A 115343-nucleotide genomic window follows, 5' to 3' on the forward strand; every position below is an offset into this window, starting at 1 on the left:
CGAATGCACGAGCAGAACCACCGTAGGTTTTAGCCAGAACGGTAGTGATGGCAGCAGTCAGGGTAGTTTTACCGTGGTCAACGTGGCCGATAGTACCAACGTTAACGTGCGGTTTTGTACGTTCAAATTTTTCTTTAGACACGGCTATATTCCTTACTATAGTGCTCTCCCCAACTAGAGGAGAGCACGGGACATTAGTTTTAACCCCGGGGCTTATTTGCCACGAGCTTCAATTACGGCCTGAGCAACGTTGTTCGGCGCATCATCATACTTCAGGAATTCCATAGTATAAGATGCACGACCTTTGGTCAGAGAACGCAGCTGAGTCGCATATCCGAACATTTCAGACAGCGGTACTTCAGCGTGGATCTTAACGCCAGTAACTTCAGATTCCTGACCGCGCAGCATACCACGACGACGGCTCAAGTCACCGATAACGTCACCGGTGTTCTCTTCTGGAGTTTCTACTTCAACCTTCATGATCGGCTCAAGCAGAACAGGTTTCGCTTTCTTAAAGCCTTCTTTAAAGGCGATAGAAGCGGCCAGTTTAAACGCCAGTTCAGAGGAGTCAACGTCATGGTAAGAACCGAAGTGCAGACGCACGCCCATGTCTACTACCGGGTAACCCGCCAGCGGACCAGACTTCAACTGCTCCTGGATACCTTTATCAACGGCCGGGATGTATTCGCCAGGAATTACACCGCCCTTGATGTCGTTGACGAACTCATAACCTTTCGGATTTGAGCCCGGCTCCAGCGGGTACATGTCGATAACAACATGACCGTACTGACCACGACCACCAGACTGCTTAGCGTGTTTACCTTCAATGTCGGTAACTTTCGCGCGAATCGCTTCGCGGTAAGCAACCTGAGGTTTACCCACGTTAGCTTCAACGTTGAACTCACGCTTCATGCGGTCAACGATGATGTCGAGGTGCAGTTCGCCCATACCGGCGATGATGGTCTGGTTAGACTCTTCGTCAGTCCATACGCGGAAAGACGGGTCTTCTTTAGCCAGACGGCCCAGAGCCAGACCCATTTTTTCCTGGTCAGCTTTGGTTTTCGGTTCTACGGCGATGGAGATTACCGGCTCAGGGAATTCCATACGCTCCAGAATGATCGGCGCGTTCGGATCACACAGAGTATCACCCGTAGTCACGTCTTTCAGACCGATAGCAGCCGCGATATCGCCTGCGCGAACTTCTTTAATCTCTTCACGTTTGTTAGCGTGCATCTGTACGATACGACCAAAACGCTCACGAGCCGCTTTCACGGAGTTCAGCACGGTATCACCAGAGTTAACCACGCCAGAGTACACGCGGAAGAACGTCAGGTTACCTACGAACGGGTCGGTAGCAATTTTGAACGCCAGTGCAGAGAACGGCTCGTCATCGTTAGCGTGACGCTCAGCCGGGGTATCTTTACCGTCATCTAGCATACCGTTGATCGCAGGTACGTCAGTCGGTGCCGGCAGGTAATCGATTACCGCATCCAGCATTGCCTGAACACCTTTGTTCTTAAACGCAGAACCACAGGTTACCAGGATGATTTCGTTGTTCAGAACGCGCTGACGCAGAGCTTTCTTGATTTCTTCCTCGGTCAGCTCTTCGCCGCCCAGGTATTTTTCCATCAGCTCTTCAGAAGCTTCAGCAGCAGATTCGATCAGATTCTGGTGCCATTCTTCAGCCAGATCCTGCATATCAGCCGGGATATCTTCGTATTCGAAGGTCACGCCCTGATCTGCGTCGTTCCAGTTGATGGCTTTCATTTTCACCAGGTCAACAACGCCAGTGAAACCTTCTTCAGCACCAATCGCCAGCTGCAGCGGAACCGGGTTCGCGCCCAGACGGGATTTGATCTGACCAACAACTTTCAGGAAGTTCGCACCCATACGGTCCATTTTGTTAACGAACGCGATACGTGGAACTTTGTATTTGTTTGCCTGACGCCATACGGTTTCAGACTGCGGCTGAACACCACCAACTGCGCAGTAAACCATTACCGCACCGTCAAGAACACGCATGGAACGTTCTACTTCGATGGTGAAGTCAACGTGGCCCGGGGTGTCGATGATGTTTACACGATGCGGTTCATACTGCTTAGCCATACCAGACCAGAACGCAGTAGTCGCTGCGGAGGTGATGGTGATACCACGCTCCTGCTCTTGTTCCATCCAGTCCATGGTAGCGGCGCCGTCATGAACTTCACCGATTTTATGGTTTACACCGGTGTAGAACAGAATACGTTCGGTAGTAGTGGTTTTACCGGCGTCGATGTGTGCACTGATACCGATATTACGGTAGCGTGCAATGGGTGTTGTACGAGCCATTTGATTCCTCGTTTATTGCATTAGGCGTTCAGATTAAGTTAACCAGTGCGGGCAACCCAACTGAAGCGCCCGCCTGGTGACTATCATTCCGAAGGGATTACCAACGGTAGTGTGCGAACGCCTTGTTGGCTTCGGCCATACGGTGAACGTCTTCACGTTTCTTCACTGCAGTACCTTTATTGTCTGCAGCGTCAGTGAGTTCGTTCGCCAGGCGCAGAGCCATGGATTTATCACCGCGTTTACGAGCAGCTTCAACGATCCAACGCATTGCCAGGGCATTACGACGGACCGGACGAACTTCAACCGGAACCTGATAAGTTGAACCACCAACGCGGCGAGACTTAACTTCTACAGTCGGGCGCACGTTTTCGAGAGCAACTTCGAAAGCTTCCAGTTCAGATTTACCAGAGCGTTGAGCCAGGGTCTCAAGAGCACTGTATACGATTGATTCTGCAGTAGATTTTTTACCATCTACCATCAGGATATTTACAAATTTAGCCAGCAGTTCTGATCCGAACTTCGGATCCGGCAGAATTTTACGCTGACCAATGACGCGACGACGTGGCATGGAAATACTCCGTTGTTAATTCAGGATTGTCCAAAACTCTACGAGTTTAGTTTGACAGTAATATAAAACGTTTGGCCTTACTTAACGGAGAACCATTAAGCCTTAGGACGCTTCACGCCGTACTTGGAGCGAGCTTGCTTACGGTCTTTAACGCCGGAGCAGTCAAGCGCACCGCGAACGGTGTGGTAACGAACACCCGGGAGGTCTTTAACACGACCGCCACGGATCAGGATCACGGAGTGCTCCTGCAGGTTGTGACCTTCACCACCGATGTAGGAAGTCACTTCAAAACCGTTTGTCAGACGAACACGGCACACTTTACGCAGAGCGGAGTTCGGTTTTTTCGGAGTGGTGGTATATACACGGGTACATACACCACGTTTTTGCGGGCATGCTTCCAGCGCTGGCACGTTGCTTTTTGCAACTTTGCGAGAGCGTGGTTTGCGTACCAGCTGGTTAACTGTTGCCATTAAATAGCTCCTGGTTTTAGCTTTTGCTTCGTAAACACGTAATAAATCGACCTCATATAATATGAGGACGCAGAATTTTATGGCTCTGTCGAAAAGGAGTCAAGAAATATACAGCGATCTCAGGCTACCAGTTCATCTGACTTGGATGCTTAATGGCTAATCTGACGAAGTCATTATAGCTAACCCTGCCAATATCGGTCGAAATTTGACCACTCAAACCTCGCGCAAGAATGTCATTTTCCAGCGCGTGAAGAGATATGGGGGCGTGCTGTAATAATTCAAGGAAAGAGGAGCCTGCGATACCGGCCGCTACGCCGTCCTGAATCAGCAGTACATCGTCGCCAGAGGCGAGCATCCGCAGGAAGTGATTGAAATCCATCTGCCAGGGTGAGCGCGTTAAGGTATGCAGCATTGAAACCTCAAAAACGTAAAATCACATCGTATTGGTTAAGCGTGTCCCGTAATTGCGCGCTGCCCAGCATTTCTGCCTTCACCACAAACTCACTGGCGTCCGGGTTTAGTCCACGCTCGCGCAGCGAGTCGGCGCACAGCCAGCAGTTCTCAATATCATAGAGCGCCAGCAGTTTGAAGGTAGCGATATAATCGCGGGCCAGGATCTCTGCGGGCTGCTGCCCTGCCAGGATTTGAAAAACGCCGTCGCCGGTAAAGAAAACGCCGATCTCATCACTCAGCGCCGATGTCGCTAACAGCGCATCCAGGCCTTCGCGCCCTGCTGAAGAGCCATGTGGGGCAGAGGCAAAAACAAACGCGACACGTTTCATTAGAATTGCACCATACGATCGCTGGTCAACGCCGCCTCAGCCAGTGCGCCAAGACCGCTTAACCGAAACCCCGGCTGAAGGTTCGCGCCCGGCAAATTAAGCTGCTGCGCCTGTTCTTTATCGGTAATGCCGCGCCGCAACGCCGCTGCGACGCAAATATGCAGCGCAACGCCGCGCTCTTCGCTTAAACGCTGCCAGGCTCGCACTATATCGAATTCGTCGCTGGCAGGAGATGTCAGTTGGTTCGCGTTGTATACGCCTTCCCGATAAAAGAAGACGCTTTCCACGCTGTGCCCTTCGTCGAACGCCGCCAGGGCAAACTGATAAGCGCTACTGGCTTGCTGTGTGCCATACGCCGGGCCAGTGACCATAAGCGCAAAACGCATTAGCGCTCTTGCCCGGTAAAGTCGCCGCTCTTGAACTGGCGAATATAGAGGTAAACCGTGTGCTTGGAGATGTTCAACCGATCGGCGACCTGGTTGATAGCGTCTTTAATATCAAAAATGCCTTTCTCATAAAGGTTCAGCACAATCTGGCGGTTCTTGGCGTTGTTGGAGACGTTGCGATCGGCATTGACCTCTTCAATGGTGAACTCCAGCGTCTGCATCACCAGGTCTTCCACCGAGGAAGCGAAGTTAACCGAGGACGGCACTTCCTGGTCCTGGGTTTCCGGCGGCACAAAGGTACTCATAATCTGTGAGAACGGCACGTCAAGGTTCATATTGATGCACAACAGGCCAATCACCCGCTGATCGCGGTTACGAATAGCAATCGTCACCGACTTCATCAGTACGCCGCTTTTGGCGCGGGTGAAATAGCACTTCGACACGCTACTGTCAGCGCCGGTCATATCATGCAACATACGCAGCGCCAGATCGGTAATTGGCGATCCAATTTTTCGTCCGGTGTGTTCGCCATTGGCGATGCGGATGGCGGAGCATTTCAGGTCCTGCAAAGAGTGCAACACGATTTCGCAATGTGAGCCAATCAGCATAGCTAACCCGTCCACTACCGCTTCATAGGATTTGAGGATATCGAAATCAGTTTGATCAAAAGGACGCTGATCCAGTAAATCGAGTTCACTGGTCTCGTTGGTCAAAAGCGAATTGGACATGAAAGAATACCACCCTATACATAGAGCCTGTCGTATTTAGGTGTCAGGGCAGACTCATCACTCAGTTGTTACGCAAACAGATAAAGTAATACAGCGTCAGACGTGTTTGCCAGTTTTAATTATACCGTTATCTTTCAGGTTGCGTGCGCCCTGGTCCGAAACATAACGGACAGCTCCCGTCTGGCAAATAAAAAACCGCCGCCTGGCAGGCGGCGGTTTCAAACGGTTGCTTACTTCTTAGCGTCGTCGCCAGCAGCAGCTTTGCCCTCTGCTGCGGCTTCCGGCGCGGCATCAGCTTTCGATGCCGGCTTGATATCCAGCAGTTCTACGTCAAAGACCAGCGTAGAGTTGGCAGGAATACCCGGAACGCCGTTTTTACCGTAAGCCAGCTCCGGTGGGATAACCAGCTTGATTTTACCGCCTTTCTTGATGTTTTTCAGGCCTTCAGTCCAGCCCGGGATCACACCGTCAAGACGGAAGGAGAGCGGTTCGCCACGGGTGTAAGAGTTATCAAACTCCTTACCGTCGACCAGCGTGCCTTTATAGTTAACCACGACGGTATCGCTGTCTTTCGGCGCATCGCCAGTACCGGCTTTTTCAACTTTATACAGCAGGCCAGTAGAAGAGGTTTTCACGCCTTTCTCTTTGGCAAAAGTATCACGATAGGCTTTGCCCTTATCGGCATTTTCTTTCGCGTCTTTTTCCATCTTCTCTTGCGCGGATGCTTTCACGCGGGCTTCAAACGCCTGGAGAGTCTGCTCAATTTCCTGATCGGAAAGTTTGCTCTTATCTGCAAATGCGTCCTGAACACCGGCAATCAGCTGTGCTTTATCTAATTTGATGCCCAGCTTTTCTTGTTCTTTTAAGGAGTTCTCCATGTAACGACCCAGCGAAGCACCCAGCGCATAAGCTGATTTCTGGTCGTCGTTTTGGAATGCTGATTTGCTCTCAGCAGTTGCAGCAGGCGCGGCCGCAGGAGCAGCAAACGCAGGTGCATTCAGAGCAACGGCCATGGTGGTCGCCAACAGCGTGACTTTAAACAGTGATTTCATCCATTTCTCCAGAACCGAGGCCTCTCACCCCGGTTTTATATCAGCAAAGAGGCTTACTATAACGTCGCGGAAGAAATCTACACAATCTTCGGGACCGTTATAGGATCAAAATGAGACTATTTTTGTGTGCAGAAGTTTCATCCACGGCAAATCACCGCTGCAAGCGCTCTGTTTTTTCGCGTAAAATCACAAAATATGTTTAAACGCTGTCAGAGAGGATAGTCATGCAGCATCAATCGACCGAACAACGGCTGGCAGAACTTGAAAGTCGTCTTGCATTTCAGGAAATTACCATCGAAGAGTTAAACCAGACGGTAACCGCGCACGAGCTGGAAATGGTTAAACTGCGTGAGCATTTACGGCTGTTGGTGGATAAGCTGAAAGCCACCCAACCTTCGATGATTGCGTCGCAGTCTGAAGAAACGCCTCCGCCGCACTATTAATTCCGACCAATAAAAAAGGCAGCCAGGCTGCCTTTTTCGTTTAGCGCTTAGTGGCAGCCACAGCCGCCGTTGCCGCCGCAACCGCCTTTGCCATGCTCATGACCGTGGTCATGGCCGTGGCCACCGCAGCAGCCGTCGTGACCATGGTCGTGGTCGTGATCGTGGTCATGCCCGTGCGCACCGTGAACGTGGCCATGAGCCAGTTCTTCTTCGGTCGCTTCGCGGATTGCAACAACTTCCACATTGAATTTCAGATTCTGGCCAGCCAGCATGTGGTTGCCATCAACCACAACATGGTCATCTTCCACTTCAGTGATTTCAACCGGAACCGGGCCCTGGTCAGTTTCAGCCAAGAAACGCATGCCAACCTGCAGCTCGTCAACGCCCATGAACACGTCTTTCGGTACGCGCTGTACCAGATTTTCGTCGTACTGACCGTAAGCGTCATTCGCGCCAACAGCAACGTCGAATTTATCGCCAACGTCATGGCCTTCCAGCGCATTTTCCAGACCGGAAATCAGTGAGCCATGACCATGAAGATAGTCCAGCGGTGCACTCACCGGAGACTCATCCACCAATACACCGTCTTCTGTACGTACCTGATAGGCCAGGCTGACCACCAGGTCTTTTGCTACTTTCATGATATCTCCTGAGCGTGGAAAAATTTCTGGCGCCGATTGTAACGGAAATCGACGCCTGTGTACCCCTAAGCTTAAAAAAAGCGGGTGGATCGCGCTAGTCGGGATGGAAAATCCCTATCACCTGTTCTTGCTCGCGCACATGCGGCTGGGCGGATTTATCCGCTTCGCGCATCTGATGCCCGCACTTAACGCATTCAACTATATCGACATTGTTTTCGCGCCACATCGCCAGCGAATCTTGCGCCTGGCAGGACGGGCAGACCGCCCCGGCTATAAATCTTTTTCGCACTGCCGTACCTCGTTGTTACTCAAACTCATCCCAACCATCAAACTGCCGCCGCTCCAGCTGCATTTCGCGCTGGAAGATCTCTTCCAGTTCGCGGCGGGCTTCGCGCACGCGGGATATCTGCGCGGTATCGGTATGGATCGGCATCAATTCCCGCAGCATCCGCATATCCAGCCGACGAAAATGAAGCTGCGCGCGCTGGGCCTGATGGGGATGCAGCCCCACCGATATTAACGCTTTGCGGCCAAGCTCAAGCGCACTGGAGAACGTCTCGCGGGAAAACTGCGTGACGCCCGCCTGCAACAGCTCATGCGCTTCAACGCGCCCCCGCGCACGAGCCAGAATCGCCAGATGAGGGAAATGCTGTTGGCAAAGATGCACAATCTTTAGGGTATCTTCCGGCTCATTGCTGGTGATGACAATGGATTTTGCTTGTTCCGCCCCAGCAGAACGCAAAAGCTCGAGTTGTGTCGCATCCCCGTAGTAAACCTTATAGCCATATTTGCGCATCAAATTGACGCTGCTAATATCGCGCTCCAGCACCGTAATACGCATCTTGTTGGCCATCAGCAAGCGTCCGATCACCTGACCGAAGCGCCCAAAGCCCACGACGATCACCTGCGGCTTATCATCCTCCACCCAGGGTTGCTCATCACTATCCTCAGGTTCGTTGAACCGACGTGCCAGATGCTTATCAATGCGCTTCATTAATAGCGGCGTCGTCATCATTGATAGCGTCACGGTGACCAGTAGCAGCGCCATCTGGTCCCCCTGAAATAACCGCTGCGATGACGCCGTCGAAAACAGCACAAACGCAAATTCGCCGCCCTGGCTGAGCACGCCGGAAAACTGCAACCGCTCCGAATTACGCAACCCGTAGATATGGGCGAGGCCGTAAAGCACCGCCATTTTCACCGCCACCAGAATAGCGACGCCTGCCACCACCAGCAGAATATGGGTATAGAGCACGCCGAGATTAAGCGCCATGCCGACGGAGATAAAAAACAGTCCCAGCAATAAGCCCTTGAAGGGATCGATAGCGATTTCCAGCTCATGGCGGTACTCGCTTTCCGCCAACAAGATCCCGGCGATAAATGTCCCCAGCGCCATCGACAGGCCTAGCGCGTCCATAAACAGCGCCGAACCCAGCACCAGCAGCAGCGTCGCGGCAGTAAATACCTCGCGGACGCCGGAGCTGGCAATAAAGCGAAACACCGGGCGCAGTAGATAGCGGCCGCCAATCAGCATCCCGGCGAACGCCAGCACCTTCAGGCCGACTTTAGCCCAGTCGAGATGCTCATCGGCATTGCCCGCCAGCAGCGGCACCAGGGCCAGCGCCGGGATCACCGCCAAATCCTGGAACAGCAGCACTGAAAAACCCAGTTGCCCGGACTCGCTGCGGTTCATGCCTTTTTCACGCATTAGCTGTAGCGCCATGGCGGTAGAGGACATCGCCAGGCCAATCCCGCCGACAATCGCCGCCTGCCAGGAGAATTTGGTCAGTATCAGCAACACCGCTAAGATACCTGCGCTGAGCAACACCTGCGCCGCGCCCACGCCGAATATCGAGCGCCGCAGTTGCCATAGTTTGGCCGGGTTCAGTTCCAGCCCGATGATAAACATCAGGAACACCACGCCCAGCTCAGAGAAGTGAAGGATCTCATCGACGTCGCTGATAAAACCCAGCCCCCACGGGCCGATGGCAATCCCCGCCAGCAAATAGCCCAACACCGCGCCAATGCCCAGCCGCGCCGCCAGCGGCACGGCCACCACCGCCGCGAATAAAAACAGCACGCCTGCTAACAACAGATCCGTGCCTTCCATTATCGACCTCCCGGAATGCGCGGCGACGCCAGCCATTCGCCATAGGCTTTGGCATGGTTTTCTAATTCCGCCAGCGCCTGGCGACGCGCCCAGTAGACGATCATCGGCGATAGCCACTGCATATGGCACATGGCCGCCGTCAGTTCAAAGGGACGAAGTATTTCACTGAGAGAGTAGCGATTAAAACCATCACCGCGATAAGCGCCTTCCGGCTCGCCGGTGGTGATCACGCTACGCCAGTACTTTCCCGCAAGCTGATTCCCTCCCGGTCCGCTGGCAAAGCCGCGGCTAAGTACCCGGTCGAGCCACTCTTTAAGCAATGCGGGGCAACTGTAGGTATAAAGCGGGTGTTGAAACACAATGACGTCGTGCGCCAACAGCAGTTCCTGTTCGCGGGGGATATCAATAAAAAAGTCTGGATAGTGTGCATAGAGATCGTGCACGGTAACATTTGCAAGTTGCGAAGCCGGCTTAAGCAGAACCCGGTTAGCCACCGAGTCCTGGGATTCCGGATGGGCATACAGCAGCAACACTTTCGCTGTGTCTGACATCATTCCCCTCCCGGGCGTATTACTTTTCTCTTTCTGACGGGCACGCAACAGCCTGCGCCGCCGATCTTCTTGCCGCGATGGCGCAGCCAGAATGATTTTGTGTATCGTCTTCTTTTTGGGCTACCATTGCGGCCCGGTGCGGCAAATCGCCCACACCTTACATTATCATAATGACAAATTAACATAGTCAGAACATACGGCGCTCTATGATTGTATTCTCCTCGTTGCAAATTCGTCGCGGCACACGCGTACTGCTGGATAACGCGACTGCTACCATCAACCCCGGCCAAAAAGTGGGGCTGGTGGGTAAAAACGGCTGTGGTAAATCCACCCTGCTGTCGCTGTTGAAAAGCGAAATCACCGCCGACGGGGGGAGCTACACCTTTCCGGGCAACTGGCAGCTCGCCTGGGTAAACCAGGAAACCCCTGCCCTCGCCGTCCCGGCCATTGAATACGTGATCGACGGCGATCGCGAATACCGCCAGTTTGAGCGCGAGCTTAACGACGCCAACGTCCGCAATGACGGTCACGCCATCGCCACCGCGCACGGCAAACTCGACGCCATAAATGCCTGGTCGATCCGCGCCCGCGCCGCCAGTCTGTTGCACGGATTAGGCTTCAGTAACGAGCAGCTTGACCGCCCGGTTAGCGATTTCTCCGGCGGCTGGCGGATGCGCCTTAACCTGGCGCAGGCGCTGATCTGCCGTTCCGACCTGCTGCTGCTCGATGAACCCACCAACCACCTGGACCTGGACGCGGTTATCTGGCTGGAAAAATGGCTGAAAAGCTATCAGGGAACGCTGATTTTGATTTCCCACGACCGTGACTTCCTCGATCCGGTGGTGGATAAAATCATTCATATCGAGCAGCAGACGATGTTCGAATACACCGGCAACTACAGCTCGTTCGAGCGCCAGCGCGCCACGCGCCTTGCGCAGCAGCAGTCGATGTATGAAAGCCAGCAGCAGCGCGTGGCGCACCTGCAAAGCTTTATTGACCGTTTTAAAGCCAAAGCCTCCAAAGCGAAGCAGGCCCAGAGCCGCATCAAAATGCTCGAGCGCATGGAGCTGATTTTGCCGGCGCACGTCGACAACCCGTTCCACTTTAGTTTTCGCGCCCCGGAAAGCCTGCCCAACCCGCTGCTGAAAATGGAAATAGTGAGCGCGGGCTATGGCGATAAAACGATTCTCGACTCAATTAAACTCAACCTGGTGCCGGGCTCGCGCATCGGTTTGCTGGGCCGTAACGGCGCGGGTAAATCAACGCTGATCAAACTGCTGGCGGGCGAACTGGCTCCGATGCAGGGCGAAATCGGTCTGGCGAAAGGTATCAAGCTGGGTTACTTCGCCCAGCACCAGTTGGAGTTTTTGCGTGCCGACGAGTCGCCGCTCCAGCACCTGGCGCGTATTGCACCGCGTGAACTGGAACAGCAGCTGCGCGATTACCTCGGCGGATTCGGTTTCCAGGGCGATAAGGTTAGCGAGAATACCGAACGCTTCTCCGGCGGCGAAAAAGCGCGCCTGGTGCTGGCGCTGATCGTCTGGCAGCGCCCTAACCTGCTGCTGCTTGATGAACCGACCAACCACCTCGATCTGGATATGCGCCAGGCATTGACCGATGCGCTGATTGAATTTGAAGGCGCGCTGGTGGTGGTCTCGCACGACCGCCATTTACTGCGTTCTACCACCGATGACCTGTATCTGGTGCATGACGGCAAAGTGGAAGCCTTCGACGGCGATCTGGAAGATTACCAGAAGTGGTTAAGCGACCTGCAAAAGCAGGAAAGCCAGCCGGCAGAAGCCGCAAAAGACAACGCCAACAGCGCCCAATCGCGTAAAGATCAGAAGCGCCGTGAGGCAGAGCTGCGCACCCTGACGCAGCCGCTGCGCAAAGAGATTATGCGTCTCGAAAAGCTGATGGAAAAACTCCAGCAGCAGCTTGCCGATGTGGAAGAACAGCTTGGCGACAGCACGTTATACGATCAAAGCCGTAAGGCCGATTTAACGGACTGCCTGCAACGCCAGGCCAAAACCAAAGGCGACCTGGAAAACTGCGAAATGGAATGGCTGGACGCTCAGGAGCAGTTGGAGCAACTGCTTCAGGAGCCATAATCACCGATGCCCTTCTTCGGCCAGCATCACGGGAAGGGCGAATACTCACGATGAACCTGTGCTATGGCTGAAATTACTCCTGCGGATTTAACCGAGAACGAAGAGACGTCGCGCCATTTTCGGCCTATGCCGGGCGTGCGCAATCCTCATCTGCAAACCATGCTGCCGCGCATCCTGCGGCGGCGGCTCCAGTTCACCCCGGTATGGCAGCGGCTGGATACGCCCGATGGCGATTTTGTCGATCTGGCCTGGAGCGAAGATCCAGAACAGGCGCGCCATAAACCCCGGCTGGTGATTTTCCACGGTCTGGAAGGCAGCCTGAACAGCCCTTACGCCCACGGACTGATCCAGGCGGCGAAAGCCCGCGGCTGGCTGGGGGTGGTAATGCATTTCCGGGGATGCAGCGGTGAACCGAATCGCATGCACCGCATTTACCATTCCGGCGAAACCGAAGACGGCCGCTGGTTTCTGGAGTGGGTCGCGCAACAGTTTGGCGAGCAGCCCACCGCGGCGGTAGGTTTTTCTCTCGGCGGCAATATGCTGGGCTGCATGTTGGCGAAGTATCCACAACTGCCGGTCAACGCGGCGGTGATTGTCTCCGCGCCGTTTGTGCTGGAACATTGCTGCTACCATATGGAAAAAGGCTTTTCCCGGGTCTATCAGCACTACCTGTTGAATTTGCTTAAGGCCAATGCCTCGCGCAAGCTGCTGGCTTATCCGGGTACGCTGCCGGTAGATATAGCCCAGTTGAAAGGGATCCGCCGCCTGCGTGAATTCGACGATTTGATCACCTCAAAAGCCCACGGTTTTGACGACGCCATCGATTATTACCGGCGCTGTAGCGCGATGCCGCTGCTGGCGTCGATTACCCAGCCTACACTTATCATTCATGCGCAGGACGACCCGTTTATGGATAGCCACGTTATCCCAGATATCGCCCAGCTACCGGCCAATATCGAATACCAGTTGACCGAATATGGCGGGCACGTGGGATTCGTAGGCGGTACCGCCCTGCGTCCGAAAATGTGGCTTGAAGCGCGCATTCCCGACTGGCTCACACCTTATCTGGATAAACCATGATTATTCCCTGGCAATCCCTCGACCCGGAAACGCTTGAAAACCTCATTGAAGCTTTTGTCTTGCGGGAAGGCACCGATTATGGTGAACATGAACGCTCGCTCAGCGATAAAGTCTCTCAGGTAAAGCACCAACTGGAACGCGGCGACGCGGTTCTGGTGTGGTCGGAACTGCATGAAACGGTCAACATCATGCCGCGCGATCAGTTTCGGGGGTAAGACCGCTCGCTGAACAATAAAAACCACTGGCGGCAGATCAGACCGCCAGAACTCATTCGCCTTGCACGGGTCTTATTTTCACGTCGCTACCCTAAGGAGTTGTTCCGCTATGTCTGCCCAACATCCGATCATCGCCGTTACCGGCTCCAGCGGGGCCGGGACCACCACCACCAGCCTCGCCTTTCGTAAGATTTTCGCCCAGCTCAACCTGCATGCCGCTGAAGTGGAAGGGGACAGCTTTCATCGCTATACCCGCCCTGAAATGGATATGGCGATCCGCAAAGCGCGCGACGTGGGCAGGCACATCAGCTATTTCGGGCCGGAGGCCAACGACTTTGGCCTGCTGGAACAGACTTTTAATCAGTACGGGCAAACCGGTACCGGGCAATCGCGTAAATATCTGCATACCTATGACGAAGCCGTACCCTGGAACCAGGTACCGGGTACTTTTACCCCCTGGCAACCGTTGCCCGAACCCACGGACGTGCTGTTTTACGAAGGGTTGCATGGCGGCGTGGTGACGCCCCATCATGATGTCGCGCGCCATGTGAATTTGCTGGTGGGCGTGGTGCCGATCGTCAACCTGGAATGGATCCAGAAGCTCATCCGTGACACCAGCGAACGCGGGCACTCCCGTGAAGCGGTGATGGATTCGGTCGTGCGTTCGATGGAAGACTACATCAACTTCATCACGCCGCAGTTCTCGCGTACCCATATTAACTTCCAGCGTGTCCCCACCGTTGATACATCAAACCCGTTTGCCGCGAAGGCAATTCCTTCGCTGGATGAGAGCCTGGTGGTGATTCACTTCAGGAACCTGGAAGGGATCGATTTCCCCTGGCTGCTGGCCATGTTGCAGGGCTCATTCATTTCCCACATCAATACATTAGTGGTGCCAGGCGGGAAAATGGGGTTGGCGATGGAGCTGATCATGCTGCCGCTGGTAAAAAGAATCATGGAAGGGCGAAAAATTTAAGGCGGCAACGCCGCCTTATTAAGCACTTATCCTTCAATCACTTCGTAGGAATGGGTGACGTTCACCGCTTTTTCCAGCATCAAGGCGACTGAACAATATTTCTCTGCCGACAGATCTACCGCACGGGACACCGCCGCGTCTTTTAACGCTTTACCGGTCACGATGAAATGCAGGTTGATGTGGGTAAAGTAGCGCGGCGCTTCTTCACGGCGCTCGGAGGTCAATTTCACCTCGCAGTCGGTGATGTCATGACGTCCTTTCTGAAGGATCGACACCACATCAATGGCGCTGCAACCGCCCGCCGCCATTAATACCATTTCCATCGGGCTGGGCGCTTTGTCACCGGAGTTGCCGTCCATTAAAACCTGGTGTCCTGAGGCGGACTCACCGAGAAAAGTTAACCCTTCTACCCACTTCACTCTTGCCTGCATTTTGGTTACTCCAGTGTTTCAAAATTACTGACAGATTACGCGGCTGTAACAAAACGCGCAACGGATGAGAGCCAGGTCAAGCTGAAACGAGACAATAGGAGACACTCACGTAAAGCTATGCTAAAACAGTCGGATGCTACAGCGATACATTGATGTAATGCATGTGTGCATACGACCACACCTATTACAGGCCACAGGACGTTAAAGGCCCCTTCTCCGGCCAGGAGAAGAGACGATTGCAAAAACCCAGAGGGTTATTATTGTTGCTCTCTGGAGTCAGCTTAAAACAGAGGATAACCGCGCATGGTGCTTGGCAAACCGCAAACAGACCCGACTCTCGAATGGTTCTTGTCTCATTGCCATATTCATAAGTACCCATCGAAGAGCACGCTGATTCACCAGGGTGAAAAGGCGGAAACGTTGTATTACATCGTTAAAGGCTCCGTGGCAGTGCTGATTAAAGATGAAGAGGGCAAGGAAATGATCCTCTCTTATCTGAATCAGGGCGATTTCATCGGCGAACTGGGATTGTTCGAAGAAGGTCAGGAACGCAGTGCCTGGGTTCGCGCCAAAACGGCGTGTGAAGTGGCAGAAATCTCTTATAAAAAATTCCGTCAGCTGATTCAGGTTAACCCTGACATCCTGATGCGTCTGTCTTCGCAGATGGCGCGCCGTCTGCAGGTGACGTCAGAGAAAGTGGGCAACCTCGCCTTCCTTGATGTCACTGGCCGCATCGCACAAACGCTGCTGAATCTGGCCAAACAGCCGGATGCCATGACCCACCCGGATGGTATGCAGATCAAAATTACCCGTCAGGAGATCGGCCAGATCGTCGGCTGCTCCCGCGAAACCGTTGGCCGCATTTTGAAAATGCTTGAAGATCAAAACCTGATCTCCGCCCACGGTAAGACCATTGTGGTTTACGGTACCCGCTAAACCCTGCGAAACGGCGTGGCAACACGCCGTCTCATCCGATCTCACCCATGTGGCGACGCCTGATCTACCACCCCGAAATCAACTACGCACTTCGTCAAACCCTGGTGTTGTGTTTGCCTGTGGCGGTGGGTCTGGTTCTGGGCCATCTGCAACAAGGTCTCCTGTTCTCCCTCGTTCCCGCCTGCTGCAACATCGCTGGCCTGGACACCCCGCACAAGCGCTTCTTTAAACGCCTGGTTATTGGCGGGTCACTGTTCGCGCTCAGCAGCCTGGCGATGCAGTTACTGCTGCTTAACGCCGTGCCGCTGCCACTGGCGCTCTCCGGGCTGGCGCTGATCCTGGGCGTAACGGCGGAAATCAGTCCGCTTCATGCTCGCCTGCTCCCGGCGTCGCTTATTGCAGCGATATTCACACTCAGCCTGGCGGGCTATATGCCGATGTGGGAGCCGCTGCTGCTGTATGCCTTGGGCACGCTGTGGTATGGGCTGTTTAACTGGTTCTGGTTCTGGGTGTGGCGCGAACAGCCGCTGCGCGAAACCCTGAGCCTGCTGTACCGCCAGTTGGCGGAATATTGCGAAGCCAAATACAGCCTGCTGACCCAGCATACCGATCCGCAAAGCGCGTTGCCGCCGCTGCTGGCACGCCAGCAAAAAACCGTCGACTTGATTACCCAGTGTTATCAGCAGCTACATATGCTGTCGACCGGTAAGCATCACGGCTATAAACGCCTGCTGCGCACTTTCCAGATCGCGCTGGATTTGCAGGAGCATATTTCCGTCAGCCTGCATCAGCCCGAAGAGGTGCAGAAACTGGTGCGCGAAAGCCACGCCGAGGCGGTGATCCGCTGGAATGCCCAGACGGTGGCGGCCCGCCTGCGGGAACGCGCCGACGATATCCTGTATCACCGTTACCCGAAGCGCTTTGAAATGGATAAGCAGATTGGCGCGCTGGAAAAAATTGCCCGCCAGCACCCCGATAACCCGGTGGGACAGTTCTGCGAATACCATTTCAGCCGTATCGCCAGAGTGCTGAAATCCCAGCGTCCACTGTATTCGCGCGATCTGATGGAAGATAAGCAGCGCCGCCTGCCCGTGCTGCGCGCGTTGAAAAGCTATCTGTCATTGAAGTCCACCGCCCTGCGCAGTTCCGCCCGTATCGCGGTGATGCTGAGCATTGCCAGCCTGGTGGGTAGCGCCCTGCACCTACCGAAACCCTACTGGATTTTAATGACCGTGATGTTCGTGACCCAGAACGGCTACGGCGCCACGCGGGTGCGTATTCTCCACCGAGCGGGCGGCACCATGGCCGGGCTTATCATCGCCGGGATCACTCTGCACTATCACGTTGCCGATGGCTACACCCTGCTGGCGATGTTGGTCATCACCATCGTGAGCTATCTCATCATCCGCAAAAATTACGGCTGGGCGACTATCGGCTTTACCGTCACGGCGGTGTATAGCCTGCAACTGCTCTCCCTGAGCGGGGAGCAGTATATTCTGCCGAGACTGATTGATACCTTGATTGGCTGCCTGATCGCCTTTGGCGGCATGGTGTGGTTGTGGCCCCAGTGGCAAAGCGGCCTGCTGCGTAAAAACGCTCACGATGCGCTGGAGGCAGACCAGAAAGCGATACGCTTGATCCTCAGTGACGACCCGCAACCTACGCCGCTGGCCTGGCAGCGCATGCTGGTCAACCAGGCGCATAACGCGTTGTACAATTCGCTGAACCAGGCGATGCAGGAACCGGGATTCAATACCCGCTATCTGGAAGAGATGAAGCTGTGGGTGACCCACAGCCAGTTTATCGTCGAGCATATTAATGCGATGACCACTATGGCGCGGGAACACACCATGCTGACGCGTGACCTGGCGCAGCGCTATTTGCAGTCCTGCGAAATTGCGCTCCAGCGCTGCCAGCAGCGGCTGGAATATGACGAGCCGGGGGAAACCAAAGACGCGGTGATCCTGGATATGCCGGAAGCCCTGTCTCAGGGGCCGTTAAGCGTGCTGGAACAGCATCTCCAGCGGATACTCGGCCATCTCGACACCATGCACACCATTTCGTCAGTAGCATGGCGTCAGCGGCCGCATCATGGGATCTGGCTAAACCGGCGGCTCAATAATCCGAAAGCGGTTAACGACTGACTTTCGCAACGGCCTGCGCGAAGCGCGTCATGCCTTCATCGATATCGGCACTTTCAACCACCAGCGATGGCGCGAAGCGCATCACATCCGGGCCAGCGTTCAGCACCATCACGCCCGCTTCTGCCGCCGCGTGCAAAAACTCACGCGCACGGCCTTTGTACTGCGGTTTAAGCTCGGCGCCAATCAGTAGCCCCATGCCGCGAATGTCGCTGAACACGTCGTACTGCGCGTCAATTTGCTCAAGATGCTTCACGAACTGGGCACGTTTTTGGTTCACGCCAGCCAGTACATCCGGGGTATTGATGATATCGAACGCCGCGCCGGCTACCGCACAGGCTAACGGGTTGCCGCCGTAAGTGGAGCCGTGAGAGCCTACATGGAACGCCGAGGCGATATCCTGAGTGGTCAACATTGCACTGATCGGGAAACCGCCGCCCAGGGCTTTGGCGCTGGTGAGGATATCCGGCGTCACGCCGTAATGCATGTAAGCGAACAGATCGCCGGTACGGCCCATGCCGCACTGCACTTCATCAAACACCAACAGCGCCTGATGTTTGTCGCACAACTCGCGCAGGCCCTTTAAGAATTCCGGGGTCGCCGCCGTCACGCCGCCTTCGCCCTGAATCGGCTCCACCACAATGGCGCAGGTGTGATCGTCAATCACTGCTTCCACCGCATGCAGATCGTTAAACGGCACGTGGATAATATCTGCCGGTTTCGGGCCGAAGCCGTCAGAATATTTCGGCTGCCCGCCGACCGACACGGTAAACAGCGAACGGCCATGGAAAGCGTTATGGAAGGCGATGATTTTGGTTTTATACGGGCTGTGGCGGGTAGAGGCGTAATAGCGCGCCAGTTTGAACGCGGTCTCATTGGCTTCGGTGCCCGAGTTCATAAACAGTACGCGCTCGGCAAAGGTCGCGTTGATAATTTTGCGACCCAGGCGCAGCGCTGGTTCATTGGTAAACACGTTGCTGGTGTGCCACAGCGTTTCGCCCTGGTTTTTTAATGCCTCCACCAGCGCCGGATGGCAGTGACCCAGCGCCGTGACCGCAATCCCGCCGGCAAAATCAACGTACTCTTTACCCTGCTGATCCCATACGCGGCTGCCCTGCCCTTTTACCGGGATAAACTCAGCCGGTGCATAGACTGGCAGAATAACGTCGTCAAAAGTCGCCCGGGTAATTGCAGTCTGTTCATTTGCCATCTTATGCCCATCCGTTTATGCAAAATCTTAATTGAAAATATAAGCACAAAATATGCATAAAAAATCAATTAATGGCAATAAAAAATCAGCGGCGTAAAAAGTTGGCAAGCAGCGCGTGGCCCTGTTCGCTGAGAATGCTTTCGGGATGAAACTGCACACCCTCCAGATCCCACTCGCGATGGCGAATGCCCATGATTTCATCCTCCGCGCTCCAGGCGGTGACGTCGAAGTCGTCCGGCAGCGTGGCGGGGTCAATCAGCAGGGAGTGATAGCGCGTCACGGTGAGCGGGTTATTCAGCCCGTGAAACACGCCGCTACCGTTATGGCGAATCGCTGAGGTTTTGCCGTGCATCACCTGACGGGCGCGAATAATCCGTGCGCCAAACGCCTGGCCTATGGCCTGATGCCCAAGGCAGACCCCGAGGATCGGCAGCTTACCCGCGTAATCACGAATCACATCCAGAGAGATGCCCGCTTCATTGGGGGTGCAGGGGCCGGGGGAAATGACAATTTTTTGCGGCGCGAGCGTGGCGATGTCGGCAACGCTGATTTCATCGTTGCGCTTAACCACCACCTCTGCGCCGAGTTCGCAGAAATACTGGTACAGGTTCCAGGTGAACGAATCGTAGTTATCAATCAGCAGTAGCATGGCGGCTCCGAAAAAATGAACCGCGCTATTCTACTCACTTTCCCGTGCTTCACTCACCACTTTGCTGAATATCAAGACCAGCGGCTCCAGATCGCCCATCGCGCCAGCCTGGTTTGCTTCACGCCAGAACGGCGGGTCGATATCGCGCCAGTCGAGACTATACCCGGCATGAATCGCCAGTTGCTCAAAGAAAATGCGCTGGCTCAGGCCAGAACCCAGGCGGAACGGGTGCAGCACATTAATCTCGCAATAGTAGTGCGCCAGCCGCTGGATAAATTCCGGCGCGGCCAGCCCTGCCAGATACCCTTCGTCTTCCAGATCCTGGAACAGGTCGTTGCCCTCTTTCTCGATATAGCCGAAATGGCAGAAGCGGGTATCGCCCTGGTAAATATCCACTTCACGCAACTCGCCCGCCCAGTCGAACACGTCCTGGAACAGGTGACGGTGGATAGCACAGAGATGGGGCAACCCGCGTGGGATCGGCCCCAGCGGCAACGTGGCGGCACGCAGCGCAACCAGTTCCAGCATCGCGGCATCCAGACGCTGCGCCTGGCGGATAGTAAGGCGGTTTTTCAGTACATCCAGACCGGCATAGAGATACGGATCGCGCCCGTCGCCAAATTTATCGCTCATATTGCCCCCTGACTTCCTGAAGGCGTTGCTCGGCTTCGTCTGTGGTTAACTCGATTAGCGGGATATCGCGTCCCTCCAGGCGCAGGCTGGCCTGAAAGTTGCCGTTTCGCTTTTGCTCCCAGAGACGGGATTTCTGTTTATCGGTGAGTTTTTTAGACATAGCGCCTCCCTGATCGTGACCGTATTTGCCACAAGTATAAGCAGCAAATCACAGACACGCCGGGAGGCGGCAAACGCGGGTTAAGCGAACCCGCGCAAAAAGCGGTTATGGCAGGACTTTAGCAGACAGGATAACTATCGGTTTTGACGGGACATTTTGGTAAGGACCCACGTCGTGAGTCTGGGCCTGGGCAATTTTATCGGCAATGTCCATCCCTTTCACAACTTTACCAAATACCGCATACCCGAAATCGCGCTGGCCGTGGTCGAGAAACGCGTTGTCAGCCACGTTGATAAAGAACTGGCTGGTAGCGCTGTCTTTATCTGCGGTGCGCGCCATCGAAATGGTGCCACGGGTGTTGCGCAGGCCATTGTCGGCTTCATTTTTAATCGGCGCGTTGGCTTGCTTTTGCTGCATATCAGACGTGAACCCGCCGCCCTGGACCATAAAGCCTGGGATCACGCGATGGAAAATGGTGTTGTTGTAGTAGCCGCTATTAACGTAATCAACGAAGTTTTTCGAAGAGATTGGCGCTTTCTGGCTGTTTAACTCCAGTTCGATATTGCCGGCAGAGGTCGTCAACAGTACGCGAGGGTCGCCTTTGGCAGCCAGCGCCGCGGGAGAGAGAGCGGAAAGAGCGAACACAGCTGCAACAGCCGCCAGAGTTGATTTGAGCATGAAGCATTCCTTACGAAAACAGGGTTAAAAGCGAGTGGCTTGATTCTAAAGACCGTAACCGCATCGTGCCAGACATTTACCTGGTTTTACGATGCATGGCTAACATCCGGGATTTTTACCTGGAAAGTATAGGAAAGATATGTGACAAAACTCACAATGAAACGTGAGTTTTGCAGCAAATAAATTCCTAAATGTTTATATGCATCACAAAAACACATAAACTGCCCGCGATTTCAGCGTCCCCAGGATGCTTTACCTTTCTCTTCACAGGATCTTCATGACTAACAGCAATCGCATCAAGCTCACATGGATCAGTTACTTTTCCTACGCCCTGACCGGCGCGTTAGTGATTGTCACCGGGATGGTGATGGGCAATATTGCCGACTACTTCGGCCTGCCGGTTTCCAGCATGAGCAATACCTTCACCTTCCTGAACGCCGGCATTTTGATTTCAATCTTTCTGAATGCCTGGCTGATGGAAATCGTCCCGCTAAAAACCCAACTGCGCTTTGGCTTTGTGATGATGGTGCTGGCGGTGGCGGGCCTGATGTTCAGCCATAGCCTGGCGCTGTTTTCCGCCTGTATGTTCGTACTGGGCGTGGTGAGCGGCATTACCATGTCCATCGGCACCTTCCTGGTCACCCAGATGTACGAAGGCCGCCAACGCGGCTCGCGTTTGCTGTTTACCGACTCCTTTTTCAGCATGGCGGGCATGATTTTCCCAATGCTGGCGGCCTGGCTGCTGGCGCGCACCATTGAGTGGTATTGGGTTTACGCCTGCATCGGCCTGGTCTATGTGGCGATTTTTATCCTGACCTTCGGCTGCGCGTTCCCGGCGCTGGGCAAACACGCTAAACAGAGCAACACCCCTGTCGAGAAAGAAAAGTGGGGTATCGGCGTGCTGTTCCTGTCGGTGGCGGCGCTGTGCTACATCCTCGGCCAACTGGGCTTTATCTCCTGGGTACCGGAATACGCCAAAAGCCTCGGCATGAGCTTGAACGACGCCGGGAAGCTGGTCAGCGATTTCTGGATGTCGTACATGTTCGGCATGTGGGCGTTCAGCTTTCTTCTGCGCTTCTTCGATCTGCAACGCATACTGACCGTGCTGGCGGGCCTCGCCACGGTGTTGATGTACTGCTTTATTTCCGGCGAACCACAGCATATGGCGTGGTTTATTCTGACGCTGGGCTTCTTCTCCAGCGCCATTTACACCTCGATCATTACTCTTGGTTCGCTGCAAACCAACGTGCCGTCGCCTAAGCTGGTTAACTTTATTCTGACCTGCGGCACCGTCGGCACCATGCTGACCTTTGTTGTCACCGGCCCGATTGTTGCCCACAGCGGCCCTCAGGCGGCGCTCAATACCGCTAACGGTTTGTATGCCGTGGTGTTCGTCATGTGCCTGGTATTAGGCTTTGTGACGCGCCATCGCCGTCACAACGCAACCTCCGCAGCGCATTAATACTCAACGCGCCCTTTACTCTGCTGAAGGGCGCGTAAAGTAAATCTCCTCCCCGCCGTTATCCATCTTCACCCAAGTTTGCGACAGTTGTGTGGTGGCAATCACTTTGCCGTGACGCACCGACCAGCGCACCGGCACCTGGCGACGCACCGCTTCAAAGCCGTTCTCCACCGGTAAAATAATTACGTTAGCCGGGTTGCCCTCTTTAATGCCGTACTCAGCAATGCCCAGGGTTCTGGCGCTGTTATGGGTGATCAAATCCAGGCTCTGGTTAATCTGCTCGTAGCCCATCATCTGGCAAACGTGCAGGCCCATATGCAGCACTTGCAGCATGTTGCCGGTGCCCAGCGGATACCACGAGTCAAATACGTCGTCATGCCCGAAGCAGACGTTTATGTCTGCCGCCAGCAGTTCCTTTACCCGGGTAATGCCGCGCCGCTTCGGATAATCATCAAATCGTCCCTGCAAGTGGATATTGACCAGCGGATTGGCGACAAAATTAATCCCGGACAGCTTCAGCAGGCGGAACAGCCGCGAGGTGTAGGCGCCGTTGTAGCTGTGCATGGCGGTAGTATGGCTGGCGGTAACGCGCGGGCCGATATTTTCCCGCAGCGCCAGCGCCGCCACGGTTTCCAGAAAGCGCGACTGCTCGTCGTCGATTTCGTCGCAGTGAATATCCAGCGGCCGGTCATATTTCTTCGCCAGCGCAAAGGCGATATTCAGCGATTCAACGCCGTACTCGCGCGTGAATTCGAAATGTGGGATCGCGCCTACGACGTCCGCGCCGAGCTTCAGCGCCTCTTCCAGCAGGGCTTCGCCGTTGGGATACGAAAGAATCCCCTCCTGCGGAAACGCCACCAACTGCAAATCAACCCAGGGCGCGACTTCCTTCTTAACTTCCAGCAGCGCCCGGAGCGCCGTCAGCGTCGGGTCGGAGACATCAACATGGGTTCGTACATACTGGATGCCCTGCGCCATCTGCCATTTCAGGGTTTGCCAGGCGCGTGCTTTGACATCTTCATGGCTCAGCGTCGCCTTGCGCTCGGCCCAGCGCTCGATCCCTTCAAACAGCGTCCCGGAAAGGTTCCAACTGGGCTCCCCGGCGGTTTGCGTAGTATCCAGATGAATATGCGGCTCGATAAACGGCGGTATGGCTAACCCACCGCGCGCGTTAAGCACATCAAGACTGCTGTGAACGCCGTTTTCCATCGGCGTGATGGCACCAAATCGGCCCTTATCGATGGGGATTTGCCACAATCCTTCCCGCCCCGGTAAACGCACATTCTGGATTAACCATAAAGACGTTGAAGACATACTCCCTCCGCTGTAAGCGCTTTTTACAGAGTGATACCACATTCCGCCTGGCCTGACCCGAATTTGTTTAAAAAGCGCGCAAAATCGAAAACTGAATCAATTCCGCCACTTAGAAAATCCTACAAAAATCAAGGATATACCTATTAAGGGGTATATAGGGCAGAAATTGATCTGAATCAAGAAGGGGGTTTGCTGAATCGTTAAGGTAAGCAGTAATAGAATAGAAATTGAGGCAAAAATGAGCAAAGTCAAACTGGCTATAATCGGTAACGGGATGGTAGGCCATCGTTTTATTGAGGATCTTCTCGATAAAGCTGACGCCAGCCAGTTCGACATTACCGTATTTTGTGAAGAGCCACGTATCGCCTACGATCGTGTTCACCTCTCCTCTTACTTCTCTCACCATACTGCTGAAGAACTCTCTTTAGTGCGCGAAGGTTATTATGAGAAGCACGGCGTGAATGTGCTGATGGGCGAACGCGCCATCACCATTAACCGCCAGGAAAAAGTGATCCACTCCAGCGCCGGGCGTACCGTCTATTACGACAAACTGATCATGGCGACCGGTTCCTACCCGTGGATCCCGCCAATTAAAGGGTCTGAAACCCAGGACTGCTTCGTCTACCGCACCATTGAAGATCTTAACGCCATCGAAGCCTGCGCCCGTCGCAGCAAACGCGGCGCAGTGGTCGGCGGTGGTCTGTTAGGCCTGGAAGCGGCTGGCGCGCTGAAAAACCTCGGCGTAGAAACCCACGTTATCGAATTCGCGCCGATGCTGATGGCTGAACAGCTCGATCAGATGGGCGGCGAGCAACTGCGTAAGAAAATCGAAAGCCTGGGCGTGAAAGTTCACACCAGCAAAAATACCCAGGAAATCGTGCAGACTGGCAAAAGCGCGCGTAAAACCATGCGCTTCGCCGACGGTAGCGACCTGGAAGTCGACTTCATCGTGTTCTCAACCGGTATTCGCCCGCGCGACAAACTGGCGACCCAGTGCGGTCTGGCCGTCGCGCAGCGCGGCGGTATTGTAATTAACGACAAATGCCAGACTTCTGACCCGGATATCTACGCCATCGGCGAATGTGCCAGCTGGCACAATCGCGTGTACGGCCTGGTAGCACCGGGCTACAAAATGGCTCAGGTGGCAGTTGACCATATCCTTGGCAACACCAACGCTTTTGAAGGTGCCGACCTCAGCGCCAAGCTGAAGTTGCTGGGCGTAGACGTGGGCGGCATCGGCGATGCTCATGGCCGTACCCCGAAATCCCGCAGCTATGTGTTCCTGGATGAGAGCAAAGAAACCTATAAACGCCTTATCGTCAGCGAAGACAACAAAACCCTGCTGGGCGCGGTGCTGGTGGGCGACACCAGCGATTACGGCAACCTGCTGCAACTGGTGCTGAACCAAATCGAACTGCCGGAAAACCCGGATGCATTGATCCTGCCAGCGCACGCCAGCCAGGGTAAACCGGCTATCGGCGTGGACAAACTGCCGGACAGCGCGCAAATCTGTTCCTGTTTCGACGTGACCAAAGGCATGCTGATTTCCGCCATCAACAAAGGCTGCCACACCGTTGCGGCGTTGAAAGCGGAAACCAAAGCCGGGACCGGCTGCGGCGGCTGTATCCCGCTGGTGACTCAGGTGCTGAACGCCGAACTGGCGAAACAGGGTATCGAAGTCAGCCACAACCTGTGCGAGCACTTCGCGTTCTCCCGTCAGGAGCTGTATCACCTGATCCGCGTGGAAGGCATCAAAACCTTCGACGAACTGCTGGCGAAATACGGTAAAGGCTACGGCTGTGAAGTGTGTAAACCCACCGTGGGCTCGCTGCTGGCGTCCTGCTGGAACGAATACATCCTGAAACCGAAGCACACCCCGCTTCAGGACACCAACGACAACTTCCTGGCTAACATCCAGAAAGACGGCACCTACTCGGTGATCCCACGCTCTGCTGGCGGGGAAATCACCCCGGAAGGGTTGATGGAAGTGGGCCGTATCGCCCGCGAATTTAACCTGTACACCAAAATCACCGGCTCTCAGCGTATCGGCCTGTTCGGCGCGCAGAAAGACGACCTGCCGGAAATCTGGCGTCAACTGATTGAAGCGGGCTTCGAAACCGGCCATGCCTATGCCAAAGCGCTGCGTATGGCAAAAACCTGCGTGGGCAGCACCTGGTGCCGCTACGGCGTAGGCGACAGCGTCGGCTTCGGCGTCGAACTGGAAAATCGTTATAAAGGCATCCGCACCCCGCACAAAATGAAGTTCGGCGTATCCGGCTGTACCCGTGAATGTGCCGAAGCGCAGGGTAAAGACGTAGGTATCATCGCCACCGAAAAAGGCTGGAACCTGTACGTGTGCGGTAACGGCGGCATGAAACCGCGCCATGCGGATCTGCTGGCGGCGGACCTCGATCACGATACCCTGGTGCGTTATCTGGACCGCTTTATGATGTTCTACATCCGCACCGCTGACAAACTGACCCGCACCGCACCGTGGCTGGATAACATGGAAGGCGGCATCGACTACCTGAAGAGCGTAATCATCGACGACAAACTGGGCCTGAATGCCCAGCTTGAAGCCGAAATGGCCCGCCTGCGTGACGCCGTCGTCTGCGAGTGGACCGAGACGGTGAACGATCCGGATGCCCAGGTTCGCTTCCAGCACTTTATTAACAGCCCGCTTCGCGACCCGAATGTTCAGGTGGTTTCCGAGCGTCAACAACATCGTCCGGCTACGCCGTATGAACGTATCCCGGTCACCTTTGTGGAGGAGGAAACCGTATGAGCCAGTGGATGACTATCTGCCCGATCGACAAGATCCTGCCCGCAACCGGCGTGTGCGCCCTGCTGAACGACCAGCAGGTTGCGATCTTCCGCCCTCACCAGTCTGACGAGGTGTACGCCATCAGCAATATCGACCCGTTCTTCGAGGCCAGCGTGCTGTCGCGCGGTTTAATTGTCGAACACCAGGGCGAACTGTGGGTAGCCAGCCCGCTGAAGAAACAGCGCTTCCGCCTGCGCGATGGTTTGTGCATGGAGGATGAAAGCCACTCCATTGCCCATTACGAAGCCCGCGTAAAAGACGGGCAGGTGCAGCTCAAAGCGTAATGCCCCTGGGCGAGGTTCCTCCTCGCCCTTTTTTAATTTTTCCGTCCCCGGCCTCTTTGCACGCAAAGATGTGCAGTAAACCGTGGGCGTTTTGCGTGAGGCATCGCGATAAAAACAGACCGGAAATCATTCCGGCCGCGAAAGCCAGCGCAGCCAAATTTATTATTTTCAAACTATTAGGATAACCAACATGTTTACAGACACCATTAATAAGTGCGCAGCCAATGCGGCGCGTATCGCCCGGCTCTCTTCCGGTAATCCGCTAGGGTTTTGGGTCAGCTCCGCTATGGCGGGTGCCTATGTCGGGCTGGGGATTATTTTGATTTTCACCCTCGGCAACCTGCTCGACCCGTCAGTGCGTCCGCTGGTGATGGGCGCGACCTTCGGCATCGCGTTAACCCTGGTGATCATTGCCGGTTCCGAGCTGTTTACCGGTCACACCATGTTCCTGACCTTTGGCGTTAAAGCGGGTACCATCAGCCACGGCCAGATGTGGGCGATCCTGCCGCAAACCTGGCTGGGCAACCTGGTGGGTTCGGTGTTTGTTGCGCTGCTGTACAGCTGGGGCGGCGGTAGCCTGCTGCCGGTAGACAGCAGCCTGGTGCATACCGTGGCGCTGGCCAAAACCTCTGCGCCAGCGATGGTGCTGTTCTTCAAAGGCGCGCTGTGTAACTGGCTGGTTTGCCTGGCGATCTGGATGGCAATCCGCACCGAAGGCGCAGCGAAATTCCTGGCGATCTGGTGGTGCCTGCTGGCGTTTATCGCTTCCGGCTACGAACACTCCGTTGCCAACATGACGCTGTTTGCCCTCTCCTGGTTCGGTCACCACAGCGATGCCTACACGCTTTCCGGCATCGGTCATAACCTGTTGTGGGTAACCCTCGGCAATACCTTCTCCGGCGCTGTGTTTATGGGATTAGGTTACTGGTATGCTACGCCAAAAGCGGAGCGTCCGACTCCTGCACACATCGCAACCGTTGCGGCGAAAGCCAGCCACTAAGAGGTCATGTCGTGGATCACCTGCCGATATTTTGTCAGTTAAAACAGCGCCCCTGCTTATTAGTCGGTGGCGGGGATGTAGCAGAACGCAAAGCGCGCCTGCTGATGGAGGCAGGAGCCCTGGTGACGGTGAACGCGCTGGCGTTCACCCCGCAGTTTCAGGTCTGGGGCGACGAAGGCGCATTAACGCTGGTTACGGGTCCGTTTGACGCCAGCCTGATGGACAATTGCTGGCTGGTGATTGCCGCTACGGATAACGACGCGGTGAACGCACAGGTCAGCGAGGCCGCCGAAGCGCGCCGCATCTTCTGCAACGTGGTGGATGCGCCGCAGCAGGCCAGCTTTATCATGCCGTCGATTATCGACCGCTCGCCGCTGATGGTGGCGGTCTCCTCCGGCGGCACCTCCCCGGTTCTGGCGCGCTTGCTGCGTGAGAAACTCGAATCCCTGTTGCCCCAGCATCTCGGGCAAATCGCCCACTACGCCGGAAAGCTGCGCCGCCGCGTGAAGAACACTTTCGGCAGCATGAGCGAGCGCCGTCGCTTCTGGGAAAAGCTGTTTGTGAATGACCGCCTGGCGCAGTCGCTCGCTAATCAGGATGAGCAGAACGTCGCGGCCCTCACCGAAACCCTGTTCACTGAACCGCTGGATAACCGTGGTGAAGTGGTGCTGGTGGGAGCCGGTCCGGGCGATCCGGGCCTGCTGACGCTGAAAGGCCTGCAACAAATCCAGCAGGCGGATATTGTGGTCTATGACCGGCTGGTATCCGATGAGATCATGAATCTGGTGCGCCGCGACGCCGATCGGGTGTTTGTCGGCAAGCGCGCCGGTTACCACTGCGTACCCCAGGAAGAGATTAACCAAATCCTGCTGCGCGAAGCCCAGCGCGGAAAACGCGTGGTGCGGCTGAAAGGCGGCGACCCGTTCATTTTCGGGCGCGGCGGCGAGGAGCTGGAAACGCTGATCGGTGCCGGTATCCCGTTCTCCGTAGTGCCCGGCATTACCGCCGCGTCCGGCTGTTCCGCCTATGCAGGTATCCCGCTCACCCACCGCGATTATGCCCAGAGCGTAAGGTTAATCACCGGCCACCTGAAAAGCGGCGGCGAGTTTGACTGGCACAACCTGGCAGCAGAAAAACAGACGCTGGTGTTCTATATGGGCCTCAACCAGGCGGCAACCATCCAACAAAAACTGCTTGAGCACGGTATGGATGCCGATATGCCGGTGGCGCTGGTGGAAAATGGCACCAGCGTTAAACAACGGGTGGTCAACGGTACGCTGACGCAGCTCGGCGAGCTGGCGCAGCAGGTCGAAAGCCCGAGCCTGATTTTTGTAGGCCGGGTAGTGGCGCTGCGCGATAAATTACGTTGGTTTTAAACTTGCTCGGGCAGGCCGCAGATCCTGCCCGGCGCTTTTCCTCTGCTTGTGTATCGAACAACCGAACGTTATGGCACCCGGGTGCCACCGCAAAACATGAAAAGAAAAAAGCCGGCATTGCGGGCTTAGTTCTTTTTCAACTTCTTTTTCTTCCATCTGGTGGCTAACCACTCAAACTCCTGATAAGTGATTTCGGAGTTTATCTTTTCCCTGATAGCACGTATCAGCGGTTCAGCAATATCCCATGTTTCGATTACCGTCGTATAAGATGTTCTCTTTATCATTTCTTCGTTGTAAATACCCTGCCGGATACTGACTGCGACGCGCTCGTAAAAGTTAAGTATGTACTGGAATTTGCGCCGTTCATCCAATTCTTGATCGGTAATAGCTGTGCCAGGAGTGGGTAAGACGTAGGAGCGGAATGATTTGCCTGACTGATGAGCTTTCTTCAGGATATGAAGCGATTCAACGTAATCCTTATCTTTTCGGCTTTCAAAAAGAAAAACTGCGGTTTGTGTTTTCTTAGCCGTTCGTACGTTGTAGATGAGTGTCACAACAGCGACGCTAACGCCGATAAGAACAATGATGTTGCTGATGATCTGAATTGTTATAGGGTCCAGTAATATACATTTCTTCCATGAAAAAAGGCGGGAAATACCCGCCCCGTAGAGGTTAACCTGATTTAGAAACCATCAAATTCATCAAACAGCTTTTTCATGTTACCTCCTTAAGGCATGTATCTAATCACGACTGATGCACTGTGACAGGTAATTCCCTCCTGGAGAATTACCTTTAGTAAGGCTACTTAAAAAAGATCAATCATGCAAAGTGAACGTGGACGAACTCAGATTAACTACCATAGTTAGAGCGGCTTAGCGGGTACAGGAACCATTTTAATCAGAACGCATCGACATTCCTGTTGATGCGTTTCCCATAACAGCTTAGGTAAATGGATAAACTTACTTTGCCTGGCAGACTTTGAATTATTTCATCTCTTTTAATTTCATAGAGTTAAACAAAAAACAGTTAACACCTCGCTCACAAATGGCGATTTTGTGATCTACTTCGCCAATACAATTCATCATATGTTGTTATATTCATTATGCGTCATCTCATAATGAAAAGCAGCAAAGCGATACCCCACGATCTCCACTCCAGATCGTGCGGCGACCTGCTGCCTTCATTCAGGCGCACTGAACCCTACAACTCCATTTGATAATTAAAAAGGTAACGATATGGAAGGCCAGGAACTCCAACGCAAGCTCGGCTTTTGGGCCGTGCTGGCCATTTCCGTCGGAACGACCGTCGGTTCCGGTATTTTCGTTTCGGTTGGTGAAGTAGCAAAAGCGGCAGGCTCTCCGTGGCTCACGGTGCTTGCTTTCGTGATTGGCGGGCTGATTGTGATCCCGCAGATGTGCGTTTACGCGGAGCTGTCTACCGCGTATCCCGAAAACGGCGCGGATTATGTGTATCTGAAAAACGCCGGTAGCCGTCCGCTGGCGTTTCTTTCCGGCTGGGCCAGCTTCTGGGCCAACGACGCGCCGTCTCTCTCGATTATGGCGCTGGCGATTGTCAGTAATCTGGCCTTCCTGGTGCCGATCGATCCGTTTGCCGGGAAGTTCGTCGCCACCGGTCTGATTCTGGTATTTATGCTGCTACACCTGCGTTCGGTTGAAGGCGGCGCAACCTTCCAGACGCTGATCACCATCGCCAAAATCATTCCGTTTGCCATTGTGATTGGCATCGGCGTGTTCTGGCTAAAAGGCGATAACTTTAGCGCGCCGCCGACCGCCACCACCAGCGCGGCGGCAGGGATTATGGCGCTGTTGGCCGGGATCTCCGCCACCAGTTGGTCCTACACCGGTATGGCATCGATTTGCTATATGACCGGCGAAATCAAAAACCCCGGCAAAACTATGCCGCGGGCGCTGATCGGTTCCTGTTTACTGGTGTTGGTACTCTATTCGCTGCTGGCGCTGGTGATCACCGGGCTGATGCCGTTCGACAAGCTCGCCGCCTCGGGAACGCCCATTTCCGACGCGCTTACCTACATTCCGGCGCTCGGCAGTGTGGCGGGCATCTTTGTCGCCATCACCGCCATCATCGTGATCCTCGGCTCGCTCTCCAGTTGCGTGATGTACCAGCCGCGCCTCGAGTACGCGATGGCGAAAGATAACCTGTTTTTCAAAAGCTTCGGGCACGTTCATCCGAAATACAACACGCCGGATGTCTCCATCATCCTGCAATGCGCCCTCGGCATCTTCTTTATCTTCGTCTCTGACCTGACCAGCCTGTTGGGCTACTTCACGCTGGTGATGTGCTTCAAAAACACCCTGACCTTCGGCTCGATTATCTGGTGCCGCAAACGCGAGGACTACAAACCGCTGTGGCGCACCCCGGCATTCGGCCTGATGACCTTTGCCGCTATCGCCTCGAGCTTAATTCTTGTGGCCTCCACCTTCGTGTGGGCGCCAATCCCGGGGCTGGTCTGCGCCCTGATTGTTATCGCCACCGGTCTGCCCGCTTATGCCTTCTGGGAAAAGCGCAACCGCCGTCTGGCGCATATTTCTTAACCCTGTCTGGAGAGTTGTTGCATGTTGAATATTGATAAAAACACGGTGGATTTCCTGGTAACCGAAAACATGGTCAAGGAAGTGGAGAAGGTTCTCGAGAAAGACGTTCCCCGCGTGCATGCCATTGTTGATGAAATGATCGGGCGCGGCGTGGATCGCATTTACTTTGTCGCCTGCGGTTCCCCGCTGAATGCGGCGCAGACGGCAAAACATCTGGCGGATCGTTTCTCCAGTCTTCAGGTTTGCGCGCTTTCCGGCTGGGAGTTCTGCGATAACACCCCGCACCGCCTGGATTCACGCTGCGCGGTGATCGGCGTCTCTGACTACGGCAAGACCGAAGAAGTGATTAAGGCGCTGGAGCTGGGCGCGGCGTGCGGCGCGCTGACCGCCGCCTTTACCAAACGCCCGGACAGCCCGATTACTCAGGCCGCCGAACATGTGGTGGCGTATGAGGCCGACTGCATCTGGGAAATTCATTTGCTGCTGTGCTACAGCGTGGTGCTGGAGATGATCACCCGCCTCGCGCCACATACCGAAATCGGCAAAATCAAAAACGATCTGCGCAAGCTGCCGCAGGCGCTCGGGCATCTGGTGCGCACCTGGGAAGACAAAGGGCGTCAGCTTGGCGAGCAGGCCTCACAGTGGCCGATGATCTATACCGTTTCCGCCGGTCCGCTGCGTCCGCTGGGTTACAAAGAGGGGATCGTCACGCTGATGGAGTTCACCTGGACCCACGGCTCGGTGATTGAGAGCGGCGAATTCCGCCACGGCCCGCTGGAAATCGTTGAGCCGGGCGTGCCGTTCCTGTTCCTGCTCGGTAACGACGAAAGCCGTCACACCACCGAGCGCGCCATCCGTTTCGTGCGCGAGCGTACCGATAACGTCATCGTGATCGACTATGCCGAGATCGCTCAGGGGCTGCACCCATGGCTCGCGCCGTTCCTGATGTTCGTACCGATGGAATGGCTCTGCTACTACCTCTCTATCTACAAAGACCACAACCCGGACGATCGCCGTTACTACGGCGGCATCGTCGAGTATTAATTCCCTCGCCCGGCTTCCATGCAGGCCGGGCATCACACAGCAAGGAGCAGACAGATGAAAACGGGTATGTTTACCTGCGGGCATCAGCGTTTACCGCTGGAACACGCGTTTCGCGACGCGCATGAGTTAGGGTATGACGGGCTGGAACTGTGGGGCGGTCGCCCCCACGCTTATGCGCCGGACCTCAACGCGGGCGCCATTAAGCACGTTAAAGAACTGGCGCGGGTGTATCAGATGCCGATTATCGGCTACACGCCAGAAACCAACGGTTATCCGTACAATATGATGCTGGGCGATGAGGGGATGCGCCGCGAAAGCCTGGATATGATCAAGCTCGGTATGGATATGGCAAAAGAGATGGATGCCGGATTCACGTTGATTTCCGCCGCTCACGCCGGCTATCTCACACCGCCCGACGCCATCTGGCAGCGGCTGGCGGATAATCTGCGCGAACTCTGCGATCACGCAGAAAACATCGGCATGGATCTGTTGCTGGAGCCGTTGACGCCTTATGAGTCCAACGTGGTGTGCAACGCCAACGATGTGCTGCGCGCGCTGGCGCTGGTGCCCTCGCCGCGCCTGTTCAGCATGATTGATATCTGCGCCCCGTTTGTTCAGGGCGAGCCGGTGATGAGCTATTTCGATAAGCTGGGCGACAAGCTGCGCCATCTGCATATTGTCGACAGCGACGGTGCCAGCGACAGCCACTACATTCCGGGCGAAGGCAAAATGCCGCTACGCGAGTTAATGCGCGATATTATCGACAGTGGATATAACGGCTACTGCACTATTGAACTGGTGACGATGTATATGAATGAGCCGCGGCTCTACGCCCGCCAGGCGCTGACGCGTTTTCGCGAGCTGCTGCCCCAGGAGGCGCAATGAAACGGCTGGCAACGGTTGGCGATAACTGCGTGGATATTTATCCCCAGTTGGGCAAAGCGTTTTCCGGCGGCAACGCCGTTAACGTGGCGGTCTACAGCACGCGTTACGGGATGCAGCCCACCTGCGTCAGTTGGGTGGGTGAAGACGATTACGGTGCCATGCTGCGCCGCGACCTGGCACAGCATGGCGTGGATATTTCCCACCTGCGGGTGATGCCCGGCGTAACGGCGCAAACCCAGGTGGAACTGCGCAATAACGATCGCATTCTCGGCGACTATACCGAAGGCGTGATGGCGGATTTCAGCGTCGATAAGCAGGAACTTGCATGGCTCAAGGAATTCGACATTATTCACTCCGCCATCTGGGGCCATGCGGAGTCCGCTTTCCCTGCGCTGAAGGCGGCGGGCAAAACCCTGTCGTTCGATTTTGCCGACAAATGGGAAAGCCCGCTGTGGCGCACGCTGCCGGAACATCTGGATTATGTTTTTGCCTCGGCAAATGACGATAATCCGTGGCTGCGCGACCGGCTGCAAACCGTGGTGCAATGCGGCGCGGGGGTGGCGATCGCCACGCTTGGCGAAAACGGCAGCCTGGCGTGGGACGGCACGCAGTTCTGGCAGATGCCGCCGCAGCGCGTCGACGTGGTGGACACCATGGGGGCCGGGGATTCCTACATCGCCGGGTTCCTGTGCGCGATCGCTAACGGCTTGCCGCTGCAGGACGCCATGAGACAGGGCACCGAGTGCGCCGCACGCACCATTGGCTATCATGGTGCCTGGTGAGGGTCGGCGTTGGCGTGACATTACACACGCCAACGCCTGTTACTCATCCAGAAACGCTCATATAATCAACCCCACTCCTCTTACAACTTCAGGGTCGATTCATGCCAGCTACGGAGCGCTACTCACATCAACTCCTTTACGCCACCGTGCGCCAACGCCTGCTTGATGATATCGCGCAGGGGGTTTACCGGGCGGGTCAACAGATCCCGACGGAAAGCGAGTTATGCACGCTCTATAACGTCAGCCGCATCACCATTCGCAAAGCGATCAGCGATCTGGTCAACGACGGCGTGCTGCAACGCTGGCAGGGGAAAGGCACGTTTGTGCAAAGTAAAAAGGTTGAAAACGCGCTGCTGACGGTAAGCGGTTTCACCGATTTTGGCGTGTCTCAGGGTAAGCCGACCCGGGAAGAGGTGATCGAACAGGAGCGCATTAACGCCGATCCGTTCTGCGAGAGGTTGAATATCCCCGGCGGCAGCGAGATTTTTCGCCTGATGCGGGTCATGTATCTCGACGATGAACCGCTGTTTATCGACAGTTCCTGGATCCCGCTCTCCCGCTACCCGGCGTTTGATGAAATTTATACCGCAGGCGCATCTACCTATAAGCTGTTCCAGGAAAAATTCGACACCCGCGTGGTGAGCGATAAAAAGACCATCGATATCTTTATGGCCACCAAAGCCGAGGCCCAGAGGCTGAAGTGCGAACTGGGCGAGCCGCTGTTCCGCATCAGCAAAATCGCTTTCGATCAGAACGCGAAACCGGTGCACTATTCCGAACTGTTCTGCCGCGCCAACCGCGTCAGCCTGACTATCGATAATCAGCGCCAGAAATAAAAAAGAGGGCCGAAGCCCTCTTAACGTTTTTCGCAGCCAGACTTACGGCTGAGCCACAAAGCCAATCACTTCATACACGTGCTTCAGCGTTTCGCTGGCGCGGGCGCGGGCTTTCGCCGCACCGTCTTTCATCACGCTCTGAAGGAAAGCTTCGTCGTTACGGTAGCGGTGATAGCGCTCCTGAAGCTCGGTCAGCATACCGGAAACCGCCTCCGCCACTTCGCCTTTCAAATGGCCGTACATTTTGCCTTCGAAATGCTGCTCCAGTTCCGGAATGCTTTGGCCGGTCACGGCGGAAAGAATATCCAGCAGGTTAGACACGCCCGCTTTATTCGCCACGTCGTAGCGCACGACCGGCGGCTCGTCGGAGTCAGTCACCGCGCGTTTGATTTTCTTCACCACCGACTTCGGATCTTCCAGCAGGCCGATCACGTTGTTGCGGTTATCGTCAGACTTGGACATCTTTTTGGTCGGCTCAAGCAGCGACATCACCCGCGCGCCGGATTTCGGAATAAACGGCTCCGGCACTTTAAACACGTCGCCATACAGGGCGTTAAAGCGCTGGGCGATATCTCGGCTCAGCTCAAGATGCTGTTTCTGGTCTTCGCCCACCGGAACCTGGTTGGTTTGATACAGCAGAATATCTGCCGCCATCAGCACCGGGTAATCAAACAGGCCGGCGTTGATGTTTTCTGCGTAACGCGAAGATTTATCTTTGAACTGTGTCATGCGGCTCAGTTCGCCGAAATAGGTGTAGCAGTTCAGCGCCCAGGACAGCTGCGCGTGTTCCGGCACATGCGACTGAACGAAAATGGTGCTTTTTTCCGGGTCGATACCGCAGGCCAGATACAGGGCCAGGGTGTCCAGAGTGGCTTTGCGCAGTGCAGCCGGATCCTGGCGAACGGTAATGGCGTGCTGATCGACGATGCAATAGATGCAGTGGTAGTCATCCTGCATGTTGACCCACTGACGGAGCGCACCCATGTAGTTGCCGATAGTCAGTTCACCTGAGGGCTGTGCGCCACTAAAAACGATGGGCTTACTCATTTGTTAATTCCTGATTTTCACTGTGGGGGAGCCCAAGTGCGGGCAGAATGTCTTTGAAGTGATGGAACACCACGTCAGGGTTGCTCAGTTCAATCGCTTCGCCGTAGTTGTAGCCGTAGGTCAGGCCAACGGAACGGCAGCCTGCGGCGGTCGCAGCCAGAATATCATTGCGCGAATCGCCGACAAACAGCAGTTCACCTGGCGCCAGGCCTAATTTTTCCGCCACCCGCAGCAGCGGCTCCGGGTGCGGTTTTTTATTCTTCACATCATCACCGCCGATCACCACGGTAAAGTGTTTGGCGATATCCAGCGCTTCCAGCAGCGGCGCAACGAACGGCGTCGGCTTGTTGGTCACCAGCGCCATCGGAATATGATTTTCCGCCAGGGCGCTCAGCGTCGCGGCCACATCCGGGAACAGCGCGCTGCCTTCATCTACTGCATCGGCATAGAAACGGTCAAACAGCTTACGCAGGATCCGCACCCGATCGGCATGCGGAATATCCGCGTCGTCAATCGCCGGTTTGCCCGACGCCGCACGCTGAATATCGCGCTCCTGGCGTGCCCAGGTCAGGGCGCGTGCCACCAGCACATCAGCGCCGTTGCCGATCCAGGTAATCACCCGCGCTTCACCGGCCTGGGGTAGCTCAAGCGCATACAGCGCCATATCCACCGCCGTGGCCAGGCCCGGCGCGCTGTCGACCAGCGTACCGTCCAGATCGAACGCCACGCCGCGAATAGCGTTAAACTTATTCATGACTTACCTTTGCCAGCTCACGACGCATCTCGTCGATAACCGCTTTGTAATCCGGGGCGTCGAACACCGCCGAGCCCGCAACAAACATATCCGCGCCCGCTGCGGCGATTTCACCGATGTTGGAGGCTTTTACGCCGCCATCGACTTCGAGGCGAATATCATAACCCGAGGCATCAATGCGCTGACGCACTTCGCGCAGTTTATCCAGGGTGTGCGGAATGAAAGACTGGCCACCGAAACCGGGGTTGACCGACATCAGCAGGATCACATCCAGCTTATCCATCACATGATCGAGATAGCTGAGCGGGGTCGCCGGGTTAAACACCAGGCCCGCTTTGCAGCCGTGCTCTTTGATCAGTTGCAGGGAACGATCCACATGCTCGGAGGCTTCCGGGTGGAAGGTGATATAGCTGGCACCCGCCGCGGCAAAATCAGGAATGATGCGATCCACCGGTTTCACCATCAAATGTACGTCGATTGGCGCGGTGATCCCGTATTTGCGCAGCGCCTTCAACACCATCGGGCCGATGGTTAAATTCGGCACATAGTGGTTATCCATCACGTCGAAATGGACGACATCGGCACCGGCGGCCAACGCAGCGGCGGTATCTTCACCCAGACGGGCAAAATCGGCCGACAGAATCGAGGGGGCAATCAAAAACTGTTTCATCCGCTTCTCCATAAGTGTGTTGTGCGGCGGGCGAAACGGCTCAGGCGGAATAGAGCGCCAGCAGTTCGTCCACTTTTTTACGGGTGCCGCCATTGCTGCTAATGCTACGTCGCGCTCGCACCACGTGCAGGTCATCAGCTTGCCGATACCACTGGCGGGTAAGTTCGGTATCGTGGTTTGAAATCAACACCGGAACCTGGCTGACTTTAAGCCCATGAGCCAGATCGGCGAGATGTTGTTGCTGCTCGAAATTAAAACTGTTGGTGTGGTACGCCGTGAAATTCGCGGTGGCAGACAACGGCGCATAAGGCGGATCGCAATACACCACCGTGCCCTGCTGCGCGCGCGCCATGCTGCTGGCGTAACCTTCGCAAATAAATAACGCATTACGCGCCCGCTCCGCGAAATGATACAGCTCATCTTCCGGGAAATAGGGTTTACGGTAACGCCCAAACGGGACGTTAAACTCGCCGCGCAAATTATACCGACACAGGCCATTGTACCCATGACGGTTGAGATACAGAAACAACAGCGCACGCCGGAACGGGTCCTGGCTCTGATTAAATTCTTCACGAAATTGATAGTAAACGTCGGACTGGTTTGACTCCGGCGTGAATAAATCCCGCGACTGCTGCACATATTCATCGGTTTGCGTCTTTACGATGTTGTACAGGCTAATCAGATCGCTGTTGATGTCTGCAAGAATATAGCGCGAATAGTCGGTATTGAGGAAAACCGAACCTGCTCCGACGAACGGTTCTATCAGACAGTCACCCTGAGGAAGGTGCTTTTTGATTTCATCCAGCAGGGGGTATTTCCCCCCTGCCCATTTAAGAAAAGCGCGTTTTTTTTTCATGCTGTGTGACTGCTTAGCCTTCTCCCGTTAAGGAGAAAGCTCCTGGAGCATCCTGCGCTTTAATCATTGCTTAAGATCGGCCTGAACCTGATGGATCGGTTTCGCCCACGGGTTTTTAGCCTGTACGTCAGCCGGTAATGCCGACACGGCGCGTTTTGCGTCTTCTTTTGAGGCATAGACGCCGCTTACCAGCACATACCAGGGCTGCCCGTTACGGGTTGTCTGATAAACCACGTAGTTTTTCAGGCTCTCTTTCTTCGCCCAGGCGTTCAGATTGTTGTAGTTCGAGGAACTGCTCAACTGAAGCGTGTAGTGGCTGGAAGGCGCAGACTTGAGCGAACCGACGTTGCCGCTGGACGCGCCTGCACTGGCAGCCGGTGCGGATGCGGTCGCCGTCGCGGCTGGTGCGGTGGTGGTCGCTTTCGGCGCAGGAGTCGTTGCTGTCGGCGCTTTAACCGGTGCGCTGGCACTGCCGGAATTCGCCGCAGGCGCGGTTTGCTTCACGGTCGCCGTCGATTTGGTTTCAGTCGCTTTCGGCGCCGCTGGCTGGCGAGCCGGTGCGGTTTGCGTGGTCTGCGTTTTACGCGGAGCAGGCTCAATCACCGTCTGCTTACGTTCAGTACGCGCAGGCTGCGCTTCGCCGCTTGCAGCCTGACGGCTGGCATTGCTGCCGGTAGACGCCACGGTTGCCGGTTCGGTCGGCAGCGTAGAGTGAGTGACTGCCGCATCGATCTGGCCCTGTTGGGCGGTCAGCGCATTATTCAGGTCGCCCTGCACTTCCACGCGCTGTTGACCTTCAGGCGTCGCCGTTACCTGGCCCTGAGTCGGAGTAGAAGAAACTGGCGGTAAAGAAATGTCCTGACCGTTGGAGGAATTCTCAGCGGAGGTCTCGCCCGGCGCTGGCTGAGTGCCATTGGCTTGATTAGCCGCCGAGTTGTCGCCGCCGTTAAGACTAATGCTCTTCTCGGCTGGCGGGTTCTGTGCGGTAGTCGAGTCCGACGAGGGCGCTTTAAGCGCGGAACCGATGCCGATAATCAGCAGCAACAGCACCAGAATACCCACGCCCATCATCATATGCTGGCGAGAAACCGGGCCTTTCGCTGGCGCTTTTTTGCGTTTGCGCGGACGGCGTTCAACGTCAGCATCATCCGCAACGTCGTTTTCCGCTTCGTAATCTGCGTCTTCGTCACGGGCACGGCGCGCGCGCGTCGGACGGCGATCTTCTGCCTCAACATCGACATCGTCAATATTCAGCTGCGGTTCGTTGTCGAACTCGGAAGATTTACGGGAACGACCAGTACGACGATCGCTGGGATCGGGTTTCAGCTCGTCTTCTGGTTTAAATTCATCCATTTCACACCCCACTAAAAGGCTTATGTCAGTACAACTGCCACGTCACCTGAATTAAACATCGCCTGACGGCGAAACACCTTTTTAATAGTTACGCTTGCTGACAATCCGCAATCGCGCTGAGCACCAGGTCGTGCGACACGCCGCTGCGTACCTCACTTTTACCTATCGCCAACGGCAGCACCAGGCGGAGCTCGCCAGCCAATACTTTTTTATCGCGCATCATGTGCGGCAAATAAGCGGCAGGCGACATGCTCTGCGGGCCAGTTACCGGCAACCCTGCACGTTTAAGCAGCGTGATGATGCGCTGAATATCCTGTTCGTCAAACTGTCCCAACCGCTGGGCGGTGCGGGCCGCCATGACCATACCGGCCGCGACGGCTTCGCCATGCAGCCAGTTGCCGTAGCCCATTTCCGCCTCGATAGCATGGCCGAAGGTATGACCCAGATTGAGTAAAGCACGTAAGCCGCTTTCACGCTCGTCTGCTGCCACAACTTCCGCTTTCAGTTCACAACAACGGCGAATGCAGTACGCCATAGCCGTGGTATCAAGCGCCATCACCGCATCCAGATTGGCGTCTAACCAGTCAAAGAATTCAGCATCCAGAATAATGCCGTATTTGATGACTTCGGCCAGGCCGGAGGAGAGTTCGCGGGGGGGAAGGGTTTTTAAGCAATCCAGATCGACCACAACCGACGCAGGCTGGTAAAACGCGCCAATCATGTTTTTGCCGAGCGGATGGTTAACGGCGGTTTTGCCGCCGACCGAGGAGTCAACTTGCGAAAGCAGCGTCGTCGGCACCTGGATAAAACGTACGCCGCGCTGATAACTGGCCGCGGCGAAACCGGTGAGATCGCCAATCACGCCGCCGCCGAGCGCGACGAGCGTGGTATCCCGACCGTGGGGTTTTTCTAATAACGCACTGAAGACGGTTTCCAGCACGGCGAGGCTTTTATGCTGCTCGCCATCAGGAAGAATAACCTGATCGACTTTTACACCCGCCTGTTCGAGCACCTGACGGACCTTATCAAGGTACAGCGGTGCCAGCGTTTCATTGGTGACCAACATCGTCTGGTCACCCGCGCGCAAAGGCCAAAATGAAGCCGGCTGGTTGAATAAGCCGGCAGCGATGGTGATAGGGTAACTGCGTTCCCCGAGAGTGACTGTTAACTGCTCCATGACGCTCAACACCTTCTGTTGCTTGTACCCGCGGGCGAGTGTTTATTTAGCCAGAATCAGTTGTTTTCCAGCATATGAATAATCTGGTTTGCCACAACTTTCGCGCTTTGGTCGTCAGTGCGAATGGTTACGTCGGCAATCTCTTCATACAGCGGATTGCGTTCACCGGCCAGTGCTTCCAGAACTTCGCGAGGCGGGGTTTCAACCTGCAACAAAGGACGCTTTTTATCGCGCTGGGTACGAGCCAGTTGTTTTTCGATGGTTGTCTCAAGGTAAACCACGACGCCGCGAGCGGAGAGACGGTTACGGGTTTCACGAGATTTTACAGAGCCGCCGCCGGTTGCCAGAACAATGCCTTGCTTCTCGGTGAGTTCATTGATGACTTTTTCTTCTCTGTCACGGAAGCCTTCTTCGCCTTCAACGTCGAAGACCCAACCTACATCAGCGCCGGTTCGTTTCTCAATCTCTTGATCAGAATCGTAAAATTCCATATTGAGCTGTTGAGCTAACTGACGCCCAATCGTGCTTTTGCCAGCACCCATCGGCCCAACCAGAAAGATATTGCGTTTCTCTGCCATTTTTTTGGTACTACTAAGACAATTCGTTGATGGTAAACCCGCTGCGCGACATGTTTGCGTTACGGATAATGAACTGAAACCTCTTTATGCGATAGTGCGAGAGTCAGACCAAAAATTATCTCAACACTCAAGGTGGTTTGGCAACCGAATAAATTACCGCGCCCGATGAGCTGGCGGGAAAAACGCCATCGGGAGTACTGAATTGGGCTGACACTCAAATCGGTACTCCTTGTATGCTAATTCGAGTCTGACGTCAAACGCCCGACCGAATAAAAACGTGAAATCGACAATATAAGAACGCTAAGCCTTTGGCGCGATTAGCCGTGGCGTGATGAACACAACGAGTTCCCGCCGCTCATCATCTTTCCCGTCATAGCTAAACAGGCCGCCTATCAGCGGGATGTCTCCCAGCAAGGGCACCGTGTCTTTACCACCTTTACGTTTCTGCTGGAAGATGCCGCCGAGGGCGATGGTCTCGCCGTCTTTTATTTCCACCTGAGTTTCAATTTCCTGCTTATCAATCGCCATCACTTCACCATCCGCCTGCTTCAGCACTTGTCCTGGCATATTCTGGCTGATGCGCAGCTTCATCCTGATCCTGCCGTAGGGCTGAATGGTCGGCGTCACTTCCATCCCTAGCACTGCCTCTTTAAATTCAATCGACGTCGCGCCGCTTTCGCCGCTGGAGACCTGATAAGGGATCTCGCTGCCCTGCTTGATGCTCGCGGGCTGCTGATGCGAGGCCAGCAAACGCGGGCTGGCGATAATTTCCAGCTTATGTTTCTGCTCCAGCGCCGAGAGCTCAATATCAAGCATGTTGCCGTTAATCCGCCCGACGTTAAAACCAATCCGCGTGGAGGCGTTCGGCACTGACAGGTCCGCAGATATTGCGCTGGGGCGATAAAGCCGCTCTTTGCCCTCGCCCTCCGCCGAACTCCACTTCACGCCAAGTTCGCGCAGGCTGGTTTGATTGATGGTGACAATATGCGCCGAGAGTTCAACCTGGCCCACCGGGATATCCATGCTGGCAATCCAGCTGTCTATCTTTTTCAGCGCCGCGCTGTTGTCATCGATCAGCAGCCGGTTGGTGCGTTTATCCGCCATCACGCTGCCTTTCGGGCCCAGTAACTTGTCACCCTGCGCCGTCATTGCCGCCGCCAGTTCTGTCGCATCGGCGTAACGCAGCGACACCATTCGGGTGTTCAGCGGTTGGTTAGTGAGCCGCTGTAAACGGGCCTGCTCCTGTTCCTGCTGCTGGCGCTGTTGCCATTCCGCCGGATAAACCCGCAGGATATTGCCCTCCTTACGCCAGTGGAGCTGACTGATATCCACCACGGTCTGAAAAGCCACCTGCCAGGGAACGTTCACCAGATGCAGCGTCACGTCGCCCGCTACGTCAGGCGCGATAATCACGTTTTGCCTTTCTGTTTCCGCCAGCGCCTGCAAAACCTGGCGGACAGGCACGTCATCAACCACCAGAGAAATATTATTTGCCGGTTTTACGGCCAGCGCGCTCAGCGGGAGCAGCATCAGCCCGGCTAATCTGCACATCCTTGCCATTGAATTTTTCCTTGCGTTGCCAGCGAATCTCGCCTTTATCACACGCGGCAGGGATGGCTATAATTATAGCGGCCGCAGTGATCTCCTTAACCTGTAACTCTGACGATAAGGTCTGGCCGGGGCTCACCCGCAGCCATTTACCTTCCGGGCTTTCAATCAATGCTTTGATGGACGATGCGTTTCCCACCGCCCCGTGAAAGCGCCATGTCTCCCATTGCGCATACGGGCAGTTATTAATGGGGGCCTGGAAGGGATCGCGGGGCGCAGCGTCCACCGCCAGGCAACACATCAGCGACATGACCGCGAAGCTATTTTTCATGGTCCGCCTCCAGCCGCAGCGTGACGCTCAGTACGCCGTCCCCTGACGTCAGGGAGAAGCTTTTTAAGCGGGCGTCGGTGCGGGACAAGGCATGAAACAGCGCAGGGACAGCAAGCCACTTGCTGCGCAGCACCAGCTCGGCGAATTCGCCTTCGGGCTGCCACTTTTCCAGCGTTATGCCGGGTAATTTCCCTGTCGTCATCGCAGAGAAATTCACTGATACCAGAGCCGGCAAATTGCGTTGCGCCGCATTGAGTTGCCTGTCGAGTGCACGTTTTTGGCGCTGTTGTTCTTTTATTGCCTGCTCGCTGGCGGCCAGGCTGATGCGCTGCTGCTCAAGCGCCTGATAGCCAGGACGGATGCCCCCTAACCCGCACAGCGCCATCAACAACAGCATCGCAGCCGCCCACGTGGCGATACGCAGCCTGGCATCAGCCGTCAGCCACTGCTCAAGGAGTCGGCGCATCGTCAGGCTCCAGCGTTAGCGTCCAGTGAAATTGCCAGCCGGCGTCGCCATCGCGCGTCGTCGCGCCCTGACGCAATACTCCCGAGCCTGGCAGCGTTTTTAGCGTCTCCGCCCACTGGCTTAACGCCTCCGCCGATAAAGACTTACCGGTGATGTCCAGCCGCCCGGCGTCAAAACGCAGCGCATTGAACCAGATTGCATCAGGCAGGCCAGAGGCGAGCTGTTCCAGCCGCTGCCCCCAGCGCTGAAAAGTGGCCTGATGCTGAAGCTCCGCCAGCCGTTGTTGATGCACAGCCGCCAGTTCTTCCAGCCGCTTGCGTTGCCGGGCATTGTCACCGCGTAGCGTTTGAAACTGTTGGGGTGAGGGTTGCGCTAACCGCAACTGCGCGAGGCGGTGTTCGATATACCCGCGCCAGACGCCGCATGCCGCCACCATACTGATGATGCCCGCCAGAAACAGGCTGGCCCAAAATATTGCCCGCTGTTTTAACCGTTGCGCGCGCCAGGGAAGAAGGTTGATCAGTCCGCTCATGATGGGTAACTCCCCATCGCCAGGCCGAGCGCCACGGCAAAACGCCATTCGTCAGGCGCTTTTGGCGGATGTACCCATGTCAGCCAGCGCCAGGGTTCGCAGGAAGCTACGCCGTCTTGCGGTTCGCCGTTGCAGCAAAGCCACTGCGATGGGGGAACAGAAAGCGTCTCTACCAGACTGCCGAGACCGCCTTCAGGCTGGCATCCCCAGCGTTCCCGCGTCGCCCAGAGCCACTGCTCGCCGTCACAGGCGGCAATGCCCTGAATGTGCGGCGCGGCATAAGAGAAAAAGCTGGTTAATGCGCAGGCATCGGGGGTGAGCGTGTAATGAGAAAATCCGGCACGCTCCACCAGCGCCATGACACCCGTCACTTCCTGACGATGCGCCGCCGTGACGAAGAGCGTCTTGCGCGCTGCGTCCGGGTAGTAATCGGAGAACAGGCTGTCTGGTGCCATCTGCAATACTTTTGCTGTCGCCGCGGTGACATAGCCCTGGCACTCAGACTCGCAAAGATGGCCAGGCAACGGCATGGTGCGTTGCAAGGTGCGCCTGGCCGGAAACGCGACGCGCACATGGTGCTGCGCCGGCAGTTCGGCACGCAGCGTGTGTAGCGCCTGAATTAACGGCTCGCTGCTGATGATTACGCCGTGATTATCGGTGGCGGTGACAAGGGGGAAATACCACCACTTTTTGAGCTGCCAGCCGCCCCGGCGGCGCTGCACCGCAACGGCCCTTACGCCATCCTGTTGAATATGAAGACCAATTTTCCATACGCGACTCACCATAACGCACTCCTTGCAGGCCCTGTTAATGAAAAGGACATATCAATGCTTCTGGCTTGCCTTTATACTACCGAGCTGTTGTTTATAAACTGCCCAATTGAAATCTGGTGAGAAATCCTCGGTGAAGTTCGTAAAGTATTTATTCATCCTTGCAGTGTGTTGCATCCTGCTGGGAGCAGGCTCGATTTATGGTTTGTACAAATATGTTGAGCCGCAACTGCCCGACGTCGCGACGCTGAAAGACATACGCTTGCAGATCCCCATGCAGGTTTACAGCGCGGATAATGAACTTATTGCGCAGTTTGGCGAAAAGCGCCGTATCCCGTTAACGCTCAACCAAATCCCACCTGAACTGGTTAAAGCGATTATCGCGACCGAAGACAGCCGCTTTTATGAACATCACGGCGTCGACCCTGTGGGGATTTTCCGCGCCACCAGCGTGGCGCTGTTTTCAGGGCATGCCTCACAAGGGGCCAGTACCATTACCCAGCAGTTGGCGCGTAACTTCTTCCTGAGCCCTGAGCGCAAATTAATGCGTAAAATCAAAGAGGTGTTCCTCGCGATCCGCATTGAGCAGTTGCTGAACAAAGACGACATTCTTGAGCTGTATCTCAACAAGATTTATCTCGGCTATCGCGCCTATGGCGTCGGGGCCGCCGCCCAGGTCTATTTTGGTAAAACCGTCGATCAGTTGACCCTCAGCGAGATTGCGGTGATTGCCGGGCTACCGAAAGCGCCATCAACCTATAACCCACTGTATTCACTGGATCGTGCCACCGCGCGCCGTAATGTGGTGCTGGCGCGGATGTTGAACGAAGGCTATATCACGCAGCAGCAGCACGACACGGCGCGTAGTGAAACCATTGACGCCAACTATCACGCGCCGGAAATCGCGTTCTCCTCCCCTTACCTCGCTGAACTGGTGCGCCAGGAGATGGTGAGCCGCTACGGCGAGAAAGCCTACGAAGACGGTTACAAGGTTTACACCACCGTTAAACGCAAAGATCAGCAGGCCGCGCAGCAGGCGGTACGCGATAACGTTCTGGCCTATGACATGCGCCACGGCTACCGCGGCCCGGCTAACGTGCTGTGGAAGGTCGGCGAAGCGGCGTGGGATCAGAAAAAAATTATCGACTCCCTGAAAGGCCTGCCCGGCTATGGCCCGTTGCGTGCCGCCGTGGTGACGCAGGCAAGCGCTGAGGAAGCCACCGCGCTACTGGCTGATGGTTCCAGCGTGTCGCTGAAAATGACGGGAGTGCGCTGGGCGCGTCCTTACCGTTCCGATACTGCCCAGGGGCCAACGCCGCGCCGGGTCACCGACGTACTCCAGACGGGCCAGCAAATCTGGGTACGCCAGGTCGATGAAAGCTGGTGGCTGGCGCAGGTGCCGGATGTGAATTCCGCGCTGGTGTCGCTCAACCCGCGCGACGGCGCAGTGCTGGCGCTGGTGGGCGGCTTCGACTTTAACCAGAGCAAGTTCAACCGCGCTACTCAGGCGCTACGTCAGGTCGGTTCGAACATCAAACCGTTCCTCTATACCGCCGCGATGGATAAAGGGCTGACTCTGGCAAGCATCCTTAACGATGTGCCGATTTCTCGCTGGGATGCGGGCGCGGGCTCTGATTGGCGGCCCAAAAACTCCCCGGCGGAATATGCCGGCCCGATTCGTTTGCGTCAGGGTTTAGGCCAGTCGAAAAACGTGGTGATGGTGCGCGCCATGCGCGCCATGGGCGTGGATTATGCGGCGGAATATCTGCAACGCTTCGGCTTCCCGGCGCAAAACATTGTCCATACTGAATCGCTGGCGCTGGGCTCCGCGTCCTTTACGCCGATGCAGGTGGCGCGCGGTTATGCGGTGATGGCCAACGGCGGCTTCCTGGTAGACCCGTATTTCATCACCAAAATTGTTAATGAGCAGGGGGACAATATTTTCGAAGCCAGACCGAAAATCGCCTGTCCGGAATGCGATTTGCCGGTGATTTATGGCGAAACCCCGAAATCGAACGTGCTGGATAATAACAATGTCGAAGATGTCGCCGTGTCTCAGGAGCAGCAAAACGCCACCGTGCCGATGCCGCAACTGGAGCAGGTGAACCGTGCGCTGGTGGCACAAAGCCAGCCGCAGGAATATGCGCCGCACGTAATCAATACGCCGCTGGCGTTCCTGATGAAAAGCGCGCTGAATACCAACATCTTTGGCGAGCCCGGCTGGCAAGGCACCGGCTGGCGTGCAGGCCGCGATCTCCAGCGTAAGGATATCGGCGGTAAAACCGGCACCACCAACAGCTCCAAAGATGCCTGGTTCTCCGGTTACGGTCCTGGCGTAGTGACGTCAGTGTGGATTGGCTTTGACGATCACCGCCGCGATTTAGGCCGCACCACCGCATCTGGCGCGATCAAAGATCAGATTTCCGGCTACGAGGGAGGCGCGAAAAGCGCACAGCCTGCCTGGGATGCGTTTATGAAATCGATTCTGGAAGGCGTACCGGAAGAGCCGCTAACGCCGCCGCCGGGCATTATCAGCGTCAATATCGATCGCAGCACGGGGCAACTGGCGAACGGCGGCAACAGCCGCGAAGAGTACTTCATTGAAGGGACGCAGCCGACACAGCATGCAATCCATGAGGTGGGGACAACTATCATCGACAACGGTGAAACCCACGAGCTGTTTTAAACGGCGGTACTAAAAATTAAGGCCCTTTTCAGGGCCTTAATCATTTGCAGGCTACATCCTTCCCTGCGCCTTCAACCATTCACGCACCAGGAACAGCGCGCTAACGTTACGCGCCTCGTTGAAATCAGGATCGTCGAGCAGCGCCATCATCTCATTTAACGGCCAGTACACTTTTGGCAGCGGCTCCGGCTCGTCCCCTTGCAGGGATTCCGGGTAAAGATTCTCCGCCACCACGATATTCATTTTGCTGGAGAAGTAGGACGGTGCCATAGTCAGCTTTTTCAGAAATGTAAGCTGGTGCGCGCCAAACCCTACCTCCTCTTTCAACTCGCGGTTCGCGGCTTCAAAAACCGTCTCGCCCGGATCGATAAGCCCTTTCGAGAAGCCCAGTTCGTAAGACTCCGTCCCCACCGCGTATTCCCGGATCAGTACCAGACTGTCGTCAATAATCGGCACGATCATCACCGCCTCGCGCGTGGAGGGGCGCATCCGTTCGTAAACCCGACGCACGCCGTTGCTGAACTCCAGATCTACCGTTTCGACATTAAACAAGCGCGAACGAGCGACGGTTTCAACACGCAAAATAGTGGGTTTTTGTAGTGGTTTACTCATCGTATGGAGAATGAAATAGGGAGAATGACAATATTGTGCGATATCCAACACAGTTTGAGCAATGTTAATTGTTTGTTATTTACACTTTTGTCATTTTCCTGCGGGTATCATCCACAATGACGATGTCGCCAGGTTTGAAATCCTGCTAAGAATTTGCTGATAATTCAGCGGCGCTATTGCTGTTATTCTGAATCGTCGCGGCAGAGCCTGCAAAAAGGGCTGTTTGCGCTACAGTCGTCGATAAATACTCACTGGCAATAATTTTTGTTACAGTTCACCTTCGCGCGTGAAATTGAAGAATTTTTTGGTTATGGGGAACGCATGGGCACCTTATTGACGGTTTTAGTGACGGTGCTGGTTTTAGGGATAGCTGTCGGTTTGATTTTCAGGCATCGCCTGGGGCAACGCCGTGCGTTGCCGTTGCTGCAGGCTTTTGCTGGCGCGGCCTCGCGTAAGCTTACGCCGGAAGAACGCAGCGCCGTTGAAAACTATCTGGAGTCCCTGACCCAAACGGAAAGTGCGCCCGCCCCGACAGGCTCCAGTAAGTCGCCCGGCACGCTAACGCTAACGCCGCAAAGCAACACCGTGTATGCGGTGACGCGCGCCATCACCCGCTATGGCTTATCCACCGATGATCCGAACAAGTGGCGTTACTACCTCGACTCGGTGGAAGTGCATTTGCCCCCGTTTTGGGAGCAGTACATCACCGATGATAATAACGTCGAGTTTATCCGCACCGAAACTCGCCCGCTGGTGATCTCGCTGAATGGCCACACGCTACTGAACTCTCATCAGGATACCGGCAGCTATGCGCTTGAACGCGTAACCGGTACCCAGGCATCTATTCGCGGTGAAGAAAGCGAGCAGATCGAATTACTGAACATTCGCCAGGAAACCCGTGAAGAGTACGCCCTGAGCCGCCCGGACGGCCTGCGCGAAGCCCTGTTGATTGGCGTCTCTTTCTTTTTCTTTTTCAGCTGCCTGGTGGCACCGGATGTGTTAATCCCCTGGCTTGCCGGCGGCGGCGTTCTGCTACTGGCTGCGGGGCTGTGGGGATTATTCGCGCCGCCCGCCAAAAACACGCTGCGCGAAATTCACTGCCTGCGTGGTACGCCGAAGCGCTGGGGGTTGTTCGGCGAATCCGATCAGGAACAGATCAACAATATTTCGCTGGGCATCGTCGATTTGGTGTATCCGCCGCACTGGCAGCCCTTTACGCATTACGATTTAGGCCAGAAAACGGATATCGATATTTATCTCGATCGCCGTGTCGTTCGCCAGGGGCGCTTTTTATCGCTCCATGAGGAGGTGAAAAACTTCCCGCTACAACACTGGCTGCGTAGCCTGATACTGAGCGGCGCTGCTTTTCTGGTCCTGATGATGCTGCTGTTCTGGGTACCGCTAGATATGCCGATCAAACTGACCGTCTCATGGCTGAAAGGTGCCCAGACGGTTGAAGCCACCAGCGTGGAGCAGTTGCAAAAATCAGGGTTAAAAGTGGGCGACACGCTGAAAGTGTCTGGCACCGGCATGTGTAATATTCACGTGCCCGGCACCTATTCTCCGCGCCAGAACTATCCGTTTATGCCGTTCGATTGCTCACAGATTATCTGGAACTCCGCACGACCGTTGCCGCTGCCTGAATCGGAGATCGTCAATAACGCCACGGCGCTGACCGAAGCGGTTAACCGCCAGCTTCATCCACAGGAAAATGATTCCAAAGTGAATCCGCAGTTGCGCTCTGCGATTCAGAAATCCGGCATGGTGTTGCTGGATGACTTCGCGGAAATCGTGCTGAAAACTCAGGCGTTGTGTACCGCAGACGATGAGTGCATTCGGCTTAAAAATGCGCTGATCAACCTGGGCAATACCAAAGACTGGGAAGCGCTGGTTAAACGCGCCAGCAGCGGAAAACTGGATGGCGTGAACGTGCTGTTGCGCCCGGTAAGCGCCGAATCGCTGGATAATCTGGTCACCACCTCTACCGCGCCGTTCTTTATCCGTGAAACCAACCGCGCGGCCCAGTCGCTGAACAGCCCGGCACCCGGCGGCTTTATGATTATCAGTGAAGAAGGCGGCGATTTAGTCGATCAGCCGCTGCCGCCGATGTCGTTATACGATTACCCGGCCCACCAGCAGTGGAAAGAATTTCAGCGGCTGGCGGAGATGCTAATGCAGACCCCGTTCCACGCGGAAGGGGTGATCACCAGCATCCGTACCGACGCCAACGGCACCGAGCATGTTTCACTGCACCGCATCCCGGACAGCGCAGGGTTATGGCGTTATGTCAGCACTACGCTGCTGCTGTTCGCCATGATTATTTGTACGCTCTATAACGGCGTACAGGCGATCCGTCGCTGGCAGCGCCAGCGCTCCCGGCTGGCGGACATCCAGCAGTATTATGCCAGTTGCTTCAACCAGGAGCTGGTTCCCTCCACCGACGTGCAGCATCTCCCCTGAGTAATAGAGTGGCGACGGGTTTATGCTACCCTGTCGTCACTTTTTGATAGGCTGAGATGACTCATGCATAAAGATATCGCCTGGCCAGATGTCGATACTGTGTTACTGGACATGGACGGCACCCTGCTGGATTTAGCGTTCGATAACCATTTCTGGCAGCACCTGGTGCCAGAGACCTTAAGCGAACTGCGCGGCATCACGCTGGAAGAAGCGCATCAGTATATTCGCCAGGAATATCACGCCGTCCAGCATACGCTAAACTGGTACTGTCTGGATTACTGGAGCGAGCGGCTTGGCCTCGATATCTGTGCGATGACCACACAGCAAGGCCCACGCGCGATACTGCGCGACGATACGGTGCCTTTTCTGAATGCACTCAAAGCCTGCGGCAAACGCCGTATTTTGCTGACCAACGCCCATCCCCATAATCTGGCGGTGAAGCTGGAGTACACGGGGCTGGCTTCGCACCTTGATTTATTACTTTCCACCCACACATTTGGATATCCGAAAGAGGATCAGCGGTTGTGGGAAGCCGTCAAAGCGCATACCGGTCTCGATCCGGCGCGAACGTTGTTTATTGACGACAGCGAACCGATTCTGGATGCGGCTGCGCAGTTTGGCATTCGTTATTGCCTCGGCGTAACCAATCCTGACTCTGGCGTGGCGGAGAAAGCGTATCAGCGCCACGCCGCGCTGAATGACTACCGTCGGTTAATCCCCGCATTGCACCCTCATTGCAAAACAGGTGACGACCATGAAAGAGAAAGCGCCGTCTGAGGTACGCCTGGACAAATGGTTATGGGCGGCCCGTTTTTATAAAACCCGCGCGATAGCGCGTGAAATGATTGAAGGCGGAAAGGTGCATTACAACGGACAACGCACCCGCCCCAGCAAAAACGTGGAACTGGACGCAGAGATTGTTCTGCGTCAGGGCAACGATCAGCGCACCGTTATCGTAAAAAGGATCACCGATCAGCGTCGCCCGGCGAGTGAAGCCGTGCTGCTGTATGAAGAGACGGCGCAAAGCGTGGAAAACCGCGAAAAGCTGGCGCTTGCCCGCAAAATGAATGCGCTCACGATGCCGCATCCGGAACGCCGCCCGGATAAGAAAGAGCGTCGTGATTTGATCAAATTTAAATACGGTGACGACGAATAACCGTCGCCCGCAAGAGAGACTATTATGGCCCAACACGACCAATTACATCGCTATCTGTTTGAAAACTATGCCGTGCGCGGCGAGCTGGTTACCGTTTCAGAAACCTGGAAGCAGATTCTGGAAAACCACGACTACCCCCAGCCGGTTAAAAACGTGCTGGGCGAGCTGTTGGTAGCGACCAGCCTGCTGACCGCCACGCTGAAGTTCGCAGGGGATATTACTGTGCAACTCCAGGGCGATGGTCCGATGAACCTGGCCGTTATTAACGGTAATAACGATCAGCAAATGCGCGGCGTTGCCCGCGTACAGGGCGAGGTGCCAGCCGATGCCTCTCTGAAAACCCTGGTGGGCAACGGTTACCTGGTGATCACCATCACGCCTGCCGAAGGCGAGCGTTATCAGGGCGTAGTAGGGCTGGAAGGAGATACCCTGGCGGAATGCCTGGAAGATTACTTCCTGCGCTCCGAGCAGTTGCCGACGCGGTTGTTTATTCGCACCGGTGACGTTGATGGCCAGCCCGCGGCGGGCGGTATGCTGCTTCAGGTTCTGCCCGCGCAGAATGCCCAGGCGGACGATTTTAATCACCTGGCAACGCTGACTGAAACCATCAAAGCGGAAGAGCTGTTTACTTTACCGGCTAACGACGTGCTGTGGCGTCTGTATCACGAGGAAGAAGTGACGCTTTACGACCCGCAGGATGTGGAATTTAAGTGCACCTGCTCTCGCGAGCGTTGCGCTGGCGCGCTGAAAACCCTGCCGGATGAAGAGATTGAAACTATTCTGGCGGAAGATGGCGAGATCGACATGCACTGTGATTACTGCGGTACGCACTATCTGTTCGATGCCATGGATATTGCCGCGATCCGCAATAACGCCTCACCGGCGGACCCGCAAATCCACTAAAACCACTTCGAGCGCCTGTGACATCAGGCGCTCGCTATTTTCCACTCCCCTCGCACCAGATTGCAAAATCGATTCGTCCATAAAAACACTCTTATCTTTCATAAAATTTACCTTTGAGAAAGCGCTTACACTCACAAATTGTCATATTACCGCTTCCGTTCATTAACATAATCAGAACATTTTCCTCTTTCCGTTATACACTCCTCCGCTACTCTATCCCGCGTCGTGAGCTGAATCACAGTATTTTCCGCTGTTTTAAAAGCGTCGATACGTAAATCTATGAAGCACGTCCCGGTTAACATGTTACAAACAACCCTACAATTTCAGGCAGTACAAATTGGCTAAGGAGAAGTGATATGCGCGTTAAAGGTTTAACCCCGCAAGATCTCAAGGCTTATGGTATTAACGACGCCCAGGACGTGGTCTACAACCCTGATTACGATACGCTGTATCGCGAAGAGCTTAATCCAGAACTGGAAGGCTACGAGCGTGGCGTATTGACTAATCTGGGAGCCGTTTCAGTCGATACAGGCATCTTTACTGGCCGTTCGCCAAAAGATAAATATATCGTCCGCGACGACACGACACGTGACACCCTGTGGTGGGCGGATAATGGCAAAGGAAAAAATGACAACAAGCCGCTGTCGCCTGAAACCTGGCAACATCTCAAAGGGTTAGTTACCCGCCAGCTATCCGGTAAGCGCTTGTTTATCATCGATGCGTTCTGCGGCGCGAATGCCGACACCCGACTTTCGGTGCGTTTTATCACCGAGGTGGCCTGGCAAGCGCACTTCGTCAAAAACATGTTTATCCGCCCCACTGACGAAGAGCTGGAAGGTTTCGAACCCGATTTCGTGGTAATGAATGGCGCGAAGTGCACTAACCCTGACTGGAAATCGCAAGGGCTGAACTCGGAGAACTTTGTCGCGTTTAACCTGACGGAGCGGATGCAGCTAATTGGCGGCACCTGGTACGGCGGCGAGATGAAAAAGGGGATGTTCTCGATCATGAACTACCTGCTGCCGCTGAAAGGCATCGCCTCGATGCACTGCTCGGCGAACGTGGGTGAAAAAGGCGATGTTGCGGTGTTCTTCGGCCTTTCCGGCACTGGTAAAACCACGCTGTCTACCGACCCGAAACGCCGTCTTATTGGCGATGACGAACACGGCTGGGACGACGACGGGGTGTTTAACTTCGAAGGCGGTTGCTACGCCAAAACCATTCGTCTGTCTGAAGAAGCAGAACCGGATATTTATCACGCCATCCGCCGTGACGCGCTGTTAGAGAACGTCACCGTCGGCGAAGACGGGGTGATTGATTTTGACGATGCCTCGAAGACTGAAAACACCCGCGTGTCGTACCCGATCTACCACATCGAAAACATCGTTAAGCCAGTCTCCAAAGCGGGCCATGCCACTAAGGTGATTTTCCTCACCGCCGACGCCTTTGGTGTGTTGCCGCCGGTATCGCGCCTGACCGCTAACCAGACTCAGTACCACTTCCTGTCTGGCTTTACCGCCAAACTGGCCGGCACCGAGCGCGGCGTGACCGAGCCGACGCCAACCTTCTCTGCCTGCTTTGGCGCAGCATTCCTGTCGCTGCATCCAACGCAGTACGCGGAAGTGCTGGTGAAACGCATGCAGGCCGCTGGCGCGCAGGCGTATCTGGTAAATACCGGTTGGAACGGTACCGGCAAACGCATCTCGATTAAAGATACCCGCGCGATTATCGACGCCATTCTCGATGGCTCCCTCGATGACGCCGAAACCTTTAATCTGCCGATGTTTAACCTGGCGATCCCCACCACGCTGCCGGGCGTCGATACCCATATTCTCGACCCGCGTAATACCTACGCCTCACCGGAACAGTGGCAGGAAAAAGCCACTCAGTTGGCGAAGCTGTTTATGACTAACTTCGAGAAGTATACCGACACGCCTGCTGGCGCAGCGCTGGTGAGCGCAGGGCCGAAACTGTAAGTTGAGTCTGCTCTAAAACAAAAAACCACCCTGGGTGACCGAGGGTGGTTTTTTTATGCAGGCTATTTGCCGGGAACTAGCTTTCTCTCACCGGATGCGCGATCCGCGCTACGGGCACCGGTAGCCAGGCTCGTATCCGCAACCCGCCGCGCTCACTACGGCCAATATCCAGCACGCCGTTGTGATTATCAACAATACGCTGAACGATGGCTAAACCGAGGCCAGTACCGCTGGTGCTGCGGGCACTGTCGCCGCGCACAAACGGCTGGAACAGATGCTTAAGCTGCTCGGGCTTGATGCCGGGGCCATCATCTTCGACCTGGAACCAGGCGCGGTTAAGCTCGGTGCCGCTGCTCACCTTAATCCATCCGTTACCGTAGCGCGCCGCGTTAACCACCATATTGGCCACCGCGCGTTTAATGGATAACGGGTGAATATTCACCATAATCACGCCGTGCTGGAGATCGGTTTCGATCTCGCGCTCATAGCCGCTTTCCGCCGCGATCACTTCGCCCAGCACACCATTCAGATCCGACAATTCCAGCGGCATCTCCTGGCCGGTACGCAGATAATCGATAAACTGCTCGATGATGGCGTTGCACTCTTCAATATCTTTGTTGATCGACTCCGCCAGATAACCATCTTCCGCGCTCATCATTTCCGTCGCGAGACGAATGCGCGTCAGCGGCGTGCGTAAATCATGGCTGACGCCCGCCATCAACAGGGTGCGGTCGTCGGCTAATTGCTTCACACCTGCCGCCATATGGTTAAAGGCCCGGGTCACCGAGCGCACCTCCGACGCGCCATACTCGCGCAGCGGCGGCGGAATAATTCCCTTGCCCACCTGAAGCGCCGCGTGTTCAAGGTCTACCAGCGGTCGGTTCTGAATACGGATAAACAGCCACGCGCCGCCTATCGCCAGCAGCATAATTGCCAGGGTGTAGCGGAACAGCGGGGAGAAATCGCCCTGATGGATTTCCGTCAGTGGGACACGCACCCAGATGTTGGGCGAAAGCCAGGTCTTGAGCCATACCACCGGCGAGCTCTTATTGACCTCAACGCGCACTTCCGTCGGGCCGCCCAGTTGCTGCGCCATTTGCTGGCTTAAAAACTCGTAGTGCTGCGCCCAACGCAGGCCAGCGTCTTCCGCCGCTTCATTGGAGTACAGCGAGATCCCCAACTCACGGTAAATCTCACGCCGAAAGGCAGGCGGCACTACCAGTTGCGTACCGTCTTCCAGTTGCAGCTTGTCGGTCATCAGCATACGCACTTCGTACGCCAGGACTTTATTGAACTGCTGCAAACTTGGCAGAATGGCGAAATTCAGCACCACTAAATAGGTCGTCACCAGGCTGACGAACAGCAAGGTGACGATGAGCAACAGGGTTCTGGCAAACGAGCTACGCGGCGAGAAGCGCAGTCGCTTCATGCTTTAGCGCCATCCGGAACAAAGACGTAGCCTAACCCCCAGACGGTCTGGATGTAGCGCGGGTGGGCCGGATCTTCTTCCACCATGCGGCGCAGGCGGGAAATCTGCACGTCGATGGAGCGTTCCATCGCGGAATACTCGCGACCGCGCGCCAGGTTCATCAGCTTATCGCGGGACAGCGGTTCGCGCGGGTGGCTCACCAGCGCTTTCAGCACCGCAAATTCACCGCTGGTCAGCGGCATCGGCTCGTCTTCGCGGAACATCTCGCGGGTGCCGAGGTTGAGTTTGAATTTACCGAAAGCGATAACCGCTTCTTCCTGGGATGGCGCGCCTGGCAGTTCGTTCGCCTGGCGACGCAGTACCGCACGGATACGCGCCAGCAGTTCGCGTGGGTTAAAGGGTTTCGGGATATAATCGTCAGCGCCAATTTCCAGGCCCACAATACGATCGACCTCTTCGCCTTTTGCCGTCACCATAATGATCGGCATGGGGTTACTCTGGCTGCGCAAACGACGGCATATAGACAGGCCATCTTCGCCCGGCAGCATTAAATCCAGCACCATCAGATGGAAAGATTCACGGGTCAGCAGGCGATCCATCTGTTCAGCGTTCGCCACGCTACGAACCTGGAAGCCTTGCTCGGTAAGATAACGCTCAAGCAATGCGCGCAGGCGCATGTCGTCATCCACTACCAGAATTTTATAATTCTCTTGCATCGATTTAACTCCCAAAGGTTCGAATACTCATATCGGCAAAACGGACACGCGTGTTTACACGATGAAGCCATTTTTAACTACACGTATTCTAAAAAAGGCTGCGCTGACCACCAGACTTAACTGGTATATATTCTAGTCGAAATTGTTACAAAGCATATTTAACAGCAGGTTATCTGCCTATTTCATCACAATTTCGTCACCTCTCGCTGCCATCACGCCACTGTTTTTAGCAAAAGTAACGCAATTCGGATTCAGTTTAGACCTTAACGGCCCTTAAAATTGGTTGACCAATATTCAATGGTGCGGTGCCGATCGGCTTTTTTACTGGTGTAACACGCGTTTAACATGGCCATTCAAACTGTGACACGGTTAACCAATTCATCTCCACACATTGACTTTTTGTGGTTTTTAGACGAAGTTGTATGCCAACAAATAGAGTTGTTACACCACTATGTCGACATAGATAGATTAACTCGCCCTGGTGGTCAACCAATACATCCCTGGCGAAATGCCTTGACGGCATCCCGAAGACTGAGCAGAGGTAAAGCATGAAGCAGACATGGCGCTGGTACGGGCCCAACGATCCGGTAACGCTTTCAGATGTCCGACAAGCTGGCGCGACAGGCGTGGTCACCGCCCTTCACCATATTCCCAACGGCGAAGTCTGGACGGTTGACGAGATCCTCAAGCGTAAAGCCATCGTGGAAGAGGCTGGGCTGGTGTGGTCCGTGGTGGAAAGCATTCCTATCCACGAAGACATCAAAACCCACAGCGGCCAGTACGATTTGTGGATCAAAAACTACCAACAGTCGATCCGCAATCTGGCTGAATGCGGGATCTATACCATCTGCTACAACTTTATGCCGGTGCTGGACTGGACCCGTACCGACCTGGAATATGTGCTACCGGACGGCTCCAAAGCCCTGCGCTTCGATCAAATCGAATTCGCTGCGTTCGAAATCCACCTGCTGAAACGCCCTGGCGCGGAAGCGGACTACACCGCTGAAGAAGTTGAGCAGGCGAATGCCCGCTTCGCCGCCATGAGCGATGAAGACAAAGCGCGCCTGACCCGCAATATCATCGCCGGACTGCCGGGCGCGGAAGAAGGTTACACCCTTGAGCAGTTCAGCAAGCATCTCGAACGCTACGCGGATATTGATAAAGCCAAATTGCGTGAAAACTTCGCCTACTTCCTGAACGGCATTATCCCGGTCGCCGAACAGGTTGGCGTCCGTATGGCAGTGCATCCGGACGATCCGCCGCGCCCGATCCTCGGCCTGCCGCGCATTGTTTCCACCATTGAAGACATGCAATGGATGGTGGATACCGTCGCCAGCATGGCGAACGGCTTTACCATGTGCACCGGCTCCTATGGCGTGCGCGCCGACAACGATCTGGTGGATATGATCAAACAGTTCGGCCCGCGTATTTACTTCACTCACCTGCGTTCAACGATGCGCGAAGATAACCCGAAAACATTCCACGAAGCCGCGCATCTGGCTGGCGATGTGGACATGTACGAAGTGGTAAAAGCCATCGTTGAAGAAGAGCATCGCCGTAAAGCCGAAGGCGTGGATGACCTGATCCCGATGCGTCCGGATCACGGCCACCAGATGCTGGATGATTTAAAGAAAAAGACCAACCCCGGCTACTCCGCCATTGGCCGCTTAAAAGGCCTGGCAGAAGTCCGCGGCGTGGAATTGGCAATCCAGCGCGCTTTCTTCAGTCAGTAAATCTTCTCAGGGCGCGGCATCCGCTGCGCCCTGTCTCCTCTTCAAATTTGCATTCAGGCAGGCCCACTGCCCGGAGTTTAAAATGGAACCGACTATTGCTAACAGCACGCTGCCCGTGGCGCGTCCGCTGTGGGATAACGCACGTCTGTCATCCCGGATTGTTCACCTTGGCTGCGGCGCGTTTCACCGTGCGCATCAGGCGTTGTATACCCATCATCTGCTGGAGCAGTCCGACAGCGACTGGGGCATCTGCGAAGTTAATCTGATGCCCGGCAACGACCAGGTACTGATCGAAAACCTGAAAAAGCAAAACCTGCTGTATACCGTGGCGGAAAAGGGCGCGCAGCGCACCGAGCTGAAAATTATCGGTTCGATGAAAGAAGCGCTGCACCCGGCGATTGATGGCTGTGCAGGTATTCTGGCGGCGATGGCGCGCGAGCAAACCGCCATTGTCTCGCTGACCGTGACGGAAAAAGGTTACTGCACCGAGGCCGCCAGCGGTGAACTCGACCTTAACAACCCGCTGATCCAGCACGATCTGGCCCATCCCGACCAGCCAAAATCCGCTATCGGCTATATCGTTGAAGCGCTGCGCCTGCGCCGCGAACAGGGGCTGAAGGCGTTTACCGTGATGTCCTGCGATAACGTGCGGGAAAACGGACACGTGGCGCGCGCCGCCGTGCTTGGGCTGGCGAAAGCGCGCGACGCCGCGCTGGCCGACTGGATCGAAACCCACGTCACCTTCCCATGCACCATGGTTGACCGCATCGTTCCTGCCGCCACGGCGGAGACGTTGGACGACATCGCCAGCCAGTTGGGTGTTTACGACCCGTGTGCCATTGCCTGCGAGCCGTTCCGCCAGTGGGTGATTGAAGATAACTTCGTTAACGGTCGCCCAGAGTGGGACCGTGTGGGCGCGCAGTTTGTCGCAGACGTCGTGCCGTTTGAAATGATGAAGCTGCGGATGCTCAACGGCAGCCACTCCTTCCTCGCGTATTTAGGTTATCTGGGTGGCTACGAGACCATCGCCGACACCATGACTAATCCGGATTATCGCGACGCGGCGCTGGCGCTGATGCTGCGCGAACAGGCACCGACGCTCTCCATGCCGCAAGGCACCGATCTGGACGCCTATGCCCATTTGCTAATCGAACGCTTCAGCAATCCGTCGCTGCGCCACCGCACCTGGCAAATCGCCATGGACGGTAGTCAGAAGCTGCCGCAGCGTATGCTTGACCCGATCCGCCGCCATCTGCCCGAGGGTAATAACTGGTCGCACCTGGCGCTGGGCGTGGCGGGCTGGATGCGCTACGTGGCAGGCGTGGATGAGTACGGTAACGCCATTGATGTGGTGGACCCGCTGCTGGCGGACTATCAGGCTGTCGATGTTCATGCCAGCGTCGAACAGCGCGTAGAGGCACTGCTCGGTTTGAGCGCGATTTTCGGTCAGGATTTACCGGCGAATCCCGCGTTTGTTGCCGCCGTTGTGGCGGCATTGCAGCAACTGAACGCCAGCGGCGCACGCGCGGCGGTTGCAGCATTGAATAAGTAAGCCTTCAACAGGCCCGTCGGCTTACTGACGCGGCCTGTTTCTTCACTGACTCAGTAGGTTGATATGCTATAGTCAGGCCAATTACGGACGGTTTTCGACGCCGTTCGCCACCGAATCATTCTGACAGTAACGCAATGAAATCAAATACCACTCAACAGCGCCCTTATCAGGAAGTCGGCGTGATGCTGCGCAATATGATTGAGCAGAAACAGTACGCTATCGGCGAGCGGCTGCCGCCGGAACGGGAAATTGCCGACATGCTCAACGTGACGCGCACCGTCGTGCGTGAAGCGTTGATCATGCTGGAAATCGAAGGGCTGATTGAGGTGCGGCGCGGCGCAGGCATATTTGTCATTTCTACGCCTACAGCGCCAGCAAACACCCCTGCCGCTGCGGCGCAGTGCAACGATGCCGGGCCGTTTGAACTGCTCCAGGCGCGCCAACTGCTGGAGAGCAATATCGCCGAGTTCGCCGCGCTACAGGCGACCCGGGAAGATATCGTTAAAATGCGCCAGGCGCTGCTGCTGGAAGAACAGGAACTGGCATCCGATGCGCCGGATGAAACCGAGAGCGGCGATATGCAGTTTCACCTGGCGATTGCCGAAGCCACCCATAACAGCATGCTGGTGGAGCTGTTCAAACAATCCTGGCAATGGCGCGAGAATAACCCAATGTGGAGCCAGCTTCACCGCCATCTGGATAACACCCGCTACCGCAAAGAGTGGCTGTCGGACCATAAACAGATCCTGGCGGCGCTGATCAAGAAAGACGCTAAAGCCGCCAAGCTGGCGATGTGGCAGCACCTGGAAAACGTCAAACTGCGGCTGCTGGAGTTCTCTAACGTGGATGATATCTACTTCGACGGCTACCTTTTCGATTCATGGCCGCTGGATAATGTGAACGGTTAACATCAATACCTGGAGTTCATCCTCCAGGTATCTGCATTACTGCCCTTCCCCTTTCTCATAGCGAATACTGTTCACAAACCACATTTTTTCCCCTTCCGGGGTTTTTACCACAAACTCTTCATCGACCTGTTTTTTCAGGATGGCGCGCGCCATCGGTGAGTCGATGGAGATGTAATCTTTGCGCTCGCCGTAAATCTCTTCCGGGCCGACGATGCGAAAGGTTTTCACATCCCCCGCTTCGTTTTCAATTTCCACCCAGGCACCAAAGAACACCCGGCCCTCTTGCTGGGGTGAATAATCAACGATTTGCAGCTGCGGCATCAGTTTGCGCAGGAAGTGCACCCGCCGGTCAATCTGGCGCAGGATGCGTTTATTAAAGGTGTAGTCAGCATTTTCGGAGCGATCGCCGAGGCTCGCCGCCCAGGAGACGATTTTGGTGATTTCCGGGCGTTTCTCGTTCCAGAGATAGTCATGCTCTTGCTTAAGCTTGTTATACCCTTCGCGGGTAATCAGTTTGGTCGCCACGCGTTCACTCTCGGTTAATTAAACATAAACGGAACAGTCCGAATCCAGGGCAGCATCATGCGGCGACTGGCATTTTCATCCGGCAATCCGTATAACTGTGCCCTGAAATTTTCGCATCCAACAGATGAAATTGCCATGATGAATGATTCACTCAGCCGTATTATCGCCGGTGAACTTCAGGCCAGAGCCGAACAGGTCGCCGCCGCCGTTCGCCTGCTTGATGAAGGGAACACCGTACCGTTTATCGCCCGGTATCGTAAGGAAGTAACCGGCGGTCTGGACGACACGCAATTGCGTCAACTTGAGACGCGTCTGGGCTATTTGCGCGAGCTGGAAGAGCGCCGCCAGTCGATTATCAAATCGATTGAAGAGCAAGGGAAACTCACCCCGGAGCTGGCCTCCGCCATCAACGGCACGCTCAGCAAAACCGAACTCGAAGATTTATACCTGCCGTATAAACCTAAGCGCCGCACCCGCGGGCAAATCGCCATTGAAGCGGGCCTTGAGCCACTGGCGGACCTGCTGTGGAACACGCCGTCTCACGATCCTGAGACCGAAGCCGCAAAATTTATCGATGCCGATAACGGCGTGGCCGACAGCAAAGCCGCGCTGGACGGCGCGCGCTATATCCTGATGGAGCGTTTCGCCGAAGACGCTGCGCTGCTGGCGAAAGTCCGCGACTATTTGTGGAAAAACGCCCATCTGGTGGCGAGTGTAGTCAGTGGTAAAGAAGAGGAAGGCGCAAAATTCCGCGATTATTTTGACCATCATGAACCGATTGCAACCGTTCCTTCGCACCGCGCGTTGGCGATGTTCAGGGGCCGCAACGAAGGCGTGCTGCAACTGGCGCTGAATGCCGATCCGCAGTTCGATGAGCCGCCGCGTGAAAGCCACTGCGAGCAAATCATTATCGATCATCTGGGCTTACGCCTGAACAACGCCCCGGCTGACAGCTGGCGTCGCGCGGTAGTGAGCTGGACCTGGCGCATTAAGGTATTGATGCATCTGGAAACGGAGTTGATGAGCACCGTGCGCGAACGCGCCGAAGAAGAAGCCATCAACGTGTTTGCCCGTAACCTGCACGACCTGCTGATGGCGGCACCTGCCGGGCTGCGCGCCACTATGGGTCTCGATCCCGGCCTGCGCACCGGGGTAAAAGTGGCGGTCGTTGACGGCACCGGCAAACTGGTCGCCACCGATACCATTTATCCTCACACCGGCCAGGCTGCTAAAGCCGCCGTGGCGGTTGCCACGCTGTGCGCCAAACACAACGTCGAACTGGTGGCGATCGGTAATGGCACCGCGTCCCGTGAAACCGAACGTTTCTTCCTCGACGTGCAGAAGCAGTATCCGCAAATCACCGCTCAGAAAGTGATTGTCAGCGAGGCAGGCGCATCGGTTTATTCCGCCTCCGAGCTGGCGGCGCTGGAATTCCCGGATCTGGATGTGTCGCTGCGCGGCGCGGTTTCTATCGCCCGTCGTTTGCAGGACCCGCTGGCGGAGCTGGTGAAAATCGATCCAAAATCCATCGGCGTCGGCCAGTATCAGCATGACGTCAGCCAGTCACAGCTGGCGCGCAAACTGGATGCGGTGGTGGAAGACTGCGTAAACGCCGTGGGCGTGGACCTGAATACCGCATCGGTGCCGCTGTTAACCCGCGTGGCCGGGCTGACGCGCATGATGGCGCAGAATATCGTGAGCTGGCGCGATGAAAACGGCCAGTTCCAGAATCGCCAGCAGTTGTTGAAAGTCAGCCGCCTGGGGCCGAAAGCCTTTGAACAGTGCGCAGGCTTTTTGCGTATCAACCACGGCGATAACCCGCTGGACGCTTCTACCGTTCACCCGGAAGCCTATCCCATCGTTGAGCGGATCCTGGCCGCCACCCGGCAGTCGTTGCGCGATTTGATGGGCAACAGCAATGAATTGCGTAATCTGAAAGCGGTGGATTACACCGACGAGCGTTTCGGCGTGCCGACGGTGAGCGACATCATCAAAGAGTTGGAAAAACCGGGCCGCGATCCGCGTCCTGAGTTTAAAACCGCGCAGTTTGCCGAAGGAGTGGAAACCCTTAACGATCTGACGCCGGGCATGGTGCTGGAAGGCGCGGTGACTAACGTGACTAATTTCGGCGCTTTCGTGGATATCGGCGTCCATCAGGACGGACTGGTGCATATCTCCTCACTGTCGGACAAGTTTATCGACGATCCGCATAAGGTGGTGAAAGCGGGTGATATCGTGAAGGTCAAAGTACTGGAAGTGGATTTGCAGCGTAAGCGCATTGCACTGACGATGCGGCTTGATGAGCAACCGGGCGAAAGTACGCCGCGCCGCAGCGCAGGCGGCCCTGCCTCCCGCCCGGCGCAGCAGCAAAAACCCCGGGCGCGCGATAATAAGCCTTCGGGCAATAGCGCTATGGGTGATGCCCTCGCCGCCGCTTTTGGTAAAAAACGTTAAAAAAACAGGCCGGGAAACCGGCCTTTTATTGCAGATGTCATATTTCGCAATATGAGAAAAGAGGCTTGTTTTCGATTATTGATTTTATTGAATTTACCTGCACCGATTATCATAAAATAAACGCGCCATTCTCATTTTAATAACAAAAAAATGATCTCAGCAACCTTTATCGCGTTATTACCCGCGCACCCGATTTTAACCCAATCCCTTGAAAGTATTAATTTTTCTTAATACAGGCTCATTTCAAGCGTTTATTTTTCATTCTTTGCGCCAAAACAACGAATGGTTAAATATTGTATTTAGCAACACATTCTGCATTGAAGATAAAAACCATTCTCATTATCATACCTTTCCATCAAGATTATCCTTTTCCGCAAATGAATCTGGATTTCCCTGTCTGCCTTCCAGACAGGGAAATCGTGTTTCCGCTTACGAAAGATAAGAAGGCTTTATGCACTTTTGCGCTAACAGTACCTGGAAAATCACCGGCTTTGCCCGGGAAATTAGCCCGGCTTACCGTCAAAAATTACTTTCGTTAGGTTTACTTCCCGGCTCCTCGTTTGACGTGGTGCGCGTCGCCCCGCTGGGCGATCCGATCCATATTTCCACTCGCCGGGTAAACCTTGTATTACGCAAAAAGGATTTGGCGCTGGTACAGGTTGAAGCAACGTCCTGATCATTTCTTGAGTTCAGACTGAATATGAAAAAGCTAACCATTGGATTAATCGGCAACCCGAACTCAGGGAAAACCACCCTGTTTAACCAGTTAACCGGCTCCCGGCAGCGGGTGGGCAACTGGGCAGGGGTGACCGTTGAACGCAAAGAGGGTTTCTTCGCCACACCAGAGCATCAGGTCACGCTGGTGGATTTACCCGGCACCTACTCCCTGACAACGATCTCCTCCCAAACCTCGCTCGATGAACAAATCGCCTGTCATTATATTTTGAGCGGCGATGCTGACCTGCTGATTAACGTGGTGGATGCCTCTAACCTTGAGCGCAACCTCTATCTGACGCTGCAACTTCGCGAGCTGGGCATCCCCTGCATCATCGCCCTGAACATGCTGGATATCGCTGAGAAACAGCAGATCCGCATTGATGTTGATGCGCTGGCGAACCGCCTCGGCTGCCCGGTGGTGCCGCTGGTCTCCACGCGCGGACGCGGCATCGATACCCTGAAGCGGATTATCGACCGCGACCATCAGGCGCAAAACGCTATCGACGTGCATTACGCCGAACCGCTTTGCCATGAAGCGAACGCGCTGGCGGACCTGATGCCCGGCGAAATGCCGTTTACCCAACGCCGCTGGCTGGGTTTGCAGATGCTGGAAGGCGATATTTACAGCCGCGCGTTTGCGGGTGATGCCGCACAAAAGCTGGGCGTTTCCCTGGCACGCCTGAGTGAAGAGATGGACGATCCGGCGCTGCATATCGCCGACGCGCGCTATCAAAGCATTGCCGCTATTTGCGACAGCGTCAGCAACAGCTTAACGGCAGAGCCCCATCACTTAACCACCGCGCTGGATAAAATCGTTATCAACCGTTTTCTCGGCATCCCGGTGTTTTTGCTGGTGATGTACCTGATGTTCCTGCTGGCGATTAACATTGGCGGCGCATTGCAGCCGCTGTTTGACGTGGGTTCGGCGGCGATCTTTATCCACGGTTTGCAGTGGGTTGGCGCAACGTTCCACTTTCCGCAATGGCTAACTATTTTCCTCGCCCAGGGGATTGGCGGCGGTATCAATACCGTTCTGCCGCTGGTGCCACAAATCGGCATGATGTATTTGTTCCTCTCGTTTCTTGAGGATTCCGGCTATATGGCGCGCGCGGCGTTCGTGATGGACCGCCTGATGCAGTCCCTCGGCCTGCCTGGCAAATCCTTTGTGCCGCTGATCGTCGGTTTCGGCTGCAACGTGCCGTCGGTAATGGGCGCGCGCACTCTGGATGCGCCGCGTGAACGTCTGATGACCGTGATGATGGCACCGTTTATGTCCTGCGGCGCGCGGCTGGCGATTTTTGCGGTCTTCGCCGCCGCCTTCTTTGGCCAGCAGGGCGCGCTGGTGGTGTTTTCGCTGTATCTGTTAGGCATCGTGATGGCGATCCTCACTGGCCTGATGCTGAAGCACACCATCATGCGCGGCGAAGCGACCCCGTTTGTGATGGAACTGCCGGTTTATCATGTGCCTCACCTGAAGAGCCTGGTGCTGCAAACCTGGCAGCGCCTGAAATCCTTCGTGATGCGTGCCGGGAAAGTCATCGTAGTCGTGAGTATTTTCGTCGGGGCGTTAAACAGCTTTTCCTTCAGCGGCAAACCGGTAGACAACATTAATGATTCCGCGCTGGCGTCGGTGAGCCAGGTCCTCACCCCGCTACTGAAACCCATCGGCGTACAGGAAGATAACTGGCAGGCTACGGTCGGTCTGTTTACCGGCGCGATGGCGAAAGAAGTGGTGGTCGGTACGCTAAACACCCTGTACACCGCAGAAAATATCCACCAGGAAGAATTCGACGCCGCCAGCTTTAGCCTGATCGATGAACTGGGCGGCGCAGTAGAAGAAACCTGGCAGAGCCTGAAAGACACTTTCAGCCTGAGCGTGCTGATGAACCCGATTGAAGCCAGCAAAGGCGACGGTGAGATGGAAAGCGGCACCATGGGCATGATGAGCGCGAAATTCGGCAGCAGCGCCTCGGCGTACAGCTACCTGATTTTTGTGCTGCTGTACATTCCGTGCATTTCAGTGATGGGCGCTATCGCCCGCGAAACCAGCCGTAGCTGGATGGGTTTCTCCATTCTGTGGGGGCTGAATATCGCCTACTCGCTGGCGACACTTTTCTACCAGACCGTGACATTCCACCAGCATCCGCAATACAGCCTGACGTGCATCGTGGCGGTGGTATTGTTTAACGTACTGGTGCTGACGTTATTGCGCCGGGCCCGTAGCCGCGTTGACCTCGGCGTGCTGGGGCAGCGCAAGGCGGCGGAAGTCTGTTGTGAAACGTCTTCCAACCACTGCCATTAAGGTGAAAGCATGGCGACGCTGATACAGATACGGGATTTGCTGGCATTACAGGGGCGTCTGGAGGCCAGCCAGATGAGCGAGCTGCTCGCGACGCCGCGTCCAATGATTGACGCCATGCTGTCGCGGCTGGAGGCGATGGGCCGGGCAAAGCGCGTAACGGAAGATTTGAGCGGGTGTTTATCAGGCAGTTGTAAACGCTGCCCTGAAGGAAATGCTTGCCAAAAAACGTTCTGGACGCTTCAATAGCAAAACAAAAAAGAAAGGCAGTGGCACTAAAAAAGGCGGGTTACCCCGCCTTTTTCATTATTTGTACACGTCTGCTGTCGCGCGGACATCTTCAGTTTTCTTGTCGGCGCTGGTAATAACATAATAGGTGCCGCCCAGCTCATCAGCTTTTTGTGACAGCTCTTTTTTGGCATCCATCGGCGATGTTTTATCGCTGGTAGAAATTGTGCCAACTTTCGTCAAATTCATTCCGGCCACTTTATCTTTTTCAAGCTCTTTGGCAGCAAAAACGCCAAACGAAAGCGAGCCAATAACCAGAGAAGTAACAATGCCAGTGACTAATTTCATAGCTTCACACTCCTTAGAAAGGTTTATTGTTTTGTGATGCCTGGCGGGGGCGACTCAGCGCCGAAAAATAAAAATTGCCCGTAAGGACAACCACTTTCTAAGTATTGACCGGTATTTATACTTTTGCCACAGACTGACGCAGGCTAAATAACAGCTCGCAGAACATTTCAGAATTATTGATAAAAGGCGCATGAGCCGCTTTATCAAACATTACCGACGGGCTATTCGGATAGCGTTCGTCCAGCAACCCTGCCACTTTACGCGGCACCAGCCCATCCAACCGGCCGTACAAACGCCAGAATGGCATCGTCAACGACGCCAGATCGGCACGCAAATCGGCGGATTTAAGGATTTCCAGCCCGCCATTTAGCACCTCAACGGAAGGCATCGGCGCATCCAGCACCACGGCTTTAAGGCGACGGGCATCCTGACGGGCGCTTTCCGTGCCCAGGGTTTGCAGCGCCAGGAAGCGCTCAACGGTACGCTGAAAATCTTCGCTTAATTGCTGTTGAAAACCAGCCAGCACGGAGGGCTTAATCCCCGGCCACTGCTCTTCTTCACGGGCGGTGAAACAGGGAGATGACGCGACGGTCACCAGCGCATCAACCCGTTCCGGATGCGTTAAGGCGATCTTACTCGCCACCAGCCCACCCAGGCTCCAGCCCAGCCAGATGGCTTTATCCGGCGCCTGGCGCAGTACGCATTTCGCCATTGCGTCAAGATCCATCGCCCCGAAACCGGTGCTGCGGCCATAGCCCGGTAAGTCGACAAGATGCAGAGTAAATTGCGAGGCTAATTGCTCGCTAATGCAATCCCATACGCCGGCATTCAGTCCCCATCCGTGCAACAGCACAAGATGAACATTTCCCTCTCCCCGGGTCTGCCACCAGATGTCATTCATTCGCTAAAGTCTCTTTTTTGTCAGGAAGACCACGATGCTAACAGTACCCGCCTTGTGTTGGCTATGCAGGATGCCGCTTGCTGTTTCCCATTGGGGAATATGTTCCTGCTGTTACGCGGCACTGCCCGCCCCTCCATCCTGCTGCCCGGTTTGCGGGTTGCCCGCTGTGGTCACTACCTTGCCCTGTGGACGCTGTTTGGGAAAGCCTCCGCCGTGGCAACGGCTCCTGTACGTGACGGATTACCGCCCGCCGTTAAGCACGCTGGTGCAGGCGCTGAAGTTTTACCGGCAAACCGGCCTGGCCCAGCCGTTGGCGCGGCTGATATTGCTGCGCCAACGCCAGGCACAGCGGGAATGGGCATTGCCAGCTCCCGATTTAATTATCAGCGTACCGCTACACCGACGGCGGGCCTGGCGGCGGGGGTTTAACCAGAGCGCACTGCTGGCGAAACCGCTCGCACGCTGGCTGGGTTGCCGCTATGAGGCACAGGCGCTGCGGCGCGTCAGGAATACGCCTGTTCAACACCATCTCAGCGCGCGATTACGTAAAAAGAACCTGCGCACGGCTTTTCGTCTTGAATTACCCGTACGCGATCTCCATATCGTTATTGTGGATGACGTCGTTACAACGGGCAGTACGGTCGGAGAAATTGCCAAACTATTGCATCGCCATGGCGCGGCGACTGTCCAGGTATGGTGCCTGTGTCGAACCTTGTAGAGGGTCGATGATGGGCGTATTATAACCAGGTAAAATAGTCAACTATTAGGCCATTGCTATGATTCGTATTTCCGATGCTGCCCAGGCGCACTTTGTCAAACTTCTGGCTAACCAGGAAGAAGGCACCCAAATCCGCGTGTTCGTGATCAATCCAGGTACACCGAATGCAGAATGCGGCGTGTCGTACTGCCCGCCGGATGCGGTTGAAGCCAGCGACACGGCGCTGACCTTTGAACATCTCACCGCTTACGTGGACGAGTTAAGCGCTCCGTATCTGGAAGACGCGGAAATCGACTTTGTCACCGACCAGTTAGGTTCGCAACTGACGCTGAAAGCGCCGAACGCCAAAATGCGTAAAGTGTCCGATGACGCCCCGCTGATGGAGCGCGTGGAGTATCTGCTGCAATCGCAGATTAACCCGCAGTTGGCAGGCCACGGCGGTCGCGTATCGCTGATGGAAATCACCGACGAAGGCTTCGCCATTCTGCAATTTGGCGGCGGCTGCAACGGTTGCTCCATGGTGGACGTAACGCTGAAAGAAGGGATCGAGAAGCAACTGCTGAACGAGTTCCCGGAACTGAAAGGCGTTCGCGACCTGACCGAACACCAGCGCGGCGAGCACTCTTACTATTGATTTTCTGACCGCTACAAAGCCAAAAGGCGCTTGAATAAGCGCCTTTTTTGTGTCGGTTAGCGCGCCGTCTGCCGCCCACCTCGCTTTGCCCCCAGCCATTCCTGCACTTCCACCACATAGCTTTCTGGCGCTTTCTTTAGCATTCTGCGAGTTAAATCGAGAATGGTGTGCTGACTTAACGCGTCGTACATACGTGCCTGTGCGTTTTCCATCACTACTCTTACGCTACAGGGACTATCGCAAGCCCAGTCAGGTAACGTATCACCGAATATCGCCATTCGTTGGCGAACTTCACGGCATTCAAACAGCGGCTTGTTGTCATCAATTGCCAGGACAACATCCAGCATGGTGATGGTTTCCGGCGCACGCGCCAAGCGATATCCGCCGCCGCGTCCTTCAAGGCTTTCAATCAACCTGGCTTTCGCCAGTCGAGTGAATACCTTTCCCAGATAGTCGTATGGAATACCATGTAAATCAGCGATTTCCCGAACGCTCATATCCTGTGCATTGCCCTTAGCATCCACCATACACATCAGGCCATGGATGCCGTATTCCACACCAGAACTGAAAAAACTCACCAGGTAACTCCGATTACATTAGTCCGAGGAGTTCAATAGCATTGAACATAATAAAAGCATTGATACCGATTATCCCAGTAAATTTCTGAAGATGATATTTCCTTGATGAAAATTTTTTTGGATTTGATTTAGATACTAAGACTGATATAGTCGCAGTTAAGCAATCGAGCACATTGAGGATATAAATGAGTCGTCAAATTTTGGTAATTGGCTGTGGTTTTGCCGGGATGTGGGCCGCATTAAGCGCGGCGCGCCAGGTTGAATTACAACAGGGGCAGGACGTCAGCGTCACGGTGTTAGCGCCGCAACCCGCGTTGCGCGTGCGTCCGCGCTTTTATGAAGAACATCCGGCTGACTGCTCTGCGCCGCTGGATGCCTTATTCTCGGCGACCGGGGTTAACTTTTTGCGTGGTAACGCCACCCGCGTGGATGCGGCGGCCCGTGAAGTGCATTACCTGAAGGATTCCGGCGAAAGCTGCGTCGTAAGCTATGACAAACTCGTGCTGGCGAGCGGCAGCCAGTTGAATCGCAATAACATTTCTGGCGCAGATGCGTTTGCTTTCGACATCGATCAGGCTGAAAGTGCGGAGAAATTCAATGCCCACCTGCGCTCGCTGGCAGCGGTGCCTGCATCGGCAGCACGTAATACCGTTGTGGTGTGCGGCGGCGGATTAACGGGGATTGAGCTGGCGATGGAATTGCCGGCCCGCCTGGCGAAAATCTTTACCGATGGCGCAACGCCCAGGGTGATGGTGATTGAGCGCGCCGCACAGATCGGCGGTCATTTCGGACAGGAACTGCGCGATGTGATCGCCCAGGCGTCGAATGAGCTTAACGTCGAATGGCGTCTCAATAGCAGCATAGAAACCATCCAGCAGAACGGTGTGACACTTACTGACGGGACGTTTATTGAATCACACTCTGTCGTACTGACCGCTGGCGTGAGTGCCAGCCCGCTCACGCTTCAGATTGAAGCACCGCGTGATAATCGCGGTCGCCTGCACGTTGACGCGAATCTTCAGGTTATCGGCCAGCCGGATATTTTCGCCACCGGCGATGTGGCGTATGCCGCCTGCGATAACGAAGGCCATCACGCGTTTATGACCTGCCAGCACGCCATTCCGCTGGGTAAATACGCCGGGAATAATGCGGCGGCGGCGTTGCTGAATGCCGAGCCGTTGGCGTATCAGCAGCCGTTTTACGTGACCTGCGTGGATCTTGGACCGTGGGGTGCGGTGTATACCGAAACGTGGGCGCAGGAGGTTAAAATGGTGAAAGAGGAAGCGAAAAAGCTGAAAACGGCGATCACCAATGAGTTGATTTATCCGCCTGTTGCCGATAAAGAAAAAGCGTTTACCCTCGCGGATCCGCTGGCACCGTTTGTTTAAACCAGTAAAGGCGCTGAATCAGCGCCTTTCAGACTGCTGACGAACCCCATGTTTTACGTGGGGTTCTTCTTTTGTAGCGACCTCAGGTCGCGATCGCGATATTTTTCCGTTACCACTCTGTGATGTGTTTCTGCCGGCTTACCGGCCTGCTGAGCCTTCCTGCCAGCCCTTTCACTACCTGTAACAGCCAGTAAAACAGCGCCAGCAGCGCCATCTTCTTCATATTCTGCGCTGTCGCCGCAAGCAGGCACTGCATCTGCACCTTCATCAGATCCCGGAACCGCGCATACCGGTGACCATGATGCTGTTTCGCATCCGCGAAGCTGCGCTCCACCGTCTCCTTTCGCCGCGCATACACCTTTTTGCCCCATTTCGTCAGTCGCAGCGCGTTGGCCTTCTCCTTCGCCTCTTCCCAGACGTGCCGCGTTATCGTCTTCTGCATCTGTCGGTTTGTTGTGCATTTCGCCCGCGCCGGACACACATACACATCCTTCTGTGGGTCGTACCTGAAGTGCTTTTTCTGGTAATCATTCTGGCCCTGATTCGGCCTCCGGTAACCCGGTACCAGCGCGATGCCCGTCTCCTGCGTCAGATGGCACACCGCCGCCGTGAAGTAGCCTGCATCCACGCCCGCCGCCACCGTCTCCAGCCCGAACCGTTCCGTCTGGCGTTTCAGCCGCGCGATGCGTGTCCATGATGATGCCATGTTTCCCGTCCACCGTGCGGTGGTCCAGCCAGAAGAACCCCTTCGGCTTGCCTTCCCGGTGCATGAACCTGCTTTCCGGGTCGGTGGTGCTCACTTTGGTGTTCTTAACGGCGGCTGCGCTTTCTGGCGTCTTTTTTACACCGGGCAGCGGCTTTTTTGCGTGCTGCTTCCTGTCGGCCTCCACCGCTGCATTGAGTTGCTCCAGGTATTCGCTGACGCCCTCCGGGCGCAGTTCATTCACCGCCTTGCGCGGGCTGGCATCTGCCTTCAGATGGGTGCTGTCGGTATAAAGCACCCGGCCATTCGCCATGCCCTGACCCAGCGCCTGCCCCACGATATGGTCAAAAATTTGCTGGAACACATCGCTGTCGTTAAAGCGGCGGATGCGGTTCTGGCTGAGGGTGGAGGCATCCGGCACTTTCTCCGTCAGGCCCATACGCAGGAACCAGCGGTAGGCCACGTTGACCTGAATTTCTTTAACCAGACGGCGCTCAGAGGGGACGCCGAAGAGATAACCCAGCAGCATCATCTTAATCAGACGCACCGGGTCGATAGCGGGCCTGCCGTTGTCAGGGCAGTAGAGGTGCGCGACCGCATCGCGGATAAATTCAAAGTCGATGGTGGCGTCGATTTTACGCACCAGATGGTCTTCGGGGACGAGTTCGTCGAGGGTGATGGTTTCAAACTGGTACTGCTGCGGGGAAGGTTCTCTGAGCATGGCGGTCAGTCCGTTTTTTGCACTGACCTTATTAGATCAAAGTCCTGACTTTACGGCCAGGACTTTGTCAGCACTCTGAAAGGCGCTGAATCAGCGCCTTTTTTCTGGGTTATTTCTTTAACGCACGCTTGCGCGAAGCCGCGCGGCGTCGCTTATCCAGATCCTTGATCAGCGTGTTGACGCCTTCGTCGGCGAACATTTTCTCAAGGGGCGCGGATAATTTACGCCGCCAGTTTTTGTACTGATAGCTGGTGCCAGGAATATTCACCGGGTCCGCCATATCCAGCCAGTCTTCCGGCTGTAAGCCCAGCAGGGCGCAGTGCGTATCGGCGATATAACGCTGCATGGCCCGGTTGAGCAGCGGCGTCATTTTCATCCCTCTCGCTTTACGCCCCACGCTTTTCGGCAGGCAGTTGTACTGATGCAGCGCGTCCAGTAGCCCCTGTTTGGCGCGTTCGCGATCTTCATACAACCCGCGCAGCACGATTTCATCCGGGTACAGGCCCAGCGTTTTTCCGAGGGTTAAATCGCCGCTTTCCCAGTAGCCGCGCAGAGTCGGTAAGTCGTGGGTGGTCGCCACCGCCATCGCCTGCTCAGGCCAGGCCTGCGGTGCGCGATAGTGCTTGCGGGAGTCGTTTTCGAAATAGAGCACTTTGTAGGAGTAGACGCCGTTCTGGCGCAGTTTGCCGACGATTTCCACCGGCACGGTGCCCAAATCCTCGCCAATCACCATGCACTGGTGGCGCTCGCTTTCCAGCGCCAGGATCGCCAGTAAATCATCCACCGGATAATGCACATAAGCGCCCTGATCCGCGGTCTCGCCGTAAGGGATCCACCACAACCGCAGCATCGACATCACGTGGTCGATACGCAACGCGCCGCAGTGGGTCATATTGGCACGCAATAGCTGGATAAACGGCTCATAGCCGCGTGCGGTCATCACGTGCGGGTCCATCGGCGGCAAGCCCCAGTTTTGACCGAGCGGCCCGAGGATATCCGGCGGTGCGCCGACCGATGCTTTCAGGCAGTACAGCTCCCGGTCACACCAGGTTTCCGCGCCGCCTTCCGCTACGCCTACCGCCAGATCGCGATACAGGCCGACCGGCATGCCGTGTAACTGGCTGGTTTCCCAGCATTCAGCGAACTGTTTCCAGGCCAGCCATTGCAGCCACAGGTAAAAGTTAACCTGGTCCGCATTCTCCTTGCAGAAGGCTTTCACCTGCGGGCTGTCGATGGACTGATATCCCTCGGGCCAGACAGGCCAGCCCCAGCGCAGTTCATCTTCTTTTACCTGTTCCGCGTGCAGCGCGTCGAACGCAGCCTGCCAGTAAAGGCTTTCGCCTTCGCTGTCGACAAAATCACGGAAGCCGCGAACCTGTTCGTCATCTTCGCCGCGCAGCGAAAATTGCTTCCAGGCCAGACGCAGGCCCGCCATTTTCAAGGCTGTGACCGCAGAATAGTCGACCCATTGCGCATCCCGAGCCGCTTTCAGGGATTGCTGAGTGGTGGGCATTTCCCACCAGCTGCGCGCCTCTTCGCTTTGCTGGAAATCGTCGATAGCGTTCACGTCGATATAAATCACGTTCATCCAGCGGCGCGACGATGGGCTATAAGGGCTGGCGCTTTCCGGATTCGCGGGATAGAGCGCGTGGATCGGGTTCAGGCCGATAAAGCTGCCGCCCCGTTGCGCCACGGACACCAGCATCCGCTTCAGATCGCCGAAATCGCCAATCCCCCAGTTAGTGCGCGAGCGCAGGGTATAAAGCTGAACGCAGGCGCCCCAGATTTTTTCGCCTTTAACGATGGTTTCCGGTTCAAAGCAGCGTTTTGGCGCGACGATCAACCGGCATTCCCACTGTTGGGATTTCTGTTTCAGCGTCAGGGTGTGGTAACCCCGAGGCAATTTGGCGGGAAGCCGCAGGCTGTCGCCGCCTGCCGCGCTCCCCGTATGCTGCTTGCCCGCTTCGGTGGTCAACAGCCATTCAAATTCGCCTTTGCCTTCAAGGGCAATCGCCATGCGGGTACTTGAACGCAGCACCTTTACGCCGGGGATCGGCGCCGCAGCCGGTTTTTTAACCGCATGAGTGCGGTTCATTGCTTCCAGCAGGCGGCGCTTGGTTTCTGTACCAATCGCCTGAGCTTTGCCGTGAGCATTAATGTAATTAGCGCTAATACCCGCCTCGAGGGCGGCATTATTCAGGCGTTTATCCATGGCATATCCTTAACGTTTGGCCTGCCAAATACGGGTCTGGTAGTCGCGAATTGAGCGGTCAGAGCTGAACATGCCGCAACGCGCGGTATTCAGGATAGCAGCTCGCGTCCAGGCTTCCTGGTCGCGGTACAGTAAATCCGCCTGTTTTTGCGCCGCCACGTAGGAGGCGAAGTCGGCCATCAACAAATACGGGTCGCCGCCCGCTTTGCCGATGCTTTGCAGCATGGGATCGAAAGCGTGCTTGTCGCCATCGGCGTAAACACCCTTCTCCAGCTCTTTCAGCACACCATCCAGCAGTTTATCTTTCTTGCGCCATTTCACCGGGTCGTAGCCTTTGGCTTTCAGCACTTTGACTTCGTCAACCGTCAGGCCAAAGATGAAGATGTTCTCTACGCCCACTTTCTCGGCGATTTCGACGTTCGCGCCGTCCAGGGTGCCGACGGTCAGCGCGCCGTTGAGCGCCAGCTTCATATTGCCGGTGCCGGAAGCTTCTTTACCGGCAGTAGAAATTTGCTCAGAAATATCCGCCGCCGGGATCATTTTCTCCGCCGCCGAGACGCAGTAATCCGGCAGGAACACCACTTTCAGTTTGTCGCCTACCAGCGGATCGTTGTTGATCGCATCGGCCACTTTGTTGATCGCGTAGATGATGTTCTTGGCGAGGTAATATCCCGGCGCGGCTTTCGCCCCAAACAGGAACACGCGCGGTACGCGGTCGGCTTGGGGGTTTTCACGGATCGCTTTGTACATCGCCAGAATCTGCAACAGGTTCAGGTGCTGGCGCTTATATTCGTGCAGGCGTTTGATCTGGATATCGAACAGGGCTTCCGGGTTAATTTCAATGCCGGTGCGCGCTTTCACGAAAGCAGCCAGCTTAACCTTGTTGCGCTGTTTGATGGCGCGGTATTCCTGACGGAAATCGGCGTCATCGGCATATTTTTCCAGATCCGCCAGCGCGTCTAAATCATTTACCCACTCTTTGTTCAGCGTCTTGTCGATAAGCGCCGCCAGTTCCGGATTGCACTGCTTGATCCAGCGACGCGGCGTAATGCCGTTAGTCACGTTGTGGAATTTGGTCGGCCACAGCTGGTGATATTCCGGGAACAGATCTTTCACGACCAGGTCCGAGTGCAGCGCCGCCACGCCGTTGACGGCGAAGCCGCTGACTACGCACAGGTTCGCCATGCGTACCTGTTTGTCATACACCACCGCCAGTTTGGCCCAAACCGCCTCGTCGCCCGGCCAGGTCTTGTCTACCAGCACGTTGAAGCGCGCGTTAATCTCTTTAATGATTTGCATATGGCGCGGCAGCAGCGTGCGGATCAGCCGCTCGTCCCAGCACTCCAGCGCCTCAGGCATCAGGGTATGGTTGGTGTAGGCAAAGGTTTTACTGGTGATCGCCCAGGCCTCGTCCCAGCTCATCTGGTGCTCGTCGATCAGCACGCGCAGCAGTTCAGGAATGGCGATGGTCGGGTGGGTGTCGTTAAGCTGAATCACTTCATAATCCGGCAGTTCGTTAAGCGAACGGCCCAGGTAGTGATGGCGGCGCAGAATATCGGCAATCGAGCAGGCACACTGGAAATACTGCTGCATCAAACGCAGTTTTTTACCGGCCTGATGGTTGTCGTTCGGATAGAGCACTTTGGTGAGCTTATCCGCATCAATGCCCTGCTGTTCGGCGCGCAGGAAGTCGCCGTCGTTGAATTTGGTGAGGTTAAACGGATGCGCGTGAGTGGCCTGCCATAAGCGCAGCGGCTGCGCCACGCCGTTCTGGTAACCCAGCACCGGCAAATCCCAGGCCTGGCCGGTGATGGTAAAGCCCGGTTCCCAGACCTGCTGGCTACCGTTTTTCACCAGTTTGCCGCCAATGCCTACCTGCACATCCAGCGCGTCGTTGTGGCTGAACCACGGATAGCTTTCGCGATGCCAGTTATCCGGCGCTTCCCTCTGCTTGCCGTCTTCGAACGACTGGCGGAACAGGCCGTACTGATAGTTCAGGCCATAGCCGGTGGCCGCCTGGCCGACCGTCGCCATAGAATCCAGGAAGCAGGCCGCGAGACGCCCCAGACCGCCGTTGCCCAGCGCCGGGTCAGTTTCCGCTTCCAGCAGATCGGTAAGATTGACGTTATGGCTGCTCAACGCGTCGCTTACCGCCTGGTACCAACCCAGATTGAGCAGGTTGTTACCGGTGAGGCGGCCAATCAGGAATTCCATCGAGATGTAGTTAACATGGCGCTGGTTTGCCTCAGGCTGAACCATCGGCTGCGCGCGCAGCATTTCCGCCAGCGCGGCGCTGACCGCATGCCACCACTGGCGAGGTGTCATCTCGCTGGCGGCAGATAAACCAAAACGTCGCCACTGACGCGTCAGGGCGGCCTCAAATTGGGTGTTGTCAAACGTCGTCTGTGACATAGAAACAGGGTCCTGTAAAAAAGTAATGGCATTAGCGCTAGTGTGCCTGGCAGCCACCGCGAATTCCTCATCCTGGCGGGGATTAGACAGGGAGGAGTAGCGGGGAGTAGGCAAAAATGTGATCCCTGACACTCAACACCTTCTCAAATTACTTTTCTGCCGCTTTCTGTAAATCTCAGTATCGATAACAATCTGTAAACACCGATGTCTACACAGGCTCATAAGCCATAATGGGAATATTTACATTAGCGATGAGTCCCAAAAAAGCGCGGCACCCGCTCCCCCCCCTTTACAAGCCGCTCCTCACCTCACCCGAATGTCGTAGCGATCGTTCATAATAGTTATCGAAATGTGACTTAGTGCAACTTTACCCGCTATTAAAATCGACATAACTTGCAATACTTCATAGGGTGTCCGACCCTACATGCCTGTATTAATTACGAGGCGCAAAATAAATCATTCGGCCTGGATTACACAGTGAAGTGACCATCTATGTTGATACCGTCTAAATTAAGTCGTCCGGTTCGCCTGGAAAATACCGTTTTACGTGAACGGCTTCTGGCGAAGCTGAGCAGCGCACATCACTATCGGCTGGCTCTTGTCACCAGCCCGGCGGGCTATGGCAAAACCACGCTGGTTTCCCAGTGGGCTTCCGGTAAACAGGATTTAGGATGGTTTTCTCTTGATGAAGGGGATAACCAGCAGGAGCGCTTCGCGATTTATTTAATTGCCGCCATCCAGCAGGCCACGGGCGGGCACTGCGCGACCAGCGAAGTGATGGCGCAAAAACGCCAGTACGCCAGCCTCAACTCCCTGTTTGCCCAACTGTTTATCGAGCTCGCCGACTGGGAACGCCCGCTGTATCTGGTCATTGACGACTATCATCTCATCACCAACCCGGTGATCCACGATGCAATGCGTTTCTTTCTGCGCCATCAGCCCGAAAATGTCAGCCTGGTGGTGCTATCGCGTAATCTGCCGCAACTTGGCATTGCCAATCTGCGGGTGCGCGACCAACTGCTGGAGATCGGCAGCCAGCAACTGGCTTTCACTCACCAGGAAGCCAAACAATTTTTTGATTGCCGCCTGAATGTGCCTATCGAACCTGCTGAAAGCAGTAAGATGTGCGATGACGTCGCCGGATGGGCGACCGCGTTGCAGCTTATCGCGCTCTCTGCCCGCCAGAACAACACCTCAGCGCACCAGTCCGCTCGCCGCCTGGCGGGGATCAACGCCAGCCATCTGTCCGATTATCTGGTGGATGAAGTGCTGGATAACATCGACGTCGATGTGCGCAAGTTCCTGTTGAAAAGCGCCCTGCTGCGCTCGATGAACGATGCGCTGATCGTGCGCGTCACCGGCGAAGAAAACGGCCAGATGCGCCTCGAAGAGATTGAGCGTCAGGGGCTGTTTCTGCAACGCATGGACGATAGCGGCGAGTGGTTTAGCTATCATCCGCTGTTCGGCAATTTTCTCCGCCAGCGCTGCCAGTGGGAACTGGCGACGCAACTGCCGGAAATTCATCGCGCCGCCGCCGAAGGCTGGATGGCGCAGGGCTTCCCCGGCGAAGCCATTCATCACGCGCTGGCGGCAGGCGATGCCGCGATGCTGCGCGATATCCTGCTGAATCACGCCTGGGGCTTGTTCAACCACAGCGAACTGACGCTGCTTGAAGAGTCGCTGAAAGCGCTGCCCTGGGAGAGCCTGCTGGCGAACCCGAAACTGGTGCTGTTGCAGGCCTGGCTGATGCAAAGCCAGCATCGCTACGGCGAAGTGAATACCCTGCTCGCCCGCGCCGAGCAGGAAATGAACGGCGAGATGGACGAAACCTTGCAGGGTGAATTTAACGCGCTGCGCGCCCAGGTGGCGATTAACGATGGCGACCCGCAAGAGGCGGAGCGGCTGTCGATTATCGCGCTGGAGACCCTGCCGCTGGCCAGCTATTACAGCCGCATCGTCGCGACGTCGGTACACGGCGAAGTGCTGCACTGCAAAGGCGAACTGAGCCAGTCGCTGGCGGTGATGCAGCAAACCGAAATGATGGCTCGTCGCCATGACGTCTGGCATTACGCGCTGTGGAGCCTGATCCAGCAAAGCGAAATCCTGTTTGCCCAGGGCTTTTTGCAGGCCGCCTGGGAAACCCAGGATAAAGCCTTCACCCTGATCCGCGAACAGCATCTTGAGCAGTTACCGCTGCATGAATTTTTGCTGCGCATCCGGGCGCAGTTGTTGTGGGCCTGGGCGCGCCTGGACGAGGCGGAAGCCTGCGCCCGCCAGGGTATCGAGGTGCTGGCAAACTACCAGCCCCAACAGCAGCTACAGTGCCTGGCCCTGCTGGTACAAAGCTCGCTGGCGCGTGGCGCGCTGGATAATGCCCGCAGCCACCTGAACCGTCTGGAAAACCTGCTGGGCAACGGCCCCTATCACAGCGACTGGGTGTCGAATGCCGACAAAGTCCGGGTGATCTACTGGCAAATGACCGGCGATAAAACCGCGGCCGCCAACTGGTTGCGCCAGACGCCGAAGCCGGGATCGGCGGACAACCACTTCCTGCAAAGCCAGTGGCGTAATATCGCCCGTGCGCAAATTCTGCTGGGGGATTTCGATCCGGCGGAAATGGTGCTGGAAGAGCTCAACGAAAACGCGCGCAGCCTGCGCCTGATGAGTGATATCAACCGCAACCTGCTGTTGTTGAACCAGCTTTACTGGCAGTCAGGCCGCAAAAGCGACGCCCAGCGCGTGCTGCTGGAGGCGCTCACGCTCTCTAACCGCACGGGGTTCGTCAGCCATTTTGTGATTGAAGGCGAAGCGATGGCGCAACAGCTGCGTCAGCTGATTCAACTCAACACGTTGCCGGAGCTGGAACAGCATCGCGCCCAGCTGATCCTGCGTGAAATTAACCAGCATCACCGGCACAAGTTCGCCCATTTTGACGAGAATTTTGTCACCCGTTTATTAACCCATCCTGAAGTGCCGGAACTGATCCGCACCAGCCCGCTTACCCAGCGCGAATGGCAGGTGTTGGGGCTGATTTATTCTGGCTACAGCAACGATCAAATCGCCGGCGAGCTGGATGTGGCGGCGACCACCATCAAAACCCATATCCGCAATCTGTATCAAAAACTCGGCGTGGCGCATCGCCAGGCGGCGGTGCAGCATGCCCAGCAATTGCTCAAAATGATGGGGTACGGCGTTTAACACACCCGGCGAAGCCGGGTGCGATCAGCACAGTTCCAGCTGGATGTTATGCTCGCGGATCACCTGCAACACGCCCGCGGGCGGTGCGGTATCGGTGTAAACCGCATCCACCAGGCTGATGCTGCCTAAGTTCACCATGGCGTTACGGCCAAATTTCGAATGGTCCACCACCAGCATCACATGGCGCGAGTTTTCAATGATCGCGCGTTTGGTGCGCACTTCATGATAGTCAAACTCTAACAGCGAGCCGTCGCTGTCGATGCCGCTGATGCCGAGAATGCCGAAATCGAGCCGAAACTGAGAGATAAAATCGAGGGTCGCTTCGCCGATAATCCCGCCATCGCGGCTGCGCAGTTCACCGCCCGCCAGGATGATGCGGAAATCGTCCTTCACCATCAGCGTGTTAGCGACGTTAAGGTTGTTGGTCACGATGCGCAGGTTTTCATGGTTTAACAGCGCGTGGGCCACGGCTTCCGGCGTCGTGCCGATATCGATAAACAGCGTGGCCCCGTTAGGGACTTGGCTGGCGACGCGCTGGGCGATACGCGCCTTCTCGGTGGTCTGGGTGGCTTTACGGTCGTGCCACGAGGTGTTGACCGAGCTGGACGGCAATGCGGCGCCGCCGTGATGGCGCAAAATCATGTTCTGATCGGCCAGGTCGTTTAAATCACGGCGAATGGTCTGCGGGCTAACAGAAAACTGTTCAACCAGCTCTTCAGTGCTGACATATCCTTGTTTTTTAACAAGTTCAATAATGGCGTCATGACGCTGTGTTTGCTTCACTCTTTTCTCCTGCACTGCACTGAATTATGTTCGTTTTCGCAAATATAGGCAGTCAACGAACGCCATCACCAGCCCTACCAGCAACCCGGTCAGATGCGCGGCATTGGCAATTGAGAACCCAAACAGATCGAACCAACCGGCGATCAGCCACAGCAGCGCAAACACCATTAAACCACGCGGCATCACAATACCGCTTTCGGGATCGCGCTCGCCGCGCAGCCAGACGTAACCCATCAGCGCGTACACCACGCCAGACAAGCCGCCAAACCAGGCCCCGCTGAATTTATGCTGCACGTAGCCGCTTAACAGCGCGGAGACCAACGTCAGTACAATCAGCTTGCCGCTGCCGAGCCGTTTTTCCACCGGCCCGCCGAGATACCACCACCATAACAAATTAAAGGTGATATGCATGATCGAGAAATGAAGCAGCGCATGGGTAAAGTAGCGCCAGAATTCGAAATCGAGACTTGAGTCATAAGGCCAGGCGAGCCAAATCATTACCGCCTGGTCCCCCACCGCCAGCATCAGCACATATACCGCGATACAAACGCTGGCAAGCCCAATGGTGAACGGCCCGGCGCGCTCGCGCAGCGTCGCCATAAACGGGTAGCGCCGATAGTGCAGGCCGCTGTCGGTATGGCCGGTACGCCAGCTGGCGGCCAGATAGCGCGGATCGTTAGGGTCTTCGAGAAATTGTGCCAGTTCCGCCTGCACCCGGTCGGCCTGTTGATCGTCAGCAAGCCAGACATCGGTCTGGCTGTGCTGCTGAATGGTCAGAACAACGCCCTGCGTGGCCATGTAATCCACAAAGGCCTGAGCCATTCGCGGATTGGCAAAAGTCGTAATCAGTACCATCAATAAACGCCATTTTCCACACAAAGAAAGGGAGTATATACGCTAATTAACCCAGCTTATAAGCCACTTCGGCGGGAAAATGCCGATGCCAGGCATCAAAGCCGCCATCCACGCTATACACATTTTCATAGCCCTGTTGCAGCAGGTATTGCGCTGCGCCTTTACTGCTGTTGCCGTGATAACACATCACCATTACCGGCGTGTCGAAATCGGTTTCCTGCATAAAGTTGTTCAGCGTGTCGTTGGTTAAATGAAACGCGCCGGGCGCATGACCAATCGCATAACTTTGCGGGTCGCGGATATCCACCAGTACGGCGGTGCCGCGTTGCATTTTCTGGTGCGCTTCTTCCACACCAATACATTCAAAGTGATCCATGGTCGCTCTCGTTTTCTACAGTGATTCACAATACCCGGCGTTGAGCCGGTGAGTTCGGGTTTACCGTTTAAGTGTACGTGCTGAGCAGGGCGGCGCGCCATATTGTTATGTGTATCACGCGAAATTGTTTTTTTCTTGTTACCAAACGACCGGAAGATTTGCTATTATGAGCGATAACGAACATTTTTGAGCTTTAACGAAAGTGCAAGAGGCAAGCATGGAAACCAAAGATCTGATTGTGATAGGCGGAGGCATTAACGGCGCAGGCATTGCGGTGGATGCAGCCGGGCGCGGTTTATCGGTGCTGATGCTGGAAGCGCAGGATTTGGCCTGTGCCACCTCATCGGCAAGTTCAAAGCTGATCCACGGCGGCTTACGTTACCTGGAACATTATGAATTCCGTCTGGTCAGCGAGGCGCTGGCAGAACGTGAAGTGCTGCTGAAAATGGCCCCGCATATTGCGTTCCCGATGCGTTTCCGCCTGCCGCACCGCCCGCATTTACGCCCAGCCTGGATGATCCGCGCTGGACTGTTTATGTACGATAACCTCGGCAAGCGCACCAGCCTGCCGCGCTCGCACGGTTTGCGCTTTGGCGCGGATTCGGTACTGAAACCGGAGATTGTGCGCGGTTTCGAATATTCTGACTGCTGGGTGGACGATGCGCGCCTGGTGCTCGCGAACGCGCAGATGGTGGTAAAGAAAGGCGGCGAAGTGATGACCCGCACCAAAGCCACCTCCGCCCGCCGCGAAAACGGCCTGTGGGTAGTGGAAGCAGAAGATATCGATACCGGCAAAACCTACACCTGGCGCGCACGCGGCCTGGTGAACGCTACCGGTCCGTGGGTAAAAAACTTCTTTGATGACGGGCTGAAACTGCCGTCGCCGTACGGCATCCGTCTGATTAAAGGCAGCCATATCGTCGTGCCGCGCGTTCATCAGCAGAAGCAGGCGTACATCCTGCAAAACGAAGATAAGCGCATCGTGTTTGTGATCCCATGGATGGACGAGTTTTCGATTATCGGCACCACCGACGTGGAGTACAACGGCGATCCGAAACAGGTGGCGATTGATGAGAGCGAAATTAATTACCTGCTGAAGGTTTATAACCTGCACTTTAAAAAGCAGCTTAACCGCGACGACGTGGTGTGGACCTACTCCGGCGTGCGTCCGCTGTGCGATGATGAATCCGACTCGCCACAGGCTATTACCCGCGACTATACGCTGGATATTCACGATGAAAACGGCCAGGCGCCGCTGCTGTCGGTATTCGGCGGTAAGCTGACCACCTACCGTAAGCTGGCGGAACACGCGCTGGAAAAACTGGCTAACTACTACCCGTCTATGGGCCCGGCCTGGACCAAAAGCTGTATTCTGCCTGGCGGTGAACTGAACGGCGACCGCGATGACTACGCCGCGAAACTGCGCCGCCGCTATCCGTTTATCAGCGAATCGCTGGCGCGCCACTATGCGCGGACTTACGGTTCAAACAGCGATCTGATTCTGGGCAACAGCAGTCGTCTTGAGGAACTAGGCGAAGATTTCGGTCATGAGTTTTATGAGGCGGAACTGCGCTACCTGGTGGACCACGAGTGGGTGCGCCGTCTGGATGATGCGGTATGGCGTCGTACCAAGACAGGCATGTGGCTAAATGCCGAGCAGGAGTCGCGCATCGCGGGCTGGCTCGCTAAATACACGAAACAAGAGCTTTCGTTAGCCTCTTAAAAGAAAAACGGCGGAGGATCTCCGCCGTTTTTTTATGGCCGCTTTACAAGCGTACTGGCTTGATATTCCAGATATTTTCGGCGTACTCCTGAATCGTCCGGTCGGACGAGAAATACCCCATATTGGCAATATTCTGCATCGCGCAGGTGGACCAGGCTTCCGGCTGACGATACAGCTCATCCACTTTATCCTGGGTATCCACGTAGCTGCGGTAATCCGCCAGCACCTGATAGTGGTCGCCAAAGTTGATCAGGGAATCGAGCAGATCGCGGTAACGGTTTTTATCTTCCGGGCTAAAGACGCCGGTGCCGATCTGGGTTAACGCCAGATGCAGCTCTTCATCCTGCTCGTAGTACTCGCGCGGCTTGTAACCTTTGCGGCGCAATTCCTCGACCTGTTCCGCCGTGTTGCCAAAGATAAACATGTTCTCCGCGCCAACGTGCTCCAGCATTTCGACATTTGCGCCGTCCAGCGTGCCGATAGTCAGCGCACCGTTGAGAGCGAATTTCATGTTGCTGGTGCCAGACGCTTCGGTGCCCGCCAGGGAGATCTGTTCGGAAAGATCCGCCGCCGGGATAATCACCTGCGCCAGGCTGACGCTGTAGTTCGGGATAAACACCACTTTCAGATGGTCGCGCACATCGGGATCGTTGTTGATCACCTCAGCCACATCGTTGATCAGGTGAATAATGTGTTTCGCCATGTAATACGCCGACGCGGCTTTACCGGCGAAAATGTTCACGCGCGGCACCCAGTCGGCATTCGGGTCGGCCTTGATGCGGTTATAGCGGGTAATCACGTGCAGGACATTCATCAGCTGACGTTTGTACTCGTGAATACGCTTAATCTGCACATCGAACAGCGCTTTCGGGTTGACCACCACATCCAGTTGCTGGGCAATGACATTTGCCAGCCGCTTTTTGTTTTCGAGCTTGGCCTGACGCACCGCCTGGTTTACCAGCGGATAGTCGATATGCTGCTTGAGTTCGCTCAACTGGCTTAAATCGGTACGCCAGTTGCGGCCAATGTGATCGTCCAGCACTTCAGACAGCGCCGGGTTTGCCAGCGCCAGCCAGCGGCGCGGCGTCACGCCGTTGGTCACGTTGCAGAAACGCATCGGGAAGATGCGCGCGAAATCGGCGAACAGCGATTGCACCATCAGGTTTGAGTGCAGTTCCGATACGCCGTTAACTTTATGGCTCACCACCACCGCCAGCCAGGCCATACGCACTTTACGACCGTTGGATTCGTCGATAATTGAGGTGCGGCTAAGCAATGCTGTGTCGTTCGGGTACTGCTCCTGAACGGTTTTCAGGAAGTAGTCGTTGATCTCGAAAATGATTTGCAGATGGCGCGGCAGGATTTTGCCCAGCATATCTACCGGCCAGCTTTCCAGCGCCTCGCTCATCAACGTGTGGTTGGTGTAAGAGAACACCTGGCAGGTGACTTCAAAGGCTTCATCCCAACCAAACTTATGCTCGTCGATCAGCAAGCGCATCAGTTCGGGAATCGACAGCACCGGGTGGGTGTCGTTCAGGTGAATCGCGATTTTATCCGCCAGATTGGCATAGGTTTTATGCATCTGGTAATGGCGGCTCAGGATATCCTGGATGGTAGCCGACACCAGGAAGTACTCCTGACGCAAACGCAGCTCGCGCCCGGAATAGGTCGAGTCATCCGGATACAGCACGCGGGAGACGTTTTCCGAGTGGTTTTTATCTTCCACCGCCGCGAAGTAGTCGCCCTGGTTGAATTTACCGAGGTTGATTTCGCTACTCGCCTGGGCATTCCACAGGCGCAGCGTGTTGGTGGCGTCGGTATCGTATCCGGGGATAATCTGGTCATAGGCGACGGCCAGGATCTCTTCGGTTTCAATCCAGCGGGTTTTCTTGCCTTCCTGCTGAATACGTCCGCCGAAGCGCACTTTGTAGCGGGTGTTGTGGCGTTTAAATTCCCACGGGTTACCGTATTCCAGCCAGTAATCAGGGGACTCTTTTTGACGGCCATCGACAATATTTTGCCGGAACATACCGTAGTCGTAGCGAATTCCATAACCACGCCCCGGCAGCCCTAAGGTCGCCAGAGAGTCCAGGAAACAGGCGGCGAGACGCCCGAGGCCGCCGTTACCGAGGCCGGGGTCATTCTCTTCACCGATCAGTTCTTCCAGATCGAGGCCCATCTCTTCGAGCGCATCTTTGACGTCATCGTAAATACCCAGCGACAGCAGGGCGTTAGAGAGGGTGCGACCAATCAGAAACTCCATCGACAGGTAGTAAACCTGACGCATTTCCTGGGAAAGCTGCGCGCGATTGGAGCGCAACCAGCGCTCCACCAGACGATCCCTTACCGCAAACAGCGTTGCGTTCAGCCATTCATGCTTGTTGGCGATAGCCGGATCTTTACCGATGGTAAACATCAGCTTATAAGCGATGGAATGCTTTAGCGCCTCAACGCTGACGGTGGGGGATGAATAGGAAAAGGGTGCATTCATACATGTGATTCCTGGATAGTTACATCAAGCGTTGATAAAGTTCGCGGTAAGACTTCGCCGCGACATGCCAGCTAAAATCCATGCCCATCGCCTGACGCTGAACAAACCGCCAAAGTGATGGACGCGACCACAACACGAAAGCACGCCGAATCGCACGTAGCAGCGACCAGGCATTACTATCTTCAAACACGAAACCACTGGCCATTCCATCGGCTAAATTCTCCAGCGAGCTATCTGACACGGTATCGGCTAAACCACCGGTGCGGCGCACCAGCGGCAGCGTGCCATATTTCAAACCATAGAGCTGCGTTAATCCGCACGGCTCAAATCGGCTGGGGACCAGGATCACATCCGCGCCGCCCATGATGCGGTGGGAAAACGCCTCGTGATAACCAATCTGTACCCCGACCTGGCCCGGATGTTCGGCAGCGGCGGCAAGGAAACCTTCCTGCAACACCGCATCACCCGCGCCAAGCAATGCCAACTGCCCGCCCTGCTCCAGCAGGCCCGGCAGCGCTTCCAGCACCAGGTCGAGACCTTTCTGGCTGGTAAGTCGGCTCACCACTGCAAACAGCGGGACTTTGTCATTCACCTTCAATCCCATGGCAACTTGCAGCTGGCGTTTGTTTTCCGCTTTCTCTTCTAACGTATCGCGGTTATATCGTGCAGACAAGAGCAGGTCCGTTGACGGGTCCCAGATGTTCTCATCCACACCGTTGAGGATGCCGGATAGCCTGCCTTCGCGATGGCGCTGCTGAAGCAGCCCTTCCATACCGTAGGCGAACTGCGGCTCGGTGATTTCACGGGCATAGGTCGGGCTGACCGCCGTGATATGGTCGGCGTAGTAAAGCCCGGCTTTTAAGAAGGAAATCTGGCCGTTGAACTCCAGGCCGTTGATGTCGAAGAACCACCACGGCAGGCCAATTTCGCTCATGTGATGGGCGTAGAACATGCCCTGATACGCCAGGTTATGGACCGTGAAGACTGATTTCGCCGGATTACCGCGCGCCGCGAGGTAGGCAGGCGCCAGTCCGGCATGCCAGTCGTGGGCGTGAACCACATCCGGCTTCCAGAAGGGGTCGAATCCGCACGCCATTTCACAACCCGCCCAGCCCAGCAGCGCAAAGCGGATAACGTTATCCGGGTACGCGTACTGATTGGTGTCGTGATAAGGGCTGCCCGGACGGTCATACAGATCCGGGGCGTCAATCATATAGATACCGACGCCGTTGAAATGCCCGAACAGCAACGTTACCGGCCCGGCGAACGTGTCGCGGTGCGCAACCTGCTGGGCATCAGTGACGCCGCGTCGAATATCAGGGAATGCGGGCAACAGCACGCGGGTATCCACGCCATCGGCAATCTGCGCGGCGGGCAACGCCCCAATCACATCCGCCAGACCACCTGTTTTCAGCAGCGGAAACATTTCAGAACAAACGTGTAAAACCTGCATTATGGCTCCCGTTCAATTACCCGGCGCGAAAATGCGCGCCAAACGCGAAATTTAACCGCGCGACCTGCGCCGCGCGGTTATTCCCTGCGCAATTACCCTTCCAGTTTCCTGAGCATCTCGCGCGTAACCAAGACAATCCCTTCTTCGGAGCGATAGAACCGGCGAGCATCTTCTTCCGCATTTTCACCAATCACCATACCTTCAGGGATCACGCAGGCACGGTCAATAATGCAGCGACGCAGACGGCACGAACGGCCAATCCAGACATCTGGCAACAAGACAGAAGAATCAATATTACAGAATGAATTTACCCGTACCCTGGGGAACAGCACCGACTGAACCACCACGGAACCGGAAATAATGCATCCGCCGGACACCAGCGAGTTCAGGGTCATCCCATGACTGCCGGATCGGTCCTGTACAAATTTAGCAGGCGGTAGCGGTTCCATGTGAGTACGAATTGGCCAATCGCGATCGTACATATCCAGCTCCGGGGTCACGGAGGCGAGATCGAGGTTGGCTTTCCAGTAGGCTTCCAGTGTTCCCACGTCGCGCCAGTAGGGCTCGGAGTCTGGATCGGACTGCACACAGGAGAGCGGGAACGGGTGGGCATAGGCTTCCCCTGCTGCCGTCAGTTTCGGGATAATATCTTTGCCGAAATCGTGGCTGGAATTCGGATCGTTGTCATCTTCTTCCAGCAACGCGTACAGGTAGTCAGCATCAAATATATAAATCCCCATACTGGCCAGGGACTTGCTCGGATCATTCGGCATGGTCGGCGGATCGGCCGGTTTCTCGACGAAATCGATGATTTTGTCGTTCTCGTCTACGTCCATCACGCCAAATGCCGTTGCTTCCGCCTTAGGAACCGGCATACACGCCACCGTACAGCGCGCGCCTTTTTCCACGTGGTCGATCAACATGCGCGAATAGTCTTGTTTGTAGATATGGTCCCCCGCCAGAATCACGATGTATTCGGCTCCGTAGCGCCGGATAATATCGAGGTTCTGGGTCACGGCATCAGCGGTACCGCGATACCAGTTTTCGCCGTGTACGCGCTGCTGCGCGGGAAGCAAATCGACAAACTCGTTCATCTCTTCGCTGAAAAACGACCAACCGCGCTGGATATGCTGCACCAGAGTATGAGACTGGTACTGGGTGATCACCCCAATCCGGCGGATGCCCGAGTTAATACAGTTGGATAATGCAAAGTCGATGATGCGGAACTTCCCGCCAAAGTGAACGGCAGGTTTTGCACGGGTAGTGGTTAAATCTTTGAGGCGCGTGCCGCGGCCACCCGCCAGTATTAAAGCGACAGATTTTATAGGCAGTTGTCGCGCTAACATCAGAGGATCGTTCTTTTCAAACCTAACCATGACTGACTCCTTTTATTATGACTTTTGGAATACGCACACTCCGTGCGCGGGCCCATGCCATACAGCCATTACTACCGGATTGTCCTCTCCGGCAAATGGGGGGATAGCACGCCATTCCCCTTGGGGTAAGACGATCTCTGACACCACATCGGTTGCATTGATCGCAATAAGCCAATGCTCAGAAAGCTGGATCTGCAAAAAGCGCGGTCCACCTTGCCACTCATCAGCCCGGAGAGGTTGACCCTCTCGATTCAACCAGCGAACGTTGTTATCACCTTCATCCCACCAGCGATTCTCGGTCAGCGCCGGGATCGTCTTGCGCAGGTGAATTAACGCCGCTGTAAATGTCGTTAACCCGTCATTGCTATGGGCCCAGTCGAGCCAGGTCAGTTCGTTGTCCTGGCAGTAGGCATTATTATTGCCGTGCTGGCTATGACCGTGTTCATCACCGGCGAGCAGCATCGGGGTACCCTGAGAAAGCAATAACGTCGTTAGCAGCGCATGAATACTGTCGCGCCGCCGCTCTTTAATATGTTGCCCCGCCTCCAGCCCTTCAAAGCCGTAGTTATTGCTGAAGTTGTGGGTGGTACCGTCACGATTGTCTTCGCCGTTGGCTTCGTTGTGCTTATTGTTAAAGCTTACGCAGTCACGCAGCGTAAAGCCGTCGTGGGCGGTGATTAAATTAATACTGGCGGACGGCGGGCGGCCATCATCACGAAAGACGTCGCTGGATGCGGCAAACCGGCAGGCGAATCCCCCTAACGAGAGATCCTGCTGTAGCCAGAAGCGCCGCATACCGTCACGGTAATGGTCGTTCCACTCCGCGAATAAAGGCGGGTAGTTCCCTACCTGGTAGCCGCCTGCTCCAATATCCCAGGGCTCGGCGATCAGCTTCACTTTCGACAGCACCGGATCCTGGCGAATTGCCTCAAACAGCGGCGCATCCTGGCGGAATTCCGGGGTGCGCCCCATTACCGACGCCAGGTCAAAGCGGAAGCCGTCGACATGGCACTCTTCTACCCAGAATTTCAGGCAGCCGATAGCGAAATCCACCACGCCGGGGCTGCTGAGGTTCACGGTATTGCCGCACCCGGTCCAGTTATAGTCGTCGCCGTTGTCCTGTAACCAATAATAGCTACGGTTGTCGATTCCGCGCATCGAAAAGGTCGGCCCTTCCTCATCAATCTCCGCCGTGTGGTTGAGAACGATATCCAGGATCACTTCAATCCCCGCGCGATGCAGCGCTTTCACCGCATCGCGAAACTCGTCCACGGCGGTGGTAACATCATGATTAATGGCATAACGTGGCGACACGCACCATAATGCGAACGGGTTGTATCCCCAGTAATTGGTTAACCCCAGGCGCTGCAAACGCGGCTCGTTGGCGAAATGGGCAATCGGTAGCAGTTCCAGCGCCGTGATCCCCAGGCGCTTGAAATAGTCGATCATCACCGGGTGGCCCAGCGCGGCATAGGTGCCCCGCATCGCGACGGGGATTTTCGGATGTAACTGCGTCAGGCCGCGCACATGGCCTTCATAAATCACCGTCTCGCCCCAGGGCGTATACAGCAATTCATCGTCTTCCCAGTCGTAGTCATCCTGAATCACCACGCCTTTCGGCGCGATGGGCGCGCTGTCGCGATGGTCAGGTTCCTGATAGCCGCCGTGCAGCAGCGGCGAGTCTTCGACATCGCCGTCAACCGCGCGCGCGCACGGGTCGAGCAGTAATTTGGCGGGGTTGAAGCGATGCCCCTGGCGCGGTGCCCAGGGGCCGTGAACCCGGTAACCGTAACGCTGCCCGGGGCGAATATTGGCTAAATAACCGTGCCAGACATCCCCGGTACGCGCCGGTAAATCATAGCGATGTTCATTACCCTGCTCGTCGAACAAGCACAGTTCGACTTTTTCGGCATTAGCGGAAAACAGCGTGAAATTCACGCCTTTCCCGTCAAAGTGCGCGCCGAGCGGCGTTGGGTTCCCTGTAGCCAGCAGGCTCATTCCCCCTCCCGGACTAACCAGATGGTCGCCAGCGGCGGGATGGTAATGCACAGTGAGTTGTCGCGCCCATGGCTTGGGATCGCATCGGTCTGCACGACGCCGCCATTGCCGGTGTTGCTGCCGTGATAGTGCATGGAGTCGGTATTCAGTTCTTCACGCCAGCGCCCCGGTTGATTAACGCCAAAGCGGTATTCATGACGCGGCACCGGCGTAAAGTTAGCGGCGACGATGATTTCGTTGCCCTCGCGGTCACGGCGCACAAAGACAAACACCGAATTCGCTTTGTCCTCTACGACCAGCCATTCAAAGCCATTAGGATCGAAATCCAGTTCATGCATGGCTTTATGGTGGCGATAGGTATGGTTCAGGTCGCGTACCAGTCGCTGAACGCCATGATGCCAGTTATCGCCGCCTTCCAGCAGGTGCCAGTCGAGGCTGGAGTCGTGATTCCACTCGCGGCCCTGGGCGAATTCGTTACCCATAAACAGCAATTTTTTACCCGGGAATGCCCACATCCAGCCATAGTAGGCGCGCAGGTTAGCGAATCTTTGCCACGCATCGCCCGGCATACGGTCCAGAATCGATTTTTTACCGTGCACCACTTCATCATGCGACAGCGGCAGCACAAAGTTTTCGGTGTAGTTGTACAGCATCCCGAAGGTCATCTTGTCGTGATGGTACTGGCGGTGCACCGGATCGAGCTTCATGTAGTCGAGAGTGTCGTGCATCCAGCCCAGGTTCCACTTAAACCAGAACCCCAGGCCGCCCGCTGAAGAGGGGCGCGACACGCCAGGAAAATCGGTGGACTCTTCCGCCATGGTTACCGCGCCATGCACCTGCTCGCCCAGCACGCGGTTGGTATTGCGCAGGAATTCAATCGCTTCGAGGTTTTCACGGCCGCCGTATTCATTGGGGATCCACTCCCCTTCAGCGCGGCTATAATCGCGATAAATCATCGATGCCACCGCGTCCACGCGCAGGGCGTCAATGCCGAAACGCTCTGTCCAGTACAGAGCGTTGCCCACCAGATAGTTACTGACTTCACGGCGACCATAGTTATAGATCAGCGTATTCCAGTCCTGGTGATAACCCTCGCGCGGGTCGCTGTGCTCATAAAGTTCGGTGCCGTCAAAATTCGCCAGGCCAAATTCATCGCTGGGGAAATGGCCAGGCACCCAGTCGAGGATGACGTTCAATCCAGCGGCATGGGCGGCATTAATAAAGTATTTAAAGTCGTCACGGGTGCCGAAGCGGCGGGTCGGCGCATACAGCCCCAGCGGCTGATAGCCCCAGCTACCGTCGAAAGGATGTTCGTTAATCGGCAGCAGTTCGATATGGGTAAAGCCCATGCCTTTGACATACGGCACCAACTGTTCGGCGAGTTCACGATAGCTCAGCCAGAAGTTGTTCTCGGTATGGCGTCGCCAGGAGCCTAAATGCACTTCATAAATGGAGATCGGCGCGTCCATATGGTTGGCTTTTTGCCTTGCCGGACTGATGGTCGTTTTTTCCGGCAGATCGCAAATCATCGATGCCGTTTCCGGGCGCATCTGCGCCTCAAACGCGTAAGGGTCAGCTTTAATACGCAGGTTGCCATTGGCATCAATCATTTCGAATTTATAGAGCTGACCGTTATGCGCGCCGGGGATAAACAGTTCCCAAATCCCGCTCTCTTTACGAAAACGCATCGGGTGACGCCGTCCATCCCAGTAGTTGAACTGGCCGACTACGGAAACGCGGCGCGCGTTGGGTGCCCAGAGCGTAAAGCGGGTGCCGGTAACGCCATCCATGGTTTGCGCATGGGCGCCCAGGGTTTCGTATGGGCGTAGATGTGTGCCTTCCGACAGCAGCCACGCGTCCATTTCCTGCAACAGCGGACCAAAGCGATAAGGATCGTCAATTAAGTTCTGCTGGCCGTGCCAGAGGACCGCCAGTTGGTAACGAAAAAAGTTTTTACGGCGAGCCAGCACGCCGCTAAAGAACCCACGGGAATCAAGGCATTCCAGCTTGCCGACCTTACGACCGGTTTTCGGTTCGATGACCCACACTTCGGTGGCGTCCGGTAACAGCGCACGGACTTCCAGCCCGGCTTCGGTTTTGTGCATGCCTAGTACGGAAAAAGGATCCGCAAAATGGCCCGCAATAAGCGCATTAATCACGTCTCTATCGATGCGATCAGACATGGTTTCGTCATCCTGTTTTTATGTATCGCCCTACGCATAAGCGTCTGGTCGTGATACTTCTTTTGACCTGAACGAGCAGCCACTTCGTCATCCTCTGGCCGATCGTTCCCACCTTCAAGTTTCAGCGGTAAAACCACCCGAACCTTAAGCATAGCCAACGCGCTATCTGACTCCTCAGAAAAATTGCAACAAACTGGTTTACATTCGCCTGTGCCAAAAAAAAGGAGCGCTTACGCACTCCCGTTATGATTTCCTGTTACGCCAACTGCCGTAACATACGACGCAGTGGCTCGGCGGCCCCCCACAATAACTGGTCGCCAACCGTGAAGGCGGACAGATATTCCGGGCCCATATTGAGTTTACGCAGGCGGCCTACCGGAGTCGCCAGCGTGCCGGTTACTGCCGCCGGGGTCAGTTCACGCACGGTGATGTCGCGGTCGTTCGGCACCACGTTCACCCAGTCGTTATGGGTCGCCAGCATTTCCTCGATAGAGGAAAGCGAAACATCTTTTTTCAGTTTAATGGTGAACGCCTGGCTGTGGCAGCGCAGCGCGCCGACGCGGACGCACAGACCATCTACCGGGATCGCGGACGAGGTGCCGAGGATTTTGTTGGTTTCCGCCTGGCCCTTCCACTCTTCGCGGCTCTGGCCGTTGTCCAGCTGTTTGTCGATCCACGGGATCAGGCTGCCCGCCAGCGGTACGCCGAAATTATCAACCGGCAACTGGCCGCTACGAGTCAGGGCGGTGACTTTACGTTCGATATCCAGAATAGCGGAAGCCGGATCGGCCAGTTCGCTCGCTACCCCGTTATACAGTTGGCCCATCTGCGCCAGCAGTTCGCGCATATGGCGCGCGCCGCCGCCGGAGGCCGCCTGATAAGTCGCCACGGACACCCACTCCACCAGGTTCTGCGCGAACAGGCCGCCCAGCGACATCAGCATCAGGCTGACGGTGCAGTTGCCGCCGACAAACGCCTTCACGCCCTTGTTTAAGCCTTCGGTAATGACATGTTGGTTGACCGGATCAAGAATAATGATGGCGTCATCTTTCATACGCAGCGACGAGGCGGCGTCAATCCAGTATCCTTGCCAGCCGCTTTCACGCAGCTTTGGATAAATTTCGTTGGTATAATCGCCGCCCTGGCACGTAACGATAATATCCAGCGCCTTCAGTGCGTCGATAGAATACGCGTCCTGAAGCGTGCCGCCCTGGTGGCCGCCAAAAGACGGCGCAGCCTGCCCAAGCTGGGAAGTGGAAAAGAAGACGGGACGAATGGCGTCAAAATCGCGCTCTTCAACCATGCGTTGCATGAGTACGGAGCCAACCATTCCGCGCCAGCCGATAAAACCAACATTTTTCATAGCGAATCATTCCTGCGAGGTGTGTGCGTGTTGTGCGTGCCGGGGAAAGCCGGACATCCTTTCACCTTACAAAATGCAGCTAAAGTCGCAAGTGAAATAAATCAATGATCGCGCGATCATCAGTAAAGCAACTTATTTAAGCGGGCAGTGGACCCGATTTACAGGAAATGCGTACATGAATGACATTATCTCCGCCGCCGTTTTGCTGATCCTCATTATGGATCCCTTAGGCAATCTGCCAATTTTTATGTCGGTTCTAAAACACACCGAACCGAAGCGGCGGCGGGCGATTATGATTCGCGAGCTGTTAATCGCCCTGCTGCTGATGCTGATTTTCCTGTTTGCCGGTGAAAAAATACTCGCGTTTCTGAATTTGCGCGCCGAGACGGTTTCCATCTCCGGCGGGATTATTCTGTTCCTGATTGCTATTAAAATGATTTTTCCCAGCCAGGAGGGGAACGCCAGCGGCCTGCCCGCCGGGGAAGAGCCGTTTATCGTACCGCTGGCGATCCCGCTGGTGGCCGGCCCGACGATTCTGGCAACGCTGATGCTGCTGTCGCACCAGTATCCTAATCAGATGGGGCATTTGGTTATCGCGCTGCTGATTGCCTGGGGCGGTACGGTGGCGATCCTGTTGCAGTCATCGCTGTTTTTGCGCCTGCTCGGTGAGAAAGGGGTCAATGCGTTGGAACGGTTGATGGGGCTGGTGCTGGTGATGCTCTCCACCCAGATGTTCCTGGACGGTATTCGGGCGTGGATGAAGGGGTAACGGGCCAGGAAACTGGCGTGCGGCAGGCACGCCAGTGGGTTAACGCTTAACTTACTATCGCAAACGCGATCATTCCGACAATCGCGCCAACCGTTCCGAGGATGGTCTCCATCAGCGTCCAGGTTTTAAGAGTTTGCCCTTCAGTCGCGCCGGTAAACTTACCGAACAGCCAGAACCCGGCGTCATTAACGTGGCTCACCACAATTGACCCGCCCGCGATGCAAATCGACAGCGCTGCAAGCTGTGCGCCGGAGTAATGCAACTGCTCGATCACCGGCATCACCAGCCCAACCGCCGTCAGGCAGGCGACCGTGGCGGAACCCTGGATAATACGCACCGCCGCCGCCAGCACAAAGCAGGTAATGGCAATCGGCAAGCCCATACCGGTTAACGCTTCGCCCAGCGCCGGGCCCACGCCGGAATCCACCAGCACCTGTTTAAATACGCCGCCTGCGCCAATCACCAGCAGGATAATCCCGGCAGGTTGCAGCGCATGACCGCAAATTTCCATCACCCGCTCGCGCGGCATTCCGCGACGCATCGCCAGGCCGTACATCGCCACCAGGCAGGCAATCAGGATGGCGGTAAACGGATGGCCGATAAACTGTAGCCATTCATAAAGCTGCGAGCCCTGTTCAGTAAAGCGCGCGGCGATGGTTTTCAGGCCCACCAGCACCAGCGGCAGCAGGATCAACGACAGGCTAAAGCCGAAAGACGGAAGTTTGCCCTCACCTAAATGCGGCTCGCTGATGTCATCCGGGATATGCAGTTCTACATGCTTGCTGATGACGTTGCCGAACAGCGGCCCGGCGATCAGCATACTGGGTATCGCGGCGCACAGGCCAATCAGGATCATCCAGCCAAAATCGGCGTGCATCTGGGAGGCCAGCAACATCGGCGCAGGCCCTGGCAGCAAAAAGGCCGCCGCCGCCGCTACGCCGGCAAACAGGGGGATCACCAGCTTCACCAGGTTAGTGCCGGTGTGGCGCGCCATAGAAAACGCCACGCTTATCAGCAGGACAATCGCCACTTCAAAGAACAGCGGCAGCGCGCAGATCAGGCCCGCGAGACCAATGGCGTAGTGCGCTTTGCTGTGCCCGAAGGATTTGAGCATCTTGACGGCAATCTGGTCGACTGCGCCGGTTTCATGAAGGATCTTGCCAAACATGGCGCCCAGCGCCACCACGACCGCCAGAAAACCCAGCGTGCCGCCCATCCCTTTTTCCATGGTTGCCGCAATCTTATCGAGCGGCATACCAGAGAAAAGTCCTGCACCAATAGACACCACCATCAACGCAACGAAGGCGTGCATACGGGCCTTCATCACTAAAAACAGCAGTAACAGCACGGAGCCGACTGCTGTTAACACCAATGTTAAAGTATTCACGCCGCCTTGCCTTCTCCAATTGCAGCGATGGTGCTTTCCACCACGCCTTCCAGCGGCTGATCGATATCAATAACGATGACGTCGGTCTCGTCGGCTTTCGGTTCTTCCAGGGTCTGGAATTGCGTTACCAGCATCTGCGGTTTGAAAAAATGCCCTTTACGCGCTTTCAGACGCCCTTCGATCACCTCAGATTCCCCTTTCAGATAGATAAAAGAGAGGTTCGGGTTACCGTCGCGTAGCTGGTCGCGGTAGTCTTTTTTCAGGGATGAGCAGACGATCAGCGACACTTTATTGGTACGCTGCATGGCAAAGGCCGCGTCGTTCAAGGCTTTCAGCCACGGTTTGCGATCGTCATCGTTCAGCGGCTCGCCGGACGCCATTTTCATAATGTTACTGCGCGGATGCAGAAAATCGCCATCCAGAAAAGCCGCTTTCAGGCGGTGCGCCACTTCGCTGGCTACGGCGGATTTACCGCTGCCGGATACGCCCATTAAGACGTAGATGTGGTGATCATGATTAGTCGTGCTCATCGCGTTGCTCCACTGGCACAAAACGTTAGAAGGGAAATGTTACGGGTAACAGTTATCGGTAACATTGTCATGCGGCACTGTGGGCGACGCAATCACCGCGCGTCGCCAGAGTTAATAAGTGTGAGCTAGTTCAAATTTGGCGAGGTTAAATCGAGCCGCCTGGCGATAAAGTGAAACCTAAATCTAACAACTTCGGCGTCACAATTTCGCCACGGATACGCGCTAACAGGCGTTCCGCGCCAATTCGCCCCATACGTTCACGCGGCGTCAGCACGCTCGCCAGCCGGGGTTCCATCACCTGCCCGATATCGTGACCGTGGAAACCGGCGATGGCCATATCTTCAGGAATACGCAGGCCCAGCCGCTGGCACTCGAATGCCGCGCCGATAGCTAAATCGTCATTGGTGCAGAAGATACTGTCAAGTTGAGGGAATTCGCGCCGCGCCTGGCGCAGCAGTTCAATACCCGTGGAATAAGAAGAGGATTGTTCGACCATCACGCTATACGGCGTCAGGCCCGCATCGCGCATCGCCTGTTCGTAGCCGCGCTGCTTTTGAATGGTACGTTCATCAAGACGCGCGCCCAGATAGGCCACATGCGTGTGACCACGCGCAATGATTTCCGCCGTCATCTGGCGCGCCGCTTCAAAATTATTGAAGCCGACGGCGATGTCCAGGCAAGGTGAAACGCTGTCCATCAGCTCGACCACCGGAATGCCCGCCACCTCGATCATTTTCAGGGTACGCGGCGTGTGGGTGCGTTCGGTGAGGATCAGCCCGTCGATATTCCAGGAGAGCATCGACTCAAGGCGCTCCTCTTCCAGCTCGGGCTTATAGCCATAGTGCGCCAGCATGGTCTGGTAGCCATGGGCATCAATCACGCTTTCGATACCGCGCAGCACTTCTGCAAACACCTGGTTAGTGAGCGACGGTAGCAGTACGCCGATGGCGCGGCTGGTGGCGTTGGAAAGAATATCGGGTGCACGGTTGGGAATGTAGCCCAGCTCATCCAGCGCGGTGGCGATTTTACCGCGCAGCGCCTCGGATACCTGCTCGGGATTACGCAAGAAACGGCTGACGGTCATTTTCGTCACGCCTACGCGATCAGCCACATCCTGTAGTACCGGTCTTTTCTTTTTCATCGTCTCGAAGGCGCAAAATAGATCTGTTAAGCGAGTTTATCACGGACGACGCCCGGGCTTCCTCTGTAACAGTGGAAGCCCGGGAAAAAGCACAGTTTTTTGAACACAGCGCACTGCCTGGGCGGTCCGCTGTTAAGACAGAGTTCAAACCGGCGGCAGATCGAACAGCAGGATTTCGCTATCGCTGTCGGCATGAATCGACAGCGCCTGCTCGTCGCGGATCGCCAGGCCATCGCTGGTGGTGGCGTTGGTGCCGTTAATAGTGACGTTGCCTTTTACGACCTGGATCCAGACATTGCGGTCGGCGGCAATCGGGTACACGCCTTGCTCATCTTTTAACAGCGCCCAGCGCGACAGTTCCATATCCTGGTTCACTTTCAGCGAACCGTCACGGGCATCCGGTGACAGCACCAACTGGCGGCCCTGTACGGCGTCGAAACGACGCTGCTCGTAGCGCGGCTCAATGCCATTTTTTTCCGGGATGATCCAGATTTGATACAAGTGCAGCCGCTCGGTTTCGCTGGGGTTGTACTCGGAGTGACGCACCCCGGTTCCGGCGCTCATAATCTGGAACTCGCCCGCAGGCACCTGCTCTTTATTGCCCATGCTGTCCTGATGCTCAACCGCGCCTTCCAGTACATAGGTCAGGATTTCCATGTCTTTGTGCGGGTGAGTACCGAAGCCCTGACCGGCGTCGATCACATCATCGTTAATCACGCGCAAGGCGGAAAAGCCCATAAAATTTGGATCGTAATAGTTGGCAAAAGAGAAGGTATGCCATGAGTCTAACCAGCCGTGATTGGCATGACCGCGTTCGGCTGCTTTGCGTAAGTAAATCATTGTGTACCCCCAGTTCGTTTGCGATGGAAGTAGTGTGGACCGGAAGCGCTGTTGATGATAGAGGGCGAAAATTGACGCCTCTGTTCAAAAAATGTGAATGAGTTTACGAGACCAGATTCAGGACAAAAAAAAGCCAGCTCGAGGCTGGCTAAGAAATACTGGAAGCAATGTGAGCAATGTCGTGCTTTCAGGTTTACACCGTAGGGTCTCCCTGAACGCATGACAATAATAATCATTATCATTCGCATGTGTCCAGCTTTTTTTTGAAAAAAAACAGATTGACCAAAATTAAAAAGTCAATGATGTTTAAGGGGTTTTGTAACGTATTGAGGGTAAAAGGGATGAGTGAGATTGTGATACGGCACGCCGAACCATCAGATGTGGAGGCGGTACATCGCCTGTTCACCCAACCGGAGGTGTATTACAACACGCTACAGGTTCCCCATCCTTCCCTGACAATGTGGCAGGAGCGCATGAATTTTAAAACGCCCGGCCATTACCACCTGGTTGCCATTGTGGATCACCAGATCGCTGGGCATCTGGTTATTGCTGCCGAAACGCGTCCGCGCCGCAGCCACGTCGCCAGTTTCGGTATCTGTGTCGATTCCGCGCGCAATAACCAGGGCATCGCCACCGCCCTGCTGCGCGAGATGATTGCTATGTGTGACAACTGGCTGCGTATTGAGCGCATCGAACTCACGGTGTTTGTCGATAACGCCCCGGCCATCGCGGTGTACCAAAAGCTCGGCTTTGAAATCGAAGGCACCGGCAAGCAGTACGGTTTGCGCGATGGCGAGTACGTTGACGCTTATTTTATGGCTCGCCTGCGCCCACCGCGTTAACGGTTTGCCCGCCCAGCCGATAGCCCGCCATAAAAAAGCGCCGTGACGAACCCGCCTGGGTTTCGGTAAAGAAGTCGATTACCGCGTCTTTATCCAGCGCGTAGCGGCGGGTCAACAAGCCCGCCTCCCACGCGCTGAGCAGCTTGTCACCGGTGTTTTCATAGATACGATGCGTATAGCCCAGTACGAAGCCGCGTTTGTAATCCACGCAAAAACGGGCTGCATGCTGCGCGCTGGCGGCCTGCCTTGCGGCAAGACCGGCCATTAACCCTTTACCAAAATGATTCATCGCCTTACCCTCTTCGATATATAATTAAATATATAACGAAGAGGTGCGCCGCTCTATCCCTTTTTCGGGTTATTCTGCGAATTAAAAGGTCACCCACTCTTCTTGCGCCGTTGCTTTGCGTGGTGCCGGTCTGGAGGACGGTTTATCCTCTGGCGCGGTGAGCGTTCGCTCCACCAAACGGAAGTGCTCAACCGACTGCTGCAACTCCGCCGTTTGCCGCTCCAGGCTGGCGGCGGCGGCGGAAACCTGCTCAACCAGCGCCGCGTTATGCTGCGTCACGCTATCCATCTGAGTGATCGCCACGCCCACCTGGGCAATGCCTTTACTCTGCTCGTCGGTCGCCGAGGCGATCTGCTGCATAATCGCTGTCACCTGCGCCACGGCATCAACGATTTCCGCCATCGTGATGCCCGCCTGGTTGACCAAATCCGCGCCCTTTTCCACCCGGTTAACGGAATCGGTAATCAGCGTTTCGATCTCTTTCGCCGCCTGCCCGCTGCGGCTGGCCAGGTTGCGTACTTCGCTGGCTACCACAGCAAAACCACGCCCCTGTTCGCCTGCACGTGCCGCTTCAACGGCGGCGTTGAGCGCCAGAATGTTGGTCTGGAAGGCGATGCTATTAATCACCGTGGTGATATCGGCGATTTTCTTCGAACTGCCTGAAATGCCGTTCATGGTGGCGACTACATCACCGACCAGTTTCCCGCCCTTGCTGGCGGTTGCCGACGCTTTCTGCGCCAGCTGGCTGGCTTCGTGGGCGTTATCGGCGTTGTGCTGAACGGTGGCGGTCAGTTGCTCCATGCTGGCGGCGGTTTCCACAAGCGCCGATGCCTGCTCTTCGGTTCGGGTTGAGAGATCCTGGTTACCGGCGGAGATATCCCGTGCGCCGTGCCAGATATGCTCGCTGCCCTGGCGGATTGCGTTGACCGCATCGCGCAGGCTGTCCTGCATCGCGGTCAGCAACGGCACCAGTTTACCGACGCAGTTGCGGCTGGCTTTAAGCGGCACCGGCTGGCTGAGATCGCCGTTGGCGATAAGCTGGAAGTGATCGCGCACCCGATTCAGCGGGCGCACCAGCATCGTCACCAGATAGCGGTCGGCGAGGATCAGCATTAGCACGCCCAGCGCTACGCTGGCGATAATGATGATGCGGGTGAGCGAGGTCTGGTTATCCACCGTCACGCGGGTGTCATCCAGCATCCGGCCCGCACTGGCGTTGAATTCCTCAGCGCTGGCACCGAACGCGCGGCTCAGCGCAGGGGTAATGTTATTCGCATGGGCACGAAACGCGTCGATATCGCCCTGCTGGGCCAGTTGGAACTGGCGGGTAACGCCCTCATCAAGCAGCTTTTGCCAGTTGGTGATGACGTTATCCGACGTGGCTTTATCCATCGGGCCCGATGACAGTGCTTTAAACTGCGCCAGTTCCTGCGCCATGTTCTCCAGCGCTTTCTGCACCGGTTTCATTACCGTCGGATCGGGCAGCGCGCCCGGTTTTGTTCCTTCCATCACGCGCGCAAGCCGGGTAACGAAACGGAAATATTGATCGTTGCCTTTACTGAGCACCGTCATCTGGCGCACCAGGTGCCGATCCACATCATTTCCCTGGCTCATGTGGTTCAGCGAGTACACGCTAAACAGCCCGGCACCGCTCCACAACAAGCACAGCAGCCCCAGGATGGCGACCATGACGGAACGGATGGTGAAATGTTGAAGTAAACCCATAACTATTTCCTTTGTATACAAGGTGGATTTTCCACCAGATACAGCAGTTATCGGCAGGATGGACAAAAGGTATACAAGCGAGGCGGGTAAATTCACGTTTAAATCATAAAAAAGGGGTAAGTCTTATACCCATTAATTATAAGGAGAAGTGATAACCGGGCAGAATTTAACCGCCCGGTCTGGGGCGTATAGAGATTAATATCCCGCCGTCAAATCATCTACCGAGCGTGGATCGGAAGCGCCATACAATGCGCCATCTGGCCCGACGACGATGCTTTGCGTGCTGCCCATCGCTTCTTTCACCGCCACGTTCTGGCCTTTGGCTTTCAGCAGCTTCAGGGTATCCGGGCTAAAGCCTTTCTCGACCCACAGCTCATCCGGTAGCCATTGATGATGGAAACGCGGCGCGTTAGTAGCTTCGGCGATGTTCATCCCAAAATCGACGCTGTTAACCACCATCTGCAACACAGTAGTGATAATACGGCTGCCGCCGGGGCTACCCGTGACCAGCCAGGTTTTCCCGTCTTTCACCACGATGGTAGGCGACATTGACGACAGCGGGCGCTTATTCGGCCCCACCGCGTTTGCTTCGCCGCCGACCAGGCCGTAGACGTTTGGTACGCCCGGCTTCGCCGAGAAGTCGTCCATTTCGTTATTCAGTAGAATACCGGTGTCCCCGGCGACAATCCCGCTGCCGAAAGTGGTGTTCAGGGTATAGGTCACCGCCACCGCGTTACCGTCTTTATCCACCACCGAGAAATGGGTGGTTTGGTTACTTTCATAAGGCGCGAGGTTGCCGGGTTTGATCTCTTTCGACGGGCGCGCCTTCGCCAGATCGATCTGGTCTGCCAGGGTTTTGGCGTAGGCTTTATCCGTCAATGCCTGCCAGGGCACCTTCACAAAATCCGGGTCGCCCAGGTATTCCGAACGGTCGGCATAGGCGAATTTCTCCGCTTCGGCCATGATTTGCATTGTGTCGGCACTGCCAAAGCCATATTTCTTCAGGTCGAAGTTTTCCAGGATATTGAGGATCTGCACGATGTGGATCCCGCCAGAGGACGGCGGCGGCATGGAAAATACCTGGTATCCACGGTAGTCACCGCTGATTGGCGTCCGCTCTACCGCTTTGTAGTTGGCTAAATCTTCCTTGCTAATCAACCCGCCGTTCTTTGCCATCTCGTCGGCAATGTGTTCGGCAATCGTGCCTTTATAAAACGCATCTGGCCCGATTTCGGCAATCATCTCCAGCGATTTGGCGAGATTGCTTTGCACCAGCTTGTCACCTTTTTGTAGCGGGTTGCCATCGGTTTTCCAGAAGATGGCTTTACTGCCGGGATGATTAGGCAGCGTTTCGCTGCCGTAGGTTTTGAGATCGTCCGCCAGCGCGTCGTTGACCACAAACCCATCACGCGCCAGCAGGATCGCTGGCTGCACCACCTGGTTTAACGGCAAGGTGCCGAATTTTTGCAGCGCCAGCGCAAAGCCCGCCACGGTCCCCGGCGTACCGGTAGCGAGATGGGAAGTCAGGGATTTTTTACTGTCGACGTTACCGGCAGCATCGAGGAACATATCTTTGGTGGCTTTTTGCGGGGCCATTTCACGGAAATCAATGGCGGTGGTGTTGCCGTCTTTGGTGCGCAGCATCATAAACCCGCCGCCGCCGAGATTACCGGCCTGCGGATGCGTCACCGCCAGAGCGAATCCCACCGCGACGGCAGCATCCACCGCGTTGCCGCCTTTTTTCAGGATATCAACACCCACTTTTGTGGCGGTAGCGTCCACGGAGGCGACCATCCCCTGCTGCGCGCGAACGGGATGGAACACATCTTCTTCCACGCCATAGGAAACGGGAGCGGCTGTAGGGGGCGGCGTGGCAAACGCCGACAGACACAGACCCATGAGTAATGCAGGCAGGGCTTTCCACATCATCTTCATTGTTGTTCTCCGGGTTTAACGGGGCTCGTCCCCCGCTTAAGCCTGGTTCACAACTCTTAAAAAAGCATCGTCACGCCGGAAAGCGAGTAAACTTAAAAGATCCTTCACGAGGAGGAATGATGATGAAAAAACTGTTAATTCTGGCGGCGCTCTTGTCGCCCTGTAGCTTTGCACAGCCGATTAATGTGTTGAATAACCCGAATCAGCCGGGGTTCGTCAATCCAAGCGAGCAGCGGATGCAAAACCAGATGCAGAGCCAGCAAATCCAGCAGAAAGGGATGCTGAACCAGCAATTGCAAACCCAGAACCGGGTTCAGCAGCAGCATCTGGAATCGCAGATCAACACCAATAATCAGCGCATCAGAGAGTCCGCGCCGGGCGAGCTGAACCCGCAAACCCAGCAGATCCTGCCCAATACCGGCGGCAGTATGCTGAACAATGGCTCATCCAGCCAGGACCGGATGCTGAATAATCAGCAGCATATGTTGCCCAGCCAAACCAACGGCGACATGCTGCGGCCTAATAACGGCACCCTGAGTAATCAGGGGGTGACCACCATGCCGCAGCCCAATATCCCGCTGAAAACTATCGGTCCTTAAGCTGTAAAATGCGGGCCGATCTCGTCGATGCGATCGGTGCAAATGCTATCCACTCCCCAGCGCAGCAGCGTGGCGGCGCGCTGGGGATTGTTAACGGTGTAAACCAGGATTTTTAGCCCCGCCGCCTTCAGCGCCGCAACCCGCGCTTCGTCCAGCAGTTTGTGATTCAGGTGAATCGACACACAACCGAGGCGTGACGTTAACTCACGCCAGTCGCTGTGCCATTCATCCAGCAATAATCCGCGCGGCAGTTCCGGCGCAGCCTGTTGAGCGGCTTCCAGCGCCGCCACGGAAAACGACGACAGCAGCGGCGGCGTCATACCCTGCCATAACTCACGCGCCGCCAGCGCCACCACTTTCCCGGTTTGCGCGTCAACGCCGGTGGTGGGTTTGATTTCTATGTTCGCCATCATACCGTGCTCGCGACAGCGCGCGGCGACGTCCTTCAGCTGCGGCAGCGCTTCGCCTTTGAATTCGCCGCTGTACCAGCTACCGGCATCGACTTTCAGCAGGTCGTCCCAGTCGAGATTGCCGGCGATACCCCAGCCGTTGCTGGTACGCTCAAGCGTGTCGTCATGCAGCAGAAAGATCTGCCCGTCTCTGGAAAGCTTGGCGTCAAACTCAATCATGGTATGCCCATAACGCGCCCCCACATCGATAGCCGCCAGGGTATTTTCGGGAGCAAGCTTGCCGCCGCCCCGGTGGGCGACAATCGCAGGGTAAGGCCAGTTATTCATAGACGTTGTCCTGTATCACCATCGAAAAAGTGCAGATGCTCCGGCGGCAGATGCAGCCAGAGCGTCGAGCCCGCCGCAGGCCGGTGCTGATGCGCAAGACGCACAATCACTTTTTGCTCGCCAAAACGCCCGTGGGCCAGGTTATCCGCGCCCAGCATCTCCAGGGTTTGCACCATGAGCGGCACGCCGCCTGCGGCCTGTGAGCTTAACGCAATATGCTCGGGGCGGATACCCAGGGTCACCACGCGCCCGGCCAGCCCCAGATGACGCGCGCCCAGCGGCAGGCTGAGTGTATCGGCGTCAAAATGGGTGCCCTGGGCATTGACGCGCCCCTCCAGCAAGTTCATTGCCGGAGAGCCAATAAAGCTCGCCACAAAGCGCGACGCGGGGCGTTCATAGACCTCAACCGGCGTACCGATTTGCTCGGCGATGCCCTTATTCATCACCATCACACGCTGGGCCAGCGTCATGGCTTCAACCTGATCGTGGGTAACGTAAAGACTGGTGGTTTTCAGGCGGCGATGCAGTTGCTGTAACTCAAGGCGCATCTGCACCCGCAGCTTGGCGTCAAGATTGGAAAGCGGTTCGTCGAACAGGAACACTGCCGGATCGCGCACGATAGCACGGCCCATCGCCACGCGCTGGCGCTGCCCGCCGGACAGCTCGCGGGGGCGGCGTTTCAGTAAGCCATCCAGCTCCAGAATACGCGCCGCTTCATTGACCCGCGCCTCGATATGGCTCTTGCCCATGCCGCGAATTTTCAGGCCCCACGCCATATTCTCTTCGACGTTCATATGCGGATACAGCGCGTAGTTCTGGAATACCATGGCGATGCCGCGCGCTTTTGGCTCCAGTTCGGTGACCCGCTGGTTATCAATCCAGATATCGCCGCTGGTCACGCGCTCCAGCCCGGCCACCATGCGCAGCAGCGTGGATTTTCCGCAGCCCGACGGGCCGACCATCACGATAAACTCGCCGTCCGCCACGTCCACGGTCAACGGCTTAATCACCTGGGTTTTGCCATCCCAGCTTTTGGATACTGCCTGTAGCTTTAATCCAGCCATGTTATTTCTCACTGTCCACTAAGCCGCGCACAAACGCGCGCTGCATCACTAATACAATCACCACCGGCGGGATCAGCGTCAGCAGCATCGCCGCCATCACCTGGTTCCACTGGGTGCTGCCCTCGCCGGTTGAAATCATCCCTTTAATACCCGCGACGGCGGTGCCCAGATTGACGTCGCTGACGATCAGCAGCGGCCACAGATACTGGTTCCAGCCATAGATGAAGGTGATGACGAACAGCGCCGCCAGGTTGGTACGGGAGAGCGGCAGCACGATGTCGCGGAAAAAGCGCATCGGCGATGCGCCGTCAATGCGCGCCGCCTCAATCAGTTCATCTGGCAGGGTCATAAAGAACTGGCGGAACAGGAAGGTGGCGGTTGCGGATGCCATCAGCGGCAGGGTCAGCCCAGTATAACTGTCGAGCAGCTTCAGGTTGGCGATCACGTCCACCGTCGGGAAAATACGCACTTCCACCGGCAGCATCAGGGTGATGAAAATCATCCAGAAGCAGAGATTGCGCAGCGGGAAGCGGAACCAGACGATGGCGAACGCCGACAGGATCGATACCGCGATTTTGCCGACCGTGATGGTCAACGCCATCACCAGGCTGTTAAACAGCATCAGGCCGAACGGCGCGCTGTTGGCCCCCACGCCGTGTTGCCAGATATGGCTGAGGTTTTCCCACAGATGACCGCCGGGGATCAGCGTCATTGGGGTCTCGAATACCGCTTTGTTGTCCAGCGTGGCGGCCACAAATGCCACGTACATTGGAAACAGGATCACGGTGATACCGAGGATCAACATGCAATGGCTGAAGATATCCAGCCCGCGACGGTGTTCTATCATTGGTATCGCACCCTTTTTTCAACGTAGCGGAACTGCACCACCGTCAGCACAATCACCAGCGCCATCAGCACCACCGACTGCGCCGCCGATGCCGACAGATCCAGCCCGGCAAAACCTTCGCGGTAGATTTTGTAGATAAGCGTGGTGGTCGCCTGCACCGGCCCACCGGCGGTAGCGGCGTCGATCACCGGGAAGGTGTCGAAAAAGGCGTAAACCAGATTCACCACCAGCAGGAAGAAGCTCACCGGGGCAATCAGCGGCAACGACAGTTTAAAGAACCGGCGCACCGGCCCGGCGCCGTCAATGGCCGCCGCTTCGACCAGCGAACGGGGGATCGACTGCAACGCGGCAAAGAAAAACAGGAAGTTATAGCTGATCTGCTTCCACACCGAGGCGAAGACCACCAGGAACATCGCCTGGCCACTATGCTGAGCGTGATTCCACTGATAGCCCATCAGCTCCAGCCAGTGGGTAATCAACCCGCGTCCGGGGTTAAACAGGAAGATCCACAGCACGGCGGCAATCGCGGGGGCGACGGCGTAGGGCAGCAGCATCAGGGTCTGATACAGGCGGCTGGCGCGCACCACGTAATCCACCAGCGCGGCAAAAAACAGCGAGCTGACCAGACCGAAAAACGTCACCATGGCGCTGAATTTCATGGTGGTCCAGAACGAGTCCAGGTAGTAGCTGTCGTTCAGCAACTGGCGGAAGTTATCCAGACCGACAAACTCACTGGATAAACCAAACGGATCGACGCTTTGCACCGAGTACCAGAGCGCTTCCCCGGCGGGCCAGATAAAAAACACCACCGTGATAGCAAGTTGGGGCAATAACAGCAGATACGGCAACCAGCCTGACTGGAATACCGGGCGTGATGAGGACATAGCGTTACTCAATAAAAACCCCTCACCCGGCGCGCGTCCAGCGTGAGGGGCGAATTTTTATCAGGATTTTGTGGATTGTTCGAAGCGGCGCAACAGCTGGTTGCCACGCTCAACGGCGGCGTCCAGCGCCTGCTGAGGCGTTTTCTTGCCGGTCCAGACGCTTTCCAGTTCTTCATCCACCACGGTGCGGATTTGCGGCATATTGCCCAGACGCAGCCCTTTGGTGTAGTCCAACGGCGGCTTGTTCAGCATCTGACGGGTAGCGATATCCGCGCCAGGGTTTTTATCGTAGAAGCCCTGCTCGCGGGTCAGGTCATAGGCCGCTTTGGTGATCGGCAGATAACCGGTTTTCTGGTGCCATTCGGCGGCGTTTTCCGGCTTCGCCAGGAAGTCGAGGAACTCCGCGACGCCTTTATAGGTTTCTTTGTCTTTGCCCTGCATAACCCACAGGCTGGCCCCGCCGATAATGGCGTTTTGCGGCGCGCCTTTGGCGTCGGCGTCGTACGGCATCATCCCCACGCCATAGTTGAATTTGGCGTAGTGGCGGATGTCCGCCAGCGAGCCGGAAGAGGCAGTAGTCATCGCGCAGTCGCCGTTATAAAACTTCTCGGTGGATTCATCCTTACGGCCGAAGTAGGTGAAATCCCCTTTCTTGTTCAGCGCTTGCAGCATGGCGATATGCTTCACCTGCTCCGGCTTGTTGAATTCCAGCACCGCGTGAGTGCCGTTAAAGCCGTTATTCTCGGTGGCGACCGGCAGGCCGTGCCAGGCGCTGAAGTTTTCAATCTGGATCCAGCCCTGCCAGCCGCTGGCGTAACCGCACTTCATCCCGGCGGCTTTCAGCTTCGCGGTATAGTCCGCCAGATCCTGCCAGGTTTTCGGCGGCTGCTCCGGGTCTAAACCGGCTTTTTTGAAGGCGTCTTTGTTGTAGTACAGCACCGGGGTGGAGCTGTTAAACGGCTGCGACAGCAGGTGGCCGCTCTTCGCGTCGGTGTAATAACCGGAAACCGTCGGCACAAACTGGGATTCGTCAAACGTGATGCCCGCATCGCTGAACACTTCATACACCGGCTTGATGGCTTTCGACGCCATCATGGTCGCGGTGCCGACTTCATACACCTGCAAAATCGCCGGGGCATTACCGGTGCGGAACGCCGCGATCCCGGCCGCCAGGCTCTGCTCGTAGTTGCCTTTATAAACCGGGGTAATCTGGTAATCCGGGTGGGTCTGGTTGAAACGTTGCGCTAAGGATTCCACTTCTTTACCCAGTTCGCCTTCCATGGAATGCCAGAACGGAATAGGGGTAGCAGCGAAAGACTGACTGGCCAACGCCATCCCAATCGCCAGAGCTGAAGCTGTACGTAACGATGTCATGCGGTTATCTCTCTTGTTGTGCCGGATGCGCGAAACCACGCGTTTTATGCTCGCGAGCTAACATGACACGCGCGAATGACAGAAAAATAACTTTTTGATTACAAAACGGTGACAGCAAGATGCCGGGGAGATGTCGGCAGGATGGCAGGGGGATGATGGAAAGATGACGGAAGCCGCCAGGTGTTTTTAACAGTTATTTTTCTCGTATAGCATTCCGCTACACTTTGGTTATAATTCACCCACCAGGCTGTACATTAACAGGAGGAAATATGCCTTCAACCCGCATCCCCGCTGGTGCTAAAAAATTACCGCGGGAAAACCAGATCAATCTTCGCGCCAGCGATGAAGAGCGTGCCGTTATCGACTATGCCGCAACGCTGGTAAATAAATCGCGCACCGATTTTATTCTGGAGCTGGCCTATAACGAGGCCCAGAACATCATTCTCGACCAGCGCGTTTTTATGCTGGACGATGAGCGTTATGCCGCTTTTATTCAACAGCTTGAAGCGCCGCTAGAAAATATCGAAGGACGCAACCGCTTAAAGGATGTTAAGCCAGAATGGGAATAAAGGTTACGCAACCGGTACTACTGACGCAGGAGCATGACATAACCGAGTTTGAATGCGGCAATACCACGCTGGATACCTGGCTGGTGCGCCGCGCTTTTAAAAACCAGACGTTGAACGCATCCCGAACTTTTGTCACCTGCCAGACGGGAACTAACATTGTTGTGGGATATTATTGCCTGGCCTCTGGCTCTGTCGATCATACGCACGCAACACGAGGCTTACGTCAGAATATGCCAGACCCTATTCCTGTTATTTTGTTGGGTCGTCTGGCTGTCGATGTCGCGTATCAAAGCCACAAAGTGGGACAGAGGCTGTTAAAAGATGCGACCGATCGGGTAGAAAAGATTGCCGAGCATATTGGTATTAAAGCCATCATGGTTCACGCCATTGACGAAAAGGCGCTGCATTTTTACGAACATTACGGCTTCGTGCAGTCGGTGATTTCACCGAATACGTTGTTGTACCGGCTTAATTAGCCGCGTTTACCAAAAGAAAAGGAGCATTGCGGCTCCTTTTCTCTGCTCAGAGAACGTTTATCCACCCAAATAGGCGCTCCGCACGGCTTCGTTCGCCAGCAGCGCGTCACCGGTATCGGATAGCACCACGTGGCCGTTTTCCAGCACATAGCCGCGATCGGCGAGTTTCAGCGCCTGGTTGGCGTTCTGCTCCACCAGGAAGATGGTCATCCCCTCTTCGCGCAGCTGTTCGATGGTATCGAAAATCTGCTGGATGATGATCGGCGCGAGGCCCAGCGACGGTTCGTCCAGCAGCAGCAGACGCGGCTGGCTCATCAGGGCGCGGCCAATCGCCAGCATCTGCTGTTCACCGCCGGACATGGTGCCCGCGCGCTGAATACGCCGTTCGTGCAAGCGCGGAAACAGCTGATATACCCGCTCGATGCGCTCGTGATACTGCTGGCGATCGGCAAAGAAGCCGCCCATCGCCAGGTTCTCTTCCACCGTCATCCGGGAAAACACGCGGCGCCCTTCCGGCACAATCGCCACTGCTTCACGCATGATTTTCGCGGTATGCCAGTCGGTAATATCTTTACCGTCAAACACAATGCGCCCGCTGGTAGCGCGCGGATCGCCGCACAGGGTACCGAGCAGCGTGGTTTTACCCGCGCCGTTGGCCCCGATCAGGGTGACGATTTCACCCTGCTTAATCTGCAAACTGACATCGTGCAGCGCCTGGATTTTGCCGTAATGGGCGCTGACTTTGTCAAAAGACAACATGACTTTTTCCATCTTATGCCTCGCCCAGGTATGCGCGGATAACATCAGGGTTATTACGGATCTGCTCCGGCGTGCCGTTGGCCAGCGGCGTCCCCTGGTTTACCACGTAAATGCGATCGGAAATCCCCATCACCAGCTTCATATCATGCTCAATCAGCAGAATGGAGGTGTTGTGGTGATCGCGCAACTCGACGATCAATTCATCCAGCTCTTTGGTTTCTTTGGGGTTCAGGCCCGCCGCCGGTTCATCCAGCATCAGGATTTCCGGCTGGGTCACCATGCAACGCACGATCTCCAGACGGCGCTGATCGCCATAGGCGAGGTTGCTGGCCTGGCGGTTGGCGTGCGCCAGCAGCCCGATACGGTCGAGCCAGGTCGCCGCGCGGTCCAGCGCTTCGCTGTGGGTACGGCGAAACGCCGGGGTTTTCAGCAGGCCGGAAAACAGACCGGTTTTTAACTGCTGATGTTGCGCCACCAGCAGGTTTTCAATCACCGTCATTTCACGGAACAGGCGTACGTGCTGGAAAGTACGCACCACGCCCATGCGCGCGATTTGTTGGCCTGGCAGCCCTTCCAGATGCTTGTCGCGCAGTTTGATGGTGCCGCCGGTCGGTTTATAAAAGCCGGTCAGGCAGTTGAACACCGTGGTTTTACCCGCGCCGTTCGGCCCGATTAACGACACGATCTCATGCTCGCGCAGTTCCAGAGAGACATTGTTGACCGCCAGCAGACCGCCAAAACGCATCATCAGGCCTTCAACGCTTAAAAGTGGCTGACTCATGCTTTCTCTCCTTCAACGTGCCCATTCTTCAATTTCAACTGCGGACGCGTCATCGGTAGCAGCCCCTGCGGACGCCAGATCATCATCAGCACCATCAGGCCGCCCAGCATTAACATGCTGTATTCGTTGAAATCACGCATCAGCTCACGCGACACCACCAGCAGGATAGCCGCCAGAATCACTGCGAACTGCGAGCCCATCCCGCCCAGTACCACAATCGCCAGTACAAACGCCGACTCGGCGAAGGTGAAGGATTCCGGGCTGACAAAGCCCTGGCGCGCGGCGAACAGCGTCCCGGCGAAACCGGCAAACGCGGCGCTGATAGTAAATGCGGTCAGCTTGATGCGCGTCGGGTTCAGGCCCAGAGAACGGCAGGCAATCTCATCTTCGCGCAGCGCTTCCCAGGCGCGGCCCAGCGGCATACGCAGCAGGCGGTTAATCACAAACAGAGTGATTACCACCAGCAGCAGCGCCACCAGATAAAGGAAAATAATGCGGTCGCTGGGGTCGTACTTCATGCCGAAGAAATTGCTGAAGGTATCCCAGCCCCCTTCACGCGGCGCGCGGCTAAACTCCAGGCCGAACAGCGTCGGTTTGGGGATCTGGCTGATGCCGTTCGGGCCACCGGTCACTTCGGTATTGTTGAGCAGCAGAATACGGACAATCTCACCAAAGCCTAAGGTGACAATCGCCAGATAGTCGCCGCGCAAGCGCAGCACCGGGAAGCCCAGCAGGAAGCCTGCCGCCGCAGCCACCAGGCCTGCCAGCGGTAAACAGGTCCAGAAACCGAGGCCGTAATAGTGGTTCAGCAGCGCGAAGGTATAGGCGCCGATGGCGTAGAAACCGCCGTAGCCCAGTACCAGCAGGCCGGAAAGCCCCACCACCACGTTCAGGCCCAGGCCGAGGATCACATAAATCATGGTCAGGGTGGCGATGTCTACCGTACCGCGCGACACCATAAACGGCCATGCCACCGCCAGTACCAGCAGCCCCACCAAGAACAGCTTCTGCTTCGGCGTGGAACCATCAATGGCTGGCAGAATAAACTTCGGCCCGGAGACTTTTTTAAAGCTTTTCTGGAAGAAAGGACGCAGCAGCTGGAATAAGAACACCACTGCCGTGCCTACCGCAATCCACTCCCAGCGGATCGCAGAGGCGGTATCCACCACCAGTTTGGTGCCGGACAGGCTTAACTGAACGCCCATCATCACGCCTGCCAGTACGAAAAACATCACGGCAGAGAGCAGCGCCATGGCAAAATGCATCGGTTTCATACTTTTTCTACC

107 protein-coding genes and 1 pseudogene (1 of these 108 running past the window's edge) are annotated in these 115343 nt (G+C 55.8%); 40 read left to right on the forward strand and 68 right to left on the reverse strand.

Going from position 1 to position 115343, the window contains the following annotated elements; genetic code table 11:
• The 9 genes from RT120_RS08565 to fkpA form a co-directional block, all read right to left on the reverse strand.
• The coding region (locus RT120_RS08565; RefSeq protein WP_074437493.1) for a GTP-binding protein at nt 1–142 on the reverse strand (142 nt) is incomplete at its 3' end.
• Nucleotides 143–213: 71 nt separating this feature from the next.
• Nucleotides 214–2328 (reverse strand): elongation factor G, encoded by a 2115-nt coding sequence (gene fusA / locus RT120_RS08570; protein ID WP_312981841.1) that lies wholly within the window; start codon nt 2326–2328, stop codon nt 214–216.
• 97 nt (nt 2329–2425) lie between these two features.
• The gene (gene rpsG, locus RT120_RS08575; RefSeq protein ID WP_183170380.1) at nt 2426–2896 is read right to left on the reverse strand and encodes a 30S ribosomal protein S7; all 471 of its coding nucleotides are present in this window, start codon (nt 2894–2896) and stop codon (nt 2426–2428) included.
• 95 nt (nt 2897–2991) lie between these two features.
• On the reverse strand, nt 2992–3366 hold the full coding sequence (rpsL, locus tag RT120_RS08580) for a 30S ribosomal protein S12 (RefSeq protein ID WP_002436309.1): 375 nt from the start codon (nt 3364–3366) through the stop codon (nt 2992–2994).
• A gap of 124 nt (nt 3367–3490) precedes the next feature.
• Nucleotides 3491–3778 (reverse strand): sulfurtransferase complex subunit TusB, encoded by a 288-nt coding sequence (gene tusB, locus RT120_RS08585; RefSeq protein WP_312981844.1) that lies wholly within the window; start codon nt 3776–3778, stop codon nt 3491–3493.
• A gap of 7 nt (nt 3779–3785) precedes the next feature.
• Nucleotides 3786–4148: a sulfurtransferase complex subunit TusC gene (tusC, locus tag RT120_RS08590; RefSeq protein ID WP_312981846.1), complete on the reverse strand. Its 363-nt coding sequence runs from the start codon at nt 4146–4148 to the stop codon at nt 3786–3788.
• Nucleotides 4148–4534 carry a sulfurtransferase complex subunit TusD gene (gene tusD / locus RT120_RS08595; protein ID WP_312981847.1) on the reverse strand — a complete coding sequence of 129 codons (387 nt, stop codon included), beginning with the start codon at nt 4532–4534 and terminating at the stop codon, nt 4148–4150. Before tusD ends, tusC begins: the two co-directional genes overlap by 1 nt.
• Nucleotides 4534–5262 carry a transcriptional regulator gene (locus tag RT120_RS08600; protein ID WP_125292517.1) on the reverse strand — a complete coding sequence of 243 codons (729 nt, stop codon included), beginning with the start codon at nt 5260–5262 and terminating at the stop codon, nt 4534–4536. The genes tusD and RT120_RS08600 overlap by 1 nt, the downstream gene beginning before the upstream one ends.
• Before the next feature lie 230 nt (nt 5263–5492).
• The gene (gene fkpA, locus RT120_RS08605) at nt 5493–6314 is read right to left on the reverse strand and encodes an FKBP-type peptidyl-prolyl cis-trans isomerase (RefSeq protein WP_312981848.1); all 822 of its coding nucleotides are present in this window, start codon (nt 6312–6314) and stop codon (nt 5493–5495) included.
• A gap of 224 nt (nt 6315–6538) precedes the next feature.
• Between fkpA and RT120_RS08610 the strand changes: the two genes are divergently transcribed.
• Nucleotides 6539–6757, forward strand: coding sequence for a protein SlyX (locus tag RT120_RS08610; protein WP_312981849.1), 219 nt, complete (start codon nt 6539–6541; stop codon nt 6755–6757).
• Nucleotides 6758–6804: 47 nt separating this feature from the next.
• Here RT120_RS08610 and slyD read toward each other — a convergent pair whose 3' ends face one another.
• The 4 genes from slyD to kefG form a co-directional block, all read right to left on the reverse strand.
• A complete protein-coding gene (gene slyD, locus RT120_RS08615; protein WP_312981851.1) occupies nt 6805–7398 on the reverse strand; it encodes a peptidylprolyl isomerase in 594 nt (197 codons plus the stop codon).
• A 94-nt stretch (nt 7399–7492) separates the two neighbouring features.
• Nucleotides 7493–7687, reverse strand: a complete 195-nt coding sequence (locus tag RT120_RS08620; RefSeq protein ID WP_312981853.1) for a YheV family putative zinc ribbon protein — start codon at nt 7685–7687, stop codon at nt 7493–7495.
• Nucleotides 7688–7702: 15 nt separating this feature from the next.
• Nucleotides 7703–9508, reverse strand: a complete 1806-nt coding sequence (kefB, locus tag RT120_RS08625) for a glutathione-regulated potassium-efflux system protein KefB (RefSeq protein WP_312981855.1) — start codon at nt 9506–9508, stop codon at nt 7703–7705.
• Complete coding sequence (kefG, locus tag RT120_RS08630; RefSeq protein ID WP_144132032.1) at nt 9508–10059, reverse strand: glutathione-regulated potassium-efflux system ancillary protein KefG; 552 nt, start codon at nt 10057–10059, stop codon at nt 9508–9510. Before kefG ends, kefB begins: the two co-directional genes overlap by 1 nt.
• A 206-nt stretch (nt 10060–10265) precedes the next feature.
• Here kefG and RT120_RS08635 point away from each other — a divergent pair, with 206 nt between their 5' ends.
• The 4 genes from RT120_RS08635 to RT120_RS08650 all read left to right on the forward strand — a co-directional run bounded on the left by RT120_RS08635 (nt 10266) and on the right by RT120_RS08650 (nt 14441).
• Complete coding sequence (locus tag RT120_RS08635; RefSeq protein ID WP_312981857.1) at nt 10266–12170, forward strand: ABC transporter ATP-binding protein; 1905 nt, start codon at nt 10266–10268, stop codon at nt 12168–12170.
• 63 nt (nt 12171–12233) lie between these two features.
• Nucleotides 12234–13250 (forward strand): hydrolase, encoded by a 1017-nt coding sequence (locus tag RT120_RS08640; RefSeq protein WP_312981858.1) that lies wholly within the window; start codon nt 12234–12236, stop codon nt 13248–13250.
• Nucleotides 13247–13465, forward strand: a complete 219-nt coding sequence (locus RT120_RS08645; RefSeq protein ID WP_125292526.1) for a YheU family protein — start codon at nt 13247–13249, stop codon at nt 13463–13465. Before RT120_RS08640 ends, RT120_RS08645 begins: the two co-directional genes overlap by 4 nt.
• 109 nt (nt 13466–13574) lie before the next feature.
• The gene (locus tag RT120_RS08650; RefSeq protein ID WP_312981860.1) at nt 13575–14441 is read left to right on the forward strand and encodes a phosphoribulokinase; all 867 of its coding nucleotides are present in this window, start codon (nt 13575–13577) and stop codon (nt 14439–14441) included.
• 26 nt (nt 14442–14467) lie between these two features.
• Here RT120_RS08650 and RT120_RS08655 read toward each other — a convergent pair whose 3' ends face one another.
• Entirely contained in the window at nt 14468–14872 is a 405-nt protein-coding gene (locus RT120_RS08655; RefSeq protein ID WP_161659793.1) for an OsmC family protein, read from the reverse strand.
• A gap of 303 nt (nt 14873–15175) precedes the next feature.
• Between RT120_RS08655 and crp the strand changes: the two genes are divergently transcribed.
• The gene (gene crp / locus RT120_RS08660; RefSeq protein WP_000242758.1) at nt 15176–15808 is read left to right on the forward strand and encodes a cAMP-activated global transcriptional regulator CRP; all 633 of its coding nucleotides are present in this window, start codon (nt 15176–15178) and stop codon (nt 15806–15808) included.
• Nucleotides 15809–15855: 47 nt separating this feature from the next.
• Nucleotides 15856–17952: a YccS/YhfK family putative transporter gene (locus RT120_RS08665; protein WP_312981862.1), complete on the forward strand. Its 2097-nt coding sequence runs from the start codon at nt 15856–15858 to the stop codon at nt 17950–17952.
• Here RT120_RS08665 and RT120_RS08670 read toward each other — a convergent pair.
• From RT120_RS08670 to ppiA, 5 genes are all read right to left on the reverse strand, one after another.
• On the reverse strand, nt 17942–19159 hold the full coding sequence (locus RT120_RS08670) for an aspartate aminotransferase family protein (RefSeq protein WP_312981863.1): 1218 nt from the start codon (nt 19157–19159) through the stop codon (nt 17942–17944). The two genes, RT120_RS08665 and RT120_RS08670, sit on opposite strands and share 11 nt — an antisense overlap.
• A gap of 85 nt (nt 19160–19244) precedes the next feature.
• On the reverse strand, nt 19245–19808 hold the full coding sequence (gene pabA, locus RT120_RS08675) for an aminodeoxychorismate synthase component 2 (protein ID WP_312981866.1): 564 nt from the start codon (nt 19806–19808) through the stop codon (nt 19245–19247).
• Between the two features lie 30 nt (nt 19809–19838).
• Entirely contained in the window at nt 19839–20441 is a 603-nt protein-coding gene (locus RT120_RS08680) for a putative adenosine monophosphate-protein transferase Fic (RefSeq protein ID WP_312981868.1), read from the reverse strand.
• On the reverse strand, nt 20431–20601 hold the full coding sequence (locus RT120_RS08685) for a YhfG family protein (protein WP_312981870.1): 171 nt from the start codon (nt 20599–20601) through the stop codon (nt 20431–20433). Before RT120_RS08685 ends, RT120_RS08680 begins: the two co-directional genes overlap by 11 nt.
• A 105-nt stretch (nt 20602–20706) precedes the next feature.
• A complete protein-coding gene (ppiA, locus tag RT120_RS08690) occupies nt 20707–21279 on the reverse strand; it encodes a peptidylprolyl isomerase A (RefSeq protein WP_312981872.1) in 573 nt (190 codons plus the stop codon).
• Nucleotides 21280–21556: 277 nt separating this feature from the next.
• On the opposite strand from ppiA, the gene tsgA reads away from it, so the two are divergent.
• Complete coding sequence (gene tsgA, locus RT120_RS08695; protein WP_312981874.1) at nt 21557–22741, forward strand: MFS transporter TsgA; 1185 nt, start codon at nt 21557–21559, stop codon at nt 22739–22741.
• Between the two features lie 15 nt (nt 22742–22756).
• Here the strand turns inward: tsgA and RT120_RS08700 are convergent, their stop codons facing one another.
• Nucleotides 22757–24055 carry a cytosine deaminase gene (locus RT120_RS08700; protein ID WP_312981876.1) on the reverse strand — a complete coding sequence of 433 codons (1299 nt, stop codon included), beginning with the start codon at nt 24053–24055 and terminating at the stop codon, nt 22757–22759.
• A gap of 238 nt (nt 24056–24293) precedes the next feature.
• Between RT120_RS08700 and nirB the strand changes: the two genes are divergently transcribed.
• The 4 genes from nirB to cysG all read left to right on the forward strand — a co-directional run bounded on the left by nirB (nt 24294) and on the right by cysG (nt 29539).
• The gene (gene nirB / locus RT120_RS08705; RefSeq protein ID WP_312981878.1) at nt 24294–26840 is read left to right on the forward strand and encodes a nitrite reductase large subunit NirB; all 2547 of its coding nucleotides are present in this window, start codon (nt 24294–24296) and stop codon (nt 26838–26840) included.
• On the forward strand, nt 26837–27163 hold the full coding sequence (gene nirD, locus RT120_RS08710; protein WP_312981879.1) for a nitrite reductase small subunit NirD: 327 nt from the start codon (nt 26837–26839) through the stop codon (nt 27161–27163). Before nirB ends, nirD begins: the two co-directional genes overlap by 4 nt.
• 190 nt (nt 27164–27353) lie before the next feature.
• Nucleotides 27354–28163, forward strand: coding sequence for a nitrite transporter NirC (nirC, locus tag RT120_RS08715; protein ID WP_312981881.1), 810 nt, complete (start codon nt 27354–27356; stop codon nt 28161–28163).
• Nucleotides 28164–28174: 11 nt separating this feature from the next.
• A complete protein-coding gene (gene cysG, locus RT120_RS08720; protein WP_312981883.1) occupies nt 28175–29539 on the forward strand; it encodes a siroheme synthase CysG in 1365 nt (454 codons plus the stop codon).
• 125 nt (nt 29540–29664) lie between these two features.
• Here the strand turns inward: cysG and RT120_RS08725 are convergent, their stop codons facing one another.
• Complete coding sequence (locus tag RT120_RS08725) at nt 29665–30159, reverse strand: DUF4760 domain-containing protein (RefSeq protein WP_312982073.1); 495 nt, start codon at nt 30157–30159, stop codon at nt 29665–29667.
• Nucleotides 30160–30774: 615 nt separating this feature from the next.
• On the opposite strand from RT120_RS08725, the gene frlA reads away from it, so the two are divergent.
• The 5 genes from frlA (at nt 30775) to RT120_RS08750 (ending at nt 35659) form a co-directional block, all read left to right on the forward strand.
• Nucleotides 30775–32112: a fructoselysine/psicoselysine transporter FrlA gene (gene frlA / locus RT120_RS08730; RefSeq protein WP_312981885.1), complete on the forward strand. Its 1338-nt coding sequence runs from the start codon at nt 30775–30777 to the stop codon at nt 32110–32112.
• A gap of 21 nt (nt 32113–32133) precedes the next feature.
• Nucleotides 32134–33156 (forward strand): fructoselysine 6-phosphate deglycase, encoded by a 1023-nt coding sequence (frlB, locus tag RT120_RS08735; RefSeq protein WP_312981886.1) that lies wholly within the window; start codon nt 32134–32136, stop codon nt 33154–33156.
• A 54-nt stretch (nt 33157–33210) separates the two neighbouring features.
• On the forward strand, nt 33211–34041 hold the full coding sequence (frlC, locus tag RT120_RS08740) for a fructoselysine 3-epimerase (protein ID WP_312981887.1): 831 nt from the start codon (nt 33211–33213) through the stop codon (nt 34039–34041).
• Nucleotides 34038–34823, forward strand: a complete 786-nt coding sequence (frlD, locus tag RT120_RS08745) for a fructoselysine 6-kinase (RefSeq protein WP_312981889.1) — start codon at nt 34038–34040, stop codon at nt 34821–34823. The genes frlC and frlD overlap by 4 nt, the downstream gene beginning before the upstream one ends.
• 101 nt (nt 34824–34924) lie before the next feature.
• The gene (locus tag RT120_RS08750; RefSeq protein WP_312981890.1) at nt 34925–35659 is read left to right on the forward strand and encodes a GntR family transcriptional regulator; all 735 of its coding nucleotides are present in this window, start codon (nt 34925–34927) and stop codon (nt 35657–35659) included.
• A 42-nt stretch (nt 35660–35701) separates the two neighbouring features.
• On the opposite strand, the gene trpS is transcribed toward RT120_RS08750, so the two are convergent.
• From trpS to RT120_RS08810, 12 genes are all read right to left on the reverse strand, one after another.
• On the reverse strand, nt 35702–36706 hold the full coding sequence (trpS, locus tag RT120_RS08755; RefSeq protein ID WP_312981892.1) for a tryptophan--tRNA ligase: 1005 nt from the start codon (nt 36704–36706) through the stop codon (nt 35702–35704).
• Nucleotides 36699–37460: a phosphoglycolate phosphatase gene (gene gph, locus RT120_RS08760; protein WP_312981893.1), complete on the reverse strand. Its 762-nt coding sequence runs from the start codon at nt 37458–37460 to the stop codon at nt 36699–36701. The genes trpS and gph overlap by 8 nt, the downstream gene beginning before the upstream one ends.
• Nucleotides 37453–38130: a ribulose-phosphate 3-epimerase gene (rpe, locus tag RT120_RS08765; RefSeq protein ID WP_312981895.1), complete on the reverse strand. Its 678-nt coding sequence runs from the start codon at nt 38128–38130 to the stop codon at nt 37453–37455. Before rpe ends, gph begins: the two co-directional genes overlap by 8 nt.
• 40 nt (nt 38131–38170) lie before the next feature.
• A complete protein-coding gene (gene dam / locus RT120_RS08770) occupies nt 38171–38986 on the reverse strand; it encodes an adenine-specific DNA-methyltransferase (RefSeq protein ID WP_312981896.1) in 816 nt (271 codons plus the stop codon).
• Nucleotides 38987–39049: 63 nt separating this feature from the next.
• Nucleotides 39050–40339 carry a cell division protein DamX gene (damX, locus tag RT120_RS08775; RefSeq protein ID WP_312981897.1) on the reverse strand — a complete coding sequence of 430 codons (1290 nt, stop codon included), beginning with the start codon at nt 40337–40339 and terminating at the stop codon, nt 39050–39052.
• Nucleotides 40340–40427: 88 nt separating this feature from the next.
• Nucleotides 40428–41516, reverse strand: coding sequence for a 3-dehydroquinate synthase (gene aroB, locus RT120_RS08780; protein WP_312981899.1), 1089 nt, complete (start codon nt 41514–41516; stop codon nt 40428–40430).
• Between the two features lie 56 nt (nt 41517–41572).
• Complete coding sequence (gene aroK / locus RT120_RS08785) at nt 41573–42094, reverse strand: shikimate kinase AroK (protein ID WP_002436422.1); 522 nt, start codon at nt 42092–42094, stop codon at nt 41573–41575.
• A gap of 300 nt (nt 42095–42394) precedes the next feature.
• A complete protein-coding gene (gene hofQ, locus RT120_RS08790; protein WP_409515035.1) occupies nt 42395–43645 on the reverse strand; it encodes a DNA uptake porin HofQ in 1251 nt (416 codons plus the stop codon).
• Nucleotides 43581–43973, reverse strand: a complete 393-nt coding sequence (locus RT120_RS08795) for a HofP DNA utilization family protein (RefSeq protein ID WP_312981902.1) — start codon at nt 43971–43973, stop codon at nt 43581–43583. The genes hofQ and RT120_RS08795 overlap by 65 nt, the downstream gene beginning before the upstream one ends.
• The gene (locus tag RT120_RS08800; protein WP_312981904.1) at nt 43963–44439 is read right to left on the reverse strand and encodes a hypothetical protein; all 477 of its coding nucleotides are present in this window, start codon (nt 44437–44439) and stop codon (nt 43963–43965) included. Before RT120_RS08800 ends, RT120_RS08795 begins: the two co-directional genes overlap by 11 nt.
• Nucleotides 44423–44971 (reverse strand): PilN domain-containing protein, encoded by a 549-nt coding sequence (locus RT120_RS08805; RefSeq protein WP_312981906.1) that lies wholly within the window; start codon nt 44969–44971, stop codon nt 44423–44425. Before RT120_RS08805 ends, RT120_RS08800 begins: the two co-directional genes overlap by 17 nt.
• Nucleotides 44968–45756, reverse strand: a complete 789-nt coding sequence (locus RT120_RS08810) for a hypothetical protein (protein WP_312981907.1) — start codon at nt 45754–45756, stop codon at nt 44968–44970. The genes RT120_RS08805 and RT120_RS08810 overlap by 4 nt, the downstream gene beginning before the upstream one ends.
• 118 nt (nt 45757–45874) lie before the next feature.
• Between RT120_RS08810 and mrcA the strand changes: the two genes are divergently transcribed.
• A complete protein-coding gene (gene mrcA / locus RT120_RS08815; protein WP_312981909.1) occupies nt 45875–48427 on the forward strand; it encodes a peptidoglycan glycosyltransferase/peptidoglycan DD-transpeptidase MrcA in 2553 nt (850 codons plus the stop codon).
• 51 nt (nt 48428–48478) lie between these two features.
• On the opposite strand, the gene nudE is transcribed toward mrcA, so the two are convergent.
• The gene (gene nudE, locus RT120_RS08820) at nt 48479–49039 is read right to left on the reverse strand and encodes an ADP compounds hydrolase NudE (RefSeq protein ID WP_312981911.1); all 561 of its coding nucleotides are present in this window, start codon (nt 49037–49039) and stop codon (nt 48479–48481) included.
• A 321-nt stretch (nt 49040–49360) separates the two neighbouring features.
• Between nudE and RT120_RS08825 the strand changes: the two genes are divergently transcribed.
• The 5 genes from RT120_RS08825 (at nt 49361) to pckA (ending at nt 55534) form a co-directional block, all read left to right on the forward strand.
• Nucleotides 49361–51499, forward strand: coding sequence for an intracellular growth attenuator family protein (locus tag RT120_RS08825; protein ID WP_312981912.1), 2139 nt, complete (start codon nt 49361–49363; stop codon nt 51497–51499).
• 63 nt (nt 51500–51562) lie between these two features.
• Nucleotides 51563–52276: a GMP/IMP nucleotidase gene (gene yrfG / locus RT120_RS08830; protein WP_312981914.1), complete on the forward strand. Its 714-nt coding sequence runs from the start codon at nt 51563–51565 to the stop codon at nt 52274–52276.
• Complete coding sequence (gene hslR, locus RT120_RS08835) at nt 52254–52655, forward strand: ribosome-associated heat shock protein Hsp15 (RefSeq protein WP_312981915.1); 402 nt, start codon at nt 52254–52256, stop codon at nt 52653–52655. Before yrfG ends, hslR begins: the two co-directional genes overlap by 23 nt.
• Nucleotides 52656–52679: 24 nt before the next feature.
• Nucleotides 52680–53558 carry an Hsp33 family molecular chaperone HslO gene (gene hslO, locus RT120_RS08840; RefSeq protein WP_312981917.1) on the forward strand — a complete coding sequence of 293 codons (879 nt, stop codon included), beginning with the start codon at nt 52680–52682 and terminating at the stop codon, nt 53556–53558.
• A 356-nt stretch (nt 53559–53914) separates the two neighbouring features.
• A complete protein-coding gene (gene pckA, locus RT120_RS08845; RefSeq protein WP_312981918.1) occupies nt 53915–55534 on the forward strand; it encodes a phosphoenolpyruvate carboxykinase (ATP) in 1620 nt (539 codons plus the stop codon).
• A gap of 76 nt (nt 55535–55610) precedes the next feature.
• Here pckA and envZ read toward each other — a convergent pair whose 3' ends face one another.
• Together envZ and ompR are read right to left on the reverse strand one after the other, a co-directional pair.
• Nucleotides 55611–56963, reverse strand: coding sequence for a two-component system sensor histidine kinase EnvZ (gene envZ, locus RT120_RS08850; protein WP_312981919.1), 1353 nt, complete (start codon nt 56961–56963; stop codon nt 55611–55613).
• Nucleotides 56960–57679 (reverse strand): two-component system response regulator OmpR, encoded by a 720-nt coding sequence (gene ompR, locus RT120_RS08855; protein ID WP_006177890.1) that lies wholly within the window; start codon nt 57677–57679, stop codon nt 56960–56962. Before ompR ends, envZ begins: the two co-directional genes overlap by 4 nt.
• A gap of 548 nt (nt 57680–58227) precedes the next feature.
• Between ompR and uxuA the strand changes: the two genes are divergently transcribed.
• The 3 genes from uxuA to uxuR all read left to right on the forward strand — a co-directional run bounded on the left by uxuA (nt 58228) and on the right by uxuR (nt 61872).
• Nucleotides 58228–59412 carry a mannonate dehydratase gene (gene uxuA, locus RT120_RS08860; RefSeq protein ID WP_312981921.1) on the forward strand — a complete coding sequence of 395 codons (1185 nt, stop codon included), beginning with the start codon at nt 58228–58230 and terminating at the stop codon, nt 59410–59412.
• Between the two features lie 82 nt (nt 59413–59494).
• Nucleotides 59495–60964, forward strand: coding sequence for a fructuronate reductase (locus RT120_RS08865; protein WP_312981922.1), 1470 nt, complete (start codon nt 59495–59497; stop codon nt 60962–60964).
• A 134-nt stretch (nt 60965–61098) separates the two neighbouring features.
• Nucleotides 61099–61872 (forward strand): Uxu operon transcriptional regulator, encoded by a 774-nt coding sequence (gene uxuR, locus RT120_RS08870; RefSeq protein WP_312981924.1) that lies wholly within the window; start codon nt 61099–61101, stop codon nt 61870–61872.
• Nucleotides 61873–61908: 36 nt separating this feature from the next.
• Here the strand turns inward: uxuR and greB are convergent, their stop codons facing one another.
• On the reverse strand, nt 61909–62397 hold the full coding sequence (gene greB / locus RT120_RS08875) for a transcription elongation factor GreB (RefSeq protein ID WP_125292573.1): 489 nt from the start codon (nt 62395–62397) through the stop codon (nt 61909–61911).
• Nucleotides 62398–62532: 135 nt separating this feature from the next.
• Here greB and RT120_RS08880 point away from each other — a divergent pair, with 135 nt between their 5' ends.
• The 4 genes from RT120_RS08880 (at nt 62533) to feoC (ending at nt 68116) form a co-directional block, all read left to right on the forward strand.
• Complete coding sequence (locus RT120_RS08880; protein WP_312981930.1) at nt 62533–64851, forward strand: Tex family protein; 2319 nt, start codon at nt 62533–62535, stop codon at nt 64849–64851.
• Nucleotides 64852–65302: 451 nt separating this feature from the next.
• Entirely contained in the window at nt 65303–65527 is a 225-nt protein-coding gene (feoA, locus tag RT120_RS08885) for a ferrous iron transporter A (protein ID WP_312981931.1), read from the forward strand.
• A 24-nt stretch (nt 65528–65551) separates the two neighbouring features.
• Nucleotides 65552–67870 carry a Fe(2+) transporter permease subunit FeoB gene (gene feoB, locus RT120_RS08890; RefSeq protein ID WP_312981933.1) on the forward strand — a complete coding sequence of 773 codons (2319 nt, stop codon included), beginning with the start codon at nt 65552–65554 and terminating at the stop codon, nt 67868–67870.
• 9 nt (nt 67871–67879) lie between these two features.
• On the forward strand, nt 67880–68116 hold the full coding sequence (feoC, locus tag RT120_RS08895; protein ID WP_312981934.1) for a [Fe-S]-dependent transcriptional repressor FeoC: 237 nt from the start codon (nt 67880–67882) through the stop codon (nt 68114–68116).
• A 57-nt stretch (nt 68117–68173) separates the two neighbouring features.
• Here the strand turns inward: feoC and RT120_RS08900 are convergent, their stop codons facing one another.
• Together RT120_RS08900 and bioH are read right to left on the reverse strand one after the other, a co-directional pair.
• Nucleotides 68174–68443 (reverse strand): DUF1471 domain-containing protein, encoded by a 270-nt coding sequence (locus RT120_RS08900; RefSeq protein ID WP_312981936.1) that lies wholly within the window; start codon nt 68441–68443, stop codon nt 68174–68176.
• A 115-nt stretch (nt 68444–68558) separates the two neighbouring features.
• Nucleotides 68559–69344 carry a pimeloyl-ACP methyl ester esterase BioH gene (bioH, locus tag RT120_RS08905; protein ID WP_312981937.1) on the reverse strand — a complete coding sequence of 262 codons (786 nt, stop codon included), beginning with the start codon at nt 69342–69344 and terminating at the stop codon, nt 68559–68561.
• A 34-nt stretch (nt 69345–69378) separates the two neighbouring features.
• Between bioH and gntX the strand changes: the two genes are divergently transcribed.
• Together gntX and nfuA are read left to right on the forward strand one after the other, a co-directional pair.
• Complete coding sequence (gene gntX / locus RT120_RS08910; protein WP_312981938.1) at nt 69379–70062, forward strand: DNA utilization protein GntX; 684 nt, start codon at nt 69379–69381, stop codon at nt 70060–70062.
• A 58-nt stretch (nt 70063–70120) separates the two neighbouring features.
• On the forward strand, nt 70121–70696 hold the full coding sequence (gene nfuA, locus RT120_RS08915; RefSeq protein ID WP_002436473.1) for a Fe-S biogenesis protein NfuA: 576 nt from the start codon (nt 70121–70123) through the stop codon (nt 70694–70696).
• A gap of 56 nt (nt 70697–70752) precedes the next feature.
• Here the strand turns inward: nfuA and RT120_RS08920 are convergent, their stop codons facing one another.
• On the reverse strand, nt 70753–71274 hold the full coding sequence (locus tag RT120_RS08920) for an Rrf2 family transcriptional regulator (protein ID WP_312981940.1): 522 nt from the start codon (nt 71272–71274) through the stop codon (nt 70753–70755).
• 185 nt (nt 71275–71459) lie between these two features.
• Between RT120_RS08920 and RT120_RS08925 the strand changes: the two genes are divergently transcribed.
• Nucleotides 71460–72662, forward strand: a complete 1203-nt coding sequence (locus tag RT120_RS08925) for an FAD-dependent oxidoreductase (RefSeq protein ID WP_312981942.1) — start codon at nt 71460–71462, stop codon at nt 72660–72662.
• A 109-nt stretch (nt 72663–72771) separates the two neighbouring features.
• On the opposite strand, the pseudogene RT120_RS08930 reads toward RT120_RS08925, so the two are convergent.
• The 3 genes and pseudogenes from RT120_RS08930 to malP form a co-directional block, all read right to left on the reverse strand.
• Nucleotides 72772–74086, reverse strand: a pseudogene (locus RT120_RS08930) (IS1182 family transposase).
• Nucleotides 74087–74195: 109 nt separating this feature from the next.
• A complete protein-coding gene (gene malQ / locus RT120_RS08935; protein ID WP_312981943.1) occupies nt 74196–76298 on the reverse strand; it encodes a 4-alpha-glucanotransferase in 2103 nt (700 codons plus the stop codon).
• A gap of 9 nt (nt 76299–76307) precedes the next feature.
• On the reverse strand, nt 76308–78710 hold the full coding sequence (gene malP / locus RT120_RS08940; protein ID WP_312981945.1) for a maltodextrin phosphorylase: 2403 nt from the start codon (nt 78708–78710) through the stop codon (nt 76308–76310).
• A gap of 492 nt (nt 78711–79202) precedes the next feature.
• Here malP and malT point away from each other — a divergent pair, with 492 nt between their 5' ends.
• Nucleotides 79203–81908: an HTH-type transcriptional regulator MalT gene (gene malT / locus RT120_RS08945; protein WP_312981946.1), complete on the forward strand. Its 2706-nt coding sequence runs from the start codon at nt 79203–79205 to the stop codon at nt 81906–81908.
• 24 nt (nt 81909–81932) lie between these two features.
• On the opposite strand, the gene RT120_RS08950 is transcribed toward malT, so the two are convergent.
• The 3 genes from RT120_RS08950 to glpE are packed head-to-tail and all read right to left on the reverse strand — an operon-like array spanning nt 81933 to nt 83922.
• Complete coding sequence (locus RT120_RS08950; RefSeq protein ID WP_312981948.1) at nt 81933–82691, reverse strand: DeoR/GlpR family transcriptional regulator; 759 nt, start codon at nt 82689–82691, stop codon at nt 81933–81935.
• Nucleotides 82692–82715: 24 nt separating this feature from the next.
• Nucleotides 82716–83546: a rhomboid family intramembrane serine protease GlpG gene (gene glpG / locus RT120_RS08955; RefSeq protein WP_312981949.1), complete on the reverse strand. Its 831-nt coding sequence runs from the start codon at nt 83544–83546 to the stop codon at nt 82716–82718.
• Between the two features lie 46 nt (nt 83547–83592).
• A complete protein-coding gene (gene glpE / locus RT120_RS08960; RefSeq protein WP_312981950.1) occupies nt 83593–83922 on the reverse strand; it encodes a thiosulfate sulfurtransferase GlpE in 330 nt (109 codons plus the stop codon).
• Between the two features lie 217 nt (nt 83923–84139).
• Here glpE and glpD point away from each other — a divergent pair, with 217 nt between their 5' ends.
• Nucleotides 84140–85645, forward strand: a complete 1506-nt coding sequence (glpD, locus tag RT120_RS08965) for a glycerol-3-phosphate dehydrogenase (RefSeq protein ID WP_312981952.1) — start codon at nt 84140–84142, stop codon at nt 85643–85645.
• Between the two features lie 43 nt (nt 85646–85688).
• On the opposite strand, the gene glgP is transcribed toward glpD, so the two are convergent.
• The 6 genes from glgP to asd form a co-directional block, all read right to left on the reverse strand.
• Nucleotides 85689–88136, reverse strand: coding sequence for a glycogen phosphorylase (glgP, locus tag RT120_RS08970; protein WP_312981954.1), 2448 nt, complete (start codon nt 88134–88136; stop codon nt 85689–85691).
• 19 nt (nt 88137–88155) lie between these two features.
• Complete coding sequence (glgA, locus tag RT120_RS08975; protein ID WP_312981956.1) at nt 88156–89589, reverse strand: glycogen synthase GlgA; 1434 nt, start codon at nt 89587–89589, stop codon at nt 88156–88158.
• 92 nt (nt 89590–89681) lie between these two features.
• Nucleotides 89682–90965: a glucose-1-phosphate adenylyltransferase gene (gene glgC, locus RT120_RS08980; protein ID WP_312981958.1), complete on the reverse strand. Its 1284-nt coding sequence runs from the start codon at nt 90963–90965 to the stop codon at nt 89682–89684.
• Nucleotides 90966–90980: 15 nt separating this feature from the next.
• Nucleotides 90981–92963, reverse strand: coding sequence for a glycogen debranching protein GlgX (glgX, locus tag RT120_RS08985; RefSeq protein ID WP_312981960.1), 1983 nt, complete (start codon nt 92961–92963; stop codon nt 90981–90983).
• On the reverse strand, nt 92960–95146 hold the full coding sequence (glgB, locus tag RT120_RS08990; protein ID WP_312981962.1) for a 1,4-alpha-glucan branching enzyme: 2187 nt from the start codon (nt 95144–95146) through the stop codon (nt 92960–92962). Before glgB ends, glgX begins: the two co-directional genes overlap by 4 nt.
• 256 nt (nt 95147–95402) lie before the next feature.
• Nucleotides 95403–96509 (reverse strand): aspartate-semialdehyde dehydrogenase, encoded by a 1107-nt coding sequence (gene asd, locus RT120_RS08995; RefSeq protein ID WP_312981963.1) that lies wholly within the window; start codon nt 96507–96509, stop codon nt 95403–95405.
• A gap of 175 nt (nt 96510–96684) precedes the next feature.
• On the opposite strand from asd, the gene RT120_RS09000 reads away from it, so the two are divergent.
• A complete protein-coding gene (locus RT120_RS09000) occupies nt 96685–97278 on the forward strand; it encodes a YhgN family NAAT transporter (protein WP_002436499.1) in 594 nt (197 codons plus the stop codon).
• A gap of 46 nt (nt 97279–97324) precedes the next feature.
• Here the strand turns inward: RT120_RS09000 and gntU are convergent, their stop codons facing one another.
• The 4 genes from gntU to RT120_RS09020 form a co-directional block, all read right to left on the reverse strand.
• Nucleotides 97325–98665 carry a gluconate transporter gene (gntU, locus tag RT120_RS09005; RefSeq protein ID WP_312981964.1) on the reverse strand — a complete coding sequence of 447 codons (1341 nt, stop codon included), beginning with the start codon at nt 98663–98665 and terminating at the stop codon, nt 97325–97327.
• Nucleotides 98662–99195 carry a gluconokinase gene (gntK, locus tag RT120_RS09010; RefSeq protein ID WP_312981965.1) on the reverse strand — a complete coding sequence of 178 codons (534 nt, stop codon included), beginning with the start codon at nt 99193–99195 and terminating at the stop codon, nt 98662–98664. Before gntK ends, gntU begins: the two co-directional genes overlap by 4 nt.
• Nucleotides 99196–99340: 145 nt before the next feature.
• Nucleotides 99341–100336, reverse strand: a complete 996-nt coding sequence (gene gntR, locus RT120_RS09015; RefSeq protein ID WP_312981966.1) for a gluconate operon transcriptional repressor GntR — start codon at nt 100334–100336, stop codon at nt 99341–99343.
• 144 nt (nt 100337–100480) lie between these two features.
• The gene (locus RT120_RS09020) at nt 100481–101176 is read right to left on the reverse strand and encodes a pirin family protein (RefSeq protein ID WP_312981967.1); all 696 of its coding nucleotides are present in this window, start codon (nt 101174–101176) and stop codon (nt 100481–100483) included.
• A gap of 341 nt (nt 101177–101517) precedes the next feature.
• Here RT120_RS09020 and yhhY point away from each other — a divergent pair, with 341 nt between their 5' ends.
• Nucleotides 101518–102018 (forward strand): N-acetyltransferase, encoded by a 501-nt coding sequence (yhhY, locus tag RT120_RS09025; RefSeq protein ID WP_312981968.1) that lies wholly within the window; start codon nt 101518–101520, stop codon nt 102016–102018.
• Here yhhY and RT120_RS09030 read toward each other — a convergent pair.
• The 3 genes from RT120_RS09030 to ggt form a co-directional block, all read right to left on the reverse strand.
• Complete coding sequence (locus RT120_RS09030; RefSeq protein WP_312981969.1) at nt 101990–102307, reverse strand: DUF2623 family protein; 318 nt, start codon at nt 102305–102307, stop codon at nt 101990–101992. The two genes, yhhY and RT120_RS09030, sit on opposite strands and share 29 nt — an antisense overlap.
• Nucleotides 102308–102388: 81 nt before the next feature.
• Nucleotides 102389–104032, reverse strand: a complete 1644-nt coding sequence (locus tag RT120_RS09035) for a methyl-accepting chemotaxis protein (protein ID WP_312981970.1) — start codon at nt 104030–104032, stop codon at nt 102389–102391.
• A gap of 195 nt (nt 104033–104227) precedes the next feature.
• Nucleotides 104228–105967: a gamma-glutamyltransferase gene (gene ggt / locus RT120_RS09040; protein ID WP_312981972.1), complete on the reverse strand. Its 1740-nt coding sequence runs from the start codon at nt 105965–105967 to the stop codon at nt 104228–104230.
• Nucleotides 105968–106089: 122 nt separating this feature from the next.
• Between ggt and RT120_RS09045 the strand changes: the two genes are divergently transcribed.
• A complete protein-coding gene (locus RT120_RS09045; protein ID WP_312981975.1) occupies nt 106090–106566 on the forward strand; it encodes a DUF2756 family protein in 477 nt (158 codons plus the stop codon).
• Here RT120_RS09045 and ugpQ read toward each other — a convergent pair.
• From ugpQ to ugpB, 5 genes are read right to left on the reverse strand one after another with little or no spacing between them, the layout of a single operon-like run.
• Nucleotides 106563–107303 carry a glycerophosphodiester phosphodiesterase gene (gene ugpQ / locus RT120_RS09050; RefSeq protein WP_312981976.1) on the reverse strand — a complete coding sequence of 247 codons (741 nt, stop codon included), beginning with the start codon at nt 107301–107303 and terminating at the stop codon, nt 106563–106565. The two genes, RT120_RS09045 and ugpQ, sit on opposite strands and share 4 nt — an antisense overlap.
• A complete protein-coding gene (locus RT120_RS09055) occupies nt 107300–108367 on the reverse strand; it encodes a sn-glycerol-3-phosphate import ATP-binding protein UgpC (protein ID WP_312981977.1) in 1068 nt (355 codons plus the stop codon). Before RT120_RS09055 ends, ugpQ begins: the two co-directional genes overlap by 4 nt.
• Before the next feature lies 1 nt (nt 108368).
• A complete protein-coding gene (gene ugpE, locus RT120_RS09060) occupies nt 108369–109214 on the reverse strand; it encodes a sn-glycerol-3-phosphate ABC transporter permease UgpE (protein ID WP_312981979.1) in 846 nt (281 codons plus the stop codon).
• Nucleotides 109211–110098: a sn-glycerol-3-phosphate ABC transporter permease UgpA gene (ugpA, locus tag RT120_RS09065; protein WP_312981981.1), complete on the reverse strand. Its 888-nt coding sequence runs from the start codon at nt 110096–110098 to the stop codon at nt 109211–109213. The genes ugpE and ugpA overlap by 4 nt, the downstream gene beginning before the upstream one ends.
• Before the next feature lie 60 nt (nt 110099–110158).
• Nucleotides 110159–111472 carry a sn-glycerol-3-phosphate ABC transporter substrate-binding protein UgpB gene (gene ugpB, locus RT120_RS09070; protein WP_312981982.1) on the reverse strand — a complete coding sequence of 438 codons (1314 nt, stop codon included), beginning with the start codon at nt 111470–111472 and terminating at the stop codon, nt 110159–110161.
• A gap of 269 nt (nt 111473–111741) precedes the next feature.
• Here ugpB and RT120_RS09075 point away from each other — a divergent pair, with 269 nt between their 5' ends.
• Both RT120_RS09075 and RT120_RS09080 read left to right on the forward strand, forming a co-directional pair.
• Complete coding sequence (locus tag RT120_RS09075) at nt 111742–112041, forward strand: DUF1778 domain-containing protein (RefSeq protein ID WP_312981983.1); 300 nt, start codon at nt 111742–111744, stop codon at nt 112039–112041.
• Complete coding sequence (locus tag RT120_RS09080; protein ID WP_312981984.1) at nt 112032–112517, forward strand: GNAT family N-acetyltransferase; 486 nt, start codon at nt 112032–112034, stop codon at nt 112515–112517. Before RT120_RS09075 ends, RT120_RS09080 begins: the two co-directional genes overlap by 10 nt.
• Nucleotides 112518–112574: 57 nt before the next feature.
• Here RT120_RS09080 and livF read toward each other — a convergent pair whose 3' ends face one another.
• The 4 genes in view from livF to livH are tightly spaced (at most 1 nt apart) and all read right to left on the reverse strand, a layout consistent with a single transcriptional unit that may run on beyond the window.
• Complete coding sequence (livF, locus tag RT120_RS09085) at nt 112575–113288, reverse strand: high-affinity branched-chain amino acid ABC transporter ATP-binding protein LivF (protein WP_125292606.1); 714 nt, start codon at nt 113286–113288, stop codon at nt 112575–112577.
• 1 nt (nt 113289) lies between these two features.
• Nucleotides 113290–114057 (reverse strand): high-affinity branched-chain amino acid ABC transporter ATP-binding protein LivG, encoded by a 768-nt coding sequence (livG, locus tag RT120_RS09090; protein ID WP_312981985.1) that lies wholly within the window; start codon nt 114055–114057, stop codon nt 113290–113292.
• Complete coding sequence (locus RT120_RS09095) at nt 114054–115331, reverse strand: high-affinity branched-chain amino acid ABC transporter permease LivM (protein WP_312981987.1); 1278 nt, start codon at nt 115329–115331, stop codon at nt 114054–114056. The genes livG and RT120_RS09095 overlap by 4 nt, the downstream gene beginning before the upstream one ends.
• A protein-coding gene (gene livH / locus RT120_RS09100; RefSeq protein WP_125292609.1) for a high-affinity branched-chain amino acid ABC transporter permease LivH crosses the window boundary here: on the reverse strand, nt 115328–115343 show its 3' portion. 911 nt of this gene lie beyond the right edge of the window; 16 of the gene's 927 nt are visible here — the last part of the coding sequence; its start codon lies off the right edge, out of view; the stop codon is at nt 115328–115330. The genes RT120_RS09095 and livH overlap by 4 nt, the downstream gene beginning before the upstream one ends.

This window comes from Atlantibacter sp., assembly GCF_032062175.1.
Taxonomy (GTDB): domain Bacteria; phylum Pseudomonadota; class Gammaproteobacteria; order Enterobacterales; family Enterobacteriaceae; genus Atlantibacter.

Excerpts from the sequence above, each read along its gene's own strand:
- fusA (WP_312981841.1), bottom strand. The coding sequence starts at position 2,328 with ATGGCTCGTACAACACCCATTGCACGCTACCGTAATATCGGTATCAGT.
- rpsG (WP_183170380.1), bottom strand. The coding sequence starts at position 2,896 with ATGCCACGTCGTCGCGTCATTGGTCAGCGTAAAATTCTGCCGGATCCG.
- rpsL (WP_002436309.1), bottom strand. The coding sequence starts at position 3,366 with ATGGCAACAGTTAACCAGCTGGTACGCAAACCACGCTCTCGCAAAGTT.
- tusB (WP_312981844.1), bottom strand. The coding sequence starts at position 3,778 with ATGCTGCATACCTTAACGCGCTCACCCTGGCAGATGGATTTCAATCAC.
- tusC (WP_312981846.1), bottom strand. The coding sequence starts at position 4,148 with ATGAAACGTGTCGCGTTTGTTTTTGCCTCTGCCCCACATGGCTCTTCA.
- tusD (WP_312981847.1), bottom strand. The coding sequence starts at position 4,534 with ATGCGTTTTGCGCTTATGGTCACTGGCCCGGCGTATGGCACACAGCAA.
- RT120_RS08600 (WP_125292517.1), bottom strand. The coding sequence starts at position 5,262 with ATGTCCAATTCGCTTTTGACCAACGAGACCAGTGAACTCGATTTACTG.
- fkpA (WP_312981848.1), bottom strand. The coding sequence starts at position 6,314 with ATGAAATCACTGTTTAAAGTCACGCTGTTGGCGACCACCATGGCCGTT.
- RT120_RS08610 (WP_312981849.1), top strand. The coding sequence starts at position 6,539 with ATGCAGCATCAATCGACCGAACAACGGCTGGCAGAACTTGAAAGTCGT.
- slyD (WP_312981851.1), bottom strand. The coding sequence starts at position 7,398 with ATGAAAGTAGCAAAAGACCTGGTGGTCAGCCTGGCCTATCAGGTACGT.
- kefB (WP_312981855.1), bottom strand. The coding sequence starts at position 9,508 with ATGGAAGGCACGGATCTGTTGTTAGCAGGCGTGCTGTTTTTATTCGCG.
- kefG (WP_144132032.1), bottom strand. The coding sequence starts at position 10,059 with ATGTCAGACACAGCGAAAGTGTTGCTGCTGTATGCCCATCCGGAATCC.
- RT120_RS08635 (WP_312981857.1), top strand. The coding sequence starts at position 10,266 with ATGATTGTATTCTCCTCGTTGCAAATTCGTCGCGGCACACGCGTACTG.
- RT120_RS08640 (WP_312981858.1), top strand. The coding sequence starts at position 12,234 with ATGGCTGAAATTACTCCTGCGGATTTAACCGAGAACGAAGAGACGTCG.
- RT120_RS08645 (WP_125292526.1), top strand. The coding sequence starts at position 13,247 with ATGATTATTCCCTGGCAATCCCTCGACCCGGAAACGCTTGAAAACCTC.
- RT120_RS08650 (WP_312981860.1), top strand. The coding sequence starts at position 13,575 with ATGTCTGCCCAACATCCGATCATCGCCGTTACCGGCTCCAGCGGGGCC.
- RT120_RS08655 (WP_161659793.1), bottom strand. The coding sequence starts at position 14,872 with ATGCAGGCAAGAGTGAAGTGGGTAGAAGGGTTAACTTTTCTCGGTGAG.
- crp (WP_000242758.1), top strand. The coding sequence starts at position 15,176 with ATGGTGCTTGGCAAACCGCAAACAGACCCGACTCTCGAATGGTTCTTG.
- RT120_RS08665 (WP_312981862.1), top strand. The coding sequence starts at position 15,856 with ATGTGGCGACGCCTGATCTACCACCCCGAAATCAACTACGCACTTCGT.
- RT120_RS08670 (WP_312981863.1), bottom strand. The coding sequence starts at position 19,159 with ATGGCAAATGAACAGACTGCAATTACCCGGGCGACTTTTGACGACGTT.
- pabA (WP_312981866.1), bottom strand. The coding sequence starts at position 19,808 with ATGCTACTGCTGATTGATAACTACGATTCGTTCACCTGGAACCTGTAC.
- RT120_RS08680 (WP_312981868.1), bottom strand. The coding sequence starts at position 20,441 with ATGAGCGATAAATTTGGCGACGGGCGCGATCCGTATCTCTATGCCGGT.
- RT120_RS08685 (WP_312981870.1), bottom strand. The coding sequence starts at position 20,601 with ATGTCTAAAAAACTCACCGATAAACAGAAATCCCGTCTCTGGGAGCAA.
- ppiA (WP_312981872.1), bottom strand. The coding sequence starts at position 21,279 with ATGCTCAAATCAACTCTGGCGGCTGTTGCAGCTGTGTTCGCTCTTTCC.
- tsgA (WP_312981874.1), top strand. The coding sequence starts at position 21,557 with ATGACTAACAGCAATCGCATCAAGCTCACATGGATCAGTTACTTTTCC.
- RT120_RS08700 (WP_312981876.1), bottom strand. The coding sequence starts at position 24,055 with ATGTCTTCAACGTCTTTATGGTTAATCCAGAATGTGCGTTTACCGGGG.
- nirB (WP_312981878.1), top strand. The coding sequence starts at position 24,294 with ATGAGCAAAGTCAAACTGGCTATAATCGGTAACGGGATGGTAGGCCAT.
- nirD (WP_312981879.1), top strand. The coding sequence starts at position 26,837 with ATGAGCCAGTGGATGACTATCTGCCCGATCGACAAGATCCTGCCCGCA.
- nirC (WP_312981881.1), top strand. The coding sequence starts at position 27,354 with ATGTTTACAGACACCATTAATAAGTGCGCAGCCAATGCGGCGCGTATC.
- frlA (WP_312981885.1), top strand. The coding sequence starts at position 30,775 with ATGGAAGGCCAGGAACTCCAACGCAAGCTCGGCTTTTGGGCCGTGCTG.
- frlB (WP_312981886.1), top strand. The coding sequence starts at position 32,134 with ATGTTGAATATTGATAAAAACACGGTGGATTTCCTGGTAACCGAAAAC.
- frlC (WP_312981887.1), top strand. The coding sequence starts at position 33,211 with ATGAAAACGGGTATGTTTACCTGCGGGCATCAGCGTTTACCGCTGGAA.
- frlD (WP_312981889.1), top strand. The coding sequence starts at position 34,038 with ATGAAACGGCTGGCAACGGTTGGCGATAACTGCGTGGATATTTATCCC.
- RT120_RS08750 (WP_312981890.1), top strand. The coding sequence starts at position 34,925 with ATGCCAGCTACGGAGCGCTACTCACATCAACTCCTTTACGCCACCGTG.
- trpS (WP_312981892.1), bottom strand. The coding sequence starts at position 36,706 with ATGAGTAAGCCCATCGTTTTTAGTGGCGCACAGCCCTCAGGTGAACTG.
- gph (WP_312981893.1), bottom strand. The coding sequence starts at position 37,460 with ATGAATAAGTTTAACGCTATTCGCGGCGTGGCGTTCGATCTGGACGGT.
- rpe (WP_312981895.1), bottom strand. The coding sequence starts at position 38,130 with ATGAAACAGTTTTTGATTGCCCCCTCGATTCTGTCGGCCGATTTTGCC.
- dam (WP_312981896.1), bottom strand. The coding sequence starts at position 38,986 with ATGAAAAAAAAACGCGCTTTTCTTAAATGGGCAGGGGGGAAATACCCC.
- damX (WP_312981897.1), bottom strand. The coding sequence starts at position 40,339 with ATGGATGAATTTAAACCAGAAGACGAGCTGAAACCCGATCCCAGCGAT.
- aroB (WP_312981899.1), bottom strand. The coding sequence starts at position 41,516 with ATGGAGCAGTTAACAGTCACTCTCGGGGAACGCAGTTACCCTATCACC.
- aroK (WP_002436422.1), bottom strand. The coding sequence starts at position 42,094 with ATGGCAGAGAAACGCAATATCTTTCTGGTTGGGCCGATGGGTGCTGGC.
- hofQ (WP_409515035.1), bottom strand. The coding sequence starts at position 43,645 with ATGTGCAGATTAGCCGGGCTGATGCTGCTCCCGCTGAGCGCGCTGGCC.
- RT120_RS08795 (WP_312981902.1), bottom strand. The coding sequence starts at position 43,973 with ATGAAAAATAGCTTCGCGGTCATGTCGCTGATGTGTTGCCTGGCGGTG.
- RT120_RS08800 (WP_312981904.1), bottom strand. The coding sequence starts at position 44,439 with ATGCGCCGACTCCTTGAGCAGTGGCTGACGGCTGATGCCAGGCTGCGT.
- RT120_RS08805 (WP_312981906.1), bottom strand. The coding sequence starts at position 44,971 with ATGAGCGGACTGATCAACCTTCTTCCCTGGCGCGCGCAACGGTTAAAA.
- RT120_RS08810 (WP_312981907.1), bottom strand. The coding sequence starts at position 45,756 with ATGGTGAGTCGCGTATGGAAAATTGGTCTTCATATTCAACAGGATGGC.
- nudE (WP_312981911.1), bottom strand. The coding sequence starts at position 49,039 with ATGAGTAAACCACTACAAAAACCCACTATTTTGCGTGTTGAAACCGTC.
- RT120_RS08825 (WP_312981912.1), top strand. The coding sequence starts at position 49,361 with ATGGGCACCTTATTGACGGTTTTAGTGACGGTGCTGGTTTTAGGGATA.
- yrfG (WP_312981914.1), top strand. The coding sequence starts at position 51,563 with ATGCATAAAGATATCGCCTGGCCAGATGTCGATACTGTGTTACTGGAC.
- hslR (WP_312981915.1), top strand. The coding sequence starts at position 52,254 with ATGAAAGAGAAAGCGCCGTCTGAGGTACGCCTGGACAAATGGTTATGG.
- hslO (WP_312981917.1), top strand. The coding sequence starts at position 52,680 with ATGGCCCAACACGACCAATTACATCGCTATCTGTTTGAAAACTATGCC.
- pckA (WP_312981918.1), top strand. The coding sequence starts at position 53,915 with ATGCGCGTTAAAGGTTTAACCCCGCAAGATCTCAAGGCTTATGGTATT.
- envZ (WP_312981919.1), bottom strand. The coding sequence starts at position 56,963 with ATGAAGCGACTGCGCTTCTCGCCGCGTAGCTCGTTTGCCAGAACCCTG.
- ompR (WP_006177890.1), bottom strand. The coding sequence starts at position 57,679 with ATGCAAGAGAATTATAAAATTCTGGTAGTGGATGACGACATGCGCCTG.
- uxuA (WP_312981921.1), top strand. The coding sequence starts at position 58,228 with ATGAAGCAGACATGGCGCTGGTACGGGCCCAACGATCCGGTAACGCTT.
- RT120_RS08865 (WP_312981922.1), top strand. The coding sequence starts at position 59,495 with ATGGAACCGACTATTGCTAACAGCACGCTGCCCGTGGCGCGTCCGCTG.
- uxuR (WP_312981924.1), top strand. The coding sequence starts at position 61,099 with ATGAAATCAAATACCACTCAACAGCGCCCTTATCAGGAAGTCGGCGTG.
- RT120_RS08880 (WP_312981930.1), top strand. The coding sequence starts at position 62,533 with ATGATGAATGATTCACTCAGCCGTATTATCGCCGGTGAACTTCAGGCC.
- feoA (WP_312981931.1), top strand. The coding sequence starts at position 65,303 with ATGCACTTTTGCGCTAACAGTACCTGGAAAATCACCGGCTTTGCCCGG.
- feoB (WP_312981933.1), top strand. The coding sequence starts at position 65,552 with ATGAAAAAGCTAACCATTGGATTAATCGGCAACCCGAACTCAGGGAAA.
- feoC (WP_312981934.1), top strand. The coding sequence starts at position 67,880 with ATGGCGACGCTGATACAGATACGGGATTTGCTGGCATTACAGGGGCGT.
- RT120_RS08900 (WP_312981936.1), bottom strand. The coding sequence starts at position 68,443 with ATGAAATTAGTCACTGGCATTGTTACTTCTCTGGTTATTGGCTCGCTT.
- bioH (WP_312981937.1), bottom strand. The coding sequence starts at position 69,344 with ATGAATGACATCTGGTGGCAGACCCGGGGAGAGGGAAATGTTCATCTT.
- gntX (WP_312981938.1), top strand. The coding sequence starts at position 69,379 with ATGCTAACAGTACCCGCCTTGTGTTGGCTATGCAGGATGCCGCTTGCT.
- nfuA (WP_002436473.1), top strand. The coding sequence starts at position 70,121 with ATGATTCGTATTTCCGATGCTGCCCAGGCGCACTTTGTCAAACTTCTG.
- RT120_RS08925 (WP_312981942.1), top strand. The coding sequence starts at position 71,460 with ATGAGTCGTCAAATTTTGGTAATTGGCTGTGGTTTTGCCGGGATGTGG.
- malQ (WP_312981943.1), bottom strand. The coding sequence starts at position 76,298 with ATGGATAAACGCCTGAATAATGCCGCCCTCGAGGCGGGTATTAGCGCT.
- malP (WP_312981945.1), bottom strand. The coding sequence starts at position 78,710 with ATGTCACAGACGACGTTTGACAACACCCAATTTGAGGCCGCCCTGACG.
- malT (WP_312981946.1), top strand. The coding sequence starts at position 79,203 with ATGTTGATACCGTCTAAATTAAGTCGTCCGGTTCGCCTGGAAAATACC.
- glpG (WP_312981949.1), bottom strand. The coding sequence starts at position 83,546 with ATGGTACTGATTACGACTTTTGCCAATCCGCGAATGGCTCAGGCCTTT.
- glpE (WP_312981950.1), bottom strand. The coding sequence starts at position 83,922 with ATGGATCACTTTGAATGTATTGGTGTGGAAGAAGCGCACCAGAAAATG.
- glpD (WP_312981952.1), top strand. The coding sequence starts at position 84,140 with ATGGAAACCAAAGATCTGATTGTGATAGGCGGAGGCATTAACGGCGCA.
- glgP (WP_312981954.1), bottom strand. The coding sequence starts at position 88,136 with ATGAATGCACCCTTTTCCTATTCATCCCCCACCGTCAGCGTTGAGGCG.
- glgA (WP_312981956.1), bottom strand. The coding sequence starts at position 89,589 with ATGCAGGTTTTACACGTTTGTTCTGAAATGTTTCCGCTGCTGAAAACA.
- glgC (WP_312981958.1), bottom strand. The coding sequence starts at position 90,965 with ATGGTTAGGTTTGAAAAGAACGATCCTCTGATGTTAGCGCGACAACTG.
- glgX (WP_312981960.1), bottom strand. The coding sequence starts at position 92,963 with ATGAGCCTGCTGGCTACAGGGAACCCAACGCCGCTCGGCGCGCACTTT.
- glgB (WP_312981962.1), bottom strand. The coding sequence starts at position 95,146 with ATGTCTGATCGCATCGATAGAGACGTGATTAATGCGCTTATTGCGGGC.
- asd (WP_312981963.1), bottom strand. The coding sequence starts at position 96,509 with ATGAAAAATGTTGGTTTTATCGGCTGGCGCGGAATGGTTGGCTCCGTA.
- RT120_RS09000 (WP_002436499.1), top strand. The coding sequence starts at position 96,685 with ATGAATGACATTATCTCCGCCGCCGTTTTGCTGATCCTCATTATGGAT.
- gntK (WP_312981965.1), bottom strand. The coding sequence starts at position 99,195 with ATGAGCACGACTAATCATGATCACCACATCTACGTCTTAATGGGCGTA.
- gntR (WP_312981966.1), bottom strand. The coding sequence starts at position 100,336 with ATGAAAAAGAAAAGACCGGTACTACAGGATGTGGCTGATCGCGTAGGC.
- RT120_RS09020 (WP_312981967.1), bottom strand. The coding sequence starts at position 101,176 with ATGATTTACTTACGCAAAGCAGCCGAACGCGGTCATGCCAATCACGGC.
- yhhY (WP_312981968.1), top strand. The coding sequence starts at position 101,518 with ATGAGTGAGATTGTGATACGGCACGCCGAACCATCAGATGTGGAGGCG.
- RT120_RS09030 (WP_312981969.1), bottom strand. The coding sequence starts at position 102,307 with ATGAATCATTTTGGTAAAGGGTTAATGGCCGGTCTTGCCGCAAGGCAG.
- RT120_RS09035 (WP_312981970.1), bottom strand. The coding sequence starts at position 104,032 with ATGGGTTTACTTCAACATTTCACCATCCGTTCCGTCATGGTCGCCATC.
- ggt (WP_312981972.1), bottom strand. The coding sequence starts at position 105,967 with ATGAAGATGATGTGGAAAGCCCTGCCTGCATTACTCATGGGTCTGTGT.
- RT120_RS09045 (WP_312981975.1), top strand. The coding sequence starts at position 106,090 with ATGAAAAAACTGTTAATTCTGGCGGCGCTCTTGTCGCCCTGTAGCTTT.
- ugpQ (WP_312981976.1), bottom strand. The coding sequence starts at position 107,303 with ATGAATAACTGGCCTTACCCTGCGATTGTCGCCCACCGGGGCGGCGGC.
- RT120_RS09055 (WP_312981977.1), bottom strand. The coding sequence starts at position 108,367 with ATGGCTGGATTAAAGCTACAGGCAGTATCCAAAAGCTGGGATGGCAAA.
- ugpE (WP_312981979.1), bottom strand. The coding sequence starts at position 109,214 with ATGATAGAACACCGTCGCGGGCTGGATATCTTCAGCCATTGCATGTTG.
- ugpA (WP_312981981.1), bottom strand. The coding sequence starts at position 110,098 with ATGTCCTCATCACGCCCGGTATTCCAGTCAGGCTGGTTGCCGTATCTG.
- ugpB (WP_312981982.1), bottom strand. The coding sequence starts at position 111,472 with ATGACATCGTTACGTACAGCTTCAGCTCTGGCGATTGGGATGGCGTTG.
- RT120_RS09075 (WP_312981983.1), top strand. The coding sequence starts at position 111,742 with ATGCCTTCAACCCGCATCCCCGCTGGTGCTAAAAAATTACCGCGGGAA.
- RT120_RS09080 (WP_312981984.1), top strand. The coding sequence starts at position 112,032 with ATGGGAATAAAGGTTACGCAACCGGTACTACTGACGCAGGAGCATGAC.
- livF (WP_125292606.1), bottom strand. The coding sequence starts at position 113,288 with ATGGAAAAAGTCATGTTGTCTTTTGACAAAGTCAGCGCCCATTACGGC.
- livG (WP_312981985.1), bottom strand. The coding sequence starts at position 114,057 with ATGAGTCAGCCACTTTTAAGCGTTGAAGGCCTGATGATGCGTTTTGGC.
- RT120_RS09095 (WP_312981987.1), bottom strand. The coding sequence starts at position 115,331 with ATGAAACCGATGCATTTTGCCATGGCGCTGCTCTCTGCCGTGATGTTT.